100 protein-coding genes, 1 tRNA gene, 6 rRNA genes, 1 other RNA gene, 2 pseudogenes and 2 riboswitches (1 of these 112 running past the window's edge) are annotated in these 115,343 nt (G+C 34.6%); of the genes and pseudogenes, 45 read left to right on the forward strand and 65 right to left on the reverse strand.

Annotated features, from left to right (window positions below; translation table 11 throughout):
• Positions 1 to 4: 4 nt before the first annotated feature.
• The 17 genes and pseudogenes from rrf (AAA453_RS00005) to gltB all read right to left on the reverse strand — a co-directional run bounded on the left by rrf (AAA453_RS00005) (position 5) and on the right by gltB (position 26,345).
• Positions 5 to 119, reverse strand: a 5S ribosomal RNA gene (gene rrf, locus AAA453_RS00005).
• 80 nt (positions 120 to 199) lie between these two features.
• Positions 200 to 3,123 (reverse strand): 23S ribosomal RNA (locus AAA453_RS00010).
• A 289-nt stretch (positions 3,124 to 3,412) separates the two neighbouring features.
• A 16S ribosomal RNA gene (locus AAA453_RS00015) occupies positions 3,413 to 4,965 on the reverse strand.
• A 1,711-nt stretch (positions 4,966 to 6,676) separates the two neighbouring features.
• A 5S ribosomal RNA gene (rrf, locus tag AAA453_RS00020) occupies positions 6,677 to 6,791 on the reverse strand.
• 80 nt (positions 6,792 to 6,871) lie between these two features.
• Positions 6,872 to 9,796 (reverse strand): 23S ribosomal RNA (locus tag AAA453_RS00025).
• A 289-nt stretch (positions 9,797 to 10,085) separates the two neighbouring features.
• Positions 10,086 to 11,638: ribosomal RNA gene (locus AAA453_RS00030) — 16S ribosomal RNA — on the reverse strand.
• Together the 16S, 23S and 5S rRNA genes form the textbook arrangement of a ribosomal RNA operon.
• Before the next feature lie 539 nt (positions 11,639 to 12,177).
• Positions 12,178 to 12,774: a recombination mediator RecR gene (gene recR / locus AAA453_RS00035; RefSeq protein ID WP_002505985.1), complete on the reverse strand. Its 597-nt coding sequence runs from the start codon at positions 12,772 to 12,774 to the stop codon at positions 12,178 to 12,180.
• A gap of 4 nt (positions 12,775 to 12,778) precedes the next feature.
• Positions 12,779 to 13,096 (reverse strand): YbaB/EbfC family nucleoid-associated protein, encoded by a 318-nt coding sequence (locus AAA453_RS00040; RefSeq protein WP_069816781.1) that lies wholly within the window; start codon positions 13,094 to 13,096, stop codon positions 12,779 to 12,781.
• Positions 13,097 to 13,182: 86 nt separating this feature from the next.
• Positions 13,183 to 14,900: pseudogene (dnaX, locus tag AAA453_RS00045) on the reverse strand (DNA polymerase III subunit gamma/tau).
• Between the two features lie 59 nt (positions 14,901 to 14,959).
• The gene (locus AAA453_RS00050; protein WP_427705507.1) at positions 14,960 to 15,490 is read right to left on the reverse strand and encodes a GNAT family N-acetyltransferase; all 531 of its coding nucleotides are present in this window, start codon (positions 15,488 to 15,490) and stop codon (positions 14,960 to 14,962) included.
• Between the two features lie 191 nt (positions 15,491 to 15,681).
• Positions 15,682 to 15,951, reverse strand: an RNA gene (gene ffs, locus AAA453_RS00055) — signal recognition particle sRNA large type.
• Between the two features lie 109 nt (positions 15,952 to 16,060).
• Complete coding sequence (gene treR / locus AAA453_RS00060) at positions 16,061 to 16,786, reverse strand: trehalose operon repressor (RefSeq protein WP_427705510.1); 726 nt, start codon at positions 16,784 to 16,786, stop codon at positions 16,061 to 16,063.
• A 28-nt stretch (positions 16,787 to 16,814) separates the two neighbouring features.
• Entirely contained in the window at positions 16,815 to 18,449 is a 1,635-nt protein-coding gene (gene treC, locus AAA453_RS00065; RefSeq protein ID WP_427705513.1) for an alpha,alpha-phosphotrehalase, read from the reverse strand.
• 90 nt (positions 18,450 to 18,539) lie between these two features.
• The gene (gene treP / locus AAA453_RS00070; protein ID WP_069816772.1) at positions 18,540 to 19,967 is read right to left on the reverse strand and encodes a PTS system trehalose-specific EIIBC component; all 1,428 of its coding nucleotides are present in this window, start codon (positions 19,965 to 19,967) and stop codon (positions 18,540 to 18,542) included.
• Positions 19,968 to 20,209: 242 nt separating this feature from the next.
• Positions 20,210 to 20,302, reverse strand: a tRNA-Ser gene (locus AAA453_RS00075).
• Positions 20,303 to 20,362: 60 nt separating this feature from the next.
• A complete protein-coding gene (locus AAA453_RS00080) occupies positions 20,363 to 21,826 on the reverse strand; it encodes a glutamate synthase subunit beta (RefSeq protein WP_427705516.1) in 1,464 nt (487 codons plus the stop codon).
• 19 nt (positions 21,827 to 21,845) lie between these two features.
• Positions 21,846 to 26,345: a glutamate synthase large subunit gene (gltB, locus tag AAA453_RS00085; protein ID WP_427705519.1), complete on the reverse strand. Its 4,500-nt coding sequence runs from the start codon at positions 26,343 to 26,345 to the stop codon at positions 21,846 to 21,848.
• 136 nt (positions 26,346 to 26,481) lie between these two features.
• On the opposite strand from gltB, the gene gltC reads away from it, so the two are divergent.
• From gltC to AAA453_RS00100, 3 genes are all read left to right on the forward strand, one after another.
• Complete coding sequence (gene gltC / locus AAA453_RS00090) at positions 26,482 to 27,369, forward strand: glutamate biosynthesis transcriptional regulator GltC (RefSeq protein ID WP_427705522.1); 888 nt, start codon at positions 26,482 to 26,484, stop codon at positions 27,367 to 27,369.
• 94 nt (positions 27,370 to 27,463) lie between these two features.
• Positions 27,464 to 28,576, forward strand: a complete 1,113-nt coding sequence (locus tag AAA453_RS00095) for a YibE/F family protein (protein ID WP_069816764.1) — start codon at positions 27,464 to 27,466, stop codon at positions 28,574 to 28,576.
• On the forward strand, positions 28,573 to 29,358 hold the full coding sequence (locus tag AAA453_RS00100; RefSeq protein ID WP_069826428.1) for a YibE/F family protein: 786 nt from the start codon (positions 28,573 to 28,575) through the stop codon (positions 29,356 to 29,358). Before AAA453_RS00095 ends, AAA453_RS00100 begins: the two co-directional genes overlap by 4 nt.
• 65 nt (positions 29,359 to 29,423) lie before the next feature.
• On the opposite strand, the gene AAA453_RS00105 is transcribed toward AAA453_RS00100, so the two are convergent.
• Both AAA453_RS00105 and AAA453_RS00110 read right to left on the reverse strand, forming a co-directional pair.
• On the reverse strand, positions 29,424 to 30,668 hold the full coding sequence (locus AAA453_RS00105; protein ID WP_069816760.1) for an ammonium transporter: 1,245 nt from the start codon (positions 30,666 to 30,668) through the stop codon (positions 29,424 to 29,426).
• A 109-nt stretch (positions 30,669 to 30,777) separates the two neighbouring features.
• Positions 30,778 to 31,629, reverse strand: a complete 852-nt coding sequence (locus AAA453_RS00110; protein WP_285324213.1) for a GNAT family N-acetyltransferase — start codon at positions 31,627 to 31,629, stop codon at positions 30,778 to 30,780.
• Between the two features lie 208 nt (positions 31,630 to 31,837).
• On the opposite strand from AAA453_RS00110, the gene AAA453_RS00115 reads away from it, so the two are divergent.
• The gene (locus AAA453_RS00115; RefSeq protein ID WP_069826426.1) at positions 31,838 to 32,107 is read left to right on the forward strand and encodes a hypothetical protein; all 270 of its coding nucleotides are present in this window, start codon (positions 31,838 to 31,840) and stop codon (positions 32,105 to 32,107) included.
• 156 nt (positions 32,108 to 32,263) lie between these two features.
• Here the strand turns inward: AAA453_RS00115 and AAA453_RS00120 are convergent, their stop codons facing one another.
• Both AAA453_RS00120 and AAA453_RS00125 read right to left on the reverse strand, forming a co-directional pair.
• Positions 32,264 to 33,235: a LysM peptidoglycan-binding domain-containing protein gene (locus tag AAA453_RS00120; RefSeq protein WP_069816754.1), complete on the reverse strand. Its 972-nt coding sequence runs from the start codon at positions 33,233 to 33,235 to the stop codon at positions 32,264 to 32,266.
• A gap of 160 nt (positions 33,236 to 33,395) precedes the next feature.
• Positions 33,396 to 34,181: an arylamine N-acetyltransferase family protein gene (locus AAA453_RS00125; protein WP_427705525.1), complete on the reverse strand. Its 786-nt coding sequence runs from the start codon at positions 34,179 to 34,181 to the stop codon at positions 33,396 to 33,398.
• 478 nt (positions 34,182 to 34,659) lie between these two features.
• On the opposite strand from AAA453_RS00125, the gene ilvD reads away from it, so the two are divergent.
• A complete protein-coding gene (gene ilvD, locus AAA453_RS00130) occupies positions 34,660 to 36,360 on the forward strand; it encodes a dihydroxy-acid dehydratase (protein WP_069816750.1) in 1,701 nt (566 codons plus the stop codon).
• Between the two features lie 394 nt (positions 36,361 to 36,754).
• Here ilvD and AAA453_RS00135 read toward each other — a convergent pair whose 3' ends face one another.
• On the reverse strand, positions 36,755 to 38,086 hold the full coding sequence (locus AAA453_RS00135; RefSeq protein ID WP_176721543.1) for a sodium-dependent transporter: 1,332 nt from the start codon (positions 38,084 to 38,086) through the stop codon (positions 36,755 to 36,757).
• Positions 38,087 to 38,383: 297 nt separating this feature from the next.
• Here AAA453_RS00135 and brnQ point away from each other — a divergent pair, with 297 nt between their 5' ends.
• Both brnQ and AAA453_RS00145 read left to right on the forward strand, forming a co-directional pair.
• Entirely contained in the window at positions 38,384 to 39,688 is a 1,305-nt protein-coding gene (gene brnQ / locus AAA453_RS00140; RefSeq protein ID WP_427705528.1) for a branched-chain amino acid transport system II carrier protein, read from the forward strand.
• A 129-nt stretch (positions 39,689 to 39,817) separates the two neighbouring features.
• Positions 39,818 to 40,189, forward strand: a complete 372-nt coding sequence (locus tag AAA453_RS00145) for an iron chaperone (RefSeq protein ID WP_427705531.1) — start codon at positions 39,818 to 39,820, stop codon at positions 40,187 to 40,189.
• Positions 40,190 to 40,301: 112 nt separating this feature from the next.
• Here AAA453_RS00145 and AAA453_RS00150 read toward each other — a convergent pair whose 3' ends face one another.
• Positions 40,302 to 41,039 carry an alpha/beta hydrolase gene (locus AAA453_RS00150; RefSeq protein ID WP_069816742.1) on the reverse strand — a complete coding sequence of 246 codons (738 nt, stop codon included), beginning with the start codon at positions 41,037 to 41,039 and terminating at the stop codon, positions 40,302 to 40,304.
• Between the two features lie 187 nt (positions 41,040 to 41,226).
• Positions 41,227 to 41,760, reverse strand: coding sequence for a hypothetical protein (locus tag AAA453_RS00155; protein WP_069816739.1), 534 nt, complete (start codon positions 41,758 to 41,760; stop codon positions 41,227 to 41,229).
• Between the two features lie 442 nt (positions 41,761 to 42,202).
• Between AAA453_RS00155 and AAA453_RS00160 the strand changes: the two genes are divergently transcribed.
• A complete protein-coding gene (locus AAA453_RS00160) occupies positions 42,203 to 42,805 on the forward strand; it encodes a poly-gamma-glutamate hydrolase family protein (protein ID WP_427705534.1) in 603 nt (200 codons plus the stop codon).
• A 96-nt stretch (positions 42,806 to 42,901) separates the two neighbouring features.
• On the opposite strand, the gene AAA453_RS00165 is transcribed toward AAA453_RS00160, so the two are convergent.
• On the reverse strand, positions 42,902 to 44,116 hold the full coding sequence (locus AAA453_RS00165) for a CynX/NimT family MFS transporter (protein WP_427705537.1): 1,215 nt from the start codon (positions 44,114 to 44,116) through the stop codon (positions 42,902 to 42,904).
• A gap of 269 nt (positions 44,117 to 44,385) precedes the next feature.
• On the opposite strand from AAA453_RS00165, the gene AAA453_RS00170 reads away from it, so the two are divergent.
• Together AAA453_RS00170 and isaB are read left to right on the forward strand one after the other, a co-directional pair.
• The gene (locus AAA453_RS00170) at positions 44,386 to 44,979 is read left to right on the forward strand and encodes a histidine phosphatase family protein (RefSeq protein ID WP_427705540.1); all 594 of its coding nucleotides are present in this window, start codon (positions 44,386 to 44,388) and stop codon (positions 44,977 to 44,979) included.
• Between the two features lie 294 nt (positions 44,980 to 45,273).
• Positions 45,274 to 46,173, forward strand: a complete 900-nt coding sequence (isaB, locus tag AAA453_RS00175) for an immunodominant staphylococcal antigen IsaB family protein (protein ID WP_427705543.1) — start codon at positions 45,274 to 45,276, stop codon at positions 46,171 to 46,173.
• A 193-nt stretch (positions 46,174 to 46,366) separates the two neighbouring features.
• Here isaB and AAA453_RS00180 read toward each other — a convergent pair whose 3' ends face one another.
• The 3 genes from AAA453_RS00180 to AAA453_RS00190 form a co-directional block, all read right to left on the reverse strand.
• The gene (locus AAA453_RS00180; RefSeq protein WP_427705545.1) at positions 46,367 to 47,842 is read right to left on the reverse strand and encodes a Mur ligase family protein; all 1,476 of its coding nucleotides are present in this window, start codon (positions 47,840 to 47,842) and stop codon (positions 46,367 to 46,369) included.
• A gap of 147 nt (positions 47,843 to 47,989) precedes the next feature.
• A complete protein-coding gene (locus AAA453_RS00185; RefSeq protein WP_069816727.1) occupies positions 47,990 to 48,808 on the reverse strand; it encodes an anti-sigma factor in 819 nt (272 codons plus the stop codon).
• The gene (locus tag AAA453_RS00190; RefSeq protein WP_069816724.1) at positions 48,798 to 49,367 is read right to left on the reverse strand and encodes an RNA polymerase sigma factor; all 570 of its coding nucleotides are present in this window, start codon (positions 49,365 to 49,367) and stop codon (positions 48,798 to 48,800) included. The genes AAA453_RS00185 and AAA453_RS00190 overlap by 11 nt, the downstream gene beginning before the upstream one ends.
• Before the next feature lie 339 nt (positions 49,368 to 49,706).
• Between AAA453_RS00190 and AAA453_RS00195 the strand changes: the two genes are divergently transcribed.
• Positions 49,707 to 49,955 carry a hypothetical protein gene (locus tag AAA453_RS00195; protein ID WP_069832198.1) on the forward strand — a complete coding sequence of 83 codons (249 nt, stop codon included), beginning with the start codon at positions 49,707 to 49,709 and terminating at the stop codon, positions 49,953 to 49,955.
• 371 nt (positions 49,956 to 50,326) lie between these two features.
• Here AAA453_RS00195 and AAA453_RS00200 read toward each other — a convergent pair whose 3' ends face one another.
• Entirely contained in the window at positions 50,327 to 51,217 is an 891-nt protein-coding gene (locus tag AAA453_RS00200) for a LysR family transcriptional regulator (protein WP_427705548.1), read from the reverse strand.
• Between the two features lie 114 nt (positions 51,218 to 51,331).
• Here AAA453_RS00200 and AAA453_RS00205 point away from each other — a divergent pair, with 114 nt between their 5' ends.
• Complete coding sequence (locus tag AAA453_RS00205) at positions 51,332 to 52,495, forward strand: MFS transporter (RefSeq protein WP_427705551.1); 1,164 nt, start codon at positions 51,332 to 51,334, stop codon at positions 52,493 to 52,495.
• 119 nt (positions 52,496 to 52,614) lie between these two features.
• Here the strand turns inward: AAA453_RS00205 and cspD are convergent, their stop codons facing one another.
• The 5 genes from cspD to AAA453_RS00230 all read right to left on the reverse strand — a co-directional run bounded on the left by cspD (position 52,615) and on the right by AAA453_RS00230 (position 54,357).
• A complete protein-coding gene (gene cspD, locus AAA453_RS00210; RefSeq protein WP_002506017.1) occupies positions 52,615 to 52,815 on the reverse strand; it encodes a cold-shock protein CspD in 201 nt (66 codons plus the stop codon).
• Between the two features lie 368 nt (positions 52,816 to 53,183).
• A complete protein-coding gene (locus AAA453_RS00215; protein ID WP_176721514.1) occupies positions 53,184 to 53,342 on the reverse strand; it encodes a hypothetical protein in 159 nt (52 codons plus the stop codon).
• 69 nt (positions 53,343 to 53,411) lie between these two features.
• Positions 53,412 to 53,795, reverse strand: a complete 384-nt coding sequence (locus tag AAA453_RS00220; protein ID WP_256092389.1) for a phosphate-starvation-inducible PsiE family protein — start codon at positions 53,793 to 53,795, stop codon at positions 53,412 to 53,414.
• 132 nt (positions 53,796 to 53,927) lie between these two features.
• On the reverse strand, positions 53,928 to 54,128 hold the full coding sequence (locus AAA453_RS00225) for a hypothetical protein (RefSeq protein ID WP_069816713.1): 201 nt from the start codon (positions 54,126 to 54,128) through the stop codon (positions 53,928 to 53,930).
• A gap of 34 nt (positions 54,129 to 54,162) precedes the next feature.
• Complete coding sequence (locus AAA453_RS00230; RefSeq protein WP_069816711.1) at positions 54,163 to 54,357, reverse strand: hypothetical protein; 195 nt, start codon at positions 54,355 to 54,357, stop codon at positions 54,163 to 54,165.
• A gap of 146 nt (positions 54,358 to 54,503) precedes the next feature.
• Here AAA453_RS00230 and AAA453_RS00235 point away from each other — a divergent pair, with 146 nt between their 5' ends.
• The 6 genes and pseudogenes from AAA453_RS00235 to AAA453_RS00260 form a co-directional block, all read left to right on the forward strand.
• Positions 54,504 to 54,842 carry a hypothetical protein gene (locus AAA453_RS00235; RefSeq protein WP_069816709.1) on the forward strand — a complete coding sequence of 113 codons (339 nt, stop codon included), beginning with the start codon at positions 54,504 to 54,506 and terminating at the stop codon, positions 54,840 to 54,842.
• 42 nt (positions 54,843 to 54,884) lie between these two features.
• Complete coding sequence (locus tag AAA453_RS00240; protein WP_176723017.1) at positions 54,885 to 55,055, forward strand: hypothetical protein; 171 nt, start codon at positions 54,885 to 54,887, stop codon at positions 55,053 to 55,055.
• A gap of 55 nt (positions 55,056 to 55,110) precedes the next feature.
• On the forward strand, positions 55,111 to 55,269 hold the full coding sequence (locus AAA453_RS00245) for a hypothetical protein (RefSeq protein WP_256092387.1): 159 nt from the start codon (positions 55,111 to 55,113) through the stop codon (positions 55,267 to 55,269).
• Between the two features lie 27 nt (positions 55,270 to 55,296).
• Entirely contained in the window at positions 55,297 to 55,545 is a 249-nt protein-coding gene (locus AAA453_RS00250; protein WP_069816707.1) for a hypothetical protein, read from the forward strand.
• Positions 55,542 to 55,688 (forward strand): hypothetical protein, encoded by a 147-nt coding sequence (locus AAA453_RS00255; RefSeq protein WP_176723016.1) that lies wholly within the window; start codon positions 55,542 to 55,544, stop codon positions 55,686 to 55,688. The genes AAA453_RS00250 and AAA453_RS00255 overlap by 4 nt, the downstream gene beginning before the upstream one ends.
• A 98-nt stretch (positions 55,689 to 55,786) precedes the next feature.
• A pseudogene (locus AAA453_RS00260) lies at positions 55,787 to 55,994 on the forward strand (halocin C8 precursor-like protein); the annotation flags it as partial.
• 297 nt (positions 55,995 to 56,291) lie between these two features.
• Here the strand turns inward: AAA453_RS00260 and AAA453_RS00265 are convergent.
• The 6 genes from AAA453_RS00265 to xpt all read right to left on the reverse strand — a co-directional run bounded on the left by AAA453_RS00265 (position 56,292) and on the right by xpt (position 64,330).
• Complete coding sequence (locus AAA453_RS00265) at positions 56,292 to 56,924, reverse strand: ATP-binding cassette domain-containing protein (RefSeq protein ID WP_069816704.1); 633 nt, start codon at positions 56,922 to 56,924, stop codon at positions 56,292 to 56,294.
• Positions 56,921 to 58,957: a DUF1430 domain-containing protein gene (locus AAA453_RS00270; RefSeq protein ID WP_427705554.1), complete on the reverse strand. Its 2,037-nt coding sequence runs from the start codon at positions 58,955 to 58,957 to the stop codon at positions 56,921 to 56,923. The genes AAA453_RS00265 and AAA453_RS00270 overlap by 4 nt, the downstream gene beginning before the upstream one ends.
• A gap of 461 nt (positions 58,958 to 59,418) precedes the next feature.
• Positions 59,419 to 60,960, reverse strand: coding sequence for a glutamine-hydrolyzing GMP synthase (gene guaA / locus AAA453_RS00275; protein ID WP_069816699.1), 1,542 nt, complete (start codon positions 60,958 to 60,960; stop codon positions 59,419 to 59,421).
• 21 nt (positions 60,961 to 60,981) lie between these two features.
• A complete protein-coding gene (gene guaB, locus AAA453_RS00280; protein ID WP_069832219.1) occupies positions 60,982 to 62,448 on the reverse strand; it encodes an IMP dehydrogenase in 1,467 nt (488 codons plus the stop codon).
• A 35-nt stretch (positions 62,449 to 62,483) separates the two neighbouring features.
• Positions 62,484 to 63,752 (reverse strand): xanthine permease PbuX, encoded by a 1,269-nt coding sequence (gene pbuX, locus AAA453_RS00285; protein WP_069816695.1) that lies wholly within the window; start codon positions 63,750 to 63,752, stop codon positions 62,484 to 62,486.
• Positions 63,749 to 64,330 carry a xanthine phosphoribosyltransferase gene (gene xpt, locus AAA453_RS00290; RefSeq protein WP_069816693.1) on the reverse strand — a complete coding sequence of 194 codons (582 nt, stop codon included), beginning with the start codon at positions 64,328 to 64,330 and terminating at the stop codon, positions 63,749 to 63,751. The genes pbuX and xpt overlap by 4 nt, the downstream gene beginning before the upstream one ends.
• A gap of 250 nt (positions 64,331 to 64,580) precedes the next feature.
• A riboswitch (purine riboswitch) is annotated at positions 64,581 to 64,683 on the reverse strand.
• A 227-nt stretch (positions 64,684 to 64,910) separates the two neighbouring features.
• Between xpt and AAA453_RS00295 the strand changes: the two genes are divergently transcribed.
• The 4 genes from AAA453_RS00295 to AAA453_RS00310 all read left to right on the forward strand — a co-directional run bounded on the left by AAA453_RS00295 (position 64,911) and on the right by AAA453_RS00310 (position 69,061).
• Positions 64,911 to 65,324, forward strand: a complete 414-nt coding sequence (locus AAA453_RS00295; RefSeq protein ID WP_069816691.1) for a general stress protein — start codon at positions 64,911 to 64,913, stop codon at positions 65,322 to 65,324.
• A 246-nt stretch (positions 65,325 to 65,570) separates the two neighbouring features.
• Entirely contained in the window at positions 65,571 to 66,233 is a 663-nt protein-coding gene (locus AAA453_RS00300; protein WP_069816690.1) for a hypothetical protein, read from the forward strand.
• A 125-nt stretch (positions 66,234 to 66,358) separates the two neighbouring features.
• Positions 66,359 to 67,405: a hypothetical protein gene (locus AAA453_RS00305; protein ID WP_427705556.1), complete on the forward strand. Its 1,047-nt coding sequence runs from the start codon at positions 66,359 to 66,361 to the stop codon at positions 67,403 to 67,405.
• A 276-nt stretch (positions 67,406 to 67,681) separates the two neighbouring features.
• A complete protein-coding gene (locus AAA453_RS00310) occupies positions 67,682 to 69,061 on the forward strand; it encodes an L-cystine transporter (protein WP_069816686.1) in 1,380 nt (459 codons plus the stop codon).
• A gap of 121 nt (positions 69,062 to 69,182) precedes the next feature.
• Here the strand turns inward: AAA453_RS00310 and AAA453_RS00315 are convergent, their stop codons facing one another.
• Positions 69,183 to 69,758: a hypothetical protein gene (locus AAA453_RS00315; RefSeq protein ID WP_069816782.1), complete on the reverse strand. Its 576-nt coding sequence runs from the start codon at positions 69,756 to 69,758 to the stop codon at positions 69,183 to 69,185.
• Positions 69,759 to 69,833: 75 nt separating this feature from the next.
• A complete protein-coding gene (gene nfsA / locus AAA453_RS00320) occupies positions 69,834 to 70,589 on the reverse strand; it encodes an oxygen-insensitive NADPH nitroreductase (RefSeq protein ID WP_069826282.1) in 756 nt (251 codons plus the stop codon).
• 166 nt (positions 70,590 to 70,755) lie between these two features.
• Here nfsA and AAA453_RS00325 point away from each other — a divergent pair, with 166 nt between their 5' ends.
• The 10 genes from AAA453_RS00325 (at position 70,756) to AAA453_RS00370 (ending at position 81,595) form a co-directional block, all read left to right on the forward strand.
• Positions 70,756 to 71,535, forward strand: a complete 780-nt coding sequence (locus AAA453_RS00325) for a 2-keto-4-pentenoate hydratase (RefSeq protein ID WP_069816683.1) — start codon at positions 70,756 to 70,758, stop codon at positions 71,533 to 71,535.
• Between the two features lie 339 nt (positions 71,536 to 71,874).
• Positions 71,875 to 73,866 (forward strand): catalase, encoded by a 1,992-nt coding sequence (locus AAA453_RS00330; protein ID WP_069816681.1) that lies wholly within the window; start codon positions 71,875 to 71,877, stop codon positions 73,864 to 73,866.
• A gap of 261 nt (positions 73,867 to 74,127) precedes the next feature.
• Complete coding sequence (locus tag AAA453_RS00335) at positions 74,128 to 74,481, forward strand: helix-turn-helix domain-containing protein (protein ID WP_069816679.1); 354 nt, start codon at positions 74,128 to 74,130, stop codon at positions 74,479 to 74,481.
• Between the two features lie 153 nt (positions 74,482 to 74,634).
• On the forward strand, positions 74,635 to 75,567 hold the full coding sequence (locus tag AAA453_RS00340) for a LytTR family transcriptional regulator DNA-binding domain-containing protein (protein ID WP_069816677.1): 933 nt from the start codon (positions 74,635 to 74,637) through the stop codon (positions 75,565 to 75,567).
• A gap of 95 nt (positions 75,568 to 75,662) precedes the next feature.
• Entirely contained in the window at positions 75,663 to 76,511 is an 849-nt protein-coding gene (locus tag AAA453_RS00345; RefSeq protein WP_069816675.1) for an ABC transporter ATP-binding protein, read from the forward strand.
• A 1-nt stretch (position 76,512) separates the two neighbouring features.
• On the forward strand, positions 76,513 to 77,220 hold the full coding sequence (locus AAA453_RS00350; protein WP_069816673.1) for an ABC transporter permease: 708 nt from the start codon (positions 76,513 to 76,515) through the stop codon (positions 77,218 to 77,220).
• 381 nt (positions 77,221 to 77,601) lie between these two features.
• Complete coding sequence (gene ahpC, locus AAA453_RS00355; RefSeq protein WP_069816672.1) at positions 77,602 to 78,171, forward strand: alkyl hydroperoxide reductase subunit C; 570 nt, start codon at positions 77,602 to 77,604, stop codon at positions 78,169 to 78,171.
• Positions 78,172 to 78,187: 16 nt separating this feature from the next.
• Positions 78,188 to 79,711, forward strand: a complete 1,524-nt coding sequence (gene ahpF, locus AAA453_RS00360; protein ID WP_069816670.1) for an alkyl hydroperoxide reductase subunit F — start codon at positions 78,188 to 78,190, stop codon at positions 79,709 to 79,711.
• 614 nt (positions 79,712 to 80,325) lie between these two features.
• Positions 80,326 to 80,952 (forward strand): NDxxF motif lipoprotein, encoded by a 627-nt coding sequence (locus AAA453_RS00365; protein WP_069816668.1) that lies wholly within the window; start codon positions 80,326 to 80,328, stop codon positions 80,950 to 80,952.
• A 427-nt stretch (positions 80,953 to 81,379) separates the two neighbouring features.
• Positions 81,380 to 81,595 carry a hypothetical protein gene (locus AAA453_RS00370; RefSeq protein ID WP_002511986.1) on the forward strand — a complete coding sequence of 72 codons (216 nt, stop codon included), beginning with the start codon at positions 81,380 to 81,382 and terminating at the stop codon, positions 81,593 to 81,595.
• A 41-nt stretch (positions 81,596 to 81,636) separates the two neighbouring features.
• Here AAA453_RS00370 and AAA453_RS00375 read toward each other — a convergent pair whose 3' ends face one another.
• A complete protein-coding gene (locus AAA453_RS00375; protein WP_069816666.1) occupies positions 81,637 to 82,215 on the reverse strand; it encodes a histidine phosphatase family protein in 579 nt (192 codons plus the stop codon).
• 140 nt (positions 82,216 to 82,355) lie between these two features.
• Here AAA453_RS00375 and AAA453_RS00380 point away from each other — a divergent pair, with 140 nt between their 5' ends.
• A complete protein-coding gene (locus AAA453_RS00380) occupies positions 82,356 to 82,721 on the forward strand; it encodes a DUF4870 domain-containing protein (RefSeq protein ID WP_069816664.1) in 366 nt (121 codons plus the stop codon).
• 99 nt (positions 82,722 to 82,820) lie between these two features.
• Here the strand turns inward: AAA453_RS00380 and AAA453_RS00385 are convergent, their stop codons facing one another.
• The 3 genes from AAA453_RS00385 to AAA453_RS00395 all read right to left on the reverse strand — a co-directional run bounded on the left by AAA453_RS00385 (position 82,821) and on the right by AAA453_RS00395 (position 84,201).
• Entirely contained in the window at positions 82,821 to 83,447 is a 627-nt protein-coding gene (locus AAA453_RS00385; protein WP_069816662.1) for a LysE family translocator, read from the reverse strand.
• 113 nt (positions 83,448 to 83,560) lie between these two features.
• On the reverse strand, positions 83,561 to 83,875 hold the full coding sequence (locus AAA453_RS00390; protein ID WP_069816660.1) for a DMT family transporter: 315 nt from the start codon (positions 83,873 to 83,875) through the stop codon (positions 83,561 to 83,563).
• Positions 83,875 to 84,201 (reverse strand): DMT family transporter, encoded by a 327-nt coding sequence (locus AAA453_RS00395; RefSeq protein WP_069816658.1) that lies wholly within the window; start codon positions 84,199 to 84,201, stop codon positions 83,875 to 83,877. The genes AAA453_RS00390 and AAA453_RS00395 overlap by 1 nt, the downstream gene beginning before the upstream one ends.
• A gap of 52 nt (positions 84,202 to 84,253) precedes the next feature.
• A riboswitch (guanidine-I (ykkC/yxkD leader) is annotated at positions 84,254 to 84,351 on the reverse strand.
• A gap of 300 nt (positions 84,352 to 84,651) precedes the next feature.
• Here AAA453_RS00395 and AAA453_RS00400 point away from each other — a divergent pair.
• Together AAA453_RS00400 and AAA453_RS00405 are read left to right on the forward strand one after the other, a co-directional pair.
• A complete protein-coding gene (locus AAA453_RS00400; RefSeq protein WP_069816656.1) occupies positions 84,652 to 84,876 on the forward strand; it encodes a hypothetical protein in 225 nt (74 codons plus the stop codon).
• Between the two features lie 205 nt (positions 84,877 to 85,081).
• Positions 85,082 to 85,258, forward strand: a complete 177-nt coding sequence (locus AAA453_RS00405; protein ID WP_176722975.1) for a hypothetical protein — start codon at positions 85,082 to 85,084, stop codon at positions 85,256 to 85,258.
• A gap of 64 nt (positions 85,259 to 85,322) precedes the next feature.
• Here AAA453_RS00405 and merA read toward each other — a convergent pair whose 3' ends face one another.
• Together merA and hypR are read right to left on the reverse strand one after the other, a co-directional pair.
• The gene (merA, locus tag AAA453_RS00410; RefSeq protein ID WP_069816655.1) at positions 85,323 to 86,645 is read right to left on the reverse strand and encodes a hypothiocyanous acid reductase MerA; all 1,323 of its coding nucleotides are present in this window, start codon (positions 86,643 to 86,645) and stop codon (positions 85,323 to 85,325) included.
• Positions 86,632 to 87,066 carry a redox-sensitive transcriptional regulator HypR gene (hypR, locus tag AAA453_RS00415; RefSeq protein ID WP_069816652.1) on the reverse strand — a complete coding sequence of 145 codons (435 nt, stop codon included), beginning with the start codon at positions 87,064 to 87,066 and terminating at the stop codon, positions 86,632 to 86,634. The genes merA and hypR overlap by 14 nt, the downstream gene beginning before the upstream one ends.
• 193 nt (positions 87,067 to 87,259) lie before the next feature.
• Here hypR and AAA453_RS00420 point away from each other — a divergent pair, with 193 nt between their 5' ends.
• A complete protein-coding gene (locus tag AAA453_RS00420; RefSeq protein ID WP_069816650.1) occupies positions 87,260 to 87,634 on the forward strand; it encodes a VOC family protein in 375 nt (124 codons plus the stop codon).
• Between the two features lie 229 nt (positions 87,635 to 87,863).
• On the forward strand, positions 87,864 to 88,610 hold the full coding sequence (locus AAA453_RS00425; RefSeq protein ID WP_069816649.1) for a poly-gamma-glutamate hydrolase family protein: 747 nt from the start codon (positions 87,864 to 87,866) through the stop codon (positions 88,608 to 88,610).
• A gap of 69 nt (positions 88,611 to 88,679) precedes the next feature.
• Here AAA453_RS00425 and AAA453_RS00430 read toward each other — a convergent pair whose 3' ends face one another.
• The 6 genes from AAA453_RS00430 to AAA453_RS00455 form a co-directional block, all read right to left on the reverse strand.
• The gene (locus AAA453_RS00430) at positions 88,680 to 90,569 is read right to left on the reverse strand and encodes a BglG family transcription antiterminator (RefSeq protein WP_427705558.1); all 1,890 of its coding nucleotides are present in this window, start codon (positions 90,567 to 90,569) and stop codon (positions 88,680 to 88,682) included.
• Positions 90,570 to 90,611: 42 nt separating this feature from the next.
• Entirely contained in the window at positions 90,612 to 91,991 is a 1,380-nt protein-coding gene (locus AAA453_RS00435) for a glycoside hydrolase family 1 protein (protein ID WP_069816648.1), read from the reverse strand.
• A 12-nt stretch (positions 91,992 to 92,003) separates the two neighbouring features.
• Complete coding sequence (locus AAA453_RS00440; protein WP_069816647.1) at positions 92,004 to 92,318, reverse strand: PTS lactose/cellobiose transporter subunit IIA; 315 nt, start codon at positions 92,316 to 92,318, stop codon at positions 92,004 to 92,006.
• A 6-nt stretch (positions 92,319 to 92,324) separates the two neighbouring features.
• Positions 92,325 to 93,620, reverse strand: a complete 1,296-nt coding sequence (celB, locus tag AAA453_RS00445; RefSeq protein WP_069816646.1) for a PTS cellobiose transporter subunit IIC — start codon at positions 93,618 to 93,620, stop codon at positions 92,325 to 92,327.
• Between the two features lie 9 nt (positions 93,621 to 93,629).
• A complete protein-coding gene (locus tag AAA453_RS00450) occupies positions 93,630 to 93,944 on the reverse strand; it encodes a PTS sugar transporter subunit IIB (protein ID WP_065337227.1) in 315 nt (104 codons plus the stop codon).
• A gap of 211 nt (positions 93,945 to 94,155) precedes the next feature.
• On the reverse strand, positions 94,156 to 94,395 hold the full coding sequence (locus AAA453_RS00455) for a hypothetical protein (RefSeq protein ID WP_069816645.1): 240 nt from the start codon (positions 94,393 to 94,395) through the stop codon (positions 94,156 to 94,158).
• Positions 94,396 to 94,708: 313 nt separating this feature from the next.
• Between AAA453_RS00455 and AAA453_RS00460 the strand changes: the two genes are divergently transcribed.
• Positions 94,709 to 95,314 carry a hypothetical protein gene (locus AAA453_RS00460; protein ID WP_069816644.1) on the forward strand — a complete coding sequence of 202 codons (606 nt, stop codon included), beginning with the start codon at positions 94,709 to 94,711 and terminating at the stop codon, positions 95,312 to 95,314.
• Positions 95,315 to 95,389: 75 nt separating this feature from the next.
• Here AAA453_RS00460 and AAA453_RS00465 read toward each other — a convergent pair whose 3' ends face one another.
• Both AAA453_RS00465 and AAA453_RS00470 read right to left on the reverse strand, forming a co-directional pair.
• Positions 95,390 to 96,691: a peptidoglycan recognition protein family protein gene (locus tag AAA453_RS00465; protein WP_069816643.1), complete on the reverse strand. Its 1,302-nt coding sequence runs from the start codon at positions 96,689 to 96,691 to the stop codon at positions 95,390 to 95,392.
• 217 nt (positions 96,692 to 96,908) lie between these two features.
• Positions 96,909 to 97,097: a hypothetical protein gene (locus tag AAA453_RS00470; RefSeq protein WP_065337215.1), complete on the reverse strand. Its 189-nt coding sequence runs from the start codon at positions 97,095 to 97,097 to the stop codon at positions 96,909 to 96,911.
• Positions 97,098 to 97,541: 444 nt separating this feature from the next.
• Between AAA453_RS00470 and AAA453_RS00475 the strand changes: the two genes are divergently transcribed.
• A complete protein-coding gene (locus tag AAA453_RS00475; RefSeq protein WP_069816642.1) occupies positions 97,542 to 98,603 on the forward strand; it encodes a type I restriction endonuclease in 1,062 nt (353 codons plus the stop codon).
• A 79-nt stretch (positions 98,604 to 98,682) separates the two neighbouring features.
• Here the strand turns inward: AAA453_RS00475 and rpsR are convergent, their stop codons facing one another.
• The 3 genes from rpsR to rpsF are packed head-to-tail and all read right to left on the reverse strand — an operon-like array spanning position 98,683 to position 99,841.
• Entirely contained in the window at positions 98,683 to 98,925 is a 243-nt protein-coding gene (gene rpsR, locus AAA453_RS00480) for a 30S ribosomal protein S18 (protein ID WP_002506086.1), read from the reverse strand.
• Positions 98,926 to 98,976: 51 nt separating this feature from the next.
• Complete coding sequence (gene ssb / locus AAA453_RS00485; protein WP_069816640.1) at positions 98,977 to 99,516, reverse strand: single-stranded DNA-binding protein; 540 nt, start codon at positions 99,514 to 99,516, stop codon at positions 98,977 to 98,979.
• A 19-nt stretch (positions 99,517 to 99,535) separates the two neighbouring features.
• On the reverse strand, positions 99,536 to 99,841 hold the full coding sequence (gene rpsF, locus AAA453_RS00490; protein ID WP_002511967.1) for a 30S ribosomal protein S6: 306 nt from the start codon (positions 99,839 to 99,841) through the stop codon (positions 99,536 to 99,538).
• Positions 99,842 to 100,245: 404 nt separating this feature from the next.
• Between rpsF and AAA453_RS00495 the strand changes: the two genes are divergently transcribed.
• A complete protein-coding gene (locus AAA453_RS00495; protein WP_069816638.1) occupies positions 100,246 to 101,040 on the forward strand; it encodes a GH25 family lysozyme in 795 nt (264 codons plus the stop codon).
• A 980-nt stretch (positions 101,041 to 102,020) separates the two neighbouring features.
• On the opposite strand, the gene ychF is transcribed toward AAA453_RS00495, so the two are convergent.
• From ychF to AAA453_RS00525, 6 genes are all read right to left on the reverse strand, one after another.
• Positions 102,021 to 103,118, reverse strand: coding sequence for a redox-regulated ATPase YchF (gene ychF / locus AAA453_RS00500; RefSeq protein ID WP_069816636.1), 1,098 nt, complete (start codon positions 103,116 to 103,118; stop codon positions 102,021 to 102,023).
• Positions 103,118 to 103,333, reverse strand: coding sequence for a DUF951 domain-containing protein (locus AAA453_RS00505; RefSeq protein ID WP_002506091.1), 216 nt, complete (start codon positions 103,331 to 103,333; stop codon positions 103,118 to 103,120). Before AAA453_RS00505 ends, ychF begins: the two co-directional genes overlap by 1 nt.
• Positions 103,334 to 103,354: 21 nt before the next feature.
• Positions 103,355 to 104,239, reverse strand: coding sequence for a mechanosensitive ion channel family protein (locus AAA453_RS00510; RefSeq protein WP_285324075.1), 885 nt, complete (start codon positions 104,237 to 104,239; stop codon positions 103,355 to 103,357).
• Between the two features lie 1,302 nt (positions 104,240 to 105,541).
• A complete protein-coding gene (locus AAA453_RS00515; protein WP_002506093.1) occupies positions 105,542 to 105,910 on the reverse strand; it encodes a DUF2294 domain-containing protein in 369 nt (122 codons plus the stop codon).
• A 202-nt stretch (positions 105,911 to 106,112) separates the two neighbouring features.
• Complete coding sequence (locus AAA453_RS00520; RefSeq protein WP_427705560.1) at positions 106,113 to 108,740, reverse strand: DUF2309 domain-containing protein; 2,628 nt, start codon at positions 108,738 to 108,740, stop codon at positions 106,113 to 106,115.
• Between the two features lies 1 nt (position 108,741).
• The gene (locus AAA453_RS00525; protein WP_427705562.1) at positions 108,742 to 110,271 is read right to left on the reverse strand and encodes an NADH dehydrogenase subunit 5; all 1,530 of its coding nucleotides are present in this window, start codon (positions 110,269 to 110,271) and stop codon (positions 108,742 to 108,744) included.
• A 664-nt stretch (positions 110,272 to 110,935) separates the two neighbouring features.
• Between AAA453_RS00525 and fmdA the strand changes: the two genes are divergently transcribed.
• The 5 genes from fmdA to AAA453_RS00550 all read left to right on the forward strand — a co-directional run.
• Positions 110,936 to 112,129: a formamidase gene (gene fmdA, locus AAA453_RS00530; protein ID WP_069816623.1), complete on the forward strand. Its 1,194-nt coding sequence runs from the start codon at positions 110,936 to 110,938 to the stop codon at positions 112,127 to 112,129.
• A complete protein-coding gene (locus AAA453_RS00535) occupies positions 112,129 to 112,395 on the forward strand; it encodes an FmdB family zinc ribbon protein (RefSeq protein WP_069816621.1) in 267 nt (88 codons plus the stop codon). Before fmdA ends, AAA453_RS00535 begins: the two co-directional genes overlap by 1 nt.
• Before the next feature lie 354 nt (positions 112,396 to 112,749).
• Positions 112,750 to 113,553, forward strand: a complete 804-nt coding sequence (locus AAA453_RS00540; RefSeq protein WP_069816619.1) for an oxidoreductase — start codon at positions 112,750 to 112,752, stop codon at positions 113,551 to 113,553.
• A 37-nt stretch (positions 113,554 to 113,590) separates the two neighbouring features.
• The gene (locus AAA453_RS00545) at positions 113,591 to 114,877 is read left to right on the forward strand and encodes a condensation domain-containing protein (protein WP_427705564.1); all 1,287 of its coding nucleotides are present in this window, start codon (positions 113,591 to 113,593) and stop codon (positions 114,875 to 114,877) included.
• Between the two features lie 3 nt (positions 114,878 to 114,880).
• Positions 114,881 to 115,343, forward strand: the 5' portion of a protein-coding gene (locus tag AAA453_RS00550) for a thioesterase II family protein (protein ID WP_427705566.1). It continues 230 nt past the right edge of the window; the window shows 463 of its 693 coding nt (coding positions 1-463); it begins with the start codon at positions 114,881 to 114,883; the stop codon falls past the right edge of the window.

Below are 115,343 nucleotides of genomic sequence, written 5' to 3' on the forward strand. Positions count from 1 at the left end.
AATTGCCTGGCAACGTCCTACTCTTGCGGAACGTAAGTCCGACTACCATCGGCGCTAAGGAGCTTAACTACTGTGTTCGGCATGGGAACAGGTGTGACCTCCTTGCCATTGTCACCAGACAATGAACTGTATAAAAATTATACATTCAAAACTAGATAGTAAGTAAAATTTGATAATGCCAAACAAAACACTTTTAAATTTGATTAAGTCTTCGATCGATTAGTATTCGTCAGCTCCACATATCGCTATGCTTCCACCTCGAACCTATTAACCTCATCATCTTTGAGGGATCTTATAACCGAAGTTGGGAAATCTCATCTTGAGGGGGCTTCATGCTTAGATGCTTTCAGCACTTATCCCGTCCATACATAGCTACCCGGCGATGCCGTTGGCACGACAACTGGTACACCAGAGGTATGTCCATCCCGGTCCTCTCGTACTAAGGACAGCTCCTCTCAAATTTCCTGCGCCCACGACGGATAGGGACCGAACTGTCTCACGACGTTCTGAACCCAGCTCGCGTACCGCTTTAATGGGCGAACAGCCCAACCCTTGGGACCGACTACAGCCCCAGGATGCGATGAGCCGACATCGAGGTGCCAAACCTCCCCGTCGATGTGAACTCTTGGGGGAGATAAGCCTGTTATCCCCGGGGTAGCTTTTATCCGTTGAGCGATGGCCCTTCCATGCGGAACCACCGGATCACTAAGTCCGTCTTTCGACCCTGCTCGACTTGTAAGTCTCGCAGTCAAGCTTCCTTATGCCTTTACACTCTATGAATGATTTCCAACCATTCTGAGGAAACCTTTGAGCGCCTCCGTTACTCTTTAGGAGGCGACCGCCCCAGTCAAACTGTCCATCTGACACTGTCTCCCACCATGATAAATGGTGCGGGTTAGAAATCCAACACAGCAAGGGTAGTATCCCACCAACGCCTCGACGTAAGCCGGCGCTCACGTTTCAAAGGCTCCTACCTATCCTGTACAAGTTGTACCGAATTTCAATATCAGACTACAGTAAAGCTCCACGGGGTCTTTCCGTCCTGTCGCGGGTAACCTGCATCTTCACAGGTACTATGATTTCACCGAGTCTCTCGTTGAGACAGTGCCCAAATCGTTACGCCTTTCGTGCGGGTCGGAACTTACCCGACAAGGAATTTCGCTACCTTAGGACCGTTATAGTTACGGCCGCCGTTTACTGGGGCTTCGATTCGTAGCTTCGCCGAAGCTAACCACTCCTCTTAACCTTCCGAGCACCGGGCAGGCGTCAGCCCCTATACATCACCTTACGGTTTAGCAGAGACCTGTGTTTTTGATAAACAGTCGCTTGGGCCTATTCACTGCGGCTCTCCTGGGCGTTAACCCTAAAGAGCACCCCTTCTCCCGAAGTTACGGGGTCATTTTGCCGAGTTCCTTAACGAGAGTTCGCTCGCTCACCTTAGAATTCTCATCTTGACTACCTGTGTCGGTTTGCGGTACGGGCACCAAAATTCTAGCTAGAGGCTTTTCTTGGCAGTGTGAAATCAACGACTCGAGGAAACAATTTCCTCTCCCCATCACAACTTGACCTTAAGAGTGCCGGATTTGCCTAACACTCAGTCTCATTGCTTGGACGTACAATCCAATAGTACGCTTCGCCTATCCTACTGCGTCCCCCCATCGCTTAAAACGAAATTTGGTGGTACAGGAATATCAACCTGTTATCCATCGCCTACGCCTATCGGCCTCAGCTTAGGACCCGACTAACCCAGAGCGGACGAGCCTTCCTCTGGAAACCTTAGTCAATCGGTGGACGGGATTCTCACCCGTCTTTCGCTACTCACACCGGCATTCTCACTTCTAAGCGCTCCACATGTCCTTGCGATCATGCTTCAACGCCCTTAGAACGCTCTCCTACCACTGTCCTTACGGACAATCCACAGCTTCGGTAATATGTTTAGCCCCGGTACATTTTCGGCGCAGTGTCACTCGACTAGTGAGCTATTACGCACTCTTTAAATGATGGCTGCTTCTAAGCCAACATACTAGTTGTCTGGGCAACGCCACATCCTTTTCCACTTAACATATATTTTGGGACCTTAGCTGGTGGTCTGGGCTGTTTCCCTTTCGAACACGGACCTTATCACCCGCGTTCTAACTCCTAAGATAAAATTGATTGGCATTCGGAGTTTGTCTGAATTCGGTAACCCGATAAGGGCCCCTCGTCCAAACAGTGCTCTACCTCCAATAATCATTACTTAAGGCTAGCCCTAAAGCTATTTCGGAGAGAACCAGCTATCTCCAGGTTCGATTGGAATTTCTCCGCTACCCACAACTCATCCGCTCACTTTTCAACGTAAGTCGGTTCGGCCCTCCATTCAGTGTTACCTGAACTTCAGCCTGGTCATGGGTAGATCACCTGGTTTCGGGTCTACGACCAAATACTCAACGCCCTATTCAGACTCGCTTTCGCTACGGCTCCACATTAACTGCTTAACCTTGCATCAAATCGTAACTCGCCGGTTCATTCTACAAAAGGCACGCCATCACCCATTAACGGGCTCTGACTACTTGTAAGCACACGGTTTCAAGTTCTATTTCACTCCCCTTCCGGGGTACTTTTCACCTTTCCCTCACGGTACTGGTTCACTATCGGTCACTAGAGAGTATTTAGCCTTGGGAGATGGTCCTCCCGGATTCCGACGGAATTTCTCGTGTTCCGTCGTACTCAGGATCCACTCAAGAGTGAACAAACTTTCGACTACAGGATTATTACCTTCTTTGATTCATCTTTCCAGATGATTCGTCTAATTTGTTCTTTTGTAACTCCGTATAGAGTGTCCTACAACCCCAACAAGCAAGCTCGTTGGTTTGGGCTCTTCCCGTTTCGCTCGCCGCTACTCAGGGAATCGATTTTTCTTTCTCTTCCCGCGGGTACTAAGATGTTTCAGTTCCCCGCGTCTGCCTTCAGATATGCTATGTATTCACATATCGATAACACGACATAACTCGTGTTGGGTTTCCCCATTCGGAAATCTCTGGATCAAAGCTTACTTACAGCTCCCCAAAGCATATCGTCGTTAGTAACGTCCTTCGTAGGCTTCTAGTGCCAAGGCATCCACCGTGCGCCCTTAATAACTTAATCTTTTCGACTTTCAACACGAAAAAAATCGGTTGAAAACCTAAAATGTTATTAATCTGTGAGTGTTCTTTCGAACACTAGCGATTATTTCTATTTTTTTGAATTCAAGCTTTTTAAAACTCTAATTCACTCGGTTTTGCTTGGTAAAATCATAAATTTTACTTACATATCTAGTTTTCAATGTACAAAATAACGCAATGAATACTCGTAATGAGCATTCAAAACTGAATGCAATATGTCAATGTCATTCCTCTTCATCTTCTCAAGGAAGATGTTCCGAATATATCCTTAGAAAGGAGGTGATCCGACCGCACCTTCCGATACGGCTACCTTGTTACGACTTCACCCCAATCATTTGTCCCACCTTCGACGGCTAGCTCCATAAATGGTTACTCCACCGGCTTCGGGTGTTACAAACTCTCGTGGTGTGACGGGCGGTGTGTACAAGACCCGGGAACGTATTCACCGTAGCATGCTGATCTACGATTACTAGCGATTCCAGCTTCATGTAGTCGAGTTGCAGACTACAATCCGAACTGAGAACAACTTTATGGGATTTGCATGACCTCGCGGTTTAGCTGCCCTTTGTATTGTCCATTGTAGCACGTGTGTAGCCCAAATCATAAGGGGCATGATGATTTGACGTCATCCCCACCTTCCTCCGGTTTGTCACCGGCAGTCAACCTAGAGTGCCCAACTAAATGCCGGCAACTAAGTTTAAGGGTTGCGCTCGTTGCGGGACTTAACCCAACATCTCACGACACGAGCTGACGACAACCATGCACCACCTGTCACTTTGTCCCCCGAAGGGGAAGGCTCTATCTCTAGAGTTTTCAAAGGATGTCAAGATTTGGTAAGGTTCTTCGCGTTGCTTCGAATTAAACCACATGCTCCACCGCTTGTGCGGGTCCCCGTCAATTCCTTTGAGTTTCAACCTTGCGGTCGTACTCCCCAGGCGGAGTGCTTAATGCGTTAGCTGCAGCACTAAGGGGCGGAAACCCCCTAACACTTAGCACTCATCGTTTACGGCGTGGACTACCAGGGTATCTAATCCTGTTTGATCCCCACGCTTTCGCACATCAGCGTCAGTTACAGACCAGAAAGTCGCCTTCGCCACTGGTGTTCCTCCATATCTCTGCGCATTTCACCGCTACACATGGAATTCCACTTTCCTCTTCTGTACTCAAGTTTCCCAGTTTCCAATGACCCTCCACGGTTGAGCCGTGGGCTTTCACATCAGACTTAAGAAACCGCCTACGCGCGCTTTACGCCCAATAATTCCGGATAACGCTTGCCACCTACGTATTACCGCGGCTGCTGGCACGTAGTTAGCCGTGGCTTTCTGATTAGGTACCGTCAAGATGCGCACAGTTACTTACGCATTTGTTCTTCCCTAATAACAGAGTTTTACGATCCGAAAACCTTCATCACTCACGCGGCGTTGCTCCGTCAGACTTTCGTCCATTGCGGAAGATTCCCTACTGCTGCCTCCCGTAGGAGTCTGGACCGTGTCTCAGTTCCAGTGTGGCCGATCACCCTCTCAGGTCGGCTACGTATCGTTGCCTTGGTAAGCCGTTACCTTACCAACTAGCTAATACGGCGCGGGTCCATCTATAAGTGATAGCAAAACCATCTTTTACTTTAGAACCATGCGGTTCCAAATGTTATCCGGCATTAGCTCCGGTTTCCCGAAGTTATTCCAGTCTTATAGGTAGGTTACCCACGTGTTACTCACCCGTCCGCCGCTAACTTCAAAGGAGCAAGCTCCTTATCCGTTCGCTCGACTTGCATGTATTAGGCACGCCGCCAGCGTTCATCCTGAGCCAGGATCAAACTCTCCATAAATGAATTATGATGTTTGATTAGCTCATAAAATACTAATTTGTGTGTTATCTCTAACACGTTTGAACCAACAATTTAATGTTGCGTTCGGAATTAACGTTGACATATTGCAATTCAGTTTTCAATGTTCATTTCTTAATCACAAGACTTAATTTTACAGGTTATGACTCAGAAAGTCAAGAACTTTTTAAAATTAATTTTCGTTGTGTTTCGTATTTCTTTTTGTGTTTGTCGTGTTGTTTAGCTCGACTAGTAATACTATACACGCATAAAAAGCTTTTAACAACAGTAAAATTTACACTATCGCTACAAAACTTACATTTATTAAACAAATCTAATTCATTAAGACTATATTATAGTCGAATCTCTAGTAACTACAGCTTTTTCAATGTAATAAATCCAAATACAAGGAAGGCTAATCCCTTTCTAAAATAACTATATATCACTCTATTTGGAAGATTATTCACTATTTTATTTCTCGTTGCTCACTATGTTTTTTTAAACTTTTTCTCTATTCATAATTTATATAATCTAATTCTTCCAAATAATAAAAGTGAAAATCTCGAAAATATTGCTCTAATTATTCTTCCAATAATTTTTATCTTTTAAAACATACTTAAAAATTTATAGATCAAGTAAAAAACAACCTATGTCTTTAATCTTATGAATATCAGAACTATTAAATAAATTTATATTAACACATTGAAAACTCACAAATGGAAATTCCATACATAAAAGAGATGATACTCTAATTCTTATATCAGTTGAAAAGTTATATATTGATAAGCCTTTTGGATAATATAAGCGAAAAAAATTTTTACTCTATGCAGTAGTAAATTAAGTGAATACTAAATGTTAACTAGAACTCTAGAATACTTTATTTACCTAACCCAAAAATAAATCACATTTAATATGGCCTTCAACTCTTATATTCCTATAAACTACCACTTTTTAATTTATAAAGAACCACTTTTTCGCTTGCGAAATTAGTAGTTCTTATACAAGAGCACCAGCTCTTGTAATCCTTAAATTATTCTCATATCTCTTAGGATGAGATTCACACTATTTTTCCACAAAAAAGAGACCTCTCAGTCTCGACTCCTCGTATCCTATAACACTGGCTGTAAAAACTTCTACTTCTCAATTTATTGAGGTTAGTAGTCCTTACACATGATCTCAGCTTATGTGTTCATGTTTTAAATCAAAATTTCAGTTCTTCGATAAAGACTGCCCCTCAGTTTATAGAGGTTAGTAATACTTATGCAATCGCTTCACTCTTGTAACCCTGGTAGTTAAGCTCTTTTTATCCATAAAAAAAAGACCCTTTCGGGTCCTTAATTGCCTGTAAAGTGCTCCTTATTCTAATAATTAGAGTTTAGGAGCACTTATACAAAAGACTTGTCTTTTGTATCCCTCTTACCCTACTCTTGCGGAACGTAAATCAGCTACCATCGGCGCTAAGGAGCTTTCCTGATATAAGCCAAGCGCTCGCATCTTTTCTCACTTGCGCTCTTTCCTTACTCACTTACCGCTTTTAAGCTCGTCGCGTCTTTCGCTGAGTTCGTCAGCTTCTAAAGAACTACTTCCCAATCTCATTGGGATTAGTAGTTCTTACACATGAGCTTCAGCTTATGTGCTCATATTTTAAACCAGTTGTTTTTGGTAGTTAAGCTCTTTTTCTCCATAAAAAAAAGACCCTTTCGGGTCCTTAATTGCCTGGCAACGTCCTACTCTTGCGGAACGTAAGTCCGACTACCATCGGCGCTAAGGAGCTTAACTACTGTGTTCGGCATGGGAACAGGTGTGACCTCCTTGCCATTGTCACCAGACAATGAACTGTATAAAAATTATACATTCAAAACTAGATAGTAAGTAAAATTTGATAATGCCAAACAAAACACTTTTAAATTTGATTAAGTCTTCGATCGATTAGTATTCGTCAGCTCCACATATCGCTATGCTTCCACCTCGAACCTATTAACCTCATCATCTTTGAGGGATCTTATAACCGAAGTTGGGAAATCTCATCTTGAGGGGGGCTTCATGCTTAGATGCTTTCAGCACTTATCCCGTCCATACATAGCTACCCAGCGATGCCGTTGGCACGACAACTGGTACACCAGAGGTATGTCCATCCCGGTCCTCTCGTACTAAGGACAGCTCCTCTCAAATTTCCTGCGCCCACGACGGATAGGGACCGAACTGTCTCACGACGTTCTGAACCCAGCTCGCGTACCGCTTTAATGGGCGAACAGCCCAACCCTTGGGACCGACTACAGCCCCAGGATGCGATGAGCCGACATCGAGGTGCCAAACCTCCCCGTCGATGTGAACTCTTGGGGGAGATAAGCCTGTTATCCCCGGGGTAGCTTTTATCCGTTGAGCGATGGCCCTTCCATGCGGAACCACCGGATCACTAAGTCCGTCTTTCGACCCTGCTCGACTTGTAAGTCTCGCAGTCAAGCTTCCTTATGCCTTTACACTCTATGAATGATTTCCAACCATTCTGAGGAAACCTTTGAGCGCCTCCGTTACTCTTTAGGAGGCGACCGCCCCAGTCAAACTGTCCATCTGACACTGTCTCCCACCATGATAAATGGTGCGGGTTAGAAATCCAACACAGCAAGGGTAGTATCCCACCAACGCCTCGACGTAAGCCGGCGCTCACGTTTCAAAGGCTCCTACCTATCCTGTACAAGTTGTACCGAATTTCAATATCAGACTACAGTAAAGCTCCACGGGGTCTTTCCGTCCTGTCGCGGGTAACCCGCATCTTCACAGGTACTATGATTTCACCGAGTCTCTCGTTGAGACAGTGCCCAAATCGTTACGCCTTTCGTGCGGGTCGGAACTTACCCGACAAGGAATTTCGCTACCTTAGGACCGTTATAGTTACGGCCGCCGTTTACTGGGGCTTCGATTCGTAGCTTCGCCGAAGCTAACCACTCCTCTTAACCTTCCGAGCACCGGGCAGGCGTCAGCCCCTATACATCACCTTACGGTTTAGCAGAGACCTGTGTTTTTGATAAACAGTCGCTTGGGCCTATTCACTGCGGCTCTCCTGGGCGTTAACCCTAAAGAGCACCCCTTCTCCCGAAGTTACGGGGTCATTTTGCCGAGTTCCTTAACGAGAGTTCGCTCGCTCACCTTAGAATTCTCATCTTGACTACCTGTGTCGGTTTGCGGTACGGGCACCAAAATTCTAGCTAGAGGCTTTTCTTGGCAGTGTGAAATCAACGACTCGAGGAAACAATTTCCTCTCCCCATCACAACTTGACCTTAAGAGTGCCGGATTTGCCTAACACTCAGTCTCATTGCTTGGACGTACAATCCAATAGTACGCTTCGCCTATCCTACTGCGTCCCCCCATCGCTTAAAACGAAATTTGGTGGTACAGGAATATCAACCTGTTATCCATCGCCTACGCCTATCGGCCTCAGCTTAGGACCCGACTAACCCAGAGCGGACGAGCCTTCCTCTGGAAACCTTAGTCAATCGGTGGACGGGATTCTCACCCGTCTTTCGCTACTCACACCGGCATTCTCACTTCTAAGCGCTCCACATGTCCTTGCGATCATGCTTCAACGCCCTTAGAACGCTCTCCTACCACTGTCCTTACGGACAATCCACAGCTTCGGTAATATGTTTAGCCCCGGTACATTTTCGGCGCAGTGTCACTCGACTAGTGAGCTATTACGCACTCTTTAAATGATGGCTGCTTCTAAGCCAACATACTAGTTGTCTGGGCAACGCCACATCCTTTTCCACTTAACATATATTTTGGGACCTTAGCTGGTGGTCTGGGCTGTTTCCCTTTCGAACACGGACCTTATCACCCGCGTTCTAACTCCTAAGATAAAATTGATTGGCATTCGGAGTTTGTCTGAATTCGGTAACCCGATAAGGGCCCCTCGTCCAAACAGTGCTCTACCTCCAATAATCATTACTTAAGGCTAGCCCTAAAGCTATTTCGGAGAGAACCAGCTATCTCCAGGTTCGATTGGAATTTCTCCGCTACCCACAACTCATCCGCTCACTTTTCAACGTAAGTCGGTTCGGCCCTCCATTCAGTGTTACCTGAACTTCAGCCTGGTCATGGGTAGATCACCTGGTTTCGGGTCTACGACCAAATACTCAACGCCCTATTCAGACTCGCTTTCGCTACGGCTCCACATTAACTGCTTAACCTTGCATCAAATCGTAACTCGCCGGTTCATTCTACAAAAGGCACGCCATCACCCATTAACGGGCTCTGACTACTTGTAAGCACACGGTTTCAAGTTCTATTTCACTCCCCTTCCGGGGTACTTTTCACCTTTCCCTCACGGTACTGGTTCACTATCGGTCACTAGAGAGTATTTAGCCTTGGGAGATGGTCCTCCCGGATTCCGACGGAATTTCTCGTGTTCCGTCGTACTCAGGATCCACTCAAGAGTGAACAAACTTTCGACTACAGGATTATTACCTTCTTTGATTCATCTTTCCAGATGATTCGTCTAATTTGTTCTTTTGTAACTCCGTATAGAGTGTCCTACAACCCCAACAAGCAAGCTCGTTGGTTTGGGCTCTTCCCGTTTCGCTCGCCGCTACTCAGGGAATCGATTTTTCTTTCTCTTCCTGCGGGTACTAAGATGTTTCAGTTCCCCGCGTCTGCCTTCAGATATGCTATGTATTCACATATCGATAACACGACATAACTCGTGTTGGGTTTCCCCATTCGGAAATCTCTGGATCAAAGCTTACTTACAGCTCCCCAAAGCATATCGTCGTTAGTAACGTCCTTCGTAGGCTTCTAGTGCCAAGGCATCCACCGTGCGCCCTTAATAACTTAATCTTTTCGACTTTCAACACGAAAAAAATCGGTTGAAAACCTAAAATGTTATTAATCTGTGAGTGTTCTTTCGAACACTAGCGATTATTTCTATTTTTTTGAATTCAAGCTTTTTAAAACTCTAATTCACTCGGTTTTGCTTGGTAAAATCATAAATTTTACTTACATATCTAGTTTTCAATGTACAAAATAACGCAATGAATACTCGTAATGAGCATTCAAAACTGAATGCAATATGTCAATGTCATTCCTCTTCATCTTCTCAAGGAAGATGTTCCGAATATATCCTTAGAAAGGAGGTGATCCAGCCGCACCTTCCGATACGGCTACCTTGTTACGACTTCACCCCAATCATTTGTCCCACCTTCGACGGCTAGCTCCATAAATGGTTACTCCACCGGCTTCGGGTGTTACAAACTCTCGTGGTGTGACGGGCGGTGTGTACAAGACCCGGGAACGTATTCACCGTAGCATGCTGATCTACGATTACTAGCGATTCCGGCTTCATGTAGTCGAGTTGCAGACTACAATCCGAACTGAGAACAACTTTATGGGATTTGCATGACCTCGCGGTTTAGCTGCCCTTTGTATTGTCCATTGTAGCACGTGTGTAGCCCAAATCATAAGGGGCATGATGATTTGACGTCATCCCCACCTTCCTCCGGTTTGTCACCGGCAGTCAACCTAGAGTGCCCAACTAAATGCTGGCAACTAAGTTTAAGGGTTGCGCTCGTTGCGGGACTTAACCCAACATCTCACGACACGAGCTGACGACAACCATGCACCACCTGTCACTTTGTCCCCCGAAGGGGAAGGCTCTATCTCTAGAGTTTTCAAAGGATGTCAAGATTTGGTAAGGTTCTTCGCGTTGCTTCGAATTAAACCACATGCTCCACCGCTTGTGCGGGTCCCCGTCAATTCCTTTGAGTTTCAACCTTGCGGTCGTACTCCCCAGGCGGAGTGCTTAATGCGTTAGCTGCAGCACTAAGGGGCGGAAACCCCCTAACACTTAGCACTCATCGTTTACGGCGTGGACTACCAGGGTATCTAATCCTGTTTGATCCCCACGCTTTCGCACATCAGCGTCAGTTACAGACCAGAAAGTCGCCTTCGCCACTGGTGTTCCTCCATATCTCTGCGCATTTCACCGCTACACATGGAATTCCACTTTCCTCTTCTGTACTCAAGTTTCCCAGTTTCCAATGACCCTCCACGGTTGAGCCGTGGGCTTTCACATCAGACTTAAGAAACCGCCTACGCGCGCTTTACGCCCAATAATTCCGGATAACGCTTGCCACCTACGTATTACCGCGGCTGCTGGCACGTAGTTAGCCGTGGCTTTCTGATTAGGTACCGTCAAGATGCGCACAGTTACTTACGCATTTGTTCTTCCCTAATAACAGAGTTTTACGATCCGAAAACCTTCATCACTCACGCGGCGTTGCTCCGTCAGACTTTCGTCCATTGCGGAAGATTCCCTACTGCTGCCTCCCGTAGGAGTCTGGACCGTGTCTCAGTTCCAGTGTGGCCGATCACCCTCTCAGGTCGGCTACGTATCGTTGCCTTGGTAAGCCGTTACCTTACCAACTAGCTAATACGGCGCGGGTCCATCTATAAGTGATAGCAAAACCATCTTTTACTTTAGAACCATGCGGTTCCAAATGTTATCCGGCATTAGCTCCGGTTTCCCGAAGTTATTCCAGTCTTATAGGTAGGTTACCCACGTGTTACTCACCCGTCCGCCGCTAACTTCAAAGGAGCAAGCTCCTTATCCGTTCGCTCGACTTGCATGTATTAGGCACGCCGCCAGCGTTCATCCTGAGCCAGGATCAAACTCTCCATAAATGAATTATGATGTTTGATTAGCTCATAAAATACTAATTTGTGTGTTATCTCTAACACGTTTGAACCAACAATTTAATGTTGCGTTCGGAATTAACGTTGACATATTGCAATTCAGTTTTCAATGTTCATTTCTTAATCACAAGACTTAATTCTACAGGTTATGACTCAGAAAGTCAAGAACTTTTTAAAATTAATTTTCGTTGTGTTTCGTATTTCTTTTTTGTGTTTGTTGTGTTTGACTTGTTGTTTCGCTCTACTAGTAATACTATACACGCATCAAAACCTTTTAACAACTATAAAATTTACACTTTAACCCGCTCACAACAGCCTTCGAACACCAATAAACATACTTTAATATCTCCTTCTTATTTAAAGTTCGCTTTGTAGATAATAAGCATCTAAAAACTACCTATAAACACTTGAAAAACGCTTATTACGCGTACTTTAAATTCTTTTACATCTTTTTAATTTTATTTACAAATAATTAAAGCTACCTATATAGGTAGCTTTAATCGTTCATATATATGTTTAATAGCGTACTACATCTCTGTTCGGCCCATAATCGCTTTCGACAATGTAACTTCATCAGCGTATTCTAAATCGCCACCTACAGAAAGACCTTGAGCTAATCTCGTTACAGTAACACCAATTGGTTTTACTAACCTCGAGATATACATCGCTGTAGATTCACCTTCTAGGTTTGGGTTCATCGCTAAGATAAGCTCTTTAACTTCTTCATCTTTCAAACGATTAATTAAACTCGGTATATTAATATCCTCTGGTCCAATACCATCCATTGGAGAAATAGAGCCATGTAAGACGTGATATAAACCTTTATATTCACGCATCTTCTCCATAGCAATGACATCTTTATCATCTTCAACTACACAAATAATTGTGCGATCTCTCTGTTTATCTTGGCAAATGTAACATGGATCTTGTTCAGTTATATGTCCGCATTCACTACAATAGGTAAGTTCTCGTTTAACATCCACTAAAGATTTGGCAAATTGGACAACATCGTCTTCTTTCATATCTAATACATGAAACGCCAGACGTTGAGCGGTCTTCGGCCCAATGCCTGGCAGTTTCATGAAACTGTCAATAAGTTTTGAAATCGGTTCAGGATAGTGCATATGATCACATTCCAGGAATGTTTAAGCCTTGAGTGTGCTTGCCTAAGCGTTCTTGTGTAAGTTCATCAGCTTTATTCATTGCTTCATTCGTTGCAGCAATCACTAAGTCTTGTAACATTTCAACGTCGTCTGGATCTACCGCTTCTTCTTTTATTTCTACATCTAGTACTTCTTTATGGCCTGATACTGTTACAGTTACCATGCCACCGCCAGCTGTACCTTGGACTTTCTCCTCTTTTAATTTCTCTTGCTCTTCGCCCATTTTCTTTTGCATTTTTTGCATTTGTTTCATCATCTGTTGCATATTTCCGCCACCGCGCATAAATTTTTCCTCCTTGAATCTTCTATATCATTTTTATGGTTATTCTTTCGTCTCATTATACATGCCTTTTTATTCATTGTCATGTATCACTCTTCATCTATTACATTTACAGTACTCTCACCAAATAAATCTTTAGCTTTTTGAACAACGTCAACTTCTTCCGCTACTTCTGGAGTAGAAGCTTGGTTATCACTTTCACCTTCTGTTGTGGTACTACTCTTTCTATTTTGTAGATACTCTGTTCTAACTCTCATCCATTGATCGGCAGGTACACCTACAACTTTGACTGTTTTATCGATGATTTTACAAACAACATTCTCAATATTTTCCCGTTTTTCATCATCTTTATTAACAATTTCGCAGTGTATTTCTTCTTCAAACTTAATCAGAACATGCGTTTCACTTGCAGCAACAGGTTCAGAATTTTGCAAGAGGCTCACTAATGATTTCATATCATTGCCTTTCGCATGATTAATAACCTCTTCCCAATGGTCTTTCAATTGCTTAATATCATCTTTATTGGCTTTGTCTAATACTTTAGCAATTTGTTGCATAGAAAAAGCATTCTTAGACTGTCCACCTTTGTTGGTAGTTCGTTTAGTCTGTTGAGGCGTGTTGCTAGTCGTCACACCTTGCGCTTTTATTGTCTTCAATTCACTTTCTAACTGTTCCATTCTTTGCAACAGCACATCATTATTAGGTTCAGTTGCAATACCTGTAGTCGCTACAGTTTGAACACTCTCGGGTTTTTCTTTTATCATTTCAGCGATTTTAACTAGTAATACTTCGAAATGAACACTTTGGTTTACACTGAATCGAATCGAAACGAGTGTATCATTGATGATATCAATCATTTTGTAAAGAACATCTAAATCAAAATGCATTAATGCATCATATTCAGTTTCTACATTAGAAGTCTTATTCATAATCGTATCTCTCACAAAGTAAATCATATCGTTAATCAAACGATTGACTTCTTTACCTTGTGATATGAATTGATGATAAGTTGAAAAAGCGCTTTTTACATCACCTTGAACTACTTCTTTAAGCAATTCATTTAAAGCACTGGCATCTACACTACCGGTTACGTTCAGCGCATCTTGTAACGTGAGATGCTCATCTCCAAAAGCAATGGCTTGATCCATAATACTTAACGCATCACGCATACCACCTTCTGATGCCTTCGCAATAAATTCTAACGCGGCTGTATCGTATTCTATTTCTTGTGAGTCCGCTACAAACTTTAAGCGTTCAACAATTTCATCTTCACTAATTGCTTTAAAATCAAACCTTTGTGATCTTGAAATAATTGTCGGAGGTATTTTGTGAGGTTCTGTCGTCGCTAATATAAATATTGCATGTGCGGTGGCTCTTCTAACGTTTTAAGTAACGCGTTAAAAGCACCTGTTGTTAGCATGTGTACCTCATCTATAATATATACTTTGAATTTCGATTCACTAGGTGCATATTTAACTTTATCTCTAATATTTCTTATCTCATCTACACCGTTATTACTTGCAGCATCAATTTCAATGACGTCTGAATTCGTTCCTCGCGTGATACCCTTACATATTGCACATTCATTACAAGGTTCACCATCGGTACGTTCAAGACAGTTTATGGCTTTTGCGAACACTTTAGCAATACTCGTTTTACCTGTCCCTCTAGGTCCGCTAAATATATAAGCATGGGATTGTTTACTTTTAGCAATCGCATTACGTAGTGTCTTAGTTACATGCTCCTGACCCACAACATCTTCAAAGCTTTGCGGTCGGAACATTCTATATAAAGCTTGATAATTCACTTTCGCACCTCCAATAGCATTCATCAACTATTATAGCATTGTACTTTATACTTTGAATATCAATTAAAAGATTCTGGATAAACCACTTTGCCATTAGGTTGCTCTGTTAGTTGTTCCCAAAGGAATTTGACCATAAAATTTTTTGAAGGTAAATCAAATGGACTATATATATTGTATTGCTCCGCTTCTTCATAACCTAATTTGCCATAATATCCCGAAGCTCCTAAAACAATAATGGTAGTATAACCTTGCGCTTTTGCTCGCTCTTCTGCTGCTTGCACTAGTGCTTTTCCCAACCCCATGTTTCTATATGCTGGTAAAACAGATAGTGGCGCTAATGCTAATGCAGTAAAACTTGTTTCTTCATTAAGGATGTGGATTTCTGATAACATAATATGACCAATCACTTCACCATCATCATTTTTCGCGACAACTTCTAGTTCATAGTTATATTCTAAAGTTTCTCTCAATTTCACAACTAACGCTTGCTCATCATGCTGTGACTCAGCGACATCTTCAAACGCAGATTTTATTGTTTCCAAACTTGTATCATAATCATTTTCAGTTAAAGTACTTAAGTATATTTGCATCGACATCCCCCTTATGACGTTTAAATTTCAACCTTTGACTTAACAACATCGGCTTTGTGACAAGTATTAAACGATACCAATATCCTATCAAAGTATTCCTTATATTTTAATATAAAAAAAGAGCGACTGCTATCAAAAGATACGTCGCTCAGTATTTATATAAGTTTATTTCATTATTTAAAAATTTAAAACCGTGCACCTTCACTTCGAATGTGTATCACAAACGTAACCAAAGTCGTTAGCTAAATCTCGGCAACCCTACGGCACATACGATAATCCACTTAATGCTGCTTCCGTCAGGACCTGACATGGTTCGTGGGTTCATATTGCATAGGACCGAGATCTTCAAACACTACGTGCTTTGGGCAGACTTCACAAAAACACACCCTTAGCAAAGGAATTCAGTCTCGCGTAAAGCGGATTTCGAGTACAGGGAACCGCTACCTCCCCACTTAGCACGGCAAAATATATCATACTATAATTTAACAACTGATTGCAAGTATAACCTATCCTAGATACTATATCTTCATTATATAATTCACATTATAGTCATTTTTACGATAAAGTATTTCACCTTTTATGGCGTCTAGAAAAATCATTGAATTTAAACTCTGTGGCTAAGTGTTTCGAAACATTATATTGGAATATTGTAGTATCTTTCAAATGTACAATGCCTCGAACTGTTGCTGTATATGGCGGAACTACATCGCCAAATATTTCTCGTTCTATTTCTCCGAAGGCCTCAAAAGTAATCGACTTATTAGAGTAACTAATTTCTAAACCTAATACATCTTCTATATACTCATATAGTGATGCTTTTGCAATCTCCGTAGTAAGGTTCGGAACAATTGCTTCTATTAAGTAGTCTTCATCTATAATCTTTACTCTATTTTCTATTTTCCTAATTCGAACAACATGCCACAATACTGTTCCGTGGCGAACATTCAATGCCTTTTGTACTTTCGGAACTTCACCTGCAGTTATCTTTTCAAACACTTTGACGTCAGTTTCATGTCGCAGCCCTAATCCTTGTTGAACTTCTCTGAAGCTGGTTAAATCTGCAAAAGGAAACTCTGTTAAGCCTTGATAGATTACAATCGAACCTTTACCGCGAATCTTTTGAATCATACCGTCTCTCACTAATAAGTTCAGTGCTTTACGTACTGTTTCACGAGAGGCACTATAGGTTTCTACTAACTCATGCTCTGATGGCAATTGAGTGCCATACGATATGCGTGACTCTATGATGTCTGTACGTATTGTTTCATATATCGTAATAAATTTTTTCTGTGTCATGCGCGCTCACTCACTGCCCTTTTCTAAATTATTGTGCAATTACTATTGCGCCAAATCCATAAATTAATTCATTTGTTGCTTCACCCTGTTGGATAATAATTTCTCCCTCAATAGCTAAATCTTCTGGAATCGCTACTTGTTCATTTGAAAAATTTGCAATAACAAGCCACGTTTCATCATTATAATGACGTTTATAAACAAATAACTCATTATGCTCCATATATAAAGGTTCTATACTCCCATACGTAATAATATCGTGTTCATGACGTAAGTGAATCAAATGTCTATAAGTGCGCAATATAGATGCTTCATCTTTAATCGCCGCTTCAACATTGATTTTATCAAAATTATTTGGAATATCAATCCATGGTGTGCCTGTAGTAAAGCCCGCATGCTCTGTATCAGTCCATTGAACTGGTGTTCTTGAAGTGTCGCGAGATTTTTGTCCTAATATCGTAATGATTTCTTCTTCTTTATAACCTGCACCTTTCATATTTTGATAAGCATTTAAAGATTCAACATCACGATACTGGTCAATTGTTTCAAAACCCGGATTTGTCATACCGATTTCTTCACCTTGGAAAATGTAAGGCGTGCCTTGTAACATATGCAGTACAGTAGCTAACATCTTAGCACTTTGTTTACGCATTGGTTCAGACGAGTCATCACCAAAACGCGAAACGACACGAGGCTGGTCATGGTTACACCAAAATATTGCGTTCCAACCGCCACCTTCATAAATACCGAGTTGCCATTCCATAAGTATATCTTTTAATTTATGGAAATCTAATTTAGCATTCGTCCATTTTTCACCATCAGCATAGTCTACTTTTAAATGATGGAAATTAAAGACACTACTTAATTCTTGGCGCTTAGTATTCGTATATTTAATACAATGATCTATTGTAGTTGAGGACATTTCACCAACTGTCATTATATCTTTGTCTCCAAACGTACGACGATTCATTTCATGTACGTATTCATGTACGCGTGGTCCATCTGTATAAAACTCTTTACCGATTTTTTCAGAGTCTTTAAACTCACCTTTAGAAATCAAATTAAGCACATCAAATCTAAAGCCATCTACACCAAAACTAATCCAGTGGTTAACAATGTCATATAAAGCGTCTCGCACCTCAGGATTATCCCAATTTAAATCAGCTTGTGTAACGTCGAATAGGTGCAAATAATATTCTTCTGTTTTTTCATCGTATTTCCACGCATTGCCGCCAAATTTTGACTCCCAGTTTGTTGGTGGTTGATTATCTGCTGATCGTCTAAAGAAGTAATAATCCCTATAGGCACTTTCTTTATCTGCATACGCTTGCTTAAACCATTCATGTTTTGTAGAGGTATGATTAATTACAATATCCATCATAACTTTTAAATCACGCTTATGTGCTTCACTTACTAATGTTTCAAGATCTTCTATTGTTCCAAATTTTTCATTGATTTTGTAATAGTTACTAATATCATAGCCGTTATCGTTCATTGGTGATTCATATACTGGCGTTAACCAAATGTAATCCACACCTAGATATTGTAAATAATCTAGTTTTTCAATAATACCTTGTAAATCACCTTCTCCACTGCCTGTTGTATCATTAAATGATTTTGGATAAATTTGATAAACAACTGATTTTCTCCAATCATTATGTGCCATAACAATTACCGCCTTTTCTTTTACTATTTTAAAAAGAAACTCGCTAATCAATTTTAGCGAGTTTAATTGTACTTATCTATATAACTTGAATTATTTTTCAACCATTTCTTTTGTTTCTTCTTTACTAAATCTTGATAGAACAACAGTTAAAATTGCTGGTACGACAATTGCTAAAAGGGTACAAATAGCATAAATTAACCAGAAATCCTTTTGGATAGAAATAATAGCTGGCACGCCGCCTACGCCTACACTACCAAGCACACGACTTGCACCTATAATACCACCTATCACACAAGATGTTGAAATTGCTGCTATAAATGGGTATTTTAGTGGTAAGTTTACCCCGAATAATGCTGGTTCTGTTACACCTAAGAAACCTGAAATACCTGAAGTCATAGCAAGACCCTGTTCTTTGCCCATTTTACGTCTTCTATAGACAAACCATGCGCCAAATGCTGCTGAACCTTGACAAATGTTTGAGATTGCAAGAATCGGCCATAGGTATGTGCCGCCAAGGCTACTTCCCATTAATTGGAAATCTACCGCTAAGAACATGTGATGCAAACCTGTAATAACGAGTGGTGCATAGAACAAACCATAAAGTGCGCCACCTAACCAGCCAGCATGTTCAAAGACAAATGTCACGCCTTCTGTAATTCCTGTACCAAGCCATAATGCAACCGGTCCAATAACTATAAATGCTAAGAAACCTGTAATTAGTAGTGCCACAGGCCCTACAACTAACATTTTAATTGAATCATGAATATATTTATTTAAGAATTTCTCGATTTGAGCTAATACATACGCAGCAAGTAAAATCGGCAATACTTGTCCTTCATAGTTCAATTGTTTAATTTCTAAACCGAAAATATCCCAAGTAGGAATATTACCACTAGCAATATCGTATTGTGAAGCTAGTTGTGGATTCATTAGAATTAAACCTAGCACTAGACCAAGTATTTGACTCCCACCAAACACACGCATACTACTCCAACCGATTAATGCTGGTAAGAATATGAATGCTGTACTTGCAATTACATTGATAATATTAGAGATATCTCCAAGTTGAGGAAATTGTTCTACTAACGGTTTAGGGCCAAATAGCCCTTCCATCGTAAGTAAATTATTAATCCCCATAAGTAAACCAGCAGTAACAATTGCCGGTAAGATTGGAATAAATATGTCTCCCAACAATTTAATCAATCTTTGAACCGGATTACCCTTTTTAGCCGCTGCAGCTTTCGCGTCGTCTTTTGACGCTTCACCTACACCTGTTTCTTCAATGAATTGTTTGTAAACTTCATCGACTGTACCTGGACCAATGACAATTTGATACTGATTATCAGCTTTGAATTGTCCTTTTACTAAATCGTTATCCCCCAATCGATCCTTATCTACTTTATCATCATCTTTCAAGACAAGTCGCAAACGTGTTACACAGTGCGTTGCTGTGTCCAAGTTGTCTTTGCCCCCAATAGCTTCGACTATATCTTGCACATCTTTCTTTTTAACTGCCATGATGATTCACTCCCTTTTTCTTTTAACATCACTGAAAGTATAACTTGTATAGACAAGTTTTGTAAAGGCTTTCATGTTAATTTAAAAAAATAATGTTATTTTCATGTTTTTGTATAATATTTTCAATAGATTCATTTAATTAATGCAAAACAACTTAAAAACGGCAAATAAAAAAGACAAGCACTCAATACATGATTGATTACTTGCCTACTCTATTTATTAGTCTTAGTTTTATAATATTATGGCGGAGGAAGAGGGATTCGAACCCCCGCGGGCCGTTAAGCCCCTGTCGGTTTTCAAGACCGATCCCTTCAGCCGGGCTTGGGTATTCCTCCAAATAAATACATTATTTATAATATTATAGCCCGTTTCAAAAGTCAATTAAAATTTCAGCACTATACAAGTGCTTTTTCTTTTAAGTAAGCATCTACTGAATCTGCGACAGCCCTTCCTTCTTGAATAGCCCAGACCACAAGACTTTGACCTCTTCTCGCGTCGCCCGCTGCAAATATGTGTGGTTGATTCGTTCTAAAATCTTTATTATCAGCCACTATTTTATTACGTTTAGTTTGAATATCAAAAGCATGAGGGACGGTCGTTTCTGTACCGACAAAACCGATAGACAATAAGACTAGATCTGCTGGCCAGTGACGTTCTGTGCCATCCACCACGACCATTCCATCTTCTGTTTCTTCAAGTATTTGAGTATAAACGCCTTTTACATTGCCGATACGATCAACATCGTAACGCATCGTTTGTACACCATATGCACGTGGTTCAAAACCAAAACGCGCCTCATATTCTTTGTGTGCATAATCCATCTTGAACACAGGCATTGCTAATGGCCAGTACGTATTTTCATCAAATGTAATCTCTTCTGGCTGCTTTGTGTATTTATTAAATTGAACGATAGACTTACAATTTTCACGCAGTGCTGTCGCTACACAGTCAGCACCTGTATCACCAGCACCAATTACAATGACATTTTTTCCTTTAGCTGAAATCTCAGGTTCGTTAATTTCTCCATTTAAAAATTGGCCTTGTTCAATTAAGTAATCCATTGCAAAGTGAATTCCAAATCCCATGCGTCCTTCTAATGGTAAATCTCTCGCATTTTGTGAACCTGTACAAAGTATAATTGCATCGTGTCGTTCATTTAATTCATCACGACTTACGTCTACACCAATTTCTGTATCTGTCATAAATTCAATACCTGATTGTTTCATCACTTCAATTCTACGGCGCACGACATCCTTATCTAATTTCATATTAGGAATACCATACATTAGAAGCCCACCCGCTTCATGTGCACGTTCATATACTGTTACTTTGTATCCTAGTTTATTTAGTTCATCTGCCGCTGTTAACCCAGCTGGACCACTGCCGACGATTGCTACTGTTTCGGATTGGCGTTGCTCAGGCTTTGTTGGTTTGACCCAGCCATTTTCATAAGCTTCATCAATAATCGTACGTTCAATACCTTTGATAGCAACAGATTCACGATTAATTTTCATCACACACGATTGTTCACAAGGCGCAGGACAAACGCGACCCGTGAATTCTGGAAAGTTATTTGTCTCACTCAAGCGTTCATATGCTGTTTTAAAATCTTTTCTATAAACGAGATCGTTCCACTCCGGAATGTAGTTCCCAATTGGACAACCAATTGTTTCTTTTCCATGAGGTTCCCCCGTTTGGCAAAATGGTGTCCCACAATCCATACAACGTGCACCTTGTTCTGCTGCTTCATCCTTAGTAAACCTCTGTTGAAAGGCATCGTGATTACTTATACGTTCAACCAATGACAATTCATCTAATTGTTGTTTGTCATAATTCATAAATCCTTTGAATTCGCCCATGACAAATCCCCCTTTATGGTTAATATACGGCAGTCTGCTGTTCTTCTGATGCTAAGCTTGTACGTTTATCATTAAATGCATTCAACAACGCTTCATCTAATTCACTCGAATCACGTTTTTGTAATTCTATTTTTTGCATCATTAATTTATAGTCTTTCGGAACTACTTTGACTACTTTTTGTGCCACATTTTCAAAATCATTTAGAATAGCTTGTGCTTTTGTGCTCTGTGTATATTTAACATGAGCTTGTAGCATGTCTTTCAAAATTTCACGCTCTGCTTTTACACTAATCGTATCGAAATCTAGACTGTCTAATTTATGTTCTTTTCTAAAAGCTTCAACGTCTGATGGGAAAATGTAACTCACGCCGCCACTCATACCTTGGCCAAAGTTTTTACCTACATCTCCAAGTATAACGACGCGTCCGCCAGTCATATATTCAAGCCCGTGGTCGCCAATACCTTCGACAACTGCTTGTACACCACTATTTCGGATACAGAAACGTTCTCCTGCCTTACCATTAATATACGCTTTACCATGTGATGCACCGTAAAAACAAACATTACCAATAATAATTTCATTTTCACGATGTTTATTCGGCGCTTTCACAATAATCTTACCGCCAGATAATCCTTTACCAACGTAATCATTTGCGTCACCTGTATGATGAATCGTTAATCCACTAGGCGTATATGCTGCTAAACTTTGCCCACCATGACCCTGTGTTTGGGCATAAATCGTGTCTTCAGGTAAACCTTCAGAGCCATGAATTCTAGTAATTGCACTACCAGTGATTACACCTACGTCTCTTTGTTCATTTTTCAATTTATATTTACCTGTAAATGCTTCACCTTTTTCAATAGCTGTTTGTGCGTCAGGATACAATCTCGTTAAATCAAACCCTTCATCAAGATGATGATTTTGTTTTATTTTATTAAATCTGTCACCTTCATGTTGATACAACAACGCTTCAACATTCATAGTAGCTGCTTTAGAGCGACGTGATGATAACTGGCTACTTCGTTGTAATAAATCCGTTCTCCCTACTAATTCATCGACTGATTTCAAACCGAGTTCAGCTAATATTTCTCTTAATTCTTCCGCTACAAAATGCATGAAATTAACTACATGGTCTGCTCTACCATTGAATAACGCGCGTAAATCTTGATTTTGTGTAGCGATACCTACTGGACATGTATCTTTATGACATACGCGCATCATAATACATCCCATAACTACTAGCGGTGCAGTGGCAAAACCAAATTCTTCAGCACCTAATGCACATGCATAAGCGACATCTTTACCTGTAAGTAATTTGCCATCGGTTTCCACTTTCACTCTTGATCTTAAGCCGTTCATCATTAAGGTTTGATGCGTCTCTGATAGACCAATTTCCCATGGCACGCCTGCATGTTGAATGCTTGTTTTAGGTGATGCTCCTGTCCCACCATCATAACCACTGATTACGATTTTATCAGCGTATGCTTTCGCGACACCTGCCGCAATCGTACCGACACCTGTTTTAGAGACAAGTTTAACTGTAATATTTGCATCTTTATTGGCATTTTTTAAATCGTGAATTAATTGTGCTAAATCTTCTATTGAATAAATATCGTGATGTGGCGGTGGTGATATTAAGCCAATACCTGGTGTAGAACCCCTTACTTCCGCAATCCATGGATATACTTTCGTACCTGGTAGTTGTCCGCCTTCCCCTGGTTTAGCGCCTTGCGCAACTTTAATTTGTATTTCTTTTGCATGTTGTAAGTAATCACTTGTTACTCCAAAGCGACCTGAAGCAACTTGTTTAATAGCACTTGAACGATTTTTACCTTCTTCATCTATTACAAAACGTTCAGGATTTTCGCCGCCTTCACCACTATTACTTTTACCGCCCATTTGATTCATTGCTTCTGCAAGTGTCTGATGTGCCTCTTCTGAAATCGACCCATAACTCATCGCTCCAGTATTGAAACGTTGTACAATCTTACTCGCAGGTTCAACTTTATCGATATCTATTGATTTCTGCTTTTTAAATTCCATCAAATGACGAATATGGTCTGTTCGCTTATGATTAACTTCATTTGAAAATGCTTTGAATTTTTCATAATCGTTTAAGCGACATGCATGTTGCAATAAATGTATCGAAGTTGGATTAAAAGCGTGATGTTGTCCTTGTTTGCGCCATTGGAACGTACTACCTGACTCAATGTATTCACTCTCAGGTGTTTGTCTCGCTTTATTTTCTTTATCAATTAAATCCATCGTTATCCCAGATAACTTGGACTGTGTGCCAGTGAAATATTTGTCTACAATTTCATTTGAAAGTCCTACAGCTTCAAAAATCTGTGCCCCTTGATAACTTTGAACTGTAGAAATACCCATCTTAGCCATTACTTTGATGACACCTTCAGACAAGGTATGTGTATAGGTTTGAACATTTTCAGAAATATCCCCTTCTAAACGTTGGCTCAAGACCAATTGTTCAATCGTACGTTGTGCTAAATAAGGTACTACCGCGTTTGCACCGTAACCTAATAAGCATGCAACATGATGTACCTCTCTTGTTTCTCCTGACAAAGCAACAATACTCGTACGCATACGTAGGCCTTCTCGGATAAGCAATTGATGAATATGACTCACCGCAAGTAATATAGGCATTGCATAACCTTTTTCTGTTACAAGTGTACGATCATCTAATACTAAAATTTCACTGCCTTCTTTAACAGCACGTATCGCTTTACCCCCTAAAGCGTCTAATGCTGCTTCTAAATCGTCTTTATAAACAGTTGATAGATGTTTTACGTTAAATCTACTCTGTTCAATTTCCTCAAGTTGCGCTTCTGTCATCACAGGACGTTTAAGCTGAATTCTATTTAACACATCCTCATTAGGATTTAACAAATTCCCTTCGCTGCCTAAATAAGCTAACTCACTCGTGACAATTTTTTCACGATAAGCGTCAATAGGCGGGTTTGTTACTTGAGCGAATAATTGCTTGAAATAATTAAAAAGTGTTTCATTTTTTTCGTTTAATACTGCAATAGGTACGTCATAACCCATTGCCCCGATTGGATCTTTTTTATTATCAACCAGTTCTGTCATGTATTTATCCATTTCTTCTTTGGTATAGACAAATTGTTTTTGCAATCGATTCAATGTTGCACTATCCCACTCAGATGATTTATACGTCACATTTTCTAAATCCAAATCTACTTTAAACTGGTTTAACCAACTTTCATAAGGCAGTTCATCTGCGATATTTGCTTTTAACTCATTATTTTCAATCACTTTATGTTGGTTAAAATCAACAAGTAATAACTTCCCAGGGTTCAACTGACCTTTAAACGCAACGTTCTTTTCAGGTACATCAACAACACCAACTTCAGATGAAAAGACAATGTAATTATCTTTCGTTATAGTATAACGTCCTGGTCTTAAGCCATTTCTATCCGTTAAAGCACCAATCTTGTCTCCATTACAAAACGAAATCATCGTCGGTCCATCCCATGGTTCCATTAAATAACTATAATACTCATAGAAAGCACGTACATTCGCATCGTTAGCTTTGTTGTATAACCAAGGCTCTGGAATCATGAGCATCGCTGCTCTTTCAGGCTCCATAGCTAATGATAAAAATTCTAAAGCATTATCGACTATAGCCGAGTCACTGCCATCTTCATCAATAATTTCTTTTACCTTGTCCTTTTCGTCGCCAAAAATAGTTTCAATCAGCTCATCTTGTCTAGCGCGCATCCAGTTTACATTACCTTTAATCGTATTGATCTCACCGTTATGCATAAGTAATCTATTAGGATGTGCACGTTTCCAACTTGGAAAGGTATTTGTACTGAAACGCGAATGAACAAGTCCTAATTTCGAAACATAAGATTCGTGATTCAAATCTTGATATAAAGCCTTAATCTGATCCGAACGCAACCATCCTTTATATACAATCGTTCTATTCGACAGACTTGTAAAATATAAATCTAGTTGTTGCTGATTCGCATAATTTTCAATTTGTTTTCGCGCTAAAAATAATTTACGATCTACATGTGAAACATCATTTAATGCCACGAACACTTGTTGAATAAAAGGCATTGTATCGGCAACATGTGAAGCAATTGCATTAATGTCTACAGGTACATCTCTATAACCAATTACGCTTAATCCTTCCGCTTCAAAGTGTGCATTAAACTGTGCCTCGTGCTGAGAACCAGCAATCGATTCATTTGTAAAAAACATCCCAACGGCATATTGACCTTCTTCAGGCAAATTAAAGTCCGTTTGTTTTGAAAAATAATCGTATGGCACTTCGGTCATAATCCCTGCACCATCACCTGTCACACTGTCTGCACCAAGACCGCCACGGTGATCTAACCTACGCAGCATCTCCAATGATTTTTCGACAATAGCATGGTTCCTTTCGTTATCCATATTGGCATAAAAGCCAATACCACATGCATCATGTTCCTCACGACTATCATATAAGCCAATTTTCTTATTGTATTCGAGCATGATCTTCACCTCTTTTTCGAAAATTCTGAATATTAAATTAGTAAGTAAACTATATAGTAGTTGATCAATCTGTTCAATATATAAAATAGATGATATTATTCTAATTATTAGAATGTTTTTGAATTTGGGGGATACAATGGAAATCAAACAACTAAAATACTTTATAGAAGTCGCAAAAAGAGAGCATTTATCAGAAGCTGCACTTGAATTAGAAATCGCACAATCTGCAATAAGTCGTCAAATTACGCAACTCGAAAAAGAATTACAAGTTAAATTATTTAATAGAGAAGGCCGCAATATTTATCTTACCGATGAAGGGAAGCAATTATTTTCAGAAGCAACTAAAATTATAGATCAATTCGACGAAACTGTCCGTCTATTTCATAAACAATCAGAATCCAATCATTTTATTATTCGTATCGGTTATGTTGAAAGTTATATCTCACAAGTACTCACGCTATTAATACAATCTTTTGAAAATCAGAGCGATTCAATTGTCGAACCTATTCTAATGGAAGAAAGTGAAATTTTAAATGCTTTAACCACTGATCAAATCGATATTGCATTTACCGATTTATCAAATGACATCAAACAAAATCGCGAACTAAAAGTAAATGCTTTGTTCGAGGAAAACTACCACGTCTACGCCCCTAAAGACGCACCAATTACTATGGCAACTCACCCGCCTCTAGTACAGTTCTCAGACAAAATAATTTACGAACTTTATCCGTTACCTCCGCATATCAAGCAAATATTAGCCAATATTGTAGTAAAACCAATACGTACCATTACCCATCCACAACTCGCACAATACATTTTAAATAAAGAGCGTGGATATATTATCGCAGCTTCCTATCACCTACTAGAGAAGAACCCTGATAAATGGGTGGACATCTCTCTCGGACATACAGAGCTAAAACGCACAATTTGTAGTGTGATGCGCCAAGATAATCGTAAAAACGACATTCGCTTAATGCTTTCAATGATCGATCAATTGTTGAGTCGTAGTACAACGTATCACTAATTCAAAATTCATACGCAAACCTATAAATCGTTGAATTCAACATATGAGACGCGTATAATCGCATTGTCTATAAAGAGAGGATTGAATTAGAGCGATGCCAATCAAAACACTAATCAAACGCCCTTTCAATTGGGTATTATTGTTGTTTTGCATCATATTTATTGGGTTGTTTATTTTCACATTTGTAAACGCTAAGTTTTACGATACACCTATTGGTCAAATTACAAATATTGAAAATAAATCTACATCTAAAACCACAGATGACCATCATAATAAAGATATAAAACATACAGAAACATTGAAACTTACAATTTTAAACGGAAAATTTGAAGGTCAAACTGCAACGATTCCACATGAATATTATGAATCTCAAGCAGATAGTGAAAAATTTTCTAAAAATAATAAAGTCTTACTACATATCGATAAACATCCAAATGACGCATATATATTAGAGAAAAAGCGTGATAGCCTCGTAGTAGCCGTGACAGGTTTATTTTTATTAACGGTACTTCTTGTAGGCAGGAAAATCGGACTTCAATCCATTTTATCTTTGGCAATTAACACAGCCGTCGTCATTCTAGCGATTTATATTTATAACCAATTCCATATTATGACTTTATTCAGTCTAATGAGTATCGGAGTTATCATATCTACTACATTAACCTTATTGCTAGTTACGGGTTGGCAATGGCGCACACTCATTACTATTGTTAGTACCTTGCTTGGTACATTTATATGCGTTGGGTTAACACAATTAGTAATTCAAATGACTGGTGGCGAAGGATTAAAATTTGAAACGATGAGTTTCTTAACATTACCACCTAAAGAAGTCTTTCTCGCATCGGTAATGATTGGGTCACTTGGTGCAGTAATGGATGTCGCCATTACAATTGCAAGCGGGATGACTGAAATCCTACGTCGAACACCTCATATTAGTATGACGCGTTGGGCACTTGCCGGACGAAATATTGGCCAAGATATTATGGGGACGATGACCAACATTTTACTCTTCTCTTATTTATCTGGAAGCTTACCGATGTTACTTATTTATTTAAAAAATGCAAATACCATTACCTACACAATCTCTATGAATTGGTCATTAGAAATTTCCCGGGCAATTACAGGCGGTATTGGTATCGTCTTAACAATTCCTATTACAATATTATTGATGCAAGTATGGTTCAAAATGCGAGGTGCTAAACAATGAGTGCAATAACAATTTTAGGTATTATACTGTTCATACTCATGCTTATTTTTGGTGGTAAAAAAGGGCTCATCTCTTATCTGACATTATTCTTAAACTTTGTCATCCTATTAATAAGCTTGATTATCATTATGTTTGGCGCACCGGTTTATCTTGTAACCTTAATTTTTTGTATCGTTATCGCAGCGTGTAATCTATTTGTACTTAATAGTTATAATACCAAGACACAGGCAGCTTTTTACGCAACGATTCTAACAACAGTCATCTTGATTGCAGCCATCTACTTTTCTGTATCTATCGGTAACCTACAAGGTTTCACAACTGAGCAACAAGATGAAACGTACATTTTCTCTATGAATATCGGTATAGACATGGTTAAATTCATGGTCTTCACCATAGTCCTTGCAGTCATAGCTGCTGTCATTGATTTAGCTATTACAATTAGTTCACCCATGTATGAATTAAGTGAGACCAACCCTGATTTAACTCAAAAAGAACTATTTTATTCAGGAATGCGTGTAGGCAGAGAAATCTTAGCCACATCAGCTAATACAATTTATCTCGCTTATTTTGGAGGCCAACTCACATTATTTTTCTGGTTTTTCAAATTAAATTATTCCTTTGGTCATATCATTAATTCTAAAATATTCGCTCAAGAATTTATCTCTATTTTATTAGGCGGTATTGCGATTGCGATAAGCATCCCTATTACGGCTTGGCTGTCCTCGCTATTAATCAAAAAGGAACAAAAAATGAAATTACCTATAAAGCATACGTATAAATAAACAAAACCACTCATCTTGTATTAAATATTAGATGAGTGGTTTTGACTTATTTTTTCTTCAATCCATTAAGGCAGCTTATTAAATTTATTTAACTCTCCACTGAAATAAGCACGTTCTCCATGAACAACATAATCCAATCCATTTACTTCTTCAACTTTGTCTGTGCCTAAAGCACTAAATAATGTTATTCCTTTTGCAATTAAAAACGTTAAGCAACCGCTAAAAACAACTGTTACAAAAACTGCAATCAATTGTGCCCAAACAGTTTGTAAATTGCCACCAAAAAGTAATCCATTTACTATTTCATCATTCACTTTATGAGATTGAAAGACACCTGTTAAAATTGCACCGATAATACCACCGATACCATGTATACCAAAAGCATCCAATGCATCATTATATTTTAGTTTCACTTTAATATAATTAATTGCAAAATAACAACTAACGCCACCAATCAATGCAATCGCTATTGCACTCATATAGTCTACAAATCCGGCAGAAGGCGTAATTGCTACTAAACCGGCTAACATTCCTGATAACATACCAATCAAACTTGTTGTTTTTTTCATAATGTACTCTATAAGCAACCATCCCAACGAACCTGCACTTGCTGCTAAAACAGTATTTACAAAAGAAGTCATAGCAATATCATTGAATGTTAATGCGCTTCCCACGTTAAACCCATACCAACCAACCCATACTAATATGCCACCTACTAGCGTAATAATAAGATTATGAGGTGGTCGTTTATCAAAATTTTTCCCTGCACCTATCATCAAGGCCAATACTAGTCCTGATACTCCTGATGTAATATGAACTACTGTACCCCCTGCATAATCTATCGCACCTAATTTATGAATCCAGCCACCTCCCCATACCCAATGTGCAACTGGACTGTAAACTAAAAGAACCCATAAAAATACAAAAATTAAATAGGGTATAAACTTCATTTTTTCTGCAATTGATCCTGACAAAATCGATACAGCAATGGTACAAAACATTAATTGAAACAGCATAAAAAGCGCTATAGGAATATGCGTAGCAATATCATCTTGTGTATTAAAGCCAACTTGTTTTAACCCCAAGTATGTAAAGTCTCCTATAATAGTATTTCCTGGACCAAAGCTTAAGCTAAAACCTAAAATAACCCACGCGAATGTCACAACAACAATCGCAGACATACTTTGCATAACTGTATTCAACACATTTTTAGATTGTACAAGCCCACCATAAAACAAACTCAACCCTGGCGTCATTAACCATACAAGTAACGTACACAAAAATAAAAATAAAGTATCATTCATATTCATCTAAATCACTCCTTTGATCAAAATCATACCCCCGGTCAAAATGAATAGCAAAAATGCGTCATATAAATTAACATTGTATGTTAACTTACATGACGCATTTTTAAGTTGATTATATTTGTTGCTGTAAGATATAAACAGGTCTACCTTCTAATAAGGTTTCACCTACTTCGTTATAATGACACTGTCGATATAATTTTTGAGCTACTTCATTATTATCATTGACCGCCAGGCAAATTTCATCGATATTAGGAAAGTGGCGATGTATATATTCTGGCAACGCTTGAATAATTTGTTTTCCATAACCACGTCCTCGATAATGTGCATCTACACTAAAAGACCTAAAAAACATTGCATTTTTATTTAATGAATAAGGCGCTACACCTGCACCTTCATGGAGTGTAAAAAAGCCTATACATTGTTGCTCATCGTTATATACGAGTACAGGATGACGTTCCGAGTCGCGTTGCGCAAGTTCAATATTCACTTTTGGCGTTTTAGTAAATTGATGGTCTCCTGACGTAATTGTGATTTTTTCAATATCTGAAACAAGTTCTGCACGATATGGAATCATAAATATATTTTCTAATTGTTCATTTATCCAAGTCACTACTGCAGGTGCGATTTTATTGAACTCTAGCTTATGAATCCATTTTACATCTGTAATTTCTTGGTCAGTTGCAACATTAGACCAATCTATTTGTTCTGTTGTATAAAAACAATTCAGTTCTGTCTGCTCATTGTGCTGTGGATAAGCATCTCCAATAACTGTGTCCATATAAATGAGCGAGTTTTCCGATACATCAACTTGCAGTTCCTCTTTCAACTCTCTCTGTAATGCTTGCTTATAAGTTTCATCACCATCTATTTTACCGCCTGGAAAATAATATTTCTCTCTATCTCTAGCTTGTACTAGTAGTAATTCGTCATTTTCTTCAACAACTAAACAAACACATTTAATCATAACTACGCACTCCAAACGTATTTCAATTTTTTATTTATACGGAAATAATCGTACCATTTTCAAACTAACTGCGCTTATGTTATCATATTTTATTATTCGAGAACATCTCATTTAGAGCAACATCACAGTGTGGAACATAACAATCAACTCATAAAATGTTATAATATTGAACAATATATTCACTTTCAAAATGGAGGATACAATAAAAATGGCTAAAAAACCAAGCATTAATCGCATTTCTAATACAATCAATTTTGTAGGTATTGCCGTAGAAGGTTTCAACTGGTACGCCTATCAATCAAAAAACAAAAAATTACTTTACGCTAGCATGGCAATCACAAGTGCAGGTGCGGTACTCGATTTTTATACAGCATTAAAATCACCGCGTAAATTCGTTAAAGTTTTTTCAACTTTCACAGCAGCTAGCACATTATTCACGACTGCTAAACGTGTACAATCTATACGTAAAGAAGCATAATCTCTCATTTTCTTTAGGAAAAACCTTTTCACAACTAATTACTATAAAATCAATCTGCCAACAGGGACACGCGCTCTGTTGGCAATTTTTTTAAAAAACAACATAAAAATGCTTCTAACGTATTCGTTTTAAAATACATCAGAAGCACTTTTCAAATTAGTGAATATATTTATATGAACTTACTTGTGATGCAGGAATCGTTCTGTAAGTTACAATACCTGGTGATGCACCGTAATTCATTTCTGAAATAGTAATACTACCGTTAGAATTAACAGATTCTACGAATGCAACATGACCATAATAACCTTGATCAGATTGTAAAATAGAGCCCACTGTTGCCTTATGGTCAACTGTATAACCATCAGCTGCTGCGCCAGTATCCCAACTATTAGCATTCCACCAATATGTACTAATGCCTTTACCAATTTGTGCACGTTTGTTAAATACGTGCCATGTGCATTGGCCCCAGTCATACAAATTGGAATGATTAAATATCGGTGTGTTATAACCTGTAGACCCTGATGAACCTGATCCACCAGTTGAAGCTGTCCCTGAAACTTTCAACTTCTGTCCTGGATAAATATTAGTATTTGATAAACCATTTAAACTCATGATTTTTTGGTAAGTCGTGCCATATCTTGCAGCGATTGCTGATAAAGAATCGCCTGATTTCACTGTATATGTCGTTGTACTACCACTGCTCGTCCCACCTGATGAACTTGAACCACCAGTTGAAGCTGTTCCCGATACCTTCAACTTCTGTCCTGGATAAATGTTAGTATTTGATAAATTATTTAAGTTCATGATTTTTTGGTAAGTCGTACCGTGTTTAGCAGCGATACCTGATAACGTGTCTCCAGATTTTACTGTATATGTTGATCCTGATGATGTATTCGTTGATGTACTTGTTGAACCAGAAACTTTCAATGTTTGGTTAGGAAAAATAACGTTAGACGTCAAATTATTCAACGATTTCAATTTTGAAATTGAAATATCATATTTATTTGCTATTGACCACAGAGAGTCCCCACTCTTAACTTTATAAGTTGTTGCAGCATCAGCATTTACTGAAGTTACAGCCGCTATCGCGCTTGTACCTATTACAGTTGCAATTATTTTTTTACGCACTTATGTAAACCTCCCAATATTTCTTTTTACATTTTATCATTCATTGCTCACTATATTATTATACAGCTTAAAGTTGGGCGTGAGTATATTATTTGTATGACATTCATATTACAAACAAGAACTACTCGTAATATAAACGCCTTCATGATTATCAATTCATTTAATGCTGTTCAAATGTTTGAATCCGAATATCGTCTATCCCAAAGTAATCACTTAGTAAAGCTTGATAATTATTTTGGGTTACTGGAATTTTTTGAACTTCTCCATTTTTTGATATCGTTAAATGTGCATTAGACAATGTAACTCTGCCGTATGTTTTGGCTTTGCTAACCAATAATTTTCGAACAAAAATAGAGTCTGAATGATGCTGATTAAATTCAATTCCCGCTGCAAAATCTTTGAGCGTTTTAGATATATCAATTGCTCTATATTGTGTTTCCCAATCATCTGTTTTATACTTTTGCATTTCAATCGTATCCGCATCAATATGTATCACTTGAAATGTACCATTTACATCGCTCACTTCATTTTGATTCTTAATAAGTGGCATCGCTTTTTTAGGTACATCCGCATAACCAACATCGATCAGATATTTATGCTGATTTAAACGTACAATCAAAGCCATATGAGACCCTTCCATTGCCCATCCTTCACCTGTATTAATAGTTGCAGAAATCATATAAACGTCAAAACCTTTTTCCTTTAAAAAGCTATGAAACAATCTATTTTGTTCATAACAAAAACCACCTCTATGCGCTCGAATGATTTTATGAAGCATCGTTTCATCATCTAGTGCGATGGGTTGCTTATTTTGAACATTAATATTTTCAAACGGCACATGTAGTACATATTGGTGAATATAATGATTCAACGTCTCTAAATCGACTTTATTGTAATAATCAGAATTAATATTTAAGTACGTTTCCAATCGTTTAAAGTTTGTCATTTACCGTTACCCCTTCTAACACGATAGTCTATTGTTTATACAATACTATTTTAGCCGACTTAATCTACTTCAGACAAACAGACTGTTTTGTGGAAAGCGTCATGTAATTTGTGTCTCCACCTTAAAATGTTGTAGTTTCATAAATACTTAGTATTCACATGCTGCTTTCATATCATAGGTGTTATGATAATTTGTATAAATCATTTTAATATTGACATGAGGGAAATATACCGATACTGTGTATATTCAATACCACTTTTCAATTTACTTAGCATATATAGTATGATTTTAAAAAAAGTGCTTTACGAATGGCTCAACAGCCCTATGTAGCACTGTGATTTTAAATTCATAACTATTTTACACTTCTATGCAGGTTACATTAAAAAACGGATTAAATATTTTTAGTGAACAAAACATTTGATTATTTTAAATTTTCAGAGTATTCATACAATATAGACTTATTAATGGAGGTAATTTTTTGACTAAAGAAACAGAACATACAGAAGAGAAAAAAGATTTGCGTATCCGCAGCAAAGTCATTAGTGAAGGTGTAAGTCGTACACCTAACCGTTCCTATCTACGTGCACTTGGCTTTGAAGATGAAGATTTTAAAAAACCGATGATTGGTGTAGCAAGTACATGGAGTGAAGTAACACCATGTAACATGCACATTGATGGTTTAGCGCGTGCATCTAAACAAGGCATTAGTGAAGCTGGTGCCTCACCACTTATTTTCAACACCATCACTGTCTCTGACGGTATTTCCATGGGTACAGATGGCATGCGTTTCTCACTACCAAGTCGTGAAGTTATTGCTGATTCAATCGAATCTGTAGTAAGCGCCGAGAATTTAGATGGCGTTGTGGCAATCGGTGGCTGTGATAAGAATATGCCTGGTTGTATGATCGGCATTGCACGTCTTAACTTACCTGCTGTTTTCGTATTTGGTGGCACGATTATGCCTGGTAAATTAGATGGCAAAGATTTAGATGCCGTTTCAGCATTTGAAGGCGTAGGTCAGTACAATAATGGAGAAATCGACAAAGAAGCATTACATAAAGTAGAATGTGCAGCATGTCCTGGCGCAGGCGCTTGTGGTGGTATGTTCACTGCAAATACTATGTCTTCAGCTATAGAAGCGATGGGCATGAGTTTACCTGGAAGTGCCTCTCATCCAGCTGTATCGACAAACAAAATGAAAGATAGTAGAGCTGCCGGAAAAGCAGTTTATAAATTATTAGAACAAGATATTTATCCTAAAGACATCATGACAAAAGAAGCGTTTGAAAATGCAATCACAGTCGTTATGGCCCTAGGTGGTTCTACAAATGCTATTTTACATTTATTAGCTATTGCACATACGATTGAAGTAGATCTGACACTTGACGATTTTGAAAAAATTCGTAAACGCGTACCACACATTGCTGACTTAAGACCAAGCGGTAAATACGTTATGGCACATCTTGATGAAGCAGGTGGTATTCCTGGAGTAATGAAATTACTTTATGACAATGGCTTAATCCATGGCGACTGCTTAACAGTAACTGGTAAAACTGTTGCCGAAAACTTAGAAAACGAACCTGGCTTAACTGATAATAAAGAAATTATTAACTTTGATAAGCCTAAACATGCAACTGGACCACTTGTTATATTAAAAGGTAATCTTGCACCAGAAGGCGCAGTTGCTAAAATTTCAGGATTAAGTGTAACTTATATTAAAGGACCTGCACGTGTATTCGATTCTGAATCTAAAGCGACAAAAGCGATTCTTAATGACGATATTAAACCTGGCGACGTCGTAGTTATCCGTTATGCTGGCCCTAAAGGTGCACCTGGCATGCCTGAAATGTTATCCGCATCATCTATTTTAGTAGGTAAAGGATTAGGCGAATCTGTTGCTTTAGTCACAGATGGCCGCTTCTCAGGTGGTTCGCATGGTCTCGTAATCGGACATGCTGCTCCTGAATCAATGGTAGGTGGACCAATGGCCTTATTAGAAGAAAACGACACAGTTACAATCGATGCTGAAAATCTTGAAATAAGCTTTGATGTATCAGATGAAGAACTTGAACGTCGTAGTCAGCAATGGCAGGCGCCACCATCAAAAGCTACACGAGGCACACTCGCAAAATATGCTAAACTCGTGTCTTCTGCTTCTAAAGGCGCTATCACAGACTAATATATTAAAACGTTTCTATCCATTTTAACTAAAGCATTATCATAATGAACATTTATCCTGTTCTCTATGGTAATGCTTTTTATTTTCGGATATTTTTTAAAAAAGAATCGTGAAAAACACTTTTGCATGCGTTGTCGTTTTATTTTTCAAATTATTCACACTTACGAATAATTTGTTACTATTTAAGAAATTATAAACAAAATTAAGTACAATTATATTAAAGTGAAAATAACAAAACAAAGCGAGGTGAGTTATATGAGCTTTATCATTGATATCATCAAAAAAATTATCGGTTTATTCACTGGCAAATAATCTCTAAAATTGCTTTAAGGGCCTGATATTTAATTAAATATCAGGCCCTTATTGGTAGTGTTAACTGAGTCATATTAAATTTTTATATGAATTGCACTACAAAAATCAAAATAATTACTACAGGTAAAATAAATTTAATTAGGTAATACCAAGGTATAAATAATCTGAGTTTATCTTTACCAAAATGTGCTTTCAAATCATTTTTATCTAATAATTGACCAACAACTAGTGTTGTTCCTAATGCTCCCAGTGGCATTAATATATTCGAAACTAAAAAGTCCATATTATCAAAAATAGTACCTGCGGCAAATTGTATATGACCTAAACTTCCAAACGATAGTGTTGCTGGAATACTGATTGCGAACACTAATATACTTACATAAAATGCAACTGGCTTACGTTTTGCATTATCATTTTTTGTGAAGTTCGAAACGTTCAATTCTAATAGTGAAATTGAAGAAGTAAGTGCTGCAAATAAGAATAAGATTAAAAAGATTAGGTAAAATCCTTGTCCATATGCCATTTGATCAAATACTTTTGGTAATACTTTAAATAGTAACCCAGGCCCTTCTGTTGGGCTGTAGCCGAATGCTGAAATTGCAGGAAATATAGCTAAACCTGCCAAAATTGAAACCAGTATATTCATTGCTACAATAGAAATCGCCGAAGTCTTAATCGTCATCTCTTTTGAAGCATAACTCGCGTACGTAATCATGCCCGTCGTCCCTAATGATAATGTGAAGAAGGATTGCCCAAGTGCAAATAAGACACCCTCCATAGAAATTTCTTCTAGACGTGGTTGTAAAATATATTTTAAACCTTCAAATGACCCTTCAAGTGTTAACGATTTGATAACAATAACAATTAAAAAGATAAATAATAGTGGCATCATAAACTTAGAGGCTTTTTCTAAACCTTTTTCAACGCCCATCATCACAATAAACATCGTTAACAATATAAAGATGCCTTGCCCAGTAATCGTTAAGAAAGGATTACTAATAATAGATTCAAACTGTATATTTCCTAATTGACCACCGTTAAGGGTTAATATTTGAAGCGCAACATTAAATATATAGATGATAATCCAACCGCCTATCACACTATAAAACCCAAATAGTATGAATACAGCTAAATTACCGTTCCATCCGATAACGTTCAGCCATTTTTTCTTTGTTAACTTTTCATAAATTACAGTTGTATAAGTCTTCCCCATCTTACCAACAGTAAATTCCATCATTAATAAGGGCAGTCCGACAACTATCGTAAATATTAAAAACATTAATAAAAATGCGCCCCCGCCATATATACCAGCCATATATGGAAATTTCCACATTGCTCCTAGTCCTATAGCAGATCCCGCACTTGCTAAAATGAAGCCCGTCGACGACTTCCATTGTGATTGTTTACTCATAATTTTACATCCTTTGTGTTTTAGAAAACTTCATTGCGTTAAAGCGTTTTAGTAACATAGCAATTACTATAACATTTTTCAGTAATTGTCTCAATATAAATTTCATTGAATAGTGCGCACTATGTAACCTAAGACAAAACATGAAAGCGTTCTGTTACATTGAACATTTTATGACGTTTATAAAACACAATACTTTTAATATTGAAAATTATCTGACATCTCATTGAATTAACAAGTAATATATGTTAAAGTTGCTTGTGTTTTGTGCAAGTAAATTTCCTTTAAATCGAGGTATTAGAAATGAACAGCCTCATCTTAATTTCTGGTCTAATGTTATTCTCATTTTTCTTTGGAGCAGGAAATTTAATATTTCCACCTATGTTAGGTTATACAGCTCAAGAAAATATGTGGGTTGCTATGACTGGATTCGCTATAACAGGCATCTTATTGCCTTATCTTACAGTAATCGTCGTTGCTTATATGAATGGCGGCGTTGAAAGTATCGGGAACAAAGTCCACCCTATTTTCGGGACAATCTTTGCGATCTTCATTTATTTATCTATCGGGGCATTATATGGTATCCCACGTGCTGCAAATGTTGCGTACGAAATTGGAACAAATCATGTTTTACCAGTACATAACCATTTTACATTAATCGTATTTTCAGTCATATTTTTCCTAATTGTTTATTTTATCGCATTATATCCAAATCGTATTATAGATAATTTAGGTAAATATCTGACGCCAATTTTAATACTTATTATAGCTATTTTATGTATCCTAGTAATCATAAATCCAGAAGGTTCAATTGGCCAAGCAAGTGGTGATTATGCACAAACTCCACTCGTATCAGGTATTTTAGAGGGGTACTTTACAATGGATCTTGTGGCTGCGCTAGCCTTTTCTGTTGTGATTGTGCAAAGCTTCAAAATGAATGGCATCACCGATCAAAAAACACTCGTTAAAAACGTAATTAAAGCTGGTTTGATCTCTGCTATTTTATTATTAGTCATTTATTTTGCACTGGCTTATGTAGGTGCTACAACCACTCAAGCTGGCTTTAAAGATGGCACTGGCATCTTAACATTTAATTCGTTACGTGTATTCGGTTCATTCGGCAATCTGTTATTTGGGGTCATCGTTATATTAGCTTGCTTAACTACTTGTGTTGGATTAGTAAACGCATGTGCGGCCTTTGCGATGAAAAAATTACCGAAAATATCATATAAAATTTTCGTACTTATCTTTTCATTATTGGGCTTTTTAGTTTCAACGTTAGGTTTAGAACTGATATTACAAATTGCAGTACCGTTGTTAACGTTTATATATCCAACATCTATTGTATTGGTGCTTATTTCATTAGTAAGTATTTTCATTCCATTTGAAATGAAATTTGCGTTTATCATTCCTACTATCGTGACTTTAATTATTTCGGTGTTACAGATACTCAATGATTTCAAATTATTCCAACCACTGAATGCGTTATATCAAGTGTTACCACTCTCTGATATTCAATTAAGTTGGCTCATACCCTTTATAGTCTTACTTATCATTGGATTAATAATAGATTTTTTCTTAAAAAACAAACCAGCAAAATCGTTATAAATTTGATTTCGTTGTCTAGACTTTCCTTATTTCACTGTATAATGGCTTGTCATAAGTAGTTTTGCTAAAATGGATATTATGCAAAGAAATTTATTTTAGTTATATTTTTAAAAGGGGATGGGATGTTACATGGATAATTTCAATGAATTTTTACAAACTATAGATAATGATAAACACAAAAAAACAATGACTGAGATTTTTAATTGGATTTCAGAAACATTTTCTAATCTTGAGACAACCATAAAATGGAACCAGCCTATGTTCACAGATCACGGTACTTTTATTCTCGGCTTTAGTAAAGCAAAACAGCACTTTTCAATTGCACCTGAAGCGAAATGCATGACTGAATTTAGCGAACGTATCGATGCCGCTGGTTACTCACAAACGAACAATTTATTTCGAATAAAATGGACTCAAGAGGTCGATTACACATTGTTAAAAGACATGATTCAATTCAACATCGATGATAAAGCTGATTGCTCTACATTTTGGAGAACTTAACATTTATTTCATAGTCAAAGATATAAAATAATGGTTTCTACTATATTTCAGTAGAAACCATTATTTTAATTATCTGAAAGCTTATATCTCAAACATTTCTCATGCTTAAAAGTTAATAATCTTCGAAAAATGCAATCACATCTTGTTCTACTTCTATATGGCCTTCACCATAAGTCATTAAATGTTTGCATGGCGCATAACCTTGCACTTCTTTTTGTTCATGCGTAATATGATCATAGATATAGCGCGCACTCGTTTCATAAGCATCATCGTCTTGTTCACCATATTTGATAGTAATGGGAGCAGTGATTCGGTCTAATTTTGACATCACATCTTCAACTACGATTTGAAACTGATTAAGTCCTGCTCCATAACGCTCAATATTTTTAATTTGTTGTGCTACCTCCGATTGTTCTAAACCAACCAACTCTCCCATACGTTGACCATAATAGGTCAATCTACCTGAGAGACCAGCATCACTTTTTCTATATGGTGTAGACATAATAGCTATTGCATCTATAGGTTGATGCTCTGCCAATTTGAGTGATAATATACCACCTAATGAGATACCGCAGACACCAATACTTGAATACCCTTTATCCTGTAAAAATTGATAACCATCTAATACATCTTGCCACCAATCTTCAATATCATAGTCCATCAACGTGTCTAACATTAAACCATGACCTTTGTATGCGGGAACATAACATGTGAAACCCGCTTTATGTAATTTAGTAGCTAATAATTTTACATCTCTTACCGTACCCGTGAATGAATGTAATAATAATATAGCCCGTTCCGCTTCATTATTCTCCAAAAATATTGGGTTTGGTGCCTTAACATTTATCATCTTTTGTCACTCCAAAATTTAGATTCACCATTTATTGTAATTCAAATTCATAATGCGTACAAAGCATATAAACTATCACTCTTTTTAAAAATAAATATCCCCTTCAAAATCCAACACGCTTACGTGTTAATTTTGAAGGGGATATTTTAATGAATTATTAACATTTATAACTTCTCTTAGTTTTTAGTTATTCGTTCATGTTAAAGAATTGTAATTCATATATTGATTTTTCATCATACGCATTAAAAGTATCAATTTTACCGTTTAAATGTATTTCTTGTGTTTTTCTACTTACATTATGCTTGTAAGTTATCCTCACATTTAAATCAGATTCATAACCATTATTCTTAATTGTGCTTTCAATTTCTGAATAAACGTCTTTATTAATCGGTAACAAATAACCTTCTTTACTAGGTAAAATATTAACATATTTTGTTTGTAAGATGTCTTGATTACCAAGATAGATTTCGATTTTTATATTTTTAGCAGCACCGCCACCTAAGTTATATAATTTCAAAAAGTCTTGGTCTTCATCACTATCAATAGCAGTATTTCTTAAGTTTAATTCATCATGGTCTCTAGTAATCAGTATTTGATTAAAACCGAGCGCCGGTAAAAAACTGATTTTCATTTGGTACAGTTGCACACTGACTGAGATAAAGTAAAACAGTGCCATTATAAATGTACCAAGTGAGCCAATCGCTGAAATAATATTTATCATAATTGTAAACCTCCGTTATTCTATTTAAGAGGCAGGATTTGCATTGTAACATATTTTACACTCAAAAAAAATAACGAGCCACCAAAAGGCAGCTCGTAACTAAGAGGAAGTCTGTTAACATGCCCAAGGGCATGTTACAGACCTGCCTCTAGTTATCATGCCCGTGGGCACGAACAATTATTGTACAATGAACTTTTACTTTTTACAACCCAACATATATTTTTAATTTTATAAATGTTTTATAGCATTTACAATTGTATGCTAATATTATATTTATAAAATATGATTTAATATCAATAGGAGTTGTCGTATGTATAGTTCTAATCAAAGAGTCACCTCATTTTTAAAAATCACCACATTTTCTACTCTATGTTTTTTTACTTTTTGCTTTTTTCTAACTTTATCCCCTAAAGCAATTTATGCCGATGATTTATACACGTCAATGACTGAACTTATGGAGGACACTGAAGAAGGTGGCGACTGGGAGCTCAACTATAACAACAACCAAAGCAACGCACTTATTGCAGCAATACATGGCGGTAATATCGAACCTGGAACTACTGAAGTAGCAAAACTAACTGCTACCAAAGGGGCTTATAATTACTATAGCTTCCAAGGCATTCGTTCAACAAACAACGCAAGTTTACATGTAACTTCAGTTAACTTTGATGAACCTATAATAGAAGATATGCAACAACAAGTATCAAATTCCGTCATGATTCATGGTGCAAATGGCGAAGCGCCTATCGTTTATATTGGTGGCAAAGATGATGCTTTAAAAGCGTCTATTGAAGAACAATTAGAGCTTAAAGAATTTGATGTACAAACATCACCTAGTCATTTAGAAGGTGAAGCTGATGAAAATATAGCCAATAAAAATAATCAAGGTGCAGGTGTACAGTTAGAATTAACGACTGGACTACGACAATCCTTCTTTAACAACCAAGATCTAACCATGAATTCTAGGCAAGATCAAAGTAATTGGAGCTTTGCAATGTATGACTTTGCTCAAGCAATACAAACAGCAATACATGAACACGAATAATTTTTATTGAAAATGCTACTTTAAGCTAATATAAAAACGCAGTCGCTTTTTTAACTCAAACGACTGCGTTTTTTATCATTTATTTTCCGAATTTTATTACGTCTCATCTTCAACCACTTTATTTTTAGCGGCTGGATAGCCAAAAATAAAGATTAAAATCGACATAATGATTAATGCAACAATACCTGAATTCCAACTTCCAGTCGCATCATATAGATAACCAATTAGGAATGGTCCAATTGCAGCAATTAAATAACCGACAGATTGTCCAAACCCTGAGAGAGAAATACTACCCTCACTTGTATGTGCACGAATCGAGAAGAATGTCATACACAAACTGAAACATGCGCCCATCGCTAAACCTGCAATCACAATACCGATGATTAGCAACACGAGCGATTGTGTAAAGAACAGACTAAATCCGATTAAGAATAATACTGTAATAATCACGACTAAAATGCGTTGGTCTTTCAACTTAGAAGCAACAATCGGAAATATAAAAGTCATAGGAACTTGAGAGAATTGATTTAACATTAATAGATAGCCTGCTGTGGTTGGTTCTAACCCTCTATCTATGAGAATTGAAGGCACCCATGCCACCATCGTATAGAACACCATCGACTGAAATCCCATCGTCAATGCGACCATCCACGCTAATTTAGACTTTACAACATTCACTTTTTTAGAAGGCTCTAGTTTCGATTGGTCCACTGTCTCTTGCTCCAATTTGGCGCCAGTACGCGCTTTGGGTATCCACAGTAATAAAGCAATGACACCAAAGATAATCCAAAATGATAAGGACAATCTGAATCCTATAGGTGACATTTCAGATAAGGGGAAGCTTAGTCCCCCACCTAAACCCGCCGTGAAATTCATCGTTCCGCTATAAATACCTGTTGCTAATCCAATTTGCATTGGAAAATACCATTTAACATAACTTGGCAAGACGACATTTCCAAATGCAATCGCAATACCCAACAATAACGTTCCTATAATAAACAGATTAAAATCACCAGCGATACGTAAAAGCAGCGCAATAATCAATAATATCGTAGAATAAAATATCGTCCGCGACATCGTTAAGCGTGACGTAACTTTAGATACGAGTGGCGATACAATCGCAAAGATAATCAGTGGTATCGTAGTCAAAATACCCGTTACACTATTACCAATTTCCATCACCTGTTTAATCTCTTCGACTACAGGACCTACAGAAGTAAGTGGTGCTCTTAAGGTAGAGGCGATAAAAACAATAGCTATAATGACGCCCCAATGCTCATTAATTCTGTGTGTACGATAAAGTTCCGACATCTTATACCACCTTTCTACAATAAATTAATTTTAAAGTTTTATATATTCCATATCATTCAATTTACCTAATTAATAAAAAATATTATAGTGACCTATTTATACTATTGCTAATTACGTTACTACAATACTGAGTAAATTTAAAGATGCTAAATTTTTAATTGCAAAACTACTTTTGTAAAATTGATAGATACATGAGAAACTAATCTATAAGATACATGGAGTAATGATATGATTTCAAATTAAAAAAACTACAATAAAGGTTGATATCAATGACGGAAATTTGTTTTATCAGACACGGAGAAACAGATTGGAATACAGCAGGGAAATTACAAGGTCGTACAGACGTACCTTTAAACCATACAGGCATTAAACAAGCAGAAGCATGCAGCCAATTTCTAAATCATTCAGAATGGGATATTATCATCACGAGCCCATTAGCGAGAGCAAAAAAGACAGCTGAAATTATTCAGCAACAACTTACTATACCTTTAATAGAAATGGAGGCTTTTATTGAAATTTCATTCGGTGATGCTGAGGGATTATCAACAGAAGAACGTACAGCGTTATATCCCGATCGACTTTACCCAAACAAAGAACAAGCACACCTCGTAACAAATCGCTTTCTTAATGGGATAAATTCACTTATAGAACAATACAAAGATCAAAAAATCCTAATTGTTTCTCATGGCGCATTTATTAAAGCAGTATTTTCTTACTATTCTAATGGAGAAATTAGCACTGATTCGCCGAGATTGTCTAATGGCAGTCTAAGTACACTTAAACTAACGAACGAGCAAGCCACAATTTTAAATTATAATGAAGCGGCACACTTACCATCGCATTCTTCACTAGGGAAAAAGTAACGGTTAATTATAACTTTTTGTTATGATTAACCGTTTTTTTGTTATACAGCTCTATGACAATACTTTAGAGCAGTAAGTAGATTGAATAAATAGAGCGTTTTAAAAATAATCAGAAGAAACTTTGTAAAATGTGAACTCTATCTAAAAAGAAAACGTATATTTATTGAGTGAAATTAAAAAAGGGGGCTAGTTGTGTAAGCTTATTTGGGATTTAATTTGGTAGATAAAATCTCATAAGAATTAAGGTTAGACAACATGAATTACTTTAAAATTTTAAAATAGGGGTGAAGCATTATGAATAAAAAATTATTAGTATTATCATCAACAGTCGCAGCTACAGGATTTTTAGTAGGAGCAGGAAATGGCGTAATTGGAAATAACACTGCACATGCAGATACAATGAATCCTCAAGAAAATAACATGAACAACAATATGCAACAACAAGCCATGCCAATGGAAAACGATATGGCTATGGATCAAGGCATGAACGACATGCAAGGTAATATGAATCACAACGATATGGACATGGATCAAGGCATGAACGACATGCAAGGTAATATGAATCACAACGATATGGCTATGGATCAAGGCATGAACGACATGCAAGGCAATATGAATCACAACGATATGGCCATGGATCAAGGCATGAACGACATGCAAGGTAATATGAATCACAACGATATGGCCATGGATCAAGGCATGAACGACATGCAAGGCAATATGAATCACAACGATATGGCCATGGATCAAGGCATGAACGACATGCAAGGTAATATGATGAAGGGTAACATGGAAGAAGCTATGATGCCATATTATAATTACACAGGCTACACAACATATGATGGCCATTTTACTCAAGATTATGATTTTGTAAGAGCATTAAAATACGATAATGTAATGATTGACGGATACAAAGTTAACACTGCAACAAACGATAAAGATGTAGCTACAAGCAAAAAAGTGAATGACACAATGGTTGATATGAATAAAGATGGTCAAGTCGTTAATATCACTTTTAATACTAAAGCAGATACAGTAAGCAAAGCAATGTTCAAAAAAGCACATATGTCTAACCACATGTCTGACGAAGGACAAACAGAAAACGGCTCATATATAACTTATAAAACAAATCATGGTATGTATACAGCACACTTCGACGAACAAGGCTTTTTAATGAAAGTGATGATAAGTTAATAAGCAATAACAAAAAGGACCTGATTATAGGTCCTTTTTTGTGCTTTATATAATAAATTATAATGTGGTTATATTAATAATTACGAAATGATAGCAGTTTATAAGACCGACTCCAATGGAAAAAACACTCACCAAAGACTACAAGGTGAGGATGTGCCCATAGAAAGTGTACGCAACAACACAGCCAATTCAGTTAAATAACATCCATTTGTAGTATTTCCTCTATATATGATTGGTCATCGTGTTCATACTTACTCCCTTTAAAGTTCTGTGGTTCATTAATGCCAGTAAGTAGGATAACCTCATTATTGCTATCTGTGGCATATAGCAGCTCTCGTATACCTTCTTTTCTCGAACATCCATTTAAAACAACACGCTTTTTATAACAATCAGGTAAATGTTGATTCATAAATTTGATGATAAGTTTAGGATCTACATACCCTACTTGCTCTGCAGCCAACATCAACTTATGCACCCCATCAGGAAGCTCATCGACAGTCAAAGCAATTTTATCAAAACCTCTTAAGCCTATACCAGTAATCATCGTATTTAATTTTTTACCTATACTGTCTGTATAGTCTAAAGCATTGTTTACTGATTCTCTAACTGCTAAAGCTGTATGCGCAAAATCTAAAATAATCGTATATGCACCTATATTAATAATTTGAAAACGATGTAAAGGTGAACCAATTACATGAGCTGCTTGAATAATGTCTTCAATATCAAAACCTATTTTATGCAATGCAAACATACTCGTCGCTAAATTAATGTAGTTATGGCCTCCCTGAAAAGTAGGATGAACACGATACTTTACTCCATCGATGACAATATCAATATGATTATTTTTCGCATGATATTGATAATATGTTTCTTCTTGATTTGAAAAATATAAATCATCTTTTGCTATGGTTCTATATTCAAGCGTGTCCCAATTCACTAAATTCACCTTACTTAAATCATTCAATTTTAACTTAGCATTTAAATATTTTTCCATTGTGCCATGATATTCAAGATGTTCCGGACTAAAGTTAGTAAATACTGCTAACTCATTTTGAATGAAGTCTATGCGCCTTTGTTCTAAAGCAATAGAGGTTGCTTCATAAACAATATAATCATAATTTTCACGATAAAAATAATCTATGATTTCTCCCATTTCAAAATACATCGGCGTCGTTTGCGTCGTATGGTTAAATTTCATTTTGTTATAATGACTATCGAACACGCCCATCGTACCAATGATAGCTACTTTTTTACCTAACTGTGTTAATAAATTCCCAATCATATGACAGGTTGTTGTTTTACCGTTTGTGCCCGTCACTGCAATAAAATTTAAAGCGTCAATGGCGCCTTCATAGTATAACTTCACTAATTGATTAGCCACTTCAGGAAAATCATTGATATAAATAACGGGCATATTAAATTCGAAATCTTTAAATGTAGACGGAGACGCATCTGTAATCATTATCAATGGTTTCATTTCATTTGCACGTTCCGCATAATAAACCGTATTGTCCGAACGCTTCAACATAAATATTGTATCTTGCTGAATATCTTGATACATTGACGTAATTTTTTTACAGGTCTTATCTGTCTTCACTTTTACGCTTAATGAACGCTTAACTATATTTTCTCCAATTGTTAATAATATGTCTTCAACAGTTATTTTCATTATATTCACCCAACATTTATCGTTTATTTTATAATACTTAAATATGCATATTAAAAAAGTAATTATAAAGTATACGTATAAACCAAAGAAAAGGATCACATTAATTTGTGATCCTTTCAAAATCATTTTTTCTAAATTAAAACCTAGTTAAATTTCATTACTAGACATAATCATTTGTCCTTTAGGTTGCTTATTATTAGGTGATGGTTCTAGTGTAATTGCTATTTTATCTTCTTTATCAACATCTACATTACTTAAGTCAAAAACAACCATACCTTTATCATTCGCACTCGCAAACGTGCCTGCAGGGTGTGCTTGCTCGCCTTTTAATATCCACACTTGATAAACTTCATTACCTTTTGTTGCTTCAATATCATTGGCTTCAACCATTAATTTTCTATCTTTTGTACTACTAGAGTCAGACAGATAGGCTTGCCCTTGCACTTCGTCCCCAGACATGGACTTTAAGTTTATTGCTTTCGCATCATTCGTATTAATCATAGAAGCTGATTGGTTTTGAGATGCCTTATATCCAAAGTATTGCACGCCATTACCTATAATAGATAAGAACAATAGCGCTACTATAACGCCTATCGATACACGCTTGGTAATAACACTTTTAGATTTTTTCTTTTTGTGTTTTGAAAAATGCGCTATTTGTTGATTTTCATGATTATTATTTGCACTTGTTGTATCAAGTTCATCTTCTTGTTGTTCTTTTTCTGCTTCTTCGTTTGAATTGTTTTCTTCATCTAGCACTGACGTTAAAATTCTTTTCTTCATACCTGTTGGCGGTTCAATTTCTTTATTACTATAAGGAAGTGAATCGTGAAGAACGTTTAGGTCTTCTAAAGTCTCATGGCTTTCAGATGACAAATCTAATTCTTGTTCAACTTGCTCTTTTTCACTTTCGCTCAGATTGTCATTGAAATAATCATATAGTTTATCAACTTTATTATCTTTCATTTTCTCCACGCTCCCTTCTTAAATGTTTTTTGGAATAATCGTTCAAATGCTTAATTGACAGCCTCATTCTACTCTTAACAGTGCCCAGTGGAGTTTGTAGTTTATCAGCAATTTCTTGCTGACTCAAACCTTTATAATAAAACAAATAAATAATCTTTTGTTGGTCTTTATTTAAAAGTGAAATCATTTTTTTAATTTCTTCAGACACTTCCTTATCCAATAAGTCATATTCTGGTAGATGATCATTTTGTATTCCTTGAAAATCCTCATCAAACTCATTTTCAATATGTTTATTCTTTCTTAACATATCAATAGATTTATTACGGCATAACGTAATAAGCCAAGTCGACATTTTCCCTTTATTTGGTTTGAATATAGCTTTTTGATTCCAAATTTTCATGAAAACATCTTGCAAAACTTCTTCACTAGATTGAACATCTTTTGTGATTTTATAAGCCAAATTAAATAACAATGACTCATATCGATCATATAGGATTTCTAAACTCTCGCTGTCCTTTTTATCGATTATTGATCTATAAAGATCATTTTCATCTATCATGCCGTCCCCTCCTTAGTTTAAATTCAGTATCTAGAAATACCTATCCTATATGTATATTTACATATGTATTCAATAAACATACGAAAGTTATTCGTTAAAAGTTTAACTTTCAAGAATCTTTTTATAATATCGCTAAATAATTAGAGTTATTTCCTTTTCCCCTTTTATTTTTAACCTATTATTCACATTACCACTAATAGCTCAAGCATTTCATTACAAAAGTGGTTGTACACTTGTTAGTTAACTGACAAGTGTAATAATACTATAAGCCTTCGTACTAGATTGTCTATAAATAGGTGTTACACTGGACGTAAATCATAACCTACTGGAGGGATTTTGATGAGTATCATTCTTACACTAATCGTAGGTGCTATTGTAGGCATCAGTTTATCGCTTTGGTTAACGAGTAACTCAATTCCCACTGTCATTGTCAGTCTGATTTCAGGTGTGTTAGGCGCATTTATAGGCACATCTTTATTAATAGCACCAAGTATGTATTTCTTAATCACAGCATTTATAGGCGCATTTACGCTTACATTGCTTGTTCTATTCATCATCAATACAAGCATCGATGTTGTAAGAAACTAAGTTAAGTTCTAACTACAAGTCGATATTAAACTGCAAAAAACATTCCTTGTAATATGAATTTTTAAAAGGAATGTTTACATATAACTCATCTTAAGTTATTCATGATAGTAAGTGCTTTTCAGTTTTTGAAATGACTTATAGCTTCAAATAGCAAACTAGTGTATCTTGTTTTAATCATTTTTCGAAACATGCTTACCATCACAGTAGCCCTCTATATTATAATGAGTGATCAAGTTGAAAAATGTGTATATGATGTATATCAATTACTTCATTTTAAAAAATTCCACACTTTTTATTTTCCTCTTTCAAAATCATATTCACTATATATGCGTCAATTAAACGAAAAATAATTTGGTTCAAATCCTAATATGTTACTGACAAATTTCCGTCGCTTTTTCTAAAAAAAGTTGTGCTGCCTTAGAAAAAGTATGGTCTTTGCGCCATACCATATTATGTTTTGCTATTAATTTCGGTTTTAGAGGTACAAAGCTAAGTTTGTTTTCAATAGAAGTATTGATAATACTATCCAAAGTGATGACATACCCTATGCCAGATTTGACCATTAATCCAGCGTTATATGCTAAATTGAAAGTACCTACAATATTCAGTGCTTCAAAACTACTACCAAACCAATCTGCAAATTCATTTTTAGAAATCGTTGTATCTAAAACTTGTCTGGAACAAATTAACGGTTGCGTTAATAAATCCTCCTTAGTTACAAAATTTTGCTGTGCTAAGGTACTATCACTTTTAGCTACCACCCCCCAATGATCTGAAGACGGTAAATTTAATGCTTTATACTTATTTAAGTTTGCTGGTTGAATAAATACCCCAAAATCCAACAATCCTTTATCTAACCGACTCTCAATATCTTCTGCATTACCACTATATATATGAAAATGAATATCAGGATACATTGATTGAATATTTTTAAAAACATTAGCTATTACTTGCATTCCTTTAGTTTCACCACAACCTATATAGACATTACCTTCAATGTTTTTATCAATAAATTTAAATTCTTCTTGTATTTGTTGAGACATTTCTAATAATTCTTCAGCTCTCTTTTTTAGTAACAGCCCTTCATCTGTAATATAGATACTGTGGTTGCTTCTTTTAAAAAGTTTGACACCTAGTTCACTTTCCAAATCTTTAATTTGTCTAGATAAAGTTGGTTGTGTAATGTGCAATGTGTTAGCAGCACGTGTTATACTCTCTTCTTTTGCAATCGTGACAAAATAATATAGGGTTTTTAATTCCATTACATTTCTCCTCATTATGCATTTTAAGCATATCTAATAATTACAATTAAGTATTTGTTATAACTACTTATACCCTTTACACTTTTATTATAAAAGTTTTGTAGGAGGTACATAGTGAAAAACAATAAATTAATTATACTCATTTTAACTATTGGTGTTTTTGGTATCTTAAATACTGAGATGGGTTTCATAGGATTAATACCTCAAATTGCTGAACGTTTTGGTGTTAGCACTTCAACTGCAGGTTGGCTCGTCTCCATTTTTGCTATTGGCATAGCAATATCAGGTCCAATTATGCCTTTATTATTATCTAAATTGGAAAGAAAAAAAGTAATGATTATTGTGCTTTTAATTTTTATTATCAGTAATATCATTTCAGTATTCACTACAAGTTTTACTATTTTATTAATTGCTAGAGTAATTCCAGCCATTTTCCACCCAGTATATATCGCCTTAGCTTTTTCAGTCGCGTCTGATTCGGTCAATTCTAAAGATGCACCTAAGGCTGTAGCTCGCGTATTTATTGGTGTTTCTGCAGGCATGGTTGTAGGTGTACCTATCGTTAATTTCTTAGCAACTCAATTCAACTTGTCTATCGCTTTATCATTTTTTGCACTGGTTAATATAATCGTTTTGATTTTAACATTAATCTTTATACCTAAAATGCCAACAAAAAAATCTGTGACTTACGGCACACAACTTAGTGTATTAAAACGTCCTTTAACATGGATGTCCATCATCATTTCTATACTATTTAATGCTGCTATATTTGGTGTTTACAGTTACTTAACCGATTACTTAAATATTGTGACAGAAGCGCCTAGTCACTATGTATCCATAATTTTATTCCTATATGGTGTATCCAACATTTTAGGAAATATTATTGCGGGAAAACTATTAACTTCTATTCCACAAACAGCAATTTTTCTACTACCGTTTGCGTTAATTATTATATATATATCAATGTTTGGCTTAGGCTCTTTCCTTATCCCAATGGCTATCATTTCAATATTTTGGGGTACATTAGCTGGAATTTCTGCAAATATCACACAATACGTAATTACTTCATCTGCTCCTGATGCACCAGATCTTTCCAATGGTATATTTTTATCAGCTGTAAATTCAGGAACCACGATTGGTACATTTATTGGTGGTATATTTATCACTACACTAGGATCTAATTATGTCATTATGGTTGGTATCTTAGCCTGTGTCATTAATATCTTGTTTATCTTAATTAGAAATAAAAGTTTAAAAAAACAAGATAATATTTCATAATAAAATCCCTTAATCTATCTAGATTAAGGGATTTTATGTTGATACTTTCATTATTCATTTTGAAATTTAAATTTAGCCATAAAAAAAAAAGACGAGTTATACTCGTCTTTTAGCCGTTATTATAATTTAACAACGTTAGCTGCTTGAGGACCGCGGTCGCCTTCAACGATTTCGAATTCAACAGCTTGGCCTTCTTCTAATGATTTGTAGCCTTCTTGAGTGATTGCTGAGAAGTGTACGAATACGTCGTTTCCACCTTCAACCTCGATGAAACCAAAACCTTTTTCTGCATTAAACCATTTAACTGTACCGTTATTCATATTAAATTCCTCCATGTGCTTTTGCACTAATATTTGTAATCTGTCTTAAAAAATCAAAAGGAGTAAATTCAAAAGAATAAAACTACAAATCAATTTCACGAACTAAATTACTTAATACCTATTATAACGAGTTATACTCATTTTGTACACCCCTATTTCTAATTTAATTTTAATTTTTAATCTTTGATACGAATATATTGTGTTGCTCGACTCATTTTATTTTCAATTAAACCTGCGTACACTATGCCTCTCATTAATATGATCACTCATCACATCGCTGTTTAGAAAATAGATTCACTACAAAAAACAATGAAGACACGCTATTAAGTGTGCTCCATTGTTTCAAATGACTCTATTTTCAGACTTTATTATACTCTTTTACGTAATTGGTCCATTATTTTACTAACATATTTTGAATAATCTTTTCCAGTTTTCTTTTTAAGTTTATCACTTATTTTATACAAGCCTTGCTCTAATTTACCGTTTTTTACATATTTACTTAACGTACTTTTTACCTTCTTTATCAATTATAAAACTCCCTTTTGGCATTCTAAATGCATATTAGTATTTCAGTCACAAAATCTGCGTCGTAATTTTTAATCTAATGAATAGCGTTTCAATAAGTGTAAACAAAATATTAATACACCAATTGTCACTGCAAGAAGCAATGTTTCAATTGCATTATAATGCTCTACAATAATAAATCGAATCACTGCCGTAATTCCTACGTAAATAAAAAATTGTAATGAGAAATGATAATTCTTTCTGAAATATTGTATGATTAACAGTATGAATTCGATATGCATGAAAGCAATCAACATTTTCTCTACGACATAATTATACTTCACCGTTTTATTTTCTATAAAGGTATAAATCATACCCCAACATTCTTGAAATAAAAATACGACTAATATAACTCCTAATATTGCAATACAGAGGTTTAAACAAAAATAAAGTGCTTTAGTGAAATAATCTATCACTTTGTTCAATATTAATAAATCTCCTTAACTTGAGAATGTCCTCATACAAACACTTGTATGAGGACGTCTATTTTAACATTTATATCTTAAAATACATCATATAAAACCTTATAAATAAAATTTATAATTCGGCTAAGCAACTATAAATGTACCCACTAACAATATTACCGAAATAATCATTGTCCAACTCAATATTGGTGCTACTTTATCAATCATTTTTTTATATTCTTTATCTGGCGCATTATTTTTCTTTAAATGCCAGCACTTTGTTAATAAATACAATGCTTCTAGCAAATTAACGAACAAAACTATAATTAAGATTGTGATAATCATAGATATATCTCCCTTTTTATAATTATATGTAAGCTTAATTATTGTGTTTTTTTCTTATGTTCATAGCTTTATAAACGAGGTAACCTGCATTTAGAATGGTGATTATTACTAATATAATTAATAATGGCATACTTAATGAAGATGAACCAAAAGCTATGATTAATACAAGAAAGATATTTATAATACTAGAAATCATAAAACCCGTGTCTAGATTCTCTTCTTTCTTCATCAATACATCTCCTTGGTGTTTAATTCTTTTAACAATACACTAACATAAAATTTTTTTGTCATGTATATTTTATTGATAATATATTTAAAAGCAATACAAAATGGATTATACTTATATTGTTGATTAATTAATAAGGAGATCCTATTTTGAAATTACTTTTATTCTTCATTGCTATTTTGATATTTTCATCAATTTGGACTGTGATAACAGGCAAGTATTTACCAAGTGAAGTTGTGGATAATAACAAGAATAATAGCCGATATGACAAAAGACAAAAGAAAATATTCATTGAAATTTTAGCTAGAACTTGCGTTTGGCTAGTTTATATTTTAGTACTCATACTTATATTTCGACTTTTTGGTTTTTGGGATACCAAAGGCAGCCTTTTCATGAACTATCCTGAAATTATATTTTTAGCTGCAACTTTTATATTAATTGTCGTAAATTATTTAGGTGTTAGGAAAAAATACTCTACTGGCGAGTAATAAAATAAGAATACATAAAATAAAAAAAGGATTGATACAATTATGAAATTCATAAATTTTACTGCAATGACAGAAAAAGGATTAAATAAAAAGGTGAATGAATTTTTAACAGAAAATCCATATATTGAGATTATTAAATTCGATTATCAAATAGGTTATAGCGGCTTTGGCGTCGGCATACTTTATAGTAAAACGAAAGTTTCTAATTTATAAAAATTATCAGAAATTAAAATGAGCAATGCATTGTATATACAGGACAATTAACATTTTGATTATCCTATCCATATTAGATTTCACGAATATAGGTGAATCAACAGCTTTAATCGTATTAGCAATTGTCTTTGTTTGTAATACGATATTATTACTAAGCGCTAACAGTAAACATGTTAAGAAAGATGGCACTACTATAGAAAATTATGAGAAATAATACTACCAATTACACAGGAGGAATTTCATGAAATATAGCGATTCTCAATCAAATACTAAGGATGTTAGGACGATATTTTTAAAACCTTTTCCGGTACCTTTAATTTTCATTGTATTTGCAATATACACCATAATAACTAAAGATAATACAGCTTATATAGTTACATCTATAATCGCATTAATATTTTTCACATCATTGTTAACGTTAGATATTAATGCCTACATGAATTATAAAAAACAAAACAAGCAGAATAAACAAAATGGAAGATATGTATGAATTTTGGTAAATATAAATATGATTATAACTATTTACTCATGTCTACACCACTTTTAGTAGTATCACTATTTGTACCATCAGTATTTGTTGCCTTTTTCATATGTATATTTTGTGGATTTGAGAAAAAGAGTAGGAGTGATTAATGATGGTATTTTCGTTGATGAAGACAAACCGGGTACTATGATTAATACAAGAAAAACATTTATAAAACATAACGGTAACCACTTCATTAATTTACAAGGAAATTGAAACTGACTCTTATAAAAATTTACCTCACAAAGAACGAGGTTGGTTTGAATGGATAGTAGGAGCACATTGTGGAAGTGGTGGTGCTAGAGGCTGTTGGACTGCTGCTATTACTTTAGGTATTACCCTTTGGCATGGCAACAATATGTGGCTTAATTACTTCATTAGGGTGTATAGGCGCGACAAACTATATTTGTAGATGAAAGAAATGAGGTTTTACTATGGCGATGTTTATCATAATATTCCTATTTGTATACTCTATAGTCATAACGTTAATGTATTTTAAAAATCAAAAATAAATCAAAACACTTTTACTTTAAAAGGGCGACTCTAATAACAGTCGCCCTTTTGTTGCTTTTGGAATTATCTAAATCAGGCAATCCCTTTTTTCTTTAATGCTAAATATGCACCAAAACAAGCGAGAACTATGCCCACAATTAGTTTTAAACTGATTTATGTCTCTCGCTTAATAGTGATCAAATTACTCAAGCACGCTTCGATTAGCATGATGTTGATAAGTCTAAATTTATGATTTTATTTCCAACACCAAAATAATTGCTATCATGTGTCGCCATTATTATAGTTATGCCTTGCTTATTTAACGCTTTAAATATATTTATTACATTATCACTGTTATCTCTATCCAAATTACCTGTAGGTTCGTCCGCAATAATTAATTTCGGTTCTTTTAATATTGCTCTTGCGATAGCAATTCTTTGTTGTTCACCGCCGCTACATGTGTAAATTTTCGTTTTTAAAGATAGATCTTGCAAACCAACTTTTTTCATTACACTTTTTAATTTAGTTATCTCTTTTTTCGAAACATTTAATGGCAAAGTGAGATTTTTAAGGATTGTCTCATTTTCAAGCAGACCATAATTTTGATAAACGTATGATATATCTTTACGCTTATAGATTAATTTCGTTTTTTCATTTTTCACTACAACGCCGTTGTATAATACTTCTCCTGAGTCTGGAGCTTCAAGTAATCCAATAATATTTAATAAGCTTGATTTCCCTTTACCACTTGCTCCTCTAATGATTACAAAGTCTCCTGATTCAATAACGACGCTAAATTTTTCGAAAATTACTTTTCCATCAAAAGATTTATTAATATGATTAAGTTTTATCATTCTTTTTTCCCCTTCAATACTTGATTTATATTTTCTTTATTCAACTTTTTAAATGAATGCATTATCACAGTAGAGTGAACTATAAGTAAAATTATATAAAATAGTATTGCTATTTGATTTAAGCCTTTACTAAGGAATAGGCCTATAAAGAAATTAACCAAGCACAAAAAGAATAAAACCCATTTGTGAATTTCAAAATAACTATAGCCTAAATTTCGTTTAAGAAAAATAACATATTGATACGATTTAAAATAAAGGTTTATAAAAGTGATACTTACTATCATATAAATTAATGCTGTTAATCCCGATAAAAAAGTATATTTATACATTTTTGATTTCAGTTCATTTATAAATTCTATTTTAGAATCGAACACCGAACTTACTGTAGGAATATAGTTATCTAATTTATATTTTTTCAATCCCGATTCTATTGTTTTATATGGATGATCTAACATACTCTTAAACATATAAGATTGAGAAAAATATGGTTCAAAATTTTCTTCATGTGTTTTTCCACTTTCAACTATTGCAATAGGATCTATAATGGTATTTTTTTCTCCTCCTATTTGAGCGTCATAGGTAAAGTAAGAGGAATTATTTTTCGTCCAAATAATATTTACATCTAAACTTTCATTTGCTTCTCCTTTATATTTAAATAAATTTTTTCTGAAAGTGAACTCATCTTTGAAATTGTCTTTAATTTCACTTTCATAGCTTTTATACTTTACTGGAACTATGATATTCTGCGTATTATCTTTATATATCATTTTAGTTAATACATTTTTATTTTCCTGAGTATATTGTGGATGGTCTTTCAAAAATCGTTGGTCTATCGTAATTGTTTTGCCAGCTGGATCGATATTATAATTTTCTATTTCACCACTTACATATAATGGCTCTCCATCAACCTCAAGAAATTTAATAGTATCAATAATAAACCCTTTATTCTCGTTACTGTTATAGTAATTTTTAAACTTCTTATTAACTTCTATATCTAACTTTCTATTTTTCAGCTGACCTCTATCCATAACGTTGGTTTTATAGGTGTTCTCGGCTTGTGTCCAGTGTTCACAAGAAAGTTTTTGTCTTTGATATTCGCTATAATTATTAATTAAACTTTGAGTAGATAGCACTAAAAATACAACTATTACAATTGTTAATAGCATATAGGTGTACATCATAATTAATTTATTACTATGCTTTTTATTTTTAGCAAAATCCTTTCCAAATATATAAGTGATTATTACTATAATTATTAAAGACAGTAATAGTATGATTAAAGTAGTTAATAAAATAATACCTATCACATTTAACAACTGAAAATCTTTATAAATTAATATATACATCAATAGTGTAAGTAATATATTAAGGAGAATATAGTAGAGCATCTGTGTTCTAAATGATTTAATAATAGCCAAGATGATTCTATATCTTACATATCCTAAATCATATAATATTTTATAGTTAATTTTATTATTGTTTAAATAATGATGTAACACTGTCATATATATCAAAATTAAAAGTGAACATAGGGTTAAACTAAATTGGTCTATTTTTAAGTAAACTTCACTACTATTATCCATTTCTTCGATATGACCTACATTTTTTTCTATCAAATTTTTAACTTTTTCAGTATTATTTTTACTACCTGACAAATAATAAGTGCCATTCTCTGATAATTTTGTATCTTCTAGAGCATATATTTTAATATGTAACTTACTATCAAATATCATCATCTTATTATTGGTGTTTGCCATAGCTTTCAATTTTTCATCATTAGTATTTATAACGATTTCATCATTATTTATGTATGTGACTTTTGTAATTTTAGTGTTGTATTTTTTTGACAGTTTATTGAAATACTCTAACGCTTCGTCAGTATACTTTTTCTTTTCTTGAGTGAATAAAAACTCTATTTTCTCATTTCCTTTTGCTACAGTATTATAAAAAGAAAGTGACTTATAAGTGTCGATAATAATAAAATTTAAAGTGAGTGAAATCACTACTGCTAATATTATTAAAATCCTTTTCACAACATCTATCTCCTTATAAAGAAAGCCCACTAAGAATAATAATCTTAGTGGGCTAAACATTATTATTTGTGATCATAATATACTTTATTACCATATAAAGTTTTCACTATTCTGCCATATGAAAAATCCCCCGGTTTTTTCCATTTTAGTCCACCCTTCATTCATAATTTAGGCTGCATTCTAAGTTACACATTTCTCTATATTTAACTTAAATTATACTTATCCCTTAGAAAATATCTACAAATCTTTATGTTTATTTATTTTTTATTGCCTAAGATTAAATTTTCTTTATATTAGATGGAGATAAAAAGAAGTTCAATTAAAAATATGCTACTAATACCTTAAAATTTTTAAGATATTAGTAGCATAGGAATTATTATGAAGAAATATTTCTAGCACTTTATTTAAAATAAAAAACACCCCCTTAAGCCTATGGCCTAAGGGGGCATCATTCTATACTATTATTCCCACTCGATTGTGCTTGGTGGCTTAGATGTAATGTCATAGACGACGCGGTTGACGTGGTCTACTTCGTTTACAATACGACTTGAAATCTTTTGTAAGACTTCCCAGTCAATGCGTGCGAAGTCACTTGTCATGCCATCAATAGAAGTTACAGCACGGATGCCTACTGTGTGATCATACGTGCGGTAGTCTCCCATAACACCTACAGATTGGATGCCTGGTAATACCGTGAAGTATTGCCAAATCTCACGTTCAAGACCTTCTTCACGTACAACTTGTCTTAAAATCGCGTCAGATTCACGTACAATTTCTAGTTTATCTTCTGTGATTTCGCCAAGCACACGAATACCAAGTCCAGGACCTGGGAACGGTTGTCTCCATACTAAATGCTCTGGAATTCCTAATTCGATACCTAATTCACGTACTTCGTCTTTAAACAATGTATTGATTGGTTCGATTAATTGGAAATCCATATCTTCTGGTAATCCACCAACGTTATGGTGTGATTTAATTGTTTGTGCAGTCTTCGTACCTGATTCAATAACATCTGTATACAATGTACCTTGAGCTAGGAAGTCTACGCCTTCTAACTTAGATGATTCGTCATCAAATACATAGATGAATTCATTACCAATGATTTTACGTTTTTGTTCTGGGTCAGATACACCTTTTAGTTTACTCATGAAACGTTCTTGTGCATCCACACGAATAATGTTCATATTGAAACCTTCACCAAATTGTTCCATTACCATGTCGCCTTCACCTTTACGTAAAAGACCATGGTCTACGAAGATACATGTTAATTGGTCACCGATTGCTTTGTGTAGTAATACTGAAACTACTGATGAATCTACCCCACCACTCATTGCAGAAAGGACTTTACGATCGCCAACGAGGTTGCGGATTTTTTCAATTTCAATATCGATAAAGTTTTCCATTGACCATTCGCCTGTACAATCACAGACGCGACGTACAAAGTTACGTAATAAATCGTTACCGAATTCTGTATGACGTACTTCTGGGTGGAATTGCACGCCATAAATGCGGCGTTCTTTATCTTCGATAGCTGCATAACGTGTGCTTGGGCTATCTGCAATGACTTCAAAGCCTTCAGGAATTTCAATTACTTTGTCCGAATGACTCATCCAAACATTTTGTTCTTCTGGTAAACCAAAGAATAATTCATCCGTTTTAGCATTAATAACTGCTTTACCGTATTCGCGTTCATTAGCGCGCTCAACTTTTCCACCTAATAATTTAGTTGTAAGTTGCATACCATAGCAAATACCTAAAATAGGAATACCTAAATTATATATTTCTGGATCAATTGTAAATGAATCTTCTTCGTAAACTGAATTTGGTCCACCAGAAAGGATAATACCTTTAGGGTTCAAACTTTTAATTTCATCCATACTCATTTCATGGTCGTGTAATTCACTGTACACTCCCATTTCACGAATACGACGTGTAATTAATTGGTTGTATTGGCTACCAAAGTCTAAAACAAGTATGAGCTCTTGCTCTTTCGCCATTTCCATAACTTTTAAATCTCCTTTGACTTAGAATGAATAATTTGGTGATTCTTTTGTAATTTGAACATCATGTGGGTGACTTTCTGCTAGTCCAGCAGGTCCCATACGTGTAAACTGTGCTTCTTCTCTTAGTGCTTCTAAGTTTCTTGAACCAGTATAACCCATACCAGATCTTACGCCACCCATAAGTTGATAAATTGTATCTTGTAATGAACCTTTATAAGCAATACGGCCTTCAATACCTTCTGGAACGAATTTCTTAGGTGTTTTGTCCTCTTGGAAATAACGGTCATTTGAACCACTTTCCATAGCACCTAATGAACCCATGCCTCTGTATACTTTATATTGTCTACCTTGGAATACTTCTGTTGCGCCAGGGCTTTCTTCAGTACCAGCGAGTAAGCTTCCTAACATTACCGCATGTCCACCAGCAGCTAATGCTTTGATGATGTCACCAGAGAATTTAATACCGCCATCAGCAATAATTGATTTGCCTTGTCTACGTGCTTCTGTAGCACAATCATAGATAGCTGTAATTTGAGGTACACCAACACCTGCTACAACACGTGTTGTACAAATTGAACCTGGGCCAATACCTACTTTAACTACATCTGCACCTGCATCATATAACGCCTTTGTACCTGCAGTAGTAGCTACGTTACCAGCGATTAATGTTACTTGTGGGAATTGCTCTTTAATATGTGCAACTTGGTCTAATACGCCTTTAGAATGGCCATGCGCTGTGTCTATAACTAACGCATCTACACCAGCTTCAACTAATTTTTTAGCACGGATGTCTGTGTCTTTAGCAATACCAATTGCTGCACCAACTAATAATCTACCGTGTGCATCTTTAGCTGAATATGGGAATTCAAGTACTTTTTCAATATCTTTAATTGTGATTAAACCTTCTAAACGCCCTTCTTTTACTAGAGGTAGTTTTTCGATTTTATGTTTTTGTAATAATTTTTCAGCTTCGTCTAATGTTGTACCAACAGGTGCTGTAACAAGTCCATCTTTAGTCATCACATCAGAGATTTTAATTGAAAAATCTTCAATAAAACGTAAATCACGGTTTGTAATAATACCTACAAATTGTCTATCTTGTTTACTGTTAACAATTGGTACGCCTGAGATACGATATTTACCCATTAATGCTTCCGCTTCAAAAACACTTTCTTCAGGTGTTAAGAAAAATGGATTTGAAATAACACCATTTTCAGAGCGTTTTACTTTTTGAACTTCGTCTGCTTGATCTTCAATGTTCATGTTTTTATGGATTACACCAAGTCCACCTTGTCTAGCCATTGAAATCGCCATTTTCGATTCAGTTACTGTGTCCATACCCGCTGAAATCACAGGAATGTTCAATTTAACGCCTTCTGATAATTGAACACTTAAATCTACTTCTTTCGGTAAAACATCTGATTCTGCTGGTAACAATAACACATCGTCAAAAGTTAAAGATTCTTTTTCAAATTTATTTTCCCACATACTGGTACAGCCTCCTATTATTTGTTTTATAGTTATTATTTCATAACTTCCGTATTTTGTTGACTCTTTATACCATTAAAAAAGAAATTCAAAATAATTGCTGAAATCGCGCCAAGTACAATACCATTTTGAGTTAACCATGCAAACTGTTCACCTAATGCTTCAAATGCTTGAGGTACTGCACTTATACCCGTTCCTAGCCCAACTGATACAGCAATTACTAACAAATTGTTTTGATTCTTAAAATTAATATTACCTAATATACTAACACCATATGCCATAACCATGCCAAACATAGCTATCATGGCACCACCTAATACTGGAAGTGGGATCATATTCGCCAATGCACCTAATTTAGGAATACATCCGCAAATAATCAATAATATAACCATGCCATATATCACATTGTTCTTTTTAGCACCTGATAACGATACTAACCCAACATTTTGAGAATACGCTGTATATGGGAAGGCGTTAAAAATTGACCCTAATATAATCGCAATACCTTCTGCAGTATAGCCTTTACGGAAATCTTTACGTTCTAGTTTCTTACCTGTAATCTCACTTAATGCATGATACACACCTGTTGATTCTATCAAGCTGACTAATGCAACAATGAAAAATACAAGCGTCGCACCTAAGTCAAAGCTGAAAGTTGAAAACCTAAATGGTTGTGGTAACGCAAACCAATGCGCTGTTCCAACTTGCTTCACATCTACAATACCAAATATCGAAGCTAAAATCGTCCCTGCAACCAATCCTATTAAAATAGCAATAGATTTTAGAAAACCTGATGTAAATCGTTGAACTATCAAAATAATAATTAACGTCGTCGCACCAAGCATAATATTCGTAGCATCACCATAATCTTTTGCGTCTTCTCCGCCAGCTAAATAATTCATTGCAACTGGCATTAGGTTAATCCCTATTATCGTAACGACACTACCTGTTACAACAGGTGGGAATAACTTCACTAAATGCGAAAAGAATGGCGCAATAACAACAACTAAGATACCTGATAAAAATAGTGAACCATATAAGTCACCAATACCTTTTGTCTGACCAATCAAAATCATCGGTGCTACTGCAGTGAATGTACACCCCAATACAATAGGTAATCCTGTACCAGTACCTTTCCAAACTTGTAAAAATGTAGCTACACCACACATAAAAATATCTACTGTAACTAAGAATGCAATTTCTTCTGGAGAGAAGTCTAAACTTGTTCCAACGATAATAGGAACTAGGATGGCTCCTGCATACATTGCCAATAAATGTTGTAAGCTTAAGAAAAAGGTCTTCATGCTTCGTCCCCTAGAAACGTTACTTTGTTTCCACTTAAAGAAGCAACTTTACATAGTGATGAAACTGTAAGACCTGCTTGTTCTAATCGCTCTCTTCCGGGTTGGAAGCTTTTCTCTACTACAATGCCAACACCGACCGTAGTTGCATGCGCTTTTTCTACAATTTCGTTTAAACCAAGTGATGCATCGCCGTTCGCTAAAAAGTCATCTATGATTAATACGCGATCATGCTCACCTAAAAATTCATTTGAAACAATGACCGTACTTGTCGTGTTTTTTGTGAATGAATGGATATCTGCTTGATATACATCTTTCTTTAACGTACTCGGCATTGCTTTTTTCGCAAATAGACACGGTACATCAAAGTGCATTGCAGCCATGATAGCTGGTGCAATACCTGAAGCCTCTATTGTTAATATTTTAGTAATACCTTCGTCCTTAAACTGCTCATAAAACGTTTGTCCTACATCGTACATTAACCTTGCATCGATTTGATGATTTAAAAATCCGTCCACTTTCAAAATCTTCTCATCAATAACGACACCATCTGCTTCTACTTTCTGTTTCAACAAATCCACTCGAAAAAACCTCCTCATTTTGTGTACAAAAAAAGTCCTAAACTAACTTAGTTTCAGGATCTATGAGTGAACTTGCAATACGAGAAGAAGCCCTTCTTCAACTTATAACTCATGTTGCCCAAGTTGGTTGTTTCACATTCATTTCCCAAATTATATGTAAAAAGGTTAGATTTGTGACAACAGTAGCGATAAGTGTTCTAAAACGTGTACGTCTTCTTACGATTTAAAACATATGAATTCGAATTACTTATGTATTGTATTGGTTACCCATAGTCATATCGTTAATGGCGACATGGTAGAAACTTCTAAAGCCTTATCCTTTAGATTATATGAGTTAGATAAATTATTAACTGATGATAGCAAATTTTAGCTTTATTTTCAATACACATATTACAAGTAAGCGCTTCACAACGACCTTTTTATTACTTTTTTCTCGAATTTGTAAACGTTTTCTATGGCGATAAAATGATGTTTGTCAGAGTTATCATTCCGTTATATAATAAAGTTGTATTCGTTTTATCTATATGTGAACTGGGTAAATACTTAATAATCATTAAAACAATGGCTGGAGGGATTTTACATGACAGATTTTACAATTGTACAAAATGAAGAAGAATTATTACAAAAAGTTAAAGAAAAAGTTTCTGAAGGATACGATGAATCAGAGCTATCCGTTTTATCTAGAACAAAACTCCATATTGATGAATTACATAATTCCGAAGTGAGTTTAATAGCAACAAGCGGATCATTTAGTGATAAAGTCGCTAAGATTATGACTGGTGAAGACGGTGAAGAAGTTGTCTTATCTCACTATGATATTACAGATGATGAAAAAGAACATTATAAAAAGGAAATACTAAACGATAAATACATTATCGTAGCTGCGAGAGATACCTCTTCACATGAAGAAGTAGAAAAAACAAATGCTGCTTATGAAGATGAATCAGTTGTTGGGCATCATTATGCCGAAGAATCAAACGGCCCAAAATCGTAAAGATGCACTTACTATAATCATTTTGAGTCTGAAACATAATTGCATTTATTAATTTAGAGACTGCACAGTAGTTGACTAGATATTTAGTCAACTTAGTGGGGGCGGGAATACGAAATCAAAATTTGATTTCTGTCCCGCTCTTTTTCAATTACATAATAAGTATTAACAAGATTTAGATTATGTGTTAATAAATTACAAATATAACTATTATGTTATAATGAACGCAATAATTTTGGGGGTGAGTCTATGGAATTTAAAGCCGTAACATCAATTGATGATCCATTGTTCAAATCAGCTTTAAAGATATATGACGAAAAGTTTGATATCGGGTTAACAGAGGACGAACAAATATTTAAACAATCGTTAAAAAACGAACGTACTAAACATGATTATTTATTTTTAGTAGGTATCGAGTCAGAAAAACCAGTGAGTTTAGCTACTGCTCACTATGAAGCAACGACGAACTCAGCTTTTTTAATTTATTTAATAGCCCTCGATCAACCGAACCATGATGAATTAATCAATTTAACACTAAAACGTATGGAAAAAGAAATTAATAAATTATCTAATCAACTCCATGCTCATGATGTTAACTTCATCATGTTGGAAGTGCCAAAAGAACCTGAAGAAGCGTCTGAAGACGAAATAACTATTATGGATAACAGACGTCAGTTTTTATTCGAAAATGGTTTCGAAAGACAATATGACATCGATTATTTAGCACCCAGTCTGAAAGGTTTTTCTGAAGGACGACCTATGGATTTATTTATTAAATCTAATATCGAATTAACTAAAGATATTTATGGACCAAGTATTAAATCAAATTATATATTAAAGTATGTATTTGCTAACAGAATATCTAGAAGTGTTATTTATCCTTTACTCACGGAAATGGATTTGCGCAAATGATAGCAGGCACTACTTGAAATCACTGTTAAAACAGTTTAGACTAATATAGAGGTAAGACTGACGTTTCACTAACCGAAGACAAACGTCCGTATACATAAATCGCTTATATGAAAGGACTTATTACTATGTTAACTAAAGAATTTGCACTACGTGTAGAGCTAAGTGAAAAACAAGTCCGTAAAATCGTTCAACATTTAGAAGAACGCGGGTACCAACTTAGCAAAACCGAATACCGTGGCCGTGAAGCTACAGATTTCAAAGAAGAAGATATTGAGCTTTTCCAAGAAATTGCCGAAAAAGTTAAGCAAACCAATAGCTATGATTTAGCTTTCGAGGAATTAGAAAAAGAAAAAGACTTCCTACAAGTACTTGTTAAAGACAATGACAGTAATCTACCTACTGACCAAAATGTTTCTAAACTTGTGGATGACTTACGTTCTGAAATCCAAAAAATGCGTGACGAACGTCAAATGCTTGGCCAAATGATTAACCAAGTACACCAGCAACAACACGAATTACATGAAATGCAAAATCAAATCACATCAAAATTAGATGCTAACACGGAATCATTAAAAGCTATCCAAACATCAACGGATGAAATTAAGACAACTCAAAGTGTGATTCAAGATTCTCAAAAAGAACAATCAGAACTTGTGAAATCTAACGTTGAGACAGACAATATTACTGCTTCTACGGGTACAACTGCTGGTAAAGGTGATAATTTGACTGATAATACTACTGAACAAGCTTCATCTGCTACTGCACATCCAGCTAAAGACAGTAAAGTAAGTACGGAAAACACTTCAAACTCAGTTCAAGTCGAAGATAGCGAGATTACACAAGTTGGTGCTCAACCATCTACTGTAGCTAAACCAACAACTGATGATAGCAAAGTTGCTTCAACTTCTTCTACAAGTCAGACAGCTAAAGAAACTGACACAACGGGTGCTGCAACTACTGCATCATCAGAAGAAAAAGATACAACTTCAGTTGATAAAGCTAAAGATGATTCTATCCAAAAAACACCAGACAATGATCATGCTACAGACCTAGCATCGTCTAGTGAGCAAGAAGCATCTTCAGAGCAAACGCACGCTTATGAATCCCCACTTGCTAAAGAAGAACCAAAAGATGAACGCAAAGGATTTTTTGCTCGTTTATTCAATCTATAAAGAAAATCTAATTTATTTTAACCATCCCAACAATCAAGGGATGGTTTTTTTATATAATTATCCAGTATATCAATCTTCTCTCCTCACCCCTTTCTTCACCCACAAAAACATCTTCATAGCAGTCTCTCACTGCATTTCATTATTGTCAGAATATAAAGTCATTTTCATTTTCAAATTTTCTTGCAAAATAGACTTGAATATTATTAACTTTTCTAATATCCTTAGTATGCTTATCGGAATTAAAAAATTAAATTATGAAAGTGTAGGTCCTGCTTTATGTTATTAACAATTCTTAACATCGTCATTTTTGTGGCCTTCCTCATCGGATTATATGTAATGGCTAAACGACACGTATCATTTCCAAAACGTGTTTTCAGTGCTTTAGGCGTAGGTATCATTTATGGTATTTTCATTCATCTAATTTATGGTGTGGATTCTACGATTACTAAACAAACAACAGACTGGTTTAGTATTGTCGGAGATGGCTATATCTCATTATTACAAATGATAGTAATGCCCTTAATCTTTATTTCAATCGTTTCAGCTTTCACTAAAATTCAAATTGGAGAAAAATTTGCTAAAATAGGCATTTATATTTTCATGTTCTTAATCGGTACAGTAGCTATCGCAGCTATCGTTGGTATTGTCTCTGCCCTTGTTTTTGGCTTAGATGCTTCATCTATCGATTTAGGAAGTGCTGAAAGTTCAAGAGGTGGCGAACTCGCAAGTCAGGCTAAAGACATGACTGCCAATACATTGCCACAGCAAATCTTAGAGTTACTACCAAGTAATCCATTCTTAGATTTCACAGGTCAACGTACAACTTCTACTATTGCAGTCGTTATATTTGCTGCATTTATTGGTTTTGCATTCTTACGTGTAATGCGTAAACAACCTGAAAGTGGAAATATCTTAAAACGTGGTATCGATGCATTGTATAACCTAGTAATGGCGATTGTAACGTTCGTATTACGCTTAACACCTTATGGTATTTTAGCGATTATGACATCAACGATTGCCACAAGTGACTTCGGTGCTATATGGACATTAGGTAAATTTGTGCTCGCATCTTATGCAGCCCTTATCGTAATGTATATCATTCACTTACTTATTGTTACAGGATTAGGTTTAAACCCTGTTACTTTTGTTAAGAAAACGGGTGAAGTATTACTCTTCGCCTTTACGTCTCGTTCAAGTGCAGGTTCATTGCCACTTAACGTACAAACTCAAAAAAATCGTTTAGGTGTACCAGACGGTATCGCTAATTTCTCCGCCTCATTTGGTTTATCTATCGGACAAAATGGTTGTGCGGGTATTTATCCAGCTATGTTAGCTGTCATGGTGGCACCTGCTGCCGGTGTGGAAGTTAACTTACAATTTATATTGGCAGTTATCGGCGTTGTCATTATTAGTTCATTTGGTGTAGCTGGTGTTGGTGGTGGCGCAACGTTTGCTTCAATCATCGTATTGTCTACACTGAACTTACCTGTAGCACTTGCAGGTGTGTTAATTTCTGTAGAACCCTTAATTGATATGGGTCGTACTGCATTGAACGTCAATGACTCTTTACTTGCAGGTACAGGTACAGCTAAACTGACAGACAACTTAGATAAAGACGCATATAACTCAGAAGAATATGGTGAAATTACTGGCTAATCAGCCTTTAACCAGAACTATCCCTGCTCATTAATAGTTCTAACTATAATTAAAATTAAATATGTAAAAAACCTTCCCAAACCGTGTGATTTCACGTTGTTTAGGAAGGTTTTTATTTTATCTAGTATTCTGGTTTGAATGGCCCCCAAGTGATTCTTTCTTTACCATCTAGTGGAATTGCATCAATTTCTTTCGACACATCATCAAACCATTTTAAAAAAGCGGGATCTTTTTCCAAATATGCTTCGACACTTTCTTGAGTAACATCATGTAAATACCAAGCTTTACTTTCAAATTCATATTGAATTTGAGCATATGCTAACCTAACTTTGTCTACACTATCGTATAAACAATTCACTTGTTTCACTAAATTCGGTGCTTGAGAAACGATACTACCTGAAATAACCTTTTTATGTGTTTCATTATCCAAGTCATTCCACATTCTGAGTTGACCATCCATTTGAAAAAACAAATCGATTGTCGAATCTTTCTCATCAAAGGTGATTAAAATAAATATGCGCTCAGCTGTATGATCTACTGAATTGATTGCTGTGACAAGTACTTTTTGCGCCATTTTCGCCCAATACTTTTGCGCTTCTTCCGGGGTTAGTTTGCTCTCAGATGAATAAATATATTGATTATTTATGTCACGTCCATCAATTTCATCCGGTTTTTTTCTAAAAAATCTATTAAACATGCTCAACTTAACCAACCCCTTCCTTAATGTAATGAGTTTGTGAAAATGAAACACTTTAGCTATCTTGCTATACTATTATTTTCTAATAAAACCTGCTCTATTCAATTGATCTAACATATCTAATCTTTGTTTTGCGCTCATAAAATTCGCAATTTGATTAGACCATGTTTCACTACGTTCACCGTTTGTACGCGATTTGTAATAATCACTTACGGTTTGATCATATCTTTGTAATGCTTCTTTTTGCTCGTCCTTATCGCTATTATATCTATCACGATGAAAAACATGTTCAAACGGTAAACGCGGTTTCGGGCTACCATCTTCCTCATCTTCAGGTATACCAAGTGCCATACCAAATAGAGGGAAAGTATGCTCGGGTAGGTCTAATACTTCTTTAACTCGTTCAACATCATTTCTTAATGAGCCTAGATAAACAATTCCATAGCCCATATCCTCTGCTGTAGCAGCGATATTTTGTGCTACTAACGTTGCATCTATTGTACCAACAAGCAAGCCTTCCGCAGATTCAAATGATGTCTCCATTTGATGCTTGGAATCTTCATTCACTATTGAGTGTCTATAATAATCCATTACAAAAACAAACAAATAGCCATTTTCTACGACATAAGGCTGCCCAGATACTTCTTTTAAATCTTCTTTTATCTCAGGATCTTCTATACCTATAATGGAATAAGTTTGTAAATAACTAGAAGTCGAAGCGCTTTGCCCTGCCTCAACAAGTTGTTTAATATGCTCTTCTGGAATAGGTTCTTTCTTAAAATTTCTTACTGAATGGTGTTTTTTCAATAAGTTGTACACGTGATCAGACATGCTATCGCTCCTCTTTATGAAATATATCCATATCTTACCAAAAGCATATTTTGATTGCTTATATTATGTTTACCCATTTTTCACCTTTCTTAAAAGATTTGAAAGTAATTAAGTTTATGGTTAGTATAATAGTAACAATATTCTGAAAAAGGAGTGCTAATATTTCATGACACAAGCCAATACAACTGTCGCAGATGCATTGTTTGAAGCCTTTAAACAGCACGAACCCATAGATTTTGTTAGTCACACGTACAATATCAGTGAACGAGAAGCATACCAAACACAGGATTTACTTATCGATAAACTTAAAGACGTTGATCAATCCAATATCGCCGGCTATAAAGTAAGTATGACAAGTGCAGCAACACAAAGTATCGCTAATACTGATGAGCCAGCTTATGGCACAATACTTTCTTCTAAAATTGTAGAAAGCAATGGCTCTGTATCACTTTCAAGTCTATTTTCACCTTTAATTGAACCAGAAATTATGTTTATTCTAACGAAAGATTTATCTTCTAATCCAACAAATGAAGAAGTCCTATCTAGCGTTAAAGTTGCACCAGGTATTGAAATACCCGATGCACGCTACAAAAATTGGTTTCCTAATTTTACTTTAGGTGATTTATTAGCAGACAACACTGCGACAGGATTAATTGTTGTTGGTGAAACAATTGAGCCTCTGTCATATGAAGATTTTGCAAACATCCATATGAAACTATCGTATAACGGAATAGTAGAACATGAAGGCGATTCTACAGAAGTACTTGGCAACCCAATCGAGTCTGTTAAATGGCTTGCACAAAAACTCGCAACGCACGATAAAAAATTACACAAAGGTCATATCATTTCTTCAGGTACCTTTATATCGCCTATTCCAGTAGAACTAGGATCTTATAAAGTGGAATATAGCAATGTAGGACAAGTGGATGTCACATTTGTGGACTAGACTCCCCTTTCACTCATGTCACAGAATGTAGACAAACCAAGTGCTATAAAGGCATTTGGTTTTTTTATAGTATTTTTCTTTAAAAATGGTAGTGCTTGGGTCGACTCCTACAGAAAATGCAGTAGCCGAAGCCCACAGTCTAAGTCTGTACCAAGGAAAACGTGCACAAAAACTGCCAACAAAGTCGGAGTCTTGTCGACAATCTCTCACATATAATCTTCTCACTATGCATACTATAATTTATAAATCATTTAAAATAATTCATTTAACTCATAGATATGTTTCTCTTTATCGTAACGTGGAAAACACTAACTGTACGTAAAGATAGGGGGTATTTTAATGAGCAATAAAAAGAAAGATCAATTAAATGAAGTAGAAAAAAGCAATGACGATAAAGCAATGACGACTAATAATGGTGTCAAAGTAAGTGAAGATGAAAACACGCTAACTGTTGGTGAACGTGGTCCTAGCTTATTAGAAGATTTCCATTTCAGAGAAAAAATCATGCACTTCGATCATGAACGAATCCCAGAACGTGTTGTACATGCCCGTGGCTTTGGTGCACATGGAGAATTTCAAGTTTATGAAGATTTATCGAAATATACTTCAGCCGACTTTTTAACTCACCCCGAGAAAACAACGCCACTATTCGTTAGATTTTCCACAGTTCAAGGTTCTAAAGGCTCTCCTGATACAGTTAGAGACGTCCGTGGCTTTGCGACAAAATTTTATACAGATGAAGGTATTTTCGATCTAGTAGGTAACGATATACCAGTGTTTTTCATACAAGACGCAATCAAATTCCCAGATTTAATTCACGCAGTTAAACCTGAACCACATAACGAAATGCCTCAAGGTGGTACTGCACATGATACATTTTGGGATTTCTTTGCTCAAAACCCAGAATCTACACATACCGCTGTATGGGCTATGAGTGATCGCGGGATACCTAAAGATTTCAGACAAGTCGAAGGTTTCGGCGTGCATACGTTCCGCCTTGTTAATAGCGAGGGACAGTCTTATTTTGTTAAATTCCATTGGAAACCACTTCAAGGGCTAGAGTCTCTCGTATGGGATGAAGCACAAATTCTACATGGTAAAGACGTTGACTTTCATCGTAAAGACCTTTACGAATCTATCGAAAAAGGCGATTATCCTGAATGGGAATTAGGCCTACAAATTATTCGTCCCGAACAAGAATTTGACTTTGATTTTGATATTTTAGACCCGACAAAAATTTGGCCTGAAGATGACGTTCCAGTACAAAGAGTTGGTAAAATGACGTTAAACCAAAATGTTACGAATGTGTTTGATGAAACAGAACAAGCTGCATTCCATCCAGGTCATATTGTGCCAGGTATCGACTTTTCTAACGACCCATTATTACAAGGACGTTTATTCTCTTATACAGATACACAAATCACGAGATTAGGTGGTCCAAACTTTAATCAAATTCCAATTAACCGTCCTGTGAATGAAGTACACAACAACCAAAGAGAAGGTATGCACCAAACAAGTGTAAACAAGGGACAAGTTGCGTATCATAAAAATGCACTGAATAATAATGACCCTCATACAACGCCAAAAGAAGAAGGTGGTTATGAGCACTATCAAGAAAAAGTTGAAGGCCGCAAGATTCAAAAACGCAGTGAAAGTTTCAAAGATTATTATAGCCAAGCCAAACTTTATTTAAACAGTCTGACTCAGCCTGAATTTGATCATACCGTAGATGGCTTTTCATTTGAAATCGGTATGTGTAAATCGGTTATGGTTAAACAAAATGCTGTTAACCAATTGAACAAGGTTGACCGCACATTAGCCGAACGTGTAGCTAAAAATGTAGGTGTGGAAGTGCCCGCAGAAAATGAAGAAGTCCAATCAGACGCAAAAGATAGTAAACTAACAATGGAAAAATTCGACATCCCATTAGCTGGACATTCTGTAGCTGTTGCAGTAAATGGCGATATTAGTGCTGACACACTAAAATCATACGCTAAAACGTTCACTGAACATAAATTAAACTACGCATTTGTGGGACAACATCCTAAAGATATCTCAGAAGACTACGGTATCACTGAAACATTTGATACTGCTCATCCAACTTTATTTGATAGCTTAATTGTACTTTCAGATGGTAGCGACATACTTCCACCTGTCGAGGAGTTTGCAGAACTCACTTATAAACACAATAAACCATTAATTGTTAGCCAAACAGCTGCGACAAATTTAGCAGATGCCAAATTGAATTTAGCAGCACCTGGTGTTTTCGTATCGGATGATCCTAATACAATTGTGCAAGCTTTTGATAGAGCAAGATACTGGGATAGATAAAAAATTCAAAATTATTATTAACTGACTAAGTTATAACTTAGTCAGTTTTTTATTATAATAGAATGAAATGGGTATTATTACATTAAAGAGGTTGTTCATAAATCCCTGTGAACATAAATCAATCTTATACATATTTAATTTTCAAAAACTGATAATGATGATAAACACGCGATTGCAACCTGTCGTTGCGACAGACAATAACATTAAGTTCGTGACGCTGAACATGTAATAGATTAACTTTAAACAAAGGATGTGGTTGATATGGAAATTGGTAAAAAGATTAAAGAGCAAAGAGAACAAAAAAATTGGTCTCAAGATGATTTAGCCGAAATACTTAACATTTCACGCCAAAGTATTTCAAAATGGGAATTAAATAAAGTCTATCCGAGCATTGATATGTTAATTAAAATGAGCGATCTATTCGACATCTCATTAGATGAACTCATTAAAGAAGACAAGCAACTTAAACATACAATTATTGAAACATATCAGCAACCTGTTTCAGATGATAAAGAGAAACCTGCTATGAATGGTTGGGAATTCCTAGCAGGTTACTGGTGGTTGTTCTTTCCTGTTGCTGCAATGATTTGGTGGATAACACAATCATTCATGTAATTAAGTGCTAAAACCTTCTTTAGTAACTTTATACTTCTAAAAAATACGAGACCTATTTCAAACTGTAAATAGGTCTTTTTTTCATAAAAATCTCACACATTATCACTATAGCTTGTTATACTGTTTTATAAATACACTATAGGAGTATTATTTATGGTTAAACACATAGAATTATTTGTAAAAGATAATAGATTAGTTGAACTTCAAAATGATTTAGCTACTATTGTCACAGAAGATGAGTTTCAAAATTCGATTATAGAACTCAATCAAGATACGAGTGGATTCAAGACATACACGCTTAAAGCACCACTACCAGAGCGACTATCAGTAAAAGAAATCATTAAATTTTGGTGTAAGTGGTACGATTCAAAATTATCCTTAGATACAGTCCTTTATGAATGTAAGTTATTCTCCTTCAACCACAAGAAAATTAAAAAGCTCACAACATCTGAACTTAAACTCGTCCATTTAGCAAAATTATTCCTTGTACCTGAAACGAAATTTATTATTAAAGAACCTTTACAAAATGTCTCTATTGAAACAAAACACACCGTACTCAACTTACTCAATGAACTCAGCAAGTACAATTCAATTATTACATTAACAAATCACACAGAGGAAGCATTACTTATCAGCAACAATTGTTATCGCCTTACTGAAAAAACATTTAAACCTATAGAAATATCACAATATGAACCCAATCATCAGCAAGATATAAGCGACAGCAACCAATTAGAGCGTCAACAAATCAAACGTTTAACAGTTAAAACTAATGAAAAAACGTTATTTTTAGATCCTATCGACATTGATTACTTAGAAGGTCAAGATGGCAAAGTGGTTATACATGTAGGTAATGAACAATATACCCATGATACGACTTTACAATCTATTGAAACGATTATTGTTCCTTACGGTTTTTATAGATGTCATCGTTCTTATATCGTAAACTTACAAAAAGTCAGTGAAATTATTTCTTGGTCTAAAAACAACTATTCGATACGACTCAATAATACTAAGGAAATGCTAATCCCTTTATCTAGGCAGAAAGCAAAAGAAATAGAACGATTTTTCAATATTAATGAGTAACCATTCAACACTTATACGTTACATTTCACCTTCTTTTGAACGTCAGATTCGCGTGAACACGCTATGCTGAAGTTAATTCAAAAGGAGGTAATTTAATGGAACACATAATTGAAATGAATCATGTAACAAAGTCATTTAAAAACAAAATAGCAATTAAAGATATGAATTTCACTGTGAAAAAAGGGGAGATTTTTGGTTTCCTTGGTCCTAGTGGCTCTGGCAAGACGACAACAATTAAAATGTTAACTGGAACATACGATCCGTCTAAAGGTAGTCTAAATGTTCTTGGACACAATGGTTCTGAAATAGGCACGAGCAACTTTATGTCAAAAATTGGTATCCTTACAGATCACAGCACTGCTTATGAACGCCAAAGCATTTGGGATAACTTAAAGTTATTCGCAAAACTTAACAAACTACCATTACAAAAAATTGATGAAGCTTTAGAATTTGTTGGTCTAACACAGGATAAAAAATCATTATTTAAAAACTTGTCTGCTGGTATGAAGCAACGTGTACTACTTGCTAAAGCAATCTTACATCAACCTGAACTATTATTTTTAGATGAACCAACAGCATCTTTAGACCCTATGACAATTCAACATGTGCATAAAGGCCTTAAAGCATTAAACGAACGTGGCACAACGATATTTTTAACAACACATAATATGGAAGAAGCAAACGCCTTATGCGATCGCGTGGCTTTTATAGAGTCAGGTGTACTCAAAGAACTTGATACACCAGAGAACTTTCGCTTTAATCATGCAAATCATACAATTAAGGTCATTCATAATAATAATCGAGAAAAAACCTTACCCATGACTACCGAATCTGCACAGTATATTACAGATATGCTCGAAGCAAATGATTTAAAATACATTTCATCTGATTTACCTACGCTTGGCGATGTTTTCTTGAAAATCACTGGAAAGGAGCTTGTTTAGTATGAATATTACACGCTTGTCAGCACTGTTAGAGAAAGACTTTAAAGAATCTATACGAAATCCTTCCATTATTTTCATGCCGTTAATGATCATATTAATCAGTATATTTTACAGTATCATTCCAACTACAAATACAGTTCAAAGCGCACCGACTGTAATGCAGTTCATCATAATTAACATGGCATTTGTTTTTGTTGCTACATCACCTCTTATCACAATGATCTCTGAAGAAAATGAAAAAGGTACATTGAAAGGCTTAGTAGAGTCGCCAGCATCTAATATTGAAATATTGTTTTCTAAAGTCATCATCACGTTTATAATCACAATCATTACGACTATCATAAGCTTAATGATTGTGAACAGTAACGTGAATTTCGATTTTCAAACTTATTTAGGACTTGCAGTCATGCTATGCTTTTACCTTGTCCTTGGTTTAGTCTTTGGTTTGTTGTCTAATACTGTTGGTACTGCCACAACATTAATGATGGTGCCCTTCATTCTCTTCGGCATGACACCAATATTTAATACCTTAGAGGGTGTTATAAAATTAGGCTTTTTCGACAAAGTACTGGAAATATTACCTTTTGGCTTAATTTTAGAATTAGAAATCAATAATGCTAGCTTGAGCCTACTATATCTTCTGATTTGGTTTATTCTTATTATGGTTTCGTTGTTCATTACTTATAAGTATAAATTCCGTAAACGCTAGTCGTTCACAAAATTGTAAAAAATGCTCTGAAAAGCTGTGTAATTCATGTTTTTAAGCCAATTTAATAAATAACAAGCCTTTCTTCTCAGTTTCATATGTTTAGTTGAGAATTGAAAGGCTATTTAATATGTAGAAAGATTATATCAACTATGTAAACGCTCTCTTTTACGTGCATGTTTTCACTTGTCACTAATGGTTCAAAAGCACACACAGAGCGTTATTTTACACTTTTATATATAGCCTTTCATCGTTGACGAGAATATATGAGCGTGCAATAATAGTACGTGAAAGATTAGAATCATTACAATTAACAAACTATAATAATCTACTTAACTAATATTCTAATCAAAATTAGTTAATCAATCAGGAGGATGTTTTTTTATGTCTTTAATTAACAAAGAAATTTTACCATTCACAGCTAACGCTTATGATCCAAAGCAAGATGAGTTTTTCGAAGTTTCAGATGAAAACTTAAAAGGTTCATGGAGTGTTGTTTGCTTCTATCCAGCAGACTTCTCATTCGTATGTCCAACTGAATTAGAAGATTTACAAGGACAATATGATAAATTACAAGAATTAGGCGTAAACGTGTACTCAGTATCAACTGATACGCATTTCGTACACAAAGCTTGGCATGACCATTCAGAAGCCATTAACAAAATCCAATACACTATGATTGGTGACCCTTCTCAAACAATCACTCGTAGTTTTGATGTATTAGATGAAGAATTAGGTTTAGCTCAACGTGGTACTTTCATCGTAGACCCTGACGGTATTGTACAAGCAGCTGAAGTGAATGCTGACGGTATCGGCCGTGACGCAAGTACATTGGTACACAAAATCAAAGCAGCACAATATGTACGTCAACACCCAGGCGAAGTTTGCCCAGCTAAATGGGAAGAAGGTTCAGAAACATTACAACCTGGTCTTGACTTAGTAGGTAAAATCTAAGGAGGCATTGATTTAAATGCTTAATGATCAGCTAAAATCACAATTACAACAATTACTTCAATTAATGGAAGGTGACGTTGTACTAAGTGCAAGTTTTGGTACAGATGAAAAGTCTAAAGAATTAAAAGAATTATTAGACGAAGTAGCAGAGATGTCATCTCGCATTACTATAGAAGAAGTTGACCTTAAACGTACACCAAGCTTTTCTATTAATAGACCTGGTGAAGAAACAGGTATTACATTCGCTGGTTTACCAATGGGTCATGAGTTCAACTCTCTTGTTCTCGCTTTATTACAAGTAAGCGGTCGTGCACCAAAAGAAGAACAAGCAGTTATAGATCAAATCAAAGCTTTAGACCGTCCGTTACATTTTGAGACTTTTATTAGTCTAACTTGTCAAAAATGTCCCGACGTTGTTCAAGCTTTAAACTTAATGAGTTTGGTAAATCCAAATATCACACATTCTATGGTAGACGGATCTATCTTTAGAGAAGAGTCTGAAGACATTATGGCCGTTCCTGCAATTTTCCTAGATGGAGAAGAATTTGGTAACGGACGTATGACAGTTCAAGATATATTAGCAAACTTAGGCAGTCAAGCAGACCCAGCTGAATTTAACGACAAAGATCCATATGATGTACTAATTGTCGGAGGTGGACCTGCAAGTGGTAGTGCAGCAATTTATACTGCACGTAAAGGTTTACGTACAGGTATTGTTGCGGATCGCATCGGGGGTCAGGTCAACGATACCGCTACTATCGAAAACTTTGTCACTGTTAAAGAAACAGATGGACCAAAATTTACTTCAGCACTCGAAGATCATATTAAACAATACAATATTGATGTAATGACTGGTATTCGTGCCAGTGATATTGAAAAAACAGACGATGGTATCATTGTCACTTTAGATAATGGTGCACAATTAACAAGTAAAACTGTTATTATTTCAACAGGTGCGCGTTGGCGCAAGCTAGAAGTGCCTGGTGAGGAAGAATTAATCAATAAAGGCGTTGCATTCTGCCCACATTGTGATGGTCCATTATTTGAAAATAAAAATGTTGCTGTTGTAGGCGGCGGTAATTCTGGAGTCGAAGCTGCAATCGATCTTGCAGGTATCGTTAAACACGTAACGTTACTTGAACGTAACGCTACGCTGAAAGCAGACAACGTATTACAAGAACGTTTGGCTTCTTTGCCAAACGTAACTATAATTAAAAATGCTCAAACAACAGAAGTTTTAGGTGACAGTGCAGTAACTGGTATTAAATATCAGGATAAATCACTTGGCGAAGATCATACTTTAGAACTCGAAGGTATCTTTGTTCAAATTGGTTTATTACCAAACACTGAATGGCTTGATAATTATGTTGAATTAAACCAAGCTAAAGAAATAGTAATTGATCGTAAGAATGCTACAAGCATCCCTGGTATTTTTGCTGCTGGTGATGTTACCGATGATCGTAACAAACAAATTATTATTTCTATGGGTGCTGGTGCAAATGCAGCATTAAACGCTTTTGATTATATCATCAGACATTAATCGCACCCCTTTCATTTAACAATAAAGATTAAGGAGAACCCTTATGCGGTTCTTCTCTTAACATTGACAAACCACTTGCAAAAGCAAGTGGTTTGTTTTTTTATAGTTTTTTCCTTGAAACAGTTCTTATTTATTATCTAATAATGGATTATATTATTTGAACACTAGCAGTGATTTGGGCAAACTTATGCGGGAGAATCACTAGTCGAAGCATACAGGATTAGGCTGTGTTCCCGCGGAAAAAGTGCACACAAACTCCCAACAAAATCGCATACGCTTAACAAAATCTATATGTGCTTCTCTTTTTATTTGTATACTTTTCTCTTTTAAATCTGAGTTTAACCCTTATATGCTTATTCTTGTATCTATGCGATTAATTATTTAAATTAGCTAACATTTTATAATGAAAATCTAATGAATTTTTAAATTTATATAGCAATTATCCTCTTACACCATTCATTTGTTCAATAGATTGTGCGTTTATTATTTAATTCATCATACAAATAGATAGCACTACATGATACGCTTAAGTTATAATTTTCTAAGAACGTATGTAAACATACAATGGGACTGTTAAAATAGAACGACTTATTATTAAAGGAGCAATATTATTTATGAAGAAAAGTATACTTTTATCGTTAGTTTTGGTGCTAGCTGTCATACTCGCAGCATGTTCAAATGGTAATACAGAAGATGATGAACAAGAGGAACATAATGAACGCAATGCACCAAAAAATGTGAGCAAATTGGCTGAGAAAGATATCTTCCATTCAGATAAAAAGGGTGAAGATATTAGTGAAGATGAAATGAATAAAGCGATTAAAAAATATTTAGATGTTAACTCACTTATTATTGATAATAAATACCTCATGCAATATAAGTTAGACAAACAAATAGGTACAGATACAAAAATCACTGATGCACAAGAAAAACGTTTATCAGATTTATCGAATAATGCAATTAAAAATGACCTTCATTTTAAAAATTTCGTAGAAGATAACAACATGCCAAGCGGTTATAAAGATAATCTCGATGAAATTATCGCTTATTTTACATCCCTAAACACTACAATTAAAAACGTTGATAAAGAAATTGAAGAAATAGATTACCAACCTGACAATGACCTCAACGTTGTTGACGTTCCTGCTAAAGTTGCCGGAAATGTAAATCATAAAAAGCAAAAATCAATTAAGAAATTCCTTGATGAAAAAGGAATTGAAAGTGACGCAGTAGATAAATAGATGACAAATGGGAGTAGGACAATGAAATCTAATTTTTCCAACAAGATTTCGTCGTATAATTCTATCCCGGCAAAGCTGACTATATAATGAATGAGGCTAAGACATGTATTAACGCCCTAGCCTCATTTGTGTCAAAAGATTGTTGTTTTAGCGTCATGCTTTTCATTTATGTTTCACAATTTTAGCCAAGGTTACAAAATGATGACATGTCACCTTTCCATGATGGCAAAGGCGTTGAGCCTATTTTCTACTCATACATTGATACACTCTGACTTATTCTCGTAAAAAACCTTACATGATTGTAAGGTTTTTTAATATGATTATCCTGTTTTTCTCAAAGCTTAATTTGTTAAGCTATATACAAGTTAAGAAATACGTTATTAGAAGCACAGCCACTCATTAATAAATTTAAGGAGGCCACACTGTTATGATATTAACTATTTTAATAGGTGCCATGGCTGCTATTTTCATAGCTTTTAATCTCTTTGAGAAGAAAGAAAAATATGGCGTCGTTTCTTTTAGAACAATTGCGCTAAGTGTAACTTACGTCATACTGGCTGTTATTGTCGGAAGCTTTTTAGACAATATCAATACATTATTCCAAGGATTTCATGATAGCTTAACAGCAGCTAAAAAATATTAAACCTGAACCGGCAACGTCGCAGTTCAGGTTTTTTGTTTGTCTTACATTTCAAGTTCATAGGGTACACAATTTTCTATTTTTCTATCAATTACAGTTTCTTTCGTTTCATAGCGTAAGTAAACAAGAAAACATCTGATTACGACCTGATGCGCAACAATTGCGATAGACTCTAAAGACGGATCAAGTTCTTGGTCAAAAAATTGTTCAACACGCTGTAATACATCCGAATAGCTTTCTCCTTCAGGGGCTTTTTGTGTGAAACTATGACGAAAAGCAAGCAAATTTTCATCATTAAAATAAGCATGATATTCAGGATTTTGTTCAATTGCATCTATCATTTTACCTTCAAAGATGCCTAAAGAACGCTCTCTTAATAAAGGGGTCACACTCGCTGGAATGTGCTTATCAAATATCGCATTATATGTTTGTCTCGTGCGAGTCAAATCAGATATATACACGTGTTCAATATTCTTTTTTTCAAAATAGCTTTGCAGTAATTGAGCAGAATATACACCACTTTCTGTTAAAGGTACATCTAATTGACCACAAAAGTATTTTTTTCCTTGTTTTTTATCGTAATTTGACTGCGATTCTCCATGACGAACTAAATAAATTTTCATAGTGATTACCTCTTCTCTATTTATAATCCAATATTTCATTATTCTTTTAACGAAGCTCATATCTTACAATACTGTTAGATGAAGCAATATGTCTATATTTCAATGATTATTCTTGTTATTATCCAATTGAGGTGATACAAATGAGCGAAAAAATGTTACATCATGACACACAAAGTGGGCGTGTATTAGCAGCAGTCAGTTATTTCAGTATATTCTTTGCACCAATTATATTACCTATTATCCTTTGGATTTTTGCTGATAAACCCGCTTCAACGCATGCAGCAAAATCATTAGTCTATCATATTATAACGTATATTGGACCAATACTATTAGTTTTAAGCGTAGCGTTTGGAACTACAATAATTGATCAACAGAATACTACAATTGCAATCATAGCGATTGTGGTGGCCATCCTTTTATTAGTGGTAACCATTTGGTACACAATCAAAAATATATATCGTGGTATCAAGATATTGATTTCTGAAGATGCTTATTTCCGTCCATAAAGCATTGCAATTTTTTAGAAAATCTATTTAGAATATGATTGAGGCTGAGACAATTTTTTGTGTCCCAGCCTCCTTCTTTCATTATACTTTTAAGTTGAATCAACTGCTTTTACTAAATAATAAACTAATAGATAAACCAATGAGGATGGCACCTACTGCATAATCAAACACCGCTTTTATTTTTCTGTTTCCAAAAAGTAATTTAATATATTGGAATATGTATACACAAAAAATAAACCAGATAAGAATCACCGTTGTTACTACTGCCGATAATATTGCAATTTGAGATGACACACCTTCGCCAGCAGTTATAAACTGCGGTAAAATACTTATGTAATAAAGTAATGCTTTAGGGTTTAATATTGTGCTGATAAAACCTTGGCGATAAGAACTTAAATAACTAATCTGTTGTGTCTGCATTTGAGATGTTGAAAAATTCATGCTTTGACGTGCACAGATGATACTTTTAATGCCTAAATAAATCAGATAACACGCGCCTAAAATTTTAATCATCAGAAAGACATAATACATATTTGCCAAGATAAATATAATGCCAAATACTGCTAATAAAGAATAGATAACGTGTGCTGACGTAATACCTAACGCAGCCATCGCGCCATTACCTTTACCTGAAGTAATTGAATTTTTCATTACTACAAAAAAATCTGGACCAGGAACAATAATAATCATTAATGTAATCGTAATAAATGCTGCAAGACCTTCCATCACATGCACCTCCATCTTAACTACATGGTATCAATTACACTATGTCACCGCAATATACCTAGTCCATATTTCTTTTGGCAAACTGATTAGCAAAACCTTTTATCACTTCCACGTTAACTCAATAATTTTAAACCAACCGTACTAGCTAATATGACTGCAATACAAATTATTCTTTTGATATCGGTAGACTCTTTATAAAAAACCATACCCAATATCGCTCCGCCCACTGCACCAATACCTGTCCAAACCGCATACGCTGTACTCATAGGTAATTGAGTCATTGCCGTAGATAAAGCTAAGAAACTCAAACTAAAGAAGCCTATCAATCCCATGACAGCGGATTTTTTCCGTGTATGCGTATAAGCATTTAAAAAAGTAATACCTAACATTTCAAAAATACCTGCAATGATTAATAATATCCAAGCCATTATGCTTCTCCCCCTTTATCTGGTGTGACTAATTTCAAACAAATCACACCTAAAAGTAATGTTAAAATTAAAATGATTTTTCCAAAATTAACTTCCTGACCGAAGAAAGCAAAATCAAATAGAGTAACACCTGTTGTTCCTAGACCAACAAATACTGCATAAGATGTACCCACTGGTAACATTTTGGATGCATCTATAAGCAAATAAAAACTTAAAAATATAGCTATAATTGTTAACATCCATTCGAGACCTGTCGTTGCATGTGTTAACCCTACGACCCAACCAACTTCAAAGATTGATGCGATAATAATTTTTATCCAATTCATTTATATTCCCCCTGTTAAAATAAAAAAAGCCCGAGAGATAGTCATCACTACTATCTCCCAGGCTTTTATCCTTCCGTGTCACATTTAACATGTGGCTTCCTCTCGGACCAGGCCAACATTAAGTGTTGCGGAACCCTAGAAAGCTTTTATTTAATTCTCTGTATCATATCAATTTATCTTATAGACATCAAGCATAGCATTTTATTTTCACTCAATTTAAAATCATTATCATTTAAAAACGCTTACAAGAAACGCCTCGGTGTCTTTTTACATTTTTATTTTAAAAAGTTTTAATTATTTAAGTCATTCCCCTCTACATTTTATAGTATTTCATGTATACTGAATATCAGATTAGAACAATTATAATCTGAATGATTAATCAATGAAATGAATTCTCAATTAAAACAATCCGATTATTGGATTGAAATATAAAAAAAGTGAGGGATGACTATGCAATTATTAAATTACAAAATGCACAATGATGAACTCATCGCTACAGTGTTATCCGACAAGAAGCAAGTGTTCAAATACACATTTGATGTAAACACGCCGGAATACGAAATTTTAGACGTACTTGAAGAAATTAACGAATATGTAGACAATGGTCACCATCCATTAGGTTGTTCATTACTAAAAAATTACACATATGCGGATGTGAGCCACAATAGTTTATAATATTAATCACATACCAAAAAGATGAGTATACTGTTAACTTTAAAACAGCGTACTCATCTTTTATTTTTGCTTATATATGCTTCAAGAAAAACACTACCTATAATTGAACTGTGCATGGTATATTGAGTTAGTTCACATCATTTACCGGGTAAATACATAATAAAGATATTCAAACGTGATAAATATAGTTTAGGGGGGACGCAATATGTTCTATGGTTCAATATTACTCATAATCCTTGGTATTGTACTACTCGTTTTAAATAAACGCCTTTCAAAAAAAGGTGATACAAGTAAAAAACAAAGTTTGGTCAGTTTCGGTGTGATGTCATTGGTTTTTGGCCTCTTTGGTCTAATAGGTGTTATTATTATGGCAATGACCTAATTTACATGAAAAAAAGAGATAGATTCCCTATAAGGAATCTATCTCTTTTTAAATTTCTACACTCTTACATATCGAATAAATCATTAAATGATTCAACCATCGTTGGATGTGTATAGATATTATCTTTCAATACCTTATAATTTAATTTCTGATCTATTGCTAATTTTATTAGATTGATAATTTCTTCTGCTTCTAAGCCGTATAATGTTGCTCCAAGTATTGTTTCCGTATCTTTATTCACTACTACTTTAAACAAGCCTCTTGGATCATTATTCACTTTATGTCTAGGGATAGCGTTAACTGGTAGTGCGTTTTCTATTACATTATAGCCTTGATTTTCAGCTTCTTTACCAGTCAAACCTACACGTGCCATTGGTGGATCAATAAATACTGTATAAGGTACAGCGCCTCTATTTTCAGTAGAACGCACTCCTGTTCCAAAGAGTTGGTCTTTTACAATTCTAAAGTCATCTAAAGAAATATATGTGAATTGCATGCCACCTTTAACATCACCGATTGCATAAACATGTGGCGCATCCGTTTGGAGGTATTCATTGACCTTAATCTCTCCATGCTCACCTAGTGTTACATCTGTATTGTCTAAATCTAAATCCACATTAGGCTTACGACCAGTCGCTAATAGAACTGCATCCGCTTCATAATCTCCATTAGACGTATGCACAATAGTTCCAGAGTCAGTATCTTCAAAGCCCTCTGTATTCACATTGTATATGATATTTACACCTTTGTTAGCTAAATCTTTTTTAACTTCTGTAACAATGTCCTTATCTTCTTTAGTCATAATATCATTGCCACGTTCAAGTACGGTCACTTGTGTGCCAAAGTTAGCAAACATAGAAGCAAATTCTAAAGCAATATATCCACCACCAATGATGACTAATTGTTTAGGTTGAAAATCCAAACTCATTATCCCAGCTGAATCGTATAAATGTTGAGAACTTTCAACACCTGTGATTGGCGGAATCACTGACATTGCACCCGTATTAATAACGACATCTTCCGCATGCAATGTTTCCACTATCTCATCATTGTCATTTAATAAGTTCACTTCATTGTTAGATTTGAATTTCGCAGTATAATCCAACACTTCAATATTGTTATCATCTGCAAGATTATGATAATTTTTATTGTTTAATGCATCTACTACATCTTTTTTTCTAGAAAATGCTTTATTAAAATCATTATGAGTTAGACCTTCGTGAACAAGCGTTTTTGAAGGGATACAGCCAACATTGATACAAGTCCCACCATACATCGCTTTAGATTTTTCTACTACTGCTACTTTTTTACCTTGTGCTGAAGCAAACTTCGCTAATGTTTTACCACCTTTACCAAATCCTATAATCACTACATCAAATTGTCTCATGAATATCCTCCTTCAATACATCGTCTAATACATCAGTAATCTTGACGCTTTTATAATAATTAATTAATATATCATTTTCTTTTTGCTGAAACTTAGACATCGTGGTTCCTATTTCCCTGGAAATCTCACAATCGCTACCTTCATCACCTGTAAATATTCGTCCATCTGACCTTTCTTCATTAAATAATTCAAATAAGTCTGCCAGATTAACATCAGCGGTCACTTCATTAGCTTGATAACCACCATATTTCCCTCTACTAGCATCTAGGTAATGTTGATCATTTAACTTTCTTGTTACCCTGCGTAATTGCACTGGGTTAATACATATTCGTTCTGATAATGACCCACTACTATAACGCGCATCTGGATGCTTAACTAGAAATGTTAGCAGATGTACTGCTATATTAAACTCTAAATTCATTTACATCACCTTTAATCGTAACTTTTATAATTACATTAAAACATGTCTTGAAATTTCTCGAAAGTTTTTTGCTTATATTATTTACATTCCCTAATTACAGTGATAGGTATCAGCAAAGTTATTATTTTGCATTACTGAATATATTTAATATACTTATGTGCAAGACAAGATAAACAATAGAGGAGATGGCGAAATGATTAAAAAACTAGATGAAGTTATGATATACGTATATAATCACGATAAAGCAATTCAATTTTGGACAGAAAACTTAGACTTTGTAGTAGTAGCCGATGACGAAGAAATGGGTATGCGCGTAGTAAAACTGCTTCCAGAAGACGATGCTCAAACTGCTATTGTATTGCAGGACAAAGCGAAAGTTGACGAAATGGACATGGGTGTCAGTACAACTACACCATCACTGATTTTCGCAACAACACAATTCGACGATTTATATAATCGTTTGAAATCTAATCAAAATACAGTTGGAGATATTATGGATTTACCTATGGGTAGAGTGTTTAATTTTGCAGATGCAGAAAATAATTATTTCGCAGTTAAAGAAATATAATATTTCAGTATTGTAACTAAATTTGCCCCACGGCCTATGTCATAAATACATGTCCCGCCCTAAATTGTTAAAAGGTGCAGCATGCTTAAATTTTGTATCTCTTGCCCTAAACAATTGTAAAGGTCTGTTAAGTCGTAAGTAATGTATTTGTAATCAACACATAACCTGTATAACTTATTAAATTTGTTATACTTTTATAACCACTAAATATGTAATACAGGAGACAATTATGAAAAGAATTTTCCACTTATATTTATACTATTTTATTATGTTAGCTATCGTTGCCGCTGTTTTACTGTCTTTATATTTTTTATATGTGTGGAAAAACGACCAGCCACAAAATCAAGACTATTATAAGAATTTTGAAGAATTGAAAGCCGACACAAAAGAAGATCGTGATTGGCAAATCAATTCAAAAACGACAAATAACAAAGATATATTAGTTACTGCTATTCATGGTGGCGGTATTGAACCCGGCACTTCTGAATTGGCAAAAATCATTTCTAAAAAAGGTAACTTTAATCTATATAGTTTTGAAGGTTTATTAAAATCAAACAATACTAAATTGCATATTACTTCGACTCGTTTCGATGACCCCAAATTAAAAGACATGACGAGTAGATCAGATGAAACGGTGTCCATACACGGCATTCGAGAAGATAAAAAAGTTGTCTACATTGGTGGTAAAGATAAGGATATGGCCAAATCTATACGTAAGGAATTAGAAAAAGAGGATTTTAATGTTGAAAATAGTCCTAATTACGTAAATGGTGATTCTAGCCAAAATATCATTAATAAAAATGATACAGGATCAGGTGTTCAACTTGAGATTTCAACGGGATACCGCAAATCATTTTTTGAGGATGATGACCTTGGTCGCTCCACGAGAGAAAATCCAAATGATTACAGACAATCCATCCACGATTTTGCTGAAGCTGTTACAAAAGGTGTAAAAGAACAAACAACAAAAGACTAATAATAAAAAATCCAGAAGCCTACTTGATGAGCGTAGCTTTCTGGATTTTTCATTTTTTAAAATTCATTATTAGTAAATATCAAAGTACGTTTCTTTTAAATCTTTTTCATTAGGCTGGTTTAATAATTCTACTACTAAACTAAAATCATTAATAATATGACTAATCCTTTTGAAAATAGGTTCCATATCAACTGTTGTTTGTGATTTTAAACCTAAACAAAAAACAAGTTGAACATCTTTGTCCCCCCATTGAATAGGTTTGTCTAATTTAACTATATAAATAAAAGATTTTTTAGCAGAAGGTGTAACAGGATGAGGAACAGCGATAAGGTTACCATAAGCCGTAGTAGCTACTTCTTCTCGTTCTTTAACTTTTTCAAAAAAGTCTGATTTTATATAATGTAATGCTTTTAAATCACATTCAATTTTTGATAGTAATTCATCTTTACTTTCAACATTACTTTTAATAGCAAAAAGTTCGATTAACTTTTCTTTTTGGTCTACATTGTAGTTATCTATAAATTTTTTCAAGTTTAAAATATCCACATCAGTTAAAATGGTATTCACATAAATGACGGGCACAGAGAAATCTTTTTCCAGAGGGATTGTTGATATTATTAAATCTGTTCCCTGTAATTTATGTTCACTTAACTCATACAATTGTAATGAATTGGTTGTTGTGATTTCGTCACTAAAGTTTTCAATCAATTTGTATTTTATTAGCTGTGAACTAGCCAAACCAGATGCACAAACAATGGTTGTATTGATTTTGTTATCCAAATTATTAGGTTTCTTCAAAGCCAATTCAAAATGCAAAGCTAGGTAGCCAATTTCACTTTCAGAAATTCTTATTTTGTATACTTCTTCGATTACTTTACTTCCTACTAAAGCGATATCAAATGAAAATGGATAGTTCTTTTTAATTTCTGCTAATAATGGATTTCTGATATTCATTTTATATTTATATCTCGTAATAGAAGTAGATAAATGTAAACTTAGATTATTTCTCAATTCTTCTTCATCCGCTAAATCTATGTGAAATACTTGTTTTATTCTTCTTAAAATATGCTCTATCAACATATTTAGTTCTTTATTTTCATGAATATTAGCTTTTTCAGAAATAAGCCCTGATGTTAATATATGTGCCCAAATATATTGTTTTTCTTTAGTAGGTAATTGGATATTAAAATTGCATTCTATCATTTCTACTAACTGCTTAAAAAATTGATTAACATCATCACTCGTTTTCTTATAGCCATTAAATATATTACTTTCATCTTTAATAATGAGTTTATGCTCAACCCTAAATAGTGCTATATATATGTGAACAACCAAATTTTCTAATTTTACATCAGGTATTGTAATGTTAAATCGATTGATTATTCCGACAATTTTATTTTTAAGTAAATTTATTTCTTCGCTATCAAAAAACTCATCCATAGATAACGGATCTAATAAAAATTCGGCAATTGCATATCTTTTCTGAAATTCATGTCCATCTATTTTCAATCCATGATATGGGCTTGTTATCAGATTCAAATCATGTTTTTCTAACTGTCCTCGTATCATTTTCAAGTCTTTTTTAATAGTTGTATCACTTACAAACATTCGCTCACTTAAATCATCAATCTTTACATAGTTATCCAATATAAGTAATTGGCTAAATATATATCTAACCCTACTATCTTGATTATTAAAATTGAGAAGCTCATCTTTTAAATATTGGTCATTTAGGAATAAATTGAATTTCTCTTTGTTTTTTATTATCAATTTATATCCCACTGATTTTTTAGAAAAAATATAAAATCCAAATTCTTTTTCTGATTCATTTAATTCTTTCAAATCATTTCTAACAGTTCTAGGAGAAACACTCAAACTTTTACCTATAAACTCCCCAGAAATATAGGTGCTTGAATAATTATACATAAGCCGTATAATTTTTAAAGTTCTTTTGTTCATTCCCTCACTCCAATTACCTTACACTTTAGTATTGATTATATATTATAATTCAAACATGTTTTCCTCTGATAATTTTTTAAACCAATACCCACTCTTTTTAATTGTACGTGCTTGTGTATTAATGTCTACAGAAATAAATCCATATCTATTTTTATAGGCATTCATCCAAGACCAATTATCCATAAATGTCCACATATGGTAACCTTTACAATTTGCACCTTCTTTAATCGCTTTATTAAGCCAATACAAATGATCTTTCAAAAATTCAATTCTATAATCATCTTGTATTTGATTGTTTTCTATAAACCTTGCTTCATTTTCCACGCCCATTCCATTTTCAGAAATAAATGAAGTAATATTGCCATAGTTATTTTGTAAGTTTTTCATGATATCATAGATACCTTCGGGATAAATTTCCCAACCTCTATAAGGGTTCATTTTTCTGCCTGGCATTTCATAATTATCAAAATAAAATTCTGGAGTGAAGGGTGAATTAGGGTTAGGCATACTTTCTTTAGCTTTAACACGTCTAGGTAAATAATAATTTACACCTAATAAATCTACTGTATTATGTTTTATGATTTCCAAGTCTTCACTCTTATAAAAAGGCAGTAAATCCTGTGCTTTGATCATTTCTACTAATTCCTCTGGAAAAGTACCTTTTGTAGCAGGATCTAGAAAACTCTTATTAAAGAATAAATCTGCTATTAATGCAGCTTTTTTATCTTCCTTATTTTCACTTCTTGGGTAAGAAGGGGTTAAATTTAAGACTATTCCTATTTCCCCATCATAGTTCTGTTCTTTAAATAACTTAATTGTTTTAGCATTTGCTAATATTGTATTAAAAGCATATTGAAAACCTCTTTTAGCATCATTTATATCAGGGTAATGGAAATTATATAAATAACCTCCTTCAACAGGCACAATTGGCTCGTTAAACGTAAACCATTTTTTTACTCTATCCCCATACAAATCAAAGCATTTTTGTGCATAATCAACATAATTTTCGACGACTTCTCTTGATTCAAAACCGCCCTTGTTTTGTTGTTTCATAGGCATATCAAAGTGATATAAATTAACAAAAGGTTCAATGTCATTAGCTATTAATTCATCAATGACATTATTATAAAATTCAACTGCATTTTCGTTTGTATTTCCCGTATCTTGATTTATCATCCTAGTCCAAGAAATGGATAAACGAAACGAATTGTGCCCTGTTTCTTTCATCAGTTTAATATCCTCTTTATATGTGTTATAAAAATTCGACGTGACATCTGGTCCAACATTATCATAAAATCGATTCGGTTCTTGTTCATACCAATAATCCCATATAGATTGTTCAGTCATAGATTGCGTTCCTTCAGTTTGTGTCGCACTTGCCGCACTGCCCCACCAAAAGTCTTTTGGAAAAGTAATTTTCATAAAAGTTCTCTCCTATCTGTTTGCTTTAATTTCTTGATAAATATCGATGATTTCATTTGCCATATCTTTTATCGTTAGTGCATTCATCAAATGATCTTGTGAATGTATAAGTATTAAATTTAATTGGTAATCTTTGCCTCGTGCTTCTTCTTGCAATAAACTTGTTTGAAAATTATGTGCCTTATTTATTTCTTGTTCTGCTTCTTTCATTTTTTCCTTAGCAGTCTCGAAATCATTTTCTTTCACATATTGAATTGCTTCCATTGCACTTGATCTACCATTGCCAGCTAGCAAGATAATTTGGAATGCTATTTCTGTATTATCCATGATATATTACTCCTCACCCTTTGATTTTTCTTGTTCTTTTCTAAAATAGCCATTGTCCAATACTTTGAAGAATGGTAACCAAATTAAGAACGTAACAATTAAATTAAATAGCTGTAATACTGCACCTTGCCAAGCATTTCCTGTAGCTAAATATCCACTTATAAAAATAGGAGTTGTCCAAGGAACAATGACCCCAGAAGGCTTAGGTACCAATCCTAATCCCATAGAAAAATAAGTTATTATCGTTACTACTACTGGAGCAATAATCCATGGTACAAGTATAATTGGATTCATTATTACTGGTAATCCAAATAATATCGGTTCGTTTACATTGAAAATAGAAGCTGGGGCGCCTAACTTTCCAATTTCTTTGTTTTGCTGACTTCTGGAAACAATAAATATCAATATAATGACTACCATTGTGCCACCAGTACCGCCCATGCCTACTAAGAACGTATCTATAAATTGTTTGGTAATAATATTAGGCAACTCTTGATTTGCTTTAAATGCCTCTAAATTTTCGTTATTCAAAGAATACCAAATTGGGTCAAATACTGTATTTACAATAATTTGGCCATGTAATCCGAAAAACCAAAATATTTGTATTAGAAGTACTGCAATAATTGTAGCCGTCAATCCACTACCTAATTCTGTTAATGGTTGTTGCAAGATCGTATAAATAAAGTTTTGTAATGTATCGAAAGGCGTAAAAGAAATTAATATTCTAACAATTAATATCACCGAAAGTGTTACCGAAATAGGAATTAAAGCACTAAATGATTTTGCCACTTGAGTTGGTACACCATTAGGCATTTTAATTGTTATCTCTTTCCGACATAGATAACTGTAAATTTCACACGAAATAATAGATACAAAAATACCTAAGAACATACCTTTTGCTCCTAAAATCTCAACCGGTATGACGCCTTCCGTTTTTTCAAAAACTTGAGGTGTTAAAATCAAAACACTACTTAATGCTGTTACAGCACCATAAATACCTTCAAATCCATTTTTCTCTGTCAGCTTATAACCAATACCTATAATTACATATAGCCCCATTATCGAGAGCGTGGACTCTGAAGCTGGTCCAACCATAGCTTGCCAAGCCGAAAATTGTGATTCAGATAATATTTTGTCTAAAAATGGAAAATTGGCTATTACAATAAAAATCGAACCAAAAATAATTAAAGGTAAAGCAACCATAAATCCATCTCTTAAACTCGAAAGATACTTATTGTTATTCAAGTTATCTGCAATTGGCAATAATATATCTTCCAGTTTTTCCATAAATTTATTTTCCATATGGTTTCACTACTTTCCTATTAAATTTAGTGATTGCTTTAATACGCCATCACCATCAATACGCCCATATGCAACAGTATCAATAATATCAATAGGAATTTCGATATCGTTTTCTTTAGCGTATTTTTCAAATTTTCGCTTCATGAATCTCATTTGCGGACCAATTAATAACACGTCATAGTTATCTAATTTTGAAAAAGCATTATCACTTGATACTGCTTCAATGTTAACTTCAATATCAGCACTTTCTGCTGCCTCTTTCATCTTGGTAACTAATAAACTTGTAGACATCCCTGCGGAACATGATAATAAAATATTCTTCATATAAATCATCCCTTCTGTTTGTTTATCAAACTATACTATGTATGCGCTTACACATTAATGGACATTTTTTCCTTTACTATAGGAAAATGAGTTTAATCGGAGTATGAAGATAATATTATCTCGCTATTTATCTAACTTTAAAGAATAAAAGTATTATAAAAAACGCCTTACTATCTATGATAGTAAGGCGTTTAAAAATTTAAGTTTTTCATTATTTTATTTTTTTCAAAAGAAAGGATGCTAAAGCACTGATAATTGTCACCCAAAATAAGATACCACATACGATAGCGTTGCTCCCGCTTATTGTGATTCCCGCATTAAAATTTCCGTTAGGATCACTTTCTATGTAAAAATTAATCCCAAATACAAATACCAAGGTAATAAAAGATAATATACCAACTACATCAAACAATAATTTAACATAAGGATACTTAATATTTTTAGCTATCATGTGACCACTCCTTCTTTAATTATTAAAAACATTTGACTGCTTCTAAAACAAAGAGTAACTAAGAGATTATTCTTTATAATAACTATAGGCACACTTTGTATACATAGAACCTCATATAACTGTCATTTTAGCATTTCTGCAGTCTACAACATTTAGATAGTTGTACTTTAAATCAAAAAAGAGGTTACTCAAACAATAAAGGTGTAGTACAATAGAGTTAATTAATTATATATGATGTTAGTAGCTATAAAAATATAAATTAACGAAAATATTTTTAATAAGTATTGCAAACTTTAAATTAGAGGAGACTGTAATGGAAAAGAAAAAGAAAAACGGTTGTTTTGGTTGCCTAGGGTGCTTAGGACTCATCATTCTATTGATACTACTCATTAGTGGATGTAGTGCACTATTTGATTCAAATGATAATAACGAAAACAAGAAAAATGACGAACCAAAAAGTTCTACAAAGAATGAAAAGTCTAAGAATAATGATACTGAGAAAGATAAAAAACCTAAAAACAATGACGTGAACACTTCAAATGAAACTGATGATACTTCAAATCAAAACAATTCTAATCAAGAACAAACTACTTATGAAGAAACAAACGATACAGAAGATACAACTTCAGAATATAATCAAGATGAATCTACAAACACTGATAACTCTAATTATAATACAGACCAAAACCAGTCATCTAACAATAGTGGTCAAAGTAATGAAATAAACAGTGCCTCTCAAAATGATGAAACTAATTCAAAATCAAATACCACGTCACCTTCAACCGAGGTAACTGAAAGTAACAACAACTCTAGTTCTTCAGACATCGATGTAGCTAAGCCTGGAGAAATAACATCTGATATGCCGGGTTATGACCCATCAAAAGATAGAGATAAAGATGGCATAATTAATGAAAAATAAATAAAAACGCTCTATAGTATTTGTTACTATAGAGCGTTTTATTTAAATGTATATGTTCGCATGAACGTTACATGCCTATTTTATTTTTAAAATTTGTCCTGTTTTAATGCTATTTGAGTCTAGATTATTATCAGATTTGATTTTACTTACTGTTGTATCTTGTTTCTTAGCGATACTATACAATGTATCACCTTTTTCAACAGTATATGTTTTAACTAAGTAGAGTGTTTGCCCTTTACTGATATTATTCGTTTCAAGATTATTCCATTTTTTGAGATCTTCAATACTCACTTTGCTTCTTTTAGAAATATTATATAGAGTGTCACCTTCGACTACTTTATGTGTATCACCTGAAATACTGTCATCGTTACTATCAGGGTCCGTCAATTTCAATGTTTGACCGATGGATAATGTATTATCGTTTAAGTCATTCCATTTTTTAATATTATCAATTGTTACGCCACTTCTCTTAGATATACTATACAATGTATCGCCTTTAACTACTTTATAAGTAGAACCTGTAATGGCATCGTCATCTTCGCCACCTAATTCTTTATAGTGTTTCTGAACTAAACTATAAAATTGATTCATGTTATAGCCCCATTGGTTAAAATAACCTACAGGATCAGTATGGTTTGTCCCACCCCAATATTGACTAACTGCATTATGACTAATAATTGTTCCAGTTCCTTGATTGTTATCTGCAAGTGAAGGTTGTAGTCCGTTTTGTTTTAGCATTTTAGCAGTTAAATAAGCTTGGTTGTTCACAGATTTAGCAAAACCATCAAACGTGTTAGATCTTGTTAATTCTATTTGATAAAAATATGGGTTAGCATTCGCTCCGGCGCCCCATGCTAAATAGTCGCTTGGTGCCGTTTGTATAATTTTGTCACTACCTGCGTATGCGTGAACAAAGGCATTATTGTAGTTATTATACATGTAATTTACTTCACCATCGATTGTACTATTAGGGTTTGCAGTTTCGTGAATAACGACACCGATGAATTTCCCTGATTTATAATTATATTTTGGTAAATTATTCATACGAGAATCTTGCACTATTTCTGCAGGTTGTATGTTGTTATTGTCTATGTATGTATTAACGTCTTGGTACGCTCTATTTGCAAATGTACTCATTTCTACTGAATTATGTTCTGCAACTTTATCATGTAGCTTCAAATCCCCTGGTGTTAACTGATCTTTCAAAGCCTGTGGACTCATTTTTTGTGCTTTTTCAAAATCTATTGCCTTACTTGTATTTTCATTTTTAGTTTCTTCTGTATTCTTATTAGCATTATCTTCTTGTGCGGTTGCAACTGTACTACTTAACAATAAACTCGTTGCTAATACTAATGACAAACTAATCCTGTACTTCATAAAAAACATCTCCCATTTCAAATTTTTAAAAACACGACACTATATAAACATCCATTCCTTGCACAACACCTTATTGTCTCATCTTATAATATTATAAGATTATTTACAAAACATAGTTTTATTTTATGCTATTATTTTAAATATTTTTATATAAGCATAATCATTATTTTGAATTTTGCACAAAAAAGCTACTACCTCAAAAGGCAGTAGCTCATATTCAAATATCCATAACCACACTAGATAAAATAGCAACCAATGCGACTACAAGTACCAATACTAAAAGTGAATCAATTCGTTTTTGGTTACGTTCATTCATAGGTTTTCTAAATTCTTTTAATGCGAAAAATCCTGTAATTAATACAATGACTAAACACAATAAATGAAATACCAACGCTAATACTTCCATTATCATCACTCCAAACTTGAAATAATTAAGTTTGTTGCTTTAAATCTTCTTTTATTTAGGCTTTTCATGTACAAAGCCTTCCCGATTAGATATGTTACGATTTATATTTCACAGTTACAAAAAACAAAGATTAATTTATATTCTTTTTATTCAATTACCCCTTTTTCGACGATTAGAAACAAATATCAATCGTTCATCTAGCATATGTAATAATATTTTTATAAAGTATGCCTTTTCTTTTACCTTCTCAAAACAATTATTTCTATTTTAGAATACAAGCAACATATAAAGTTAATTAATAATCATTCCTATAAAATTGATTTGAGTGTATAATTAACTTATAAGTATCATATTTCTATCAAGTGTATTTTTGTTCTATTGTATAAAATAAGGAGTTTACCAACCTATATTTAGGTAGCTCACAATTTTTTAGGAGATGGTTAAATGAAAGAGTTCACTCAAAAGATAGAAGATCTTCAAAAAAGAGTTTCTAATTTAAAAGATAATATTAAAACTGAAGAAGCTACTAAGAACGCTTTAATTTTACCCTTTTTTCAGTTACTAGGTTATGATGTTTTTAATCCAATGGAATTCACACCTGAATTTATAGCTGATGTCGGTATTAAAAAAGGCGAAAAAGTTGATTATGCAATTATAACTGATGACTCTCCCTCTATATTAATAGAATGCAAATCTATTAATGAAAAATTGAATAACCATGATTCGCAGTTATTCAGATATTTCGGTACTAGTACTTCTAAATTCGGAATTTTAACAAATGGGATTGAATATAGGTTTTACACTGATTTAGAAATCCCAAATAAAATGGATACCAAGCCTTTTTTAGTAGTAAATATTGAAAAATTGAAAGAAAATAGTATTAAAGAACTATTTAAATTTAAGAAGGAAAATTTTGATATTGATAATATCTCAAGTTCTGCTTATGAGCTTAAATATATGAATTTAATTAAATCATTTTTCGAAAAACAATTAGAAGAACCTAAAGAGGATTTTGTTAAATATTTATTAACTGAAGTGTATGAAGGTGTTAAAACAAAAACAATTATTGATAAGTTTACTCCAACTGTAAAAAATACTTTGAATATATTTATCAATGAAAAAGTAACTGATCGCTTAAATGCAGCATTAAATTCTAGTTCTTCTAATAAAATTACAATTGAAGAAAACGAAGAAGAAGAAATCAAACCTATTAAAAAAGATGATATTATAACAACACAAGAAGAGCTCGAATCATATTCAATGACTAAAGTAATTGCTTCAGAAATTACAGACGCTGAGCGTATTTTTTTTAGAGATAATAGAAGTTACTTCAATATACTGTTAGATAATAATATAAGAAAATGGATTATGAGAATTTATATAACTAACACTAAATCAGAATTTGTTTTAAATGATGATGATAAAACAATTATAAAATTTGATAAACCTTTAGATATTCTAAAGTACAAAGAATCCATTGTAAAAGTTGTTGAAAAATTCTTATAGAATTACTTAAAATTCAATATAAAACCACAAAAATAACCCCGTAAGCCTAAGCTTACGGGGTTTTCAGATACAATATCTATTATTGTTCTTCTTTAACATATGGTAATAATGCCATATGACGAGAACGTTTAATAGCTAATGTCAACATACGTTGATATTTAGCTGAAGTACCTGTTACACGACGTGGTAAAATTTTACCGCGTTCTGAGATAAAACGTTTTAATAAGTCTGTGTCTTTATAGTCGATGTGTGTAATTCCGTTTGCTGTGAAATAACAAACTTTTTTACGACGACGTCCGCCTCTTCTTGGTCCACCTGCCATGGTAACTGCCTCCCTTTTTATGATATTTTCTTATTTATATACGCTATATAATTAGAATGGTAAGTCATCATCACTAATATCAATTGGTCCGTTTGCATTTGCAAATGGATTATCCGATTGGTTATTGTTGTTTGATGAATTGTTGTTATTATTATTATTGTTGTTTTGGTTTTGGTTATTGTTTTGATAAGATGACGTATTTTGACCTGATTGTTGTCCGCCAAAGTTTTGGAAATTGTTATTTCCTTCTTGGGCATGACGTTGATTTTGATTTTTAGGTTCAAGGAATTGAACACTATCACAAACCACTTCAGTTACAAAAATACGACGTCCTTCTTGGTTTTCGTAGCTACGTGATTGAATGCGACCGTCAACGCCAGCTAAACTACCTTTGAATAAGTAGTTATTCACATTATCTGCTTGTTTTCTAAAAACAACACAGTTAATGAAATCTGCTTCGCGTTCCCCTTGCGCATTTGTAAACGTACGGTTTACTGCTAGAGTAAAAGTCGCAACACTCACGCCTGAGGGTGTTGTTCTATATTCTGGATCTTTCGTTAAACGACCGACTAAAACAACTCTATTTATCATTTAAACGAACCCCCAATTATTATTTTTTAGTCTTATCTTCGTCTGCACGAATTACGATATAACGGATGATATCATCGTTGATTTTAGCTAAACGTTGGAATTCATCAGTAGCTTCATTGTCTTCAGCTTGGATACGTACTAAGTTGTAATAACCTTCACTGAAATCATTAATTTCATAAGCTAAACGACGTTTACCCCAATCTTTAACTTCTAAAGCCTCTGATCCGTTAGAAGATAAAATACCGTTGAAACGTTCAACAACAGCTTTTTTAGCATCTTCTTCAATGTTCGGACGAACGATGTACATAACTTCATATGTTCTCATTTATAATTGCACCTCCTTGTGGTCTATGCGGCTCATCATCATATGTGATAAGCAAGGAATAATTTTCATTACTCACAATCAAGAATTATAGCACAGCGCATTACATTTTACAATGGTTATTACACTGCTATAATCTAAAATTTATCAAAATGTTTCATATGAAACATGCTGTACAGTCACAATAAAATGCCTTTCAAAAGTTTCTTGCAAAACGCTTTATGCTGACTTTCATTTTTTAAATTCTAAATAAAATTAATCTTAATAAAAAATTGATTCCATAAAATATATGGTTGCTAAATCTTTTTAATTCTAATAGCATACAATCTGAGTTCGTTTTTTATAATTATAACCTTATTTAGCACCTAGCATTTTCAAAATATTAATTACATACAAAGGAGCATATTATGGTTTCAGTAATCAAAAAAGGTTTAGTCACTGCAAGTGTATTATTTGCATCAACGTTAGCAATGAACGCAGCACACGCCGCTGGAGATACATCAAACCAAAAAGGAACGATGGGGTATGGCTATCAACAATACATTGAAAAACACCCTGAAAAATCATCCAAACAAAGTTCAAATGAGGTACAGTCTGAAGCAAGCACAACACAATCTGGCGAACGTGTTCTAGATATTTCAGAATGGCAAGGTGACTTAACAGAACAAGAAGTTATAGACCTTAAAGCTAATTACGACTTCATCATTATTCGTGCTCAATATGGTTCTGAAAAAGTGGATGCATCATTAGAACACAATTCAGCTTTATTAGACAAACACGATTTGGACTTTGGCGTATATTCTTATAGTATGTATGAAAATCCTGAAGATGCACGCTACGAAGCGCAAACGTTATACAACCGTGCACCTAAAGCTAGCTTTTACATCAATGACTTTGAACAAGATACAGTCACTTCGGGTACTACAGAAGAAAGTACATCTGCATGGTATGATGAAATGAAAAGTTTAGCTGGCAACAAGAAAGTATTATTCTATTCATATGAAAATTTCATGAAGGAACATGCTTCAGAATCTGTCGGTGAATATGATGGTTATTGGATTGCCAATTACAATCCTGATCAACCCGCTAGTGAACACGTTTTATGGCAATATACTGATAGTTACGCATCACCAGAATTAGACCAAAATGTCGATGCAAACTATACTGGCCCAGGTGTCGATACATCATGGTTTACATCTTAAATTCATATACTTTCAAAATATATGAGGATCATTTAAATAACGTCAACGATTTGGGCCGCGACTCCTGGCTCTTTAATAAAGCACTAGTCGAAGATTACAGGTTGAGGCTGTGCCCGTGGAAATAATGCACAAATAAATGACAACAAAGGCAAAGAATTTGTTGGCACTCAAGGACAATCTCTATTACAGGGATTGTCTTTTTTAAAATGTTAACATCGTATGCCATAATTTTATGGTAAGAAAAAAGGCCAAACAACACGATTGGTTGTCCGGCCTCTTATATATTTATATTCAACGTTATAAGTCGTTAAATATAAATGTATTTTGATTGGGTGTTAAAGAATCATAATCTTTAATTAGGGTACTTCTAGGTAATTTTATACTGGTAAGATGCTTGATACTAAGTCTAATACTGTTTGTAATAATTCGCCTAACATAGTAACGCCTCCTAATTCTAAACATCGAATGTTGTTATTCTAACTGTTTAATTTAAGTGACACTTAAAATATAAATGTTACACAAAATACCTCGTATTATTTAAGTAATGCTTTAAAAATTAGTTCGACAATATTTTCTATCATAATCGAGCCCCTCCCATCACATAAACCTACTCACTGTATTTTTACTATTCAACTTGATCAAGGATTAATCCAAGAATTTGTTCAACTAGATCTGCTAACATATGATGCACCCCCTTGAAGTGTCTAAATACAGACTAACATAAAATAATTTTCAATAAAATCATTTTGTGGAGGAAAATAATATTTTTACTAAAAGTTAACTTTAATTTTACATAACATAATTATTTAATGCACAACTGAATTGATTGCATTTATATTTACTGAATAGTCCATCGCCCCGTTCTTTATTTTACATTTATACAATTGTGTAAAATTCTACATAAATACACATTGTAGTTTTAGCTAAAATAAAAAAGCCTTCTCATCACTATTCTGTAATGAGAAGGCTCCGTGCTTATCTTACACGTTAAATCTAAAGTGTACGACGTCGCCATCTTTCATAATATATTCTTTACCTTCTAAACGCTGTTTCCCAGCATCTTTGGCACCATTTTCACCATTGAATTCAACGTAATCATCGTAGCTTGTTACTTCGGCACGGATAAAACCACGCTCAAAGTCTGTATGAATAATACCCGCACACTGTGGCGCTGTCATACCAGAGATGAACGTCCATGCACGTACTTCTTGAACACCTGCAGTAAAGTAAGTTGCTAAACCAAGTAAGTCGTATGTTGTACGAATTAAACGATCTAAACCAGGCTCTTCAATACCTAAGTCTTCTAAGAACATTTCTCTATCTTCATCTTCAAGCGTTGCAATTTCTTCTTCGATCTTAGCGCTAATTACGATAACTTCTGAATCTTCTTTGCTCGCATACTCACGAATTAATTTAACTTTTTCATTATCTTCATCGCCAATTTCATCTTCGCCCACGTTTGCAATATATAACATTTCTTTAGAAGTTAATAACTGTGCTTGATTCACAAATTTTTGATCGTCGTCATTAAATTCAAGGCTACGAACAGGATTTCCTTCTTCTAATGCTTCCTTAATTCTTGCTAAAATGCGTGCTTCATTCACTGCATCTTTATCTTTTTGTTTCGCCATTTTTTCGGCTTTTGGCAAACGTTTTTCAACAGATTCTAAATCTGCCAATACTAATTCCATATTAATTACTTCGATATCATCAACTGGGTCTACGCGTCCTGAAACGTGTGTCACATTATCATCGTCAAATGCACGTACCACTTGGCAAATTGCATCTACTTCTCGAATATGTGATAAGAATTTATTACCAAGTCCTTCACCTTTAGAAGCCCCTTTAACGATTCCAGCGATATCTGTGAATTCAAATGTTGTTGGAATTGTTTTCTTTGGTTGTACCATTTCTGTTAATTTATCTAATCTGCTGTCTGGTACTTCTACGATACCTACGTTAGGATCGATTGTCGCGAAAGGATAATTCGCTGCCAGTGCACCTGCTTTTGTGATTGCATTGAAAAGTGTAGACTTACCTACGTTGGGCAAACCAACTATACCTGCTGTTAAAGCCATTATTCATTCTCCTTATTTTCAGTATCTTGATGAGACACTAAGATTTTTTTTAGTTTTTTATTAAAAGTTTGTCTTGGGATCATAATACTTCTTTGACAGTTTTCACATTTTATTCGGATGTCTGCACCTACACGAATGATTTTAAAACAATTCGTGCCACATGCATGTTGTTTTTTCATCTCTACAATATCATTTAAACCGTAATTTGATGTCATTCTGTCACACCTCCGAACATCTTATGCATTATTTTGTTGATTCGCATCGTATTGCACCATCATAGGTTTCGGTATTTGAATCTCATGCTGTTTAAATACTTTTAAAATCTCTTTTCTTAAAATACGTGCACCTGAAAATCCTTCTCCAGGTATCGTTTCAGCAGAAATCCACAATGTAATTTCATCTCTTGTAATGGAATTAATACCAACCACTTCTGGATTTGATATAAATAAGTAATATTTAGAACGCATTGTTTCAAAATGTTCGACTAATATCTCTTCTACTTTATCTATATCTTCTTCTACGGAAACTGGTATTTCTACCATTGACTCACCATTCGTTACTGAATAGTTTGTAATTTCACCAACACTACCATTAGGTAATGTTGTTAACTCACCTGTAATCGTATTAATTCGCATCGAACGCAAACCAATGGACTGTACTGTGCCTTCTGCAACGGTAGTACCACTACTATTGATTTTAACATAATCTCCTACATCAAATTGATTTTCAAAAATAATGAAGAAACCTGTGATAATATCTTTAACAATTGTTTGTGCGCCGAAACCAACTGCTAAACCAACAACACCAGCACTGGCAATAATGCCTCCAACGCTTATACCAAACTTACTTAAAATTGTAGTCAATACTATAAACCATACCACATATGCTACTACGTTTTGAACTAATGCTATTAAAGTTTTGGAACGTTTTTTATTCGCTTTTTTACCTCTATTTTGTATTTTAAAGAATTGTGCTATCGCTTTATTTATGAAACGTAGGACAATCCAAGCCACAATGATATAAACAAAAATCATAATAACATTCGATATCAACGTTTGATATGTCTCTGGCTTCGTTAACGGTTCAATTAACGAATAAAGGATACTTTTAATTTGATCCAACTACACTTCCTCCTTAGTCATACTCTATACCATTCTATTATAAGCAATTTTTCTATGAAATAAATCCAACTTCAGCTTTAATTTCATAAGCTATTTTATAATTAAGAACTATCTGAGTATATCCTTACAAATACATAACTATTTTCTCTCATTAAAATAATTATAGACTTATATAGTTTATTAAAAATGTATCTAGAAGGATAGTTTTAAACCTTATTCTGTAATTAAGATTTAAAATGAGGCGTTTAATGAAGCTTTATATCAATCATCACTAGATTCACGGAATATTTCTACAAATAGACTAGTGCTGCATAGATTGAAATTTTATTATTAATTTAACTTTTATGTATACCTTTAATCTTATTCTTAGGCGTAAGATAGCCTAAATAACTTAAAAAATGGCAAAAGAAAAAGAACCATAATTAAAAATTATGATTCTTTAACACCCAATTTAAAATTATACTACCAAATACTCACAAAATTCAAGTGTTTTTTAAGTTTTTTGTATAAATTTTTAAACAAGTCATATTCACTACCTCTCAAATGTATGTAGTACTATTTAAACATATTAAAAATTAATCAACATCTTTTTATAATATTTAAAATACAACTAAATTTATATAAAATTACAATAAATTTAACATATTAACACTTACGCATTAAATTTAGACACTTGGGGAATTTCCACCAAATTTAAATGTATTTATTATAATATTCAGATAAAGGGGGTGCATACAATGTTAGCAACTCTAGTAGAACAAATCCTAAACTTAGTATTAGACCAAGTAGAATAGTAATTACAAGATAGCATTTATGAAGGAGGGAATTGAAATGATCGAAAACATCGTTGAACTCATCTTCAAATCACTTTTAAAATAATCCTCGTAAATTTAGATTGAGACAATTTTACACTTTGTATAACGTCTTGAACTATGAGATTACATAACTTTTATAAGGAGGGGTATTATGCTAGGAGATATCGTACAAACAATTTTAGATTTAGTATCAAGTATTTTACCATTATAAGAACAAAACGTTAACGCTTAAGAACTCTAATTAAAGATTATGATTCTTTAACACCCAAATATATATATATATGATGATAGTCATTTTTAAGTAAACGGTTCTTCTGAATTCCTATAATTAACAAGCACTTACTGAGCCTTACATCGGTAAGTGCTTGTTTTGCCAAAAATACTTTAATTACAATATTAAAAAGCCTAATCAACTTCTATTCGGAAATTGATTAGGCTTTTTAAAATTCTAGAATTTAATTTTCATTAATAAATACTGTGAATTTTTCTATTCAGCAATTTGTTTTTCAAGGTCATTATGAAGTTTAAAAATCATCACACGTTCACCTGTACGAGAACTTAAATCAGTATGAAAGCCTTTGACTTCTTCACCAGTAATGGATAATACAATGTCATCGAGTGCTTCAATACCTGATTCCACGAGTTTTGAGCGTGTTCTTTTAATTGTTACTAGCCCTTCGTTCGTTTCACAAACTTTATACTCTGCTTGTGTTAATACACCTTGTAAACTCACAATAATCATATCGCGCAATATATCTGTTTTTACAGAAAGAGAGCCACGGCCAAGGAAGTCTTTTTCCCATTGTGTAATTGCTTTGCTGATTTCAGACTCGTAAGTGCCTTTGGTTGTTTTCATTTAGTATGCATCTCCTGTAGAACCAAAATGAGGTTAAGTTAGATTATTATTTGAATAAAGATAACATTATCATTTTTGCATACTTTTCTCCACAGTTCTACAATATCACCCGGGAAATCATTTATATTTTATTTAATAAATTAAGTACGATAAGATATCAATATGCTCATAGATTTTTAATGACATGACATTTAAATATAGCTTAATAATCCGTTGACCAGTCATGCCATTGGCCATCTTCATCAATCGTTGCTAATCTCACCCAACCGTTTTGTACTTTTTGTTGGAATGCTTTATCCGCTTCTAATCGTTCTTTCACAAAGTTTTCAGGAGCTTGGATCACTACAAGTAAACGTATAGGTGAATGGTACATTTTATCATCTGACGACATCACGGATTGCCAAGGTAAGCCTGTTAACAAGTCACTCGCATTCCCTTGCATAACACCAATGCCAGCTGTCACAGTTTGTGTTGTTTTACTACCACTACCATAATAATGTGGCGCAACTGTAGAAGCATAGTATTGTAAGTTAATCCATTGTGCTACAACTGCAGGCCCACCAATAATATTGGCTAATATACTACCATCTTGGTCGTTTTTCCAATCATAATTATGCAAAAATGCTCTGCCTTGTAAGTCACTGTGCTTTGTTAGCTCACGTTGTCCAATAATAAAGGCAGCATTTTTAGCTAATCCCCACTCTGGTCTTATCTCGCTCCAATCATTTGATAAGCGATGCGCTTCATTGACAGGATTTTTCTTCGTTACATTATTATTTGGTAATTGTTCTAAGCGTTGTTCATTAGCATAATAGCTGACGTTAGGCATTGCTGCTTCAATAGCATCATAAGCTTTTTGTGCCACTTCTGGTAATTCTGGTACATAAACCCACTCTAATGTATCCACAGAAGTCTGATGTTCTGCAGCTGCAAATACGGTCGTTTCCGGAATTTCAATACCATCGTGTGCTAGCCCTTGTCTCACTTCTGGCAAATTACACAACTGTGCTAATACTTTGCCATTAAAACCACTTGCTGCACCACCACATGCACCACAATCTAACGAGGCAGCATACGGATTATTCGCGCTTTGACTACCATGACCACACATAACAACTAAAGGTGAAAAGTCTGTCGTTAAATCCATTAAGCGTAGCGCTTGGCGTGTATAATTTAACTGCTCATCTTTTGTAAACCCTACAGGCAAACCATCTTCTCTACGATGATGATGATTAAGCGTAAGTGCTGTATCTTCTGGCTTTTGCAACCAACCTGCATAGAACTTGCGAATCACGTTGCCTACACGATTTGGTATAAAACTGCGTGTAAATGTTTGTAGTGTTAACCACGGACCACTGAGTTCTGGTAATAGTAAACTAGGCAACACGTTTTGTTTCATTTTCTTAAACGTATAAGTGACCGATTCAAGTACATGCTTACGTTGTCGGAAAATAGTTGGTTCTTTTTCCTGTGTATATTCTTTAATTTTATGCTGTGGCTTATTCATTACAGGTAAAGATGGATGGCTATGTTGATTTCCAAGTTCATTTTTGGCAATCGGCAAACCAAAGAACCCTGCAATACCTATCGTTTCAAAGGGACCTGCTGCTTCAATTTGTTTACGAAATGGCTCAGAACGTACATCTATACAAAATGCCATTTGTGCAAGTGGCGTGTCATTCTCCACCAACACTTGCTTTTCAGGCGCAATAATCTTTCTTAATTGCTGATTATAAGTTGCTTCCCAAGCCTCTAACAATAATTTACGACGTAATTGATCATTAAACTGAACGGCAAATAACACATGTTGCTGTTGTTCTTGCGTTGTTAATTTGTCCCATTGTTGTGCCGTAAAACCGCCCCATTGCATCCATGACAAAATGCAATCCGCTAATGAAATAGATTGATTCGCTGATGTATCATTTGTAGGTAAGTCTGATAAATACGGTTCCATGATTACCCACTCCATGCCTAAACGAAGCGCAAGGTAATCTAATAACAACGACTCCATTTTACTATTATTTTCATGCTGCCATAGCATCATACCTGCCCAACCTGGTAATGATAATAAATGATTCTCTAAATAATTTTGCGTGTCTGCCTCAGCAATACCTAATTTTAACAATGTGGCTCTAATTAATGACTCAGCATCATCAGGTAAAGTCTTTAACCGGGCACGTTGAGCTTTCGTTAACGCTGGATCATATTGGATTAAACGTTTCCAAGAATAGAATAATCCTTTTTCACGATGGGGCATTGTCCACCCTGATTGTGCATCATCAACAAATAACTTACACCACTTAATAACGTGATAATCCACTGTATCGATTAATTTTTTATTATTTTCATCCATTACATACGTAGACAATAACGGCGTTGAGCTTTTGACATCACTTGATAAATCTAAATCCTCTAACTGTTGTGCCAATGCATCGACTTGCCCTTGTACATGATGATTAGATTTTAAAGGATGTAATTTTAAAGCATTACGCCCATATTCCATTGCATTTTCTCTTGGTATTGCTAATGACGCTTGCTCCAACCACTGTTGGAATTGTTCCTCTATCTTACGCTCGTCTATTTCGCCCTGTTTCTTAGCTTCTAATATACTTGCTATCGCAGGATAAATATCTACTTCTCGCACTTGTTTAAGCCAATGTGCAACTTCATCAAATGTTTTATCCTCTAACCCAGACCACGGACTTCTTGCCGCAAACACTGAAATGGGCGATAACGGGACAATAACCTTACTTGCAGCATCAATTAATGTTCGAATATCATTAGGATTGTTTTGTGAAACATAGTCTGTCTCTCTATTTGCTTCCCCCATTTTAGTGTCCTCCTTTTGTTAAATATGTTTTAAGGTAGTTTGGATGACGTTCTACAGTGTCAGCTTTTGCATCCCCAATACGTACAAGCCACATATATAATATTGAAAATGCGACCGATGAACGATTACGTGCGACCCATGTACTCATTAAACTACCAATCAAGAGCATTAAAGCTACAATTACAACGACAAGCATAGGTGGTTGAACACTATTGAAAGTCATCGTATGTAAGGCGCTAGCGAAGAAGTGATGAACGATAAAGTATACTGAGCCAACGACAATGAGTATCAATAATCCCATGATACGTCCGAATTTCCCTTCTCCAAATGCAACAAGTTGTGTCCATGATACCGATAATGACCAAGCTAAGATGAGGCCACTCACTAAACGATAGCCTTCACCAGGAGATGTAAGCCAAAAACCTAAACCAATAGCCAAAGCTAATACACGACCTGATATAATCCATAAATATGACATTCTCTCACTAGCACGTCTTGGTACATTAAAGTGACGCACCGCCGAACCAGAGCGTAAGAAGAGCGTTGCTTTAAATAAACCATGTAAAATCAAATGGATAATCGCAGGAATGTATGCACCCATTGCGCACTGGATTAACATAAAGCCCATTTGTCCAATTGTAGATCCTACTAAAAGGCGTTTATAATCTACATGCACTAAACTTATACCTGCACCAATCAGTACAGAAATACTGGCAAACAATAACAATACGAATGTTGCAATGTCACCATTAAATATCGGTGAAAATCTCGCCAATATGATACTACCCGCATTCACAATACCTGCATGCATAATCGCCGACACCGGTGTTGGTGCTGCGACTGATTCTATTAACCATCTTTGAAATGGAAACTGTGCAGCTGGCACCATAACTGCTAATATAATGAGCATATTAATACCAAAACTTTCCCACGCATTAATTTGAGCTAAATTTGTAGCTGTGAAAATCGAGGTATATTGCCATTCACCAGTTAATAATGCAATCCACACTACCGCCAACAATAATGCTAGCCAACTTAACAAAAACAATTTACCGGTTACTTTTGCAGCAGCTCTTGTCACTTTCCAAGCGCTTGTTAAGCTAATTAATAGCGTTAAACCAAGTAACGTTACGCCCCAACTGATCACCATAATACGCAAATCACCTGTTAACCAAGCCATTGCGGCAAAACTAGTGGTAATTGTAAATAAAGTGAAGTACTTTCTATAACTTCGATCGCCCATTAGATACTGTACACAATAACGTTGAATGATTAAGCCTATGACTAAAACGAAAAAGGCCATTAACCATGCTAGAAAATCCGAATACCAAAATCCTACTTCTATATTTTTCGGTGCGCCTATAAGTCCGATAAATGCTACAAGTGGTGGTAAAGCCACTAAAAATATATGTATGCGCACATACGCCAATGGTATGCGTGAATTTAAAAACATGATGCCACTCAATACAGAAACAATAACAGTGATGAAAAATATTATTAACAGTATTGATACATTAAGCGATGTGAACATATTGGATTCTCCTTTCTTTTTACATTAATTTTAGTGTTACAAAATCAAGCTACTTTTATGTATAACTTAGTATGTTCAGTTATTTTCCCATTAAAAAAAGCCGACAATATACAATAAACCACGGACGGTTTATTACAATTGTCGGCTTCATTGCAACGCACTTTTTAACGAAGTGATTTGCTTTGCTACCTTATATGTATAAATGTTTATGAATTTTATAATCTAAAAATATTACATTTAATCTTATATGACGGATGATTTTAACTTTTCAACACTATTCGTACACTTTTTCAATTTGCCAATATGATTATTAACAGCTTGCTAAAGCTTTAATATCGTGAAAAAAGCAGTATTCAACGACTATATTTATTTTTATTTAATATTACAAACATATACTTATTATTCGTGATTGTCAAGAAACACAAACTTCTATAATGAATTTAACAATGCTTTTAATAATTATATATACAGCTTAAAACACGCTATTAATAATTAAAATAACATTCCTTCTTTGCTATATACTTTCTTAGTTTTTAACTTTCTCTTTTCTTATTTATCCATCCACTCAATTTAATTATAATTTTACACATTTTGTGTTATTATTTATTCAACATATGATACAGTCACATTTTATCTATTTAAATTAAGTAGGAGGATGCTTATTATGCCAAAAAAGTTATTCAATATTGATTTAAGTAAGAAAATGGACCAACAAGATCACCCTGGACATAACCGATGGCACCCAGATATTCCAGCAGCTTTTTCAGTAGAACTTGGTGAATCATTTCGTATGGAATGTTTAGATTGGACAGATGGACAAATTTCCAATAACGATGATGCAAGTGATATCAAACACGTTAATTTAAACCGTGTGCATGTATTAAGTGGACCTGTTCACATCAATGGTGTTGAACCTGGTGATTTATTAGTCGTAGATATACTAGACATAGGTACATTCCCAGAACACGAATGGGGTTTTAACGGTATTTTTGATAAAACGAATGGCGGAAGTTTTTTAGTAGATCATTATCCAAATGCTCAAAAATCAATTTGGGATTTCAATGGGATATACGCTACGAGTCGTCATATCCCTGGCGTTGAATTTGCTGGTATTATTCATCCAGGATTAATCGGTGTCGCACCTTCACAAGACATGCTTGATGAATGGAATCGACGTGAACAAGCGTTGGTCGATACTGACCCTAATCGTGAACCTGTATTAGCTAACTTACCCGAAACTGATGCAGTCGTACTAGGTGATCTTAAAGGAAATGATTTTGAACGTGTAGCAAAAGAAGGTGCAAGAACAGTGCCTCCAAGAGAAAATGGAGGCAATTGTGACATTAAAAATTTATCAAAAGGTTCTCGTATTTATTTTCCTGTATTCGTTGATGGCGCCAAACTGTCTGTAGGAGATTTACACTTCTCTCAAGGAGATGGTGAAATCACTTTTTGCGGTGGAATTGAAATGCCAGGTTGGATTGAATTACGCGTAAACGTAATTAAAAATGGGATGGAGAAATACCAAATCAAGAAAAATCCTGCATTTAAACCCGGCCCTGTTATGCCAAATTATACAGACTATATTGTTTTTGAAGGTATTTCAGTTAATGAATTTAACGGAGACCAAACATACTTAGATGCAAACACTGCTTATCGGAATGCTTGTTTAAATGCAATTGAATTCTTAAAAACGCGTGGTTTTACAGGTGAACAAGCCTATATGTTACTAGGATCAGCACCTGTTCAAGGCACCGTAGCCGGTATTGTCGATGTCCCTAATGCCTGTTGTACCATTGCCATTCCCCGGGAAATATTCAAGGGCGATATTTTACCCGAATTGGAGCCTGATGAATAATGCCAAACTACACATATGTATGTCCAAACTGTGATGAATTTACAATTCGTCAATCTATGAATGACACACACGATAACGTTTCATGTCCTGCATGTGGCCATTTATCTAAACGTGTATATACTGCTTTTCAAACTTATGGAATGGACTCAAAGTTAAAAAAACGCATCGAACAAGGACAAAAACCAAAAGTAGTCACTAAAGATAAATTACCACAAAAAAATCAAACAATCACAAACACTGCCAGACCTTGGATGGCCGGCCATTAATCTAAATATTTAATAGTATTACTAACACTCTAATCCATCATTGCTTATAATCATAAAGCAATGATGGATTTTTACACTTCAGCCTTCACTTCACCGACTCAATATATGACATTGCTTCCTTCCCTCTAATTTCATTAACCATCCTTAAAAAGCACAATGACAATAATCAACAAAAAAATATTAATTTAACTTTTAGTAGATAAAATTAATATTTTGTTAACAATTTTAATAAAACTAAAGAGAAGCTATTTTTTTAATAAAAGTATAATTTGTGATATATTTATAAAATAAGCAATATATTTATATTCAACTTACTTAATCTTTTTATTTAAAAAACAAAGGGGGCTGGTTTTAATGAAAGTTGCTATAGTCACAGGAGCAAGTAGCGGAATTGGTTTTGAAACAGCTAAAATGTTAGCTAAAAAAGACTATCGCGTTTATGCTCTTGCAAGAAACACAAAGAAAATGCAAGGTTTATCAGCATATAATGTCAAAATAATGAAGCTGGATATAACAGATTATGATGCGATTAAAGAAGTAGTTAACCATATTTTAAACCAAGAAGGGCATATAAACATTTTAATAAATAATGCTGGATATGGGTCATATGGTGCTATTGAGGACGTGTCTATTGAAGAAGCGAAAAGACAGTTCGATGTAAACCTATTCGGACTATCTGAGATAACAAGAGCTGTTATACCTTCCATGCGCGAACAAAAAGCAGGGAAAATTGTAAACATATCATCAATCGGTGGACGTATACCTAATTATCTAGGTACTTGGTACCATGCTTCTAAACATGCATTAGAGGGATACACCGAAAGCTTACGTTTAGAACTTTCTGATTTTGGCATAGACGTTATCGTTATCCAACCAGGTGGTATAAAAACAGAATGGTCTACGATTACAGCTCAAAATCTTAAATCATCTGCTAAAGGAGGAATCTATGAAGAAAAAGCTTTAACACTGGCAAATACAATGATCAAGTTAAATTCACTTAATTTATTTTATCCTCCTTCCGCTGTAGCTAAAGTTATCACTAATTCAATAGAAAGACGCATTGTAAAACCACGATATATTGTCGGTTTCCTTGCTAAGACCTCTATTTTTTTACATGCAGTTTTACCAGTTAAGCTATATAATTTTATTATCAAATAATAGATATCTAAATAATTTATGACAGGAGCGAATTTAAATGTCCACTGCAAATCTAACTTTTGCCCAAAATCATTATGCAATGTTGGAGTTATCACAACCTAATACAAGCATTTCTAATCTTTCTAATTTATTATATATCGAAAACACTTATTCTTATGATGCTATAAATAATGCATTAAATAAGCTTGTTGAAAATTTTGATGCATATAGAATTCATATAATTAATGAATCAGGTGAACTAAAACAATCTTTACAACCATTTAATTTCCAATACTTCCCAGTAGTTGAATTTACAGACGAAGCTCAATATAACGCTTGGATTGATCAACAAAAAAATAAATGCTTATTTGAATTAAATAGCGATTTATACGACTTTACAATTGTAAAAAACCCCGATGGAAAGCATTCTGTTTTCTTCACACACCACCATGCTATTACTGACGCATGGAGCATAACTCATTCTGTTAACTATGTCGCAAAAATTCTGATTGGTCATGATGTGGAACCTAATACTTATTCTTATTTAGATATCGCTAATGATGACCAAAAATACTTAAATTCTCGCCGTTTTGAAATCGATAAGAACTATTGGTTTAATACAATATCCAACTATGAAATGACTGATTTTTTAACAAAATTACAAAATTTAGATTATAAATCATTAAGAGAAACTTATTCTCTTAATGAATACGAATTTAAGTTGATTCATAAAATGTGTAGTGATTATTCTATTAGTATTAGTACACTATTTATGTCTTTGATGCATTTATATATTAGTAAATTATCAAATAAGAATCAAAATTCAATTGGTTTGATGGTACATAATAGAAGTAGTAACATCGAAAAAGAGACTTGTGGTTTGTTCACAAAAGCACTGCCATTAATCGTTGAATTAAATCCTGAGCAATCTGTTGAAAGTTTTATAAACTTAGTTAAAAAAGAAAACTTCAAATTACTAAAACATAGAAAATTACCTACAACAGTATTGATAGAACAAAACAAAGAGAAAGATGTACCGAGCTTGGCTGACTTTGCTATTTCATATCATAATATGCAATATGATAATGAAATTACAAAAGAAGGGTTTAAAGAGGAATGGTTATTAAATGAAGCAAACCTTTACAACAAATTAAATATGAATATTAGTAATAGAAATAATGATAATACATTGCATATCGATTATGACTTCAGTACATGCTACTTAACCGAGAAAGATATTGAACAAATCCATTATAGTTTAGTAGATATTTTAGTTCAATTTTATAATAACCCGCACGCACGTTTAAACGACATAGAAGTTGTTACTTTTAAAAGCGGTCGATAATTTATGATGAACGTTACTTTGTTTTGCATCCCATTTGCAGGAGGGAATAAATTTATATTTTACCCTCTAAAGAATAAGCTTCACAAGGATATTGATTTAAAATCCTTAGAACTTCCAGGTCATGGAGAAAGGTTAAATGAGCAACCTCTTCTCACAATTGAAGATATGGTCGATGATTTAACCAATCAAATTATTAAAGAAAAGCCTGAACAATATATAATATTAGGTTACAGTTTAGGAGCCATCTTGGCTTATGAAATTTACTTTAGATTACATAAATCTCATCATATTCTTCCTAGCCATATGATTCTTTGTGCTTGTGAACCTATTGGATATGCTAAGCATAATAATATAAATAATATGAGTGATTTTGAATTTAAAAAGTTTATAAAAGATAAAGGTGATACTCCTGAAGAAGTCTTGAATCACGAGGAATTATGGGAAATTGTTGAACCTGCTCTTAAAA

It is taken from the genome of Staphylococcus parequorum, from assembly GCF_039237145.1.
Taxonomy (GTDB): Bacteria; Bacillota; Bacilli; order Staphylococcales; family Staphylococcaceae; genus Staphylococcus; species Staphylococcus equorum_A.

Excerpts from the sequence above, each read along its gene's own strand:
- recR (WP_002505985.1), bottom strand. The coding sequence starts at position 12,774 with ATGCACTATCCTGAACCGATTTCAAAACTTATTGACAGTTTCATGAAA.
- AAA453_RS00040 (WP_069816781.1), bottom strand. The coding sequence starts at position 13,096 with ATGCGCGGTGGCGGAAATATGCAACAGATGATGAAACAAATGCAAAAA.
- AAA453_RS00050 (WP_427705507.1), bottom strand. The coding sequence starts at position 15,490 with ATGCAAATATACTTAAGTACTTTAACTGAAAATGATTATGATACAAGT.
- treR (WP_427705510.1), bottom strand. The coding sequence starts at position 16,786 with ATGACACAGAAAAAATTTATTACGATATATGAAACAATACGTACAGAC.
- treC (WP_427705513.1), bottom strand. The coding sequence starts at position 18,449 with ATGGCACATAATGATTGGAGAAAATCAGTTGTTTATCAAATTTATCCA.
- treP (WP_069816772.1), bottom strand. The coding sequence starts at position 19,967 with ATGGCAGTTAAAAAGAAAGATGTGCAAGATATAGTCGAAGCTATTGGG.
- AAA453_RS00080 (WP_427705516.1), bottom strand. The coding sequence starts at position 21,826 with ATGGGCGAATTCAAAGGATTTATGAATTATGACAAACAACAATTAGAT.
- gltB (WP_427705519.1), bottom strand. The coding sequence starts at position 26,345 with ATGCTCGAATACAATAAGAAAATTGGCTTATATGATAGTCGTGAGGAA.
- gltC (WP_427705522.1), top strand. The coding sequence starts at position 26,482 with ATGGAAATCAAACAACTAAAATACTTTATAGAAGTCGCAAAAAGAGAG.
- AAA453_RS00095 (WP_069816764.1), top strand. The coding sequence starts at position 27,464 with ATGCCAATCAAAACACTAATCAAACGCCCTTTCAATTGGGTATTATTG.
- AAA453_RS00100 (WP_069826428.1), top strand. The coding sequence starts at position 28,573 with ATGAGTGCAATAACAATTTTAGGTATTATACTGTTCATACTCATGCTT.
- AAA453_RS00105 (WP_069816760.1), bottom strand. The coding sequence starts at position 30,668 with ATGAATATGAATGATACTTTATTTTTATTTTTGTGTACGTTACTTGTA.
- AAA453_RS00110 (WP_285324213.1), bottom strand. The coding sequence starts at position 31,629 with ATGATTAAATGTGTTTGTTTAGTTGTTGAAGAAAATGACGAATTACTA.
- AAA453_RS00115 (WP_069826426.1), top strand. The coding sequence starts at position 31,838 with ATGGCTAAAAAACCAAGCATTAATCGCATTTCTAATACAATCAATTTT.
- AAA453_RS00125 (WP_427705525.1), bottom strand. The coding sequence starts at position 34,181 with ATGACAAACTTTAAACGATTGGAAACGTACTTAAATATTAATTCTGAT.
- brnQ (WP_427705528.1), top strand. The coding sequence starts at position 38,384 with ATGAACAGCCTCATCTTAATTTCTGGTCTAATGTTATTCTCATTTTTC.
- AAA453_RS00145 (WP_427705531.1), top strand. The coding sequence starts at position 39,818 with ATGGATAATTTCAATGAATTTTTACAAACTATAGATAATGATAAACAC.
- AAA453_RS00150 (WP_069816742.1), bottom strand. The coding sequence starts at position 41,039 with ATGATAAATGTTAAGGCACCAAACCCAATATTTTTGGAGAATAATGAA.
- AAA453_RS00155 (WP_069816739.1), bottom strand. The coding sequence starts at position 41,760 with ATGATAAATATTATTTCAGCGATTGGCTCACTTGGTACATTTATAATG.
- AAA453_RS00160 (WP_427705534.1), top strand. The coding sequence starts at position 42,203 with ATGACTGAACTTATGGAGGACACTGAAGAAGGTGGCGACTGGGAGCTC.
- AAA453_RS00165 (WP_427705537.1), bottom strand. The coding sequence starts at position 44,116 with ATGTCGGAACTTTATCGTACACACAGAATTAATGAGCATTGGGGCGTC.
- AAA453_RS00170 (WP_427705540.1), top strand. The coding sequence starts at position 44,386 with ATGACGGAAATTTGTTTTATCAGACACGGAGAAACAGATTGGAATACA.
- isaB (WP_427705543.1), top strand. The coding sequence starts at position 45,274 with ATGAATAAAAAATTATTAGTATTATCATCAACAGTCGCAGCTACAGGA.
- AAA453_RS00180 (WP_427705545.1), bottom strand. The coding sequence starts at position 47,842 with ATGAAAATAACTGTTGAAGACATATTATTAACAATTGGAGAAAATATA.
- AAA453_RS00185 (WP_069816727.1), bottom strand. The coding sequence starts at position 48,808 with ATGAAAGATAATAAAGTTGATAAACTATATGATTATTTCAATGACAAT.
- AAA453_RS00190 (WP_069816724.1), bottom strand. The coding sequence starts at position 49,367 with ATGATAGATGAAAATGATCTTTATAGATCAATAATCGATAAAAAGGAC.
- AAA453_RS00195 (WP_069832198.1), top strand. The coding sequence starts at position 49,707 with ATGAGTATCATTCTTACACTAATCGTAGGTGCTATTGTAGGCATCAGT.
- AAA453_RS00200 (WP_427705548.1), bottom strand. The coding sequence starts at position 51,217 with ATGGAATTAAAAACCCTATATTATTTTGTCACGATTGCAAAAGAAGAG.
- cspD (WP_002506017.1), bottom strand. The coding sequence starts at position 52,815 with ATGAATAACGGTACAGTTAAATGGTTTAATGCAGAAAAAGGTTTTGGT.
- AAA453_RS00225 (WP_069816713.1), bottom strand. The coding sequence starts at position 54,128 with ATGATTATCACAATCTTAATTATAGTTTTGTTCGTTAATTTGCTAGAA.
- AAA453_RS00230 (WP_069816711.1), bottom strand. The coding sequence starts at position 54,357 with ATGAAGAAAGAAGAGAATCTAGACACGGGTTTTATGATTTCTAGTATT.
- AAA453_RS00240 (WP_176723017.1), top strand. The coding sequence starts at position 54,885 with ATGAAATTCATAAATTTTACTGCAATGACAGAAAAAGGATTAAATAAA.
- AAA453_RS00250 (WP_069816707.1), top strand. The coding sequence starts at position 55,297 with ATGAAATATAGCGATTCTCAATCAAATACTAAGGATGTTAGGACGATA.
- AAA453_RS00255 (WP_176723016.1), top strand. The coding sequence starts at position 55,542 with ATGAATTTTGGTAAATATAAATATGATTATAACTATTTACTCATGTCT.
- AAA453_RS00265 (WP_069816704.1), bottom strand. The coding sequence starts at position 56,924 with ATGATAAAACTTAATCATATTAATAAATCTTTTGATGGAAAAGTAATT.
- guaA (WP_069816699.1), bottom strand. The coding sequence starts at position 60,960 with ATGGAAATGGCGAAAGAGCAAGAGCTCATACTTGTTTTAGACTTTGGT.
- guaB (WP_069832219.1), bottom strand. The coding sequence starts at position 62,448 with ATGTGGGAAAATAAATTTGAAAAAGAATCTTTAACTTTTGACGATGTG.
- pbuX (WP_069816695.1), bottom strand. The coding sequence starts at position 63,752 with ATGAAGACCTTTTTCTTAAGCTTACAACATTTATTGGCAATGTATGCA.
- AAA453_RS00295 (WP_069816691.1), top strand. The coding sequence starts at position 64,911 with ATGACAGATTTTACAATTGTACAAAATGAAGAAGAATTATTACAAAAA.
- AAA453_RS00300 (WP_069816690.1), top strand. The coding sequence starts at position 65,571 with ATGGAATTTAAAGCCGTAACATCAATTGATGATCCATTGTTCAAATCA.
- AAA453_RS00305 (WP_427705556.1), top strand. The coding sequence starts at position 66,359 with ATGTTAACTAAAGAATTTGCACTACGTGTAGAGCTAAGTGAAAAACAA.
- AAA453_RS00310 (WP_069816686.1), top strand. The coding sequence starts at position 67,682 with ATGTTATTAACAATTCTTAACATCGTCATTTTTGTGGCCTTCCTCATC.
- AAA453_RS00315 (WP_069816782.1), bottom strand. The coding sequence starts at position 69,758 with ATGTTTAATAGATTTTTTAGAAAAAAACCGGATGAAATTGATGGACGT.
- nfsA (WP_069826282.1), bottom strand. The coding sequence starts at position 70,589 with ATGTCTGATCACGTGTACAACTTATTGAAAAAACACCATTCAGTAAGA.
- AAA453_RS00325 (WP_069816683.1), top strand. The coding sequence starts at position 70,756 with ATGACACAAGCCAATACAACTGTCGCAGATGCATTGTTTGAAGCCTTT.
- AAA453_RS00330 (WP_069816681.1), top strand. The coding sequence starts at position 71,875 with ATGAGCAATAAAAAGAAAGATCAATTAAATGAAGTAGAAAAAAGCAAT.
- AAA453_RS00335 (WP_069816679.1), top strand. The coding sequence starts at position 74,128 with ATGGAAATTGGTAAAAAGATTAAAGAGCAAAGAGAACAAAAAAATTGG.
- AAA453_RS00340 (WP_069816677.1), top strand. The coding sequence starts at position 74,635 with ATGGTTAAACACATAGAATTATTTGTAAAAGATAATAGATTAGTTGAA.
- AAA453_RS00345 (WP_069816675.1), top strand. The coding sequence starts at position 75,663 with ATGGAACACATAATTGAAATGAATCATGTAACAAAGTCATTTAAAAAC.
- AAA453_RS00350 (WP_069816673.1), top strand. The coding sequence starts at position 76,513 with ATGAATATTACACGCTTGTCAGCACTGTTAGAGAAAGACTTTAAAGAA.
- ahpC (WP_069816672.1), top strand. The coding sequence starts at position 77,602 with ATGTCTTTAATTAACAAAGAAATTTTACCATTCACAGCTAACGCTTAT.
- ahpF (WP_069816670.1), top strand. The coding sequence starts at position 78,188 with ATGCTTAATGATCAGCTAAAATCACAATTACAACAATTACTTCAATTA.
- AAA453_RS00365 (WP_069816668.1), top strand. The coding sequence starts at position 80,326 with ATGAAGAAAAGTATACTTTTATCGTTAGTTTTGGTGCTAGCTGTCATA.
- AAA453_RS00370 (WP_002511986.1), top strand. The coding sequence starts at position 81,380 with ATGATATTAACTATTTTAATAGGTGCCATGGCTGCTATTTTCATAGCT.
- AAA453_RS00375 (WP_069816666.1), bottom strand. The coding sequence starts at position 82,215 with ATGAAAATTTATTTAGTTCGTCATGGAGAATCGCAGTCAAATTACGAT.
- AAA453_RS00380 (WP_069816664.1), top strand. The coding sequence starts at position 82,356 with ATGAGCGAAAAAATGTTACATCATGACACACAAAGTGGGCGTGTATTA.
- AAA453_RS00385 (WP_069816662.1), bottom strand. The coding sequence starts at position 83,447 with ATGGAAGGTCTTGCAGCATTTATTACGATTACATTAATGATTATTATT.
- AAA453_RS00390 (WP_069816660.1), bottom strand. The coding sequence starts at position 83,875 with ATGGCTTGGATATTATTAATCATTGCAGGTATTTTTGAAATGTTAGGT.
- AAA453_RS00395 (WP_069816658.1), bottom strand. The coding sequence starts at position 84,201 with ATGAATTGGATAAAAATTATTATCGCATCAATCTTTGAAGTTGGTTGG.
- AAA453_RS00400 (WP_069816656.1), top strand. The coding sequence starts at position 84,652 with ATGCAATTATTAAATTACAAAATGCACAATGATGAACTCATCGCTACA.
- AAA453_RS00405 (WP_176722975.1), top strand. The coding sequence starts at position 85,082 with ATGTTCTATGGTTCAATATTACTCATAATCCTTGGTATTGTACTACTC.
- merA (WP_069816655.1), bottom strand. The coding sequence starts at position 86,645 with ATGAGACAATTTGATGTAGTGATTATAGGATTTGGTAAAGGTGGTAAA.
- hypR (WP_069816652.1), bottom strand. The coding sequence starts at position 87,066 with ATGAATTTAGAGTTTAATATAGCAGTACATCTGCTAACATTTCTAGTT.
- AAA453_RS00420 (WP_069816650.1), top strand. The coding sequence starts at position 87,260 with ATGATTAAAAAACTAGATGAAGTTATGATATACGTATATAATCACGAT.
- AAA453_RS00425 (WP_069816649.1), top strand. The coding sequence starts at position 87,864 with ATGAAAAGAATTTTCCACTTATATTTATACTATTTTATTATGTTAGCT.
- AAA453_RS00430 (WP_427705558.1), bottom strand. The coding sequence starts at position 90,569 with ATGAACAAAAGAACTTTAAAAATTATACGGCTTATGTATAATTATTCA.
- AAA453_RS00435 (WP_069816648.1), bottom strand. The coding sequence starts at position 91,991 with ATGAAAATTACTTTTCCAAAAGACTTTTGGTGGGGCAGTGCGGCAAGT.
- AAA453_RS00440 (WP_069816647.1), bottom strand. The coding sequence starts at position 92,318 with ATGGATAATACAGAAATAGCATTCCAAATTATCTTGCTAGCTGGCAAT.
- celB (WP_069816646.1), bottom strand. The coding sequence starts at position 93,620 with ATGGAAAATAAATTTATGGAAAAACTGGAAGATATATTATTGCCAATT.
- AAA453_RS00450 (WP_065337227.1), bottom strand. The coding sequence starts at position 93,944 with ATGAAGAATATTTTATTATCATGTTCCGCAGGGATGTCTACAAGTTTA.
- AAA453_RS00455 (WP_069816645.1), bottom strand. The coding sequence starts at position 94,395 with ATGATAGCTAAAAATATTAAGTATCCTTATGTTAAATTATTGTTTGAT.
- AAA453_RS00460 (WP_069816644.1), top strand. The coding sequence starts at position 94,709 with ATGGAAAAGAAAAAGAAAAACGGTTGTTTTGGTTGCCTAGGGTGCTTA.
- AAA453_RS00465 (WP_069816643.1), bottom strand. The coding sequence starts at position 96,691 with ATGAAGTACAGGATTAGTTTGTCATTAGTATTAGCAACGAGTTTATTG.
- AAA453_RS00470 (WP_065337215.1), bottom strand. The coding sequence starts at position 97,097 with ATGGAAGTATTAGCGTTGGTATTTCATTTATTGTGTTTAGTCATTGTA.
- AAA453_RS00475 (WP_069816642.1), top strand. The coding sequence starts at position 97,542 with ATGAAAGAGTTCACTCAAAAGATAGAAGATCTTCAAAAAAGAGTTTCT.
- rpsR (WP_002506086.1), bottom strand. The coding sequence starts at position 98,925 with ATGGCAGGTGGACCAAGAAGAGGCGGACGTCGTCGTAAAAAAGTTTGT.
- ssb (WP_069816640.1), bottom strand. The coding sequence starts at position 99,516 with ATGATAAATAGAGTTGTTTTAGTCGGTCGTTTAACGAAAGATCCAGAA.
- rpsF (WP_002511967.1), bottom strand. The coding sequence starts at position 99,841 with ATGAGAACATATGAAGTTATGTACATCGTTCGTCCGAACATTGAAGAA.
- AAA453_RS00495 (WP_069816638.1), top strand. The coding sequence starts at position 100,246 with ATGGTTTCAGTAATCAAAAAAGGTTTAGTCACTGCAAGTGTATTATTT.
- ychF (WP_069816636.1), bottom strand. The coding sequence starts at position 103,118 with ATGGCTTTAACAGCAGGTATAGTTGGTTTGCCCAACGTAGGTAAGTCT.
- AAA453_RS00505 (WP_002506091.1), bottom strand. The coding sequence starts at position 103,333 with ATGACATCAAATTACGGTTTAAATGATATTGTAGAGATGAAAAAACAA.
- AAA453_RS00515 (WP_002506093.1), bottom strand. The coding sequence starts at position 105,910 with ATGAAAACAACCAAAGGCACTTACGAGTCTGAAATCAGCAAAGCAATT.
- AAA453_RS00520 (WP_427705560.1), bottom strand. The coding sequence starts at position 108,740 with ATGGGGGAAGCAAATAGAGAGACAGACTATGTTTCACAAAACAATCCT.
- AAA453_RS00525 (WP_427705562.1), bottom strand. The coding sequence starts at position 110,271 with ATGTTCACATCGCTTAATGTATCAATACTGTTAATAATATTTTTCATC.
- fmdA (WP_069816623.1), top strand. The coding sequence starts at position 110,936 with ATGCCAAAAAAGTTATTCAATATTGATTTAAGTAAGAAAATGGACCAA.
- AAA453_RS00535 (WP_069816621.1), top strand. The coding sequence starts at position 112,129 with ATGCCAAACTACACATATGTATGTCCAAACTGTGATGAATTTACAATT.
- AAA453_RS00540 (WP_069816619.1), top strand. The coding sequence starts at position 112,750 with ATGAAAGTTGCTATAGTCACAGGAGCAAGTAGCGGAATTGGTTTTGAA.
- AAA453_RS00545 (WP_427705564.1), top strand. The coding sequence starts at position 113,591 with ATGTCCACTGCAAATCTAACTTTTGCCCAAAATCATTATGCAATGTTG.